General features: G+C 64.1%; 115 protein-coding genes (1 of these 115 only partly in view). 52 read left to right on the top strand and 63 right to left on the bottom strand.

Annotated elements, in window-relative coordinates; all coding sequences use genetic code 11:
* The 13 genes from CHB87_RS00575 to CHB87_RS00515 form a co-directional block, all read left to right on the top strand.
* Positions 1-90: the 3' end of a hypothetical protein gene (locus tag CHB87_RS00575; protein ID WP_089406457.1), read on the top strand. Its footprint begins 1,272 nt before the window's first position; only the last 90 of its 1,362 coding nucleotides appear in the window; the start codon falls outside the window, past its left edge; the stop codon is at positions 88-90.
* Entirely contained in the window at positions 87-1,481 is a 1,395-nt protein-coding gene (locus CHB87_RS00570; RefSeq protein ID WP_142988138.1) for a hypothetical protein, read from the top strand. The genes CHB87_RS00575 and CHB87_RS00570 overlap by 4 nt, the downstream gene beginning before the upstream one ends.
* A 68-nt stretch (positions 1,482-1,549) precedes the next feature.
* Positions 1,550-2,470 (top strand): glycosyltransferase family 2 protein, encoded by a 921-nt coding sequence (locus tag CHB87_RS00565; RefSeq protein ID WP_089406455.1) that lies wholly within the window; start codon positions 1,550-1,552, stop codon positions 2,468-2,470.
* A 239-nt stretch (positions 2,471-2,709) separates the two neighbouring features.
* Positions 2,710-3,795, top strand: a complete 1,086-nt coding sequence (locus CHB87_RS00560; protein WP_089406454.1) for a glycosyltransferase family 4 protein — start codon at positions 2,710-2,712, stop codon at positions 3,793-3,795.
* 159 nt (positions 3,796-3,954) lie between these two features.
* On the top strand, positions 3,955-4,338 hold the full coding sequence (locus tag CHB87_RS00555) for a hypothetical protein (protein WP_089406453.1): 384 nt from the start codon (positions 3,955-3,957) through the stop codon (positions 4,336-4,338).
* 281 nt (positions 4,339-4,619) lie between these two features.
* On the top strand, positions 4,620-5,375 hold the full coding sequence (locus CHB87_RS00550; RefSeq protein WP_245817733.1) for a sugar transferase: 756 nt from the start codon (positions 4,620-4,622) through the stop codon (positions 5,373-5,375).
* Between the two features lie 123 nt (positions 5,376-5,498).
* On the top strand, positions 5,499-6,620 hold the full coding sequence (locus tag CHB87_RS00545) for a glycosyltransferase family 9 protein (RefSeq protein ID WP_089406452.1): 1,122 nt from the start codon (positions 5,499-5,501) through the stop codon (positions 6,618-6,620).
* The gene (locus CHB87_RS00540; protein WP_089406451.1) at positions 6,621-6,899 is read left to right on the top strand and encodes a DciA family protein; all 279 of its coding nucleotides are present in this window, start codon (positions 6,621-6,623) and stop codon (positions 6,897-6,899) included.
* Positions 6,900-7,041: 142 nt separating this feature from the next.
* Complete coding sequence (gene gatC / locus CHB87_RS00535) at positions 7,042-7,380, top strand: Asp-tRNA(Asn)/Glu-tRNA(Gln) amidotransferase subunit GatC (RefSeq protein WP_176441526.1); 339 nt, start codon at positions 7,042-7,044, stop codon at positions 7,378-7,380.
* On the top strand, positions 7,380-8,846 hold the full coding sequence (gene gatA / locus CHB87_RS00530) for an Asp-tRNA(Asn)/Glu-tRNA(Gln) amidotransferase subunit GatA (RefSeq protein ID WP_245817732.1): 1,467 nt from the start codon (positions 7,380-7,382) through the stop codon (positions 8,844-8,846). The genes gatC and gatA overlap by 1 nt, the downstream gene beginning before the upstream one ends.
* 254 nt (positions 8,847-9,100) lie before the next feature.
* Positions 9,101-10,996, top strand: a complete 1,896-nt coding sequence (locus CHB87_RS00525; RefSeq protein WP_089406449.1) for a tetratricopeptide repeat protein — start codon at positions 9,101-9,103, stop codon at positions 10,994-10,996.
* Between the two features lie 192 nt (positions 10,997-11,188).
* A complete protein-coding gene (locus tag CHB87_RS21715) occupies positions 11,189-11,362 on the top strand; it encodes a PExPT-CTERM protein (RefSeq protein WP_142988137.1) in 174 nt (57 codons plus the stop codon).
* Between the two features lie 161 nt (positions 11,363-11,523).
* Positions 11,524-11,799 carry a hypothetical protein gene (locus tag CHB87_RS00515; RefSeq protein ID WP_089406447.1) on the top strand — a complete coding sequence of 92 codons (276 nt, stop codon included), beginning with the start codon at positions 11,524-11,526 and terminating at the stop codon, positions 11,797-11,799.
* Between the two features lie 114 nt (positions 11,800-11,913).
* On the opposite strand, the gene CHB87_RS00510 is transcribed toward CHB87_RS00515, so the two are convergent.
* A complete protein-coding gene (locus CHB87_RS00510; RefSeq protein ID WP_089406446.1) occupies positions 11,914-12,534 on the bottom strand; it encodes an FmdE family protein in 621 nt (206 codons plus the stop codon).
* Positions 12,535-12,590: 56 nt separating this feature from the next.
* Between CHB87_RS00510 and CHB87_RS00505 the strand changes: the two genes are divergently transcribed.
* Positions 12,591-13,241 carry a trimeric intracellular cation channel family protein gene (locus CHB87_RS00505; RefSeq protein ID WP_089406445.1) on the top strand — a complete coding sequence of 217 codons (651 nt, stop codon included), beginning with the start codon at positions 12,591-12,593 and terminating at the stop codon, positions 13,239-13,241.
* A gap of 5 nt (positions 13,242-13,246) precedes the next feature.
* Here CHB87_RS00505 and CHB87_RS00500 read toward each other — a convergent pair whose 3' ends face one another.
* The 4 genes from CHB87_RS00500 to CHB87_RS22105 all read right to left on the bottom strand — a co-directional run bounded on the left by CHB87_RS00500 (position 13,247) and on the right by CHB87_RS22105 (position 15,709).
* Complete coding sequence (locus CHB87_RS00500) at positions 13,247-14,110, bottom strand: alpha/beta hydrolase (protein ID WP_142988136.1); 864 nt, start codon at positions 14,108-14,110, stop codon at positions 13,247-13,249.
* A 93-nt stretch (positions 14,111-14,203) separates the two neighbouring features.
* Entirely contained in the window at positions 14,204-14,401 is a 198-nt protein-coding gene (locus tag CHB87_RS00495; RefSeq protein ID WP_089406443.1) for a YqaE/Pmp3 family membrane protein, read from the bottom strand.
* 97 nt (positions 14,402-14,498) lie between these two features.
* Positions 14,499-15,197, bottom strand: a complete 699-nt coding sequence (locus CHB87_RS00490) for a hypothetical protein (RefSeq protein WP_245817731.1) — start codon at positions 15,195-15,197, stop codon at positions 14,499-14,501.
* A gap of 125 nt (positions 15,198-15,322) precedes the next feature.
* On the bottom strand, positions 15,323-15,709 hold the full coding sequence (locus tag CHB87_RS22105) for a hypothetical protein (protein WP_089406442.1): 387 nt from the start codon (positions 15,707-15,709) through the stop codon (positions 15,323-15,325).
* A 411-nt stretch (positions 15,710-16,120) separates the two neighbouring features.
* On the opposite strand from CHB87_RS22105, the gene CHB87_RS00480 reads away from it, so the two are divergent.
* Positions 16,121-16,639 carry a bactofilin family protein gene (locus tag CHB87_RS00480; protein WP_089406441.1) on the top strand — a complete coding sequence of 173 codons (519 nt, stop codon included), beginning with the start codon at positions 16,121-16,123 and terminating at the stop codon, positions 16,637-16,639.
* Positions 16,640-16,748: 109 nt separating this feature from the next.
* Here the strand turns inward: CHB87_RS00480 and CHB87_RS00475 are convergent, their stop codons facing one another.
* The 4 genes from CHB87_RS00475 to CHB87_RS00460 form a co-directional block, all read right to left on the bottom strand.
* The gene (locus CHB87_RS00475) at positions 16,749-17,102 is read right to left on the bottom strand and encodes a hypothetical protein (protein WP_089406440.1); all 354 of its coding nucleotides are present in this window, start codon (positions 17,100-17,102) and stop codon (positions 16,749-16,751) included.
* Positions 17,103-17,228: 126 nt separating this feature from the next.
* Positions 17,229-17,570 (bottom strand): DUF2752 domain-containing protein, encoded by a 342-nt coding sequence (locus CHB87_RS00470; RefSeq protein WP_089406439.1) that lies wholly within the window; start codon positions 17,568-17,570, stop codon positions 17,229-17,231.
* A gap of 34 nt (positions 17,571-17,604) precedes the next feature.
* Entirely contained in the window at positions 17,605-18,381 is a 777-nt protein-coding gene (locus tag CHB87_RS00465) for a DUF4339 domain-containing protein (RefSeq protein ID WP_089406438.1), read from the bottom strand.
* A 158-nt stretch (positions 18,382-18,539) separates the two neighbouring features.
* The gene (locus CHB87_RS00460; RefSeq protein WP_089406437.1) at positions 18,540-20,246 is read right to left on the bottom strand and encodes a rhamnogalacturonidase; all 1,707 of its coding nucleotides are present in this window, start codon (positions 20,244-20,246) and stop codon (positions 18,540-18,542) included.
* Positions 20,247-20,369: 123 nt separating this feature from the next.
* On the opposite strand from CHB87_RS00460, the gene CHB87_RS00455 reads away from it, so the two are divergent.
* Positions 20,370-20,876 carry a DinB family protein gene (locus CHB87_RS00455; protein ID WP_089406436.1) on the top strand — a complete coding sequence of 169 codons (507 nt, stop codon included), beginning with the start codon at positions 20,370-20,372 and terminating at the stop codon, positions 20,874-20,876.
* Positions 20,877-20,994: 118 nt separating this feature from the next.
* Here CHB87_RS00455 and CHB87_RS00450 read toward each other — a convergent pair whose 3' ends face one another.
* The 3 genes from CHB87_RS00450 to CHB87_RS00440 form a co-directional block, all read right to left on the bottom strand.
* Positions 20,995-22,437, bottom strand: coding sequence for an efflux transporter outer membrane subunit (locus tag CHB87_RS00450; protein WP_245817730.1), 1,443 nt, complete (start codon positions 22,435-22,437; stop codon positions 20,995-20,997).
* A gap of 116 nt (positions 22,438-22,553) precedes the next feature.
* Complete coding sequence (locus CHB87_RS00445; RefSeq protein ID WP_089406434.1) at positions 22,554-23,828, bottom strand: efflux RND transporter periplasmic adaptor subunit; 1,275 nt, start codon at positions 23,826-23,828, stop codon at positions 22,554-22,556.
* 5 nt (positions 23,829-23,833) lie between these two features.
* Entirely contained in the window at positions 23,834-27,010 is a 3,177-nt protein-coding gene (locus tag CHB87_RS00440; RefSeq protein WP_089406433.1) for an efflux RND transporter permease subunit, read from the bottom strand.
* A gap of 269 nt (positions 27,011-27,279) precedes the next feature.
* Between CHB87_RS00440 and CHB87_RS00435 the strand changes: the two genes are divergently transcribed.
* Positions 27,280-28,188, top strand: a complete 909-nt coding sequence (locus tag CHB87_RS00435) for a LysR family transcriptional regulator (RefSeq protein ID WP_089407444.1) — start codon at positions 27,280-27,282, stop codon at positions 28,186-28,188.
* Between the two features lie 169 nt (positions 28,189-28,357).
* Here the strand turns inward: CHB87_RS00435 and CHB87_RS00430 are convergent, their stop codons facing one another.
* From CHB87_RS00430 to CHB87_RS00415, 4 genes are all read right to left on the bottom strand, one after another.
* Positions 28,358-29,941: an alpha-amylase family glycosyl hydrolase gene (locus CHB87_RS00430; RefSeq protein WP_089406432.1), complete on the bottom strand. Its 1,584-nt coding sequence runs from the start codon at positions 29,939-29,941 to the stop codon at positions 28,358-28,360.
* A gap of 227 nt (positions 29,942-30,168) precedes the next feature.
* Positions 30,169-31,629, bottom strand: coding sequence for a M20/M25/M40 family metallo-hydrolase (locus CHB87_RS00425; protein ID WP_089406431.1), 1,461 nt, complete (start codon positions 31,627-31,629; stop codon positions 30,169-30,171).
* Between the two features lie 384 nt (positions 31,630-32,013).
* Positions 32,014-32,238, bottom strand: a complete 225-nt coding sequence (locus tag CHB87_RS00420) for a hypothetical protein (protein ID WP_089406430.1) — start codon at positions 32,236-32,238, stop codon at positions 32,014-32,016.
* Positions 32,239-32,473: 235 nt separating this feature from the next.
* The gene (locus CHB87_RS00415) at positions 32,474-34,015 is read right to left on the bottom strand and encodes a fumarate hydratase (RefSeq protein ID WP_089406429.1); all 1,542 of its coding nucleotides are present in this window, start codon (positions 34,013-34,015) and stop codon (positions 32,474-32,476) included.
* Between the two features lie 92 nt (positions 34,016-34,107).
* Between CHB87_RS00415 and CHB87_RS00410 the strand changes: the two genes are divergently transcribed.
* Entirely contained in the window at positions 34,108-34,599 is a 492-nt protein-coding gene (locus tag CHB87_RS00410) for a DUF3224 domain-containing protein (protein ID WP_217896989.1), read from the top strand.
* 8 nt (positions 34,600-34,607) lie between these two features.
* Here CHB87_RS00410 and CHB87_RS00405 read toward each other — a convergent pair whose 3' ends face one another.
* Both CHB87_RS00405 and CHB87_RS00400 read right to left on the bottom strand, forming a co-directional pair.
* The gene (locus CHB87_RS00405) at positions 34,608-35,144 is read right to left on the bottom strand and encodes a Uma2 family endonuclease (protein WP_089406428.1); all 537 of its coding nucleotides are present in this window, start codon (positions 35,142-35,144) and stop codon (positions 34,608-34,610) included.
* 104 nt (positions 35,145-35,248) lie between these two features.
* A complete protein-coding gene (locus tag CHB87_RS00400; protein WP_142988134.1) occupies positions 35,249-35,962 on the bottom strand; it encodes an outer membrane protein in 714 nt (237 codons plus the stop codon).
* A gap of 197 nt (positions 35,963-36,159) precedes the next feature.
* Between CHB87_RS00400 and CHB87_RS00395 the strand changes: the two genes are divergently transcribed.
* The 3 genes from CHB87_RS00395 (at position 36,160) to CHB87_RS22695 (ending at position 39,598) form a co-directional block, all read left to right on the top strand.
* Positions 36,160-36,756, top strand: a complete 597-nt coding sequence (locus CHB87_RS00395) for a c-type cytochrome (RefSeq protein ID WP_089406426.1) — start codon at positions 36,160-36,162, stop codon at positions 36,754-36,756.
* A gap of 306 nt (positions 36,757-37,062) precedes the next feature.
* Positions 37,063-37,797, top strand: a complete 735-nt coding sequence (locus CHB87_RS00390; RefSeq protein ID WP_089406425.1) for a GvpL/GvpF family gas vesicle protein — start codon at positions 37,063-37,065, stop codon at positions 37,795-37,797.
* Positions 37,798-38,041: 244 nt separating this feature from the next.
* Positions 38,042-39,598 carry an OmpA family protein gene (locus CHB87_RS22695; RefSeq protein ID WP_089406424.1) on the top strand — a complete coding sequence of 519 codons (1,557 nt, stop codon included), beginning with the start codon at positions 38,042-38,044 and terminating at the stop codon, positions 39,596-39,598.
* An 85-nt stretch (positions 39,599-39,683) separates the two neighbouring features.
* On the opposite strand, the gene CHB87_RS00380 is transcribed toward CHB87_RS22695, so the two are convergent.
* The gene (locus tag CHB87_RS00380) at positions 39,684-40,058 is read right to left on the bottom strand and encodes a tautomerase family protein (RefSeq protein ID WP_089406423.1); all 375 of its coding nucleotides are present in this window, start codon (positions 40,056-40,058) and stop codon (positions 39,684-39,686) included.
* 266 nt (positions 40,059-40,324) lie between these two features.
* Here CHB87_RS00380 and CHB87_RS00375 point away from each other — a divergent pair, with 266 nt between their 5' ends.
* Positions 40,325-40,861, top strand: a complete 537-nt coding sequence (locus CHB87_RS00375) for a TetR/AcrR family transcriptional regulator (RefSeq protein ID WP_245817729.1) — start codon at positions 40,325-40,327, stop codon at positions 40,859-40,861.
* Positions 40,862-40,903: 42 nt separating this feature from the next.
* Positions 40,904-41,674, top strand: a complete 771-nt coding sequence (locus CHB87_RS00370) for an SDR family NAD(P)-dependent oxidoreductase (RefSeq protein ID WP_089406421.1) — start codon at positions 40,904-40,906, stop codon at positions 41,672-41,674.
* Positions 41,675-41,681: 7 nt separating this feature from the next.
* On the opposite strand, the gene CHB87_RS00365 is transcribed toward CHB87_RS00370, so the two are convergent.
* Positions 41,682-41,921, bottom strand: coding sequence for a hypothetical protein (locus tag CHB87_RS00365; RefSeq protein ID WP_245817728.1), 240 nt, complete (start codon positions 41,919-41,921; stop codon positions 41,682-41,684).
* Positions 41,922-42,074: 153 nt separating this feature from the next.
* Between CHB87_RS00365 and CHB87_RS00360 the strand changes: the two genes are divergently transcribed.
* Positions 42,075-43,016, top strand: a complete 942-nt coding sequence (locus tag CHB87_RS00360) for an ABC transporter ATP-binding protein (protein WP_089406420.1) — start codon at positions 42,075-42,077, stop codon at positions 43,014-43,016.
* A 222-nt stretch (positions 43,017-43,238) separates the two neighbouring features.
* Positions 43,239-44,108 (top strand): ABC transporter permease, encoded by an 870-nt coding sequence (locus tag CHB87_RS00355; protein WP_089406419.1) that lies wholly within the window; start codon positions 43,239-43,241, stop codon positions 44,106-44,108.
* A gap of 5 nt (positions 44,109-44,113) precedes the next feature.
* Here the strand turns inward: CHB87_RS00355 and CHB87_RS00350 are convergent, their stop codons facing one another.
* Genes CHB87_RS00350 through CHB87_RS00340 form a run of 3 tightly spaced genes read right to left on the bottom strand, consistent with a single transcriptional unit; the run spans position 44,114 to position 45,814 of the window.
* A complete protein-coding gene (locus tag CHB87_RS00350; protein WP_089406418.1) occupies positions 44,114-44,443 on the bottom strand; it encodes a HigA family addiction module antitoxin in 330 nt (109 codons plus the stop codon).
* A gap of 17 nt (positions 44,444-44,460) precedes the next feature.
* Positions 44,461-44,751, bottom strand: coding sequence for a type II toxin-antitoxin system RelE/ParE family toxin (locus CHB87_RS00345; RefSeq protein WP_089406417.1), 291 nt, complete (start codon positions 44,749-44,751; stop codon positions 44,461-44,463).
* Positions 44,752-44,803: 52 nt separating this feature from the next.
* Positions 44,804-45,814 (bottom strand): YpdA family putative bacillithiol disulfide reductase, encoded by a 1,011-nt coding sequence (locus CHB87_RS00340; protein ID WP_089406416.1) that lies wholly within the window; start codon positions 45,812-45,814, stop codon positions 44,804-44,806.
* Between the two features lie 145 nt (positions 45,815-45,959).
* Here CHB87_RS00340 and CHB87_RS00335 point away from each other — a divergent pair, with 145 nt between their 5' ends.
* The gene (locus CHB87_RS00335; RefSeq protein WP_089406415.1) at positions 45,960-46,727 is read left to right on the top strand and encodes a VOC family protein; all 768 of its coding nucleotides are present in this window, start codon (positions 45,960-45,962) and stop codon (positions 46,725-46,727) included.
* Between the two features lie 73 nt (positions 46,728-46,800).
* Here the strand turns inward: CHB87_RS00335 and CHB87_RS00330 are convergent, their stop codons facing one another.
* From CHB87_RS00330 to CHB87_RS00315, 4 genes are all read right to left on the bottom strand, one after another.
* Positions 46,801-47,664 carry an SDR family NAD(P)-dependent oxidoreductase gene (locus CHB87_RS00330; RefSeq protein WP_089406414.1) on the bottom strand — a complete coding sequence of 288 codons (864 nt, stop codon included), beginning with the start codon at positions 47,662-47,664 and terminating at the stop codon, positions 46,801-46,803.
* A gap of 188 nt (positions 47,665-47,852) precedes the next feature.
* Positions 47,853-48,419 (bottom strand): TetR/AcrR family transcriptional regulator, encoded by a 567-nt coding sequence (locus CHB87_RS00325; protein WP_089406413.1) that lies wholly within the window; start codon positions 48,417-48,419, stop codon positions 47,853-47,855.
* A gap of 46 nt (positions 48,420-48,465) precedes the next feature.
* On the bottom strand, positions 48,466-49,752 hold the full coding sequence (locus CHB87_RS00320) for an MFS transporter (RefSeq protein ID WP_089406412.1): 1,287 nt from the start codon (positions 49,750-49,752) through the stop codon (positions 48,466-48,468).
* Positions 49,753-50,322, bottom strand: coding sequence for an isochorismatase family protein (locus CHB87_RS00315; RefSeq protein WP_089406411.1), 570 nt, complete (start codon positions 50,320-50,322; stop codon positions 49,753-49,755).
* 102 nt (positions 50,323-50,424) lie between these two features.
* On the opposite strand from CHB87_RS00315, the gene CHB87_RS00310 reads away from it, so the two are divergent.
* Positions 50,425-51,000: a TetR/AcrR family transcriptional regulator gene (locus CHB87_RS00310; protein ID WP_217896988.1), complete on the top strand. Its 576-nt coding sequence runs from the start codon at positions 50,425-50,427 to the stop codon at positions 50,998-51,000.
* Between the two features lie 132 nt (positions 51,001-51,132).
* Positions 51,133-52,068: a hypothetical protein gene (locus CHB87_RS00305; protein WP_089406409.1), complete on the top strand. Its 936-nt coding sequence runs from the start codon at positions 51,133-51,135 to the stop codon at positions 52,066-52,068.
* Positions 52,069-52,144: 76 nt separating this feature from the next.
* Here CHB87_RS00305 and CHB87_RS00300 read toward each other — a convergent pair whose 3' ends face one another.
* Positions 52,145-52,846, bottom strand: a complete 702-nt coding sequence (locus CHB87_RS00300) for a response regulator (RefSeq protein ID WP_089406408.1) — start codon at positions 52,844-52,846, stop codon at positions 52,145-52,147.
* A gap of 49 nt (positions 52,847-52,895) precedes the next feature.
* Positions 52,896-53,636, bottom strand: coding sequence for a response regulator (locus tag CHB87_RS00295; protein WP_089406407.1), 741 nt, complete (start codon positions 53,634-53,636; stop codon positions 52,896-52,898).
* A 68-nt stretch (positions 53,637-53,704) separates the two neighbouring features.
* On the opposite strand from CHB87_RS00295, the gene CHB87_RS00290 reads away from it, so the two are divergent.
* Together CHB87_RS00290 and CHB87_RS00285 are read left to right on the top strand one after the other, a co-directional pair.
* Positions 53,705-55,576 carry a DUF2339 domain-containing protein gene (locus CHB87_RS00290; protein ID WP_089406406.1) on the top strand — a complete coding sequence of 624 codons (1,872 nt, stop codon included), beginning with the start codon at positions 53,705-53,707 and terminating at the stop codon, positions 55,574-55,576.
* 119 nt (positions 55,577-55,695) lie between these two features.
* A complete protein-coding gene (locus tag CHB87_RS00285; protein WP_089406405.1) occupies positions 55,696-56,982 on the top strand; it encodes a DUF3999 family protein in 1,287 nt (428 codons plus the stop codon).
* Positions 56,983-57,506: 524 nt separating this feature from the next.
* Here the strand turns inward: CHB87_RS00285 and CHB87_RS00280 are convergent.
* Positions 57,507-60,356 (bottom strand): DNA translocase FtsK, encoded by a 2,850-nt coding sequence (locus CHB87_RS00280; RefSeq protein ID WP_089406404.1) that lies wholly within the window; start codon positions 60,354-60,356, stop codon positions 57,507-57,509.
* Positions 60,357-60,710: 354 nt separating this feature from the next.
* Here CHB87_RS00280 and CHB87_RS00275 point away from each other — a divergent pair, with 354 nt between their 5' ends.
* From CHB87_RS00275 to CHB87_RS00260, 4 genes are all read left to right on the top strand, one after another.
* The gene (locus CHB87_RS00275) at positions 60,711-61,178 is read left to right on the top strand and encodes a PA2169 family four-helix-bundle protein (protein WP_089406403.1); all 468 of its coding nucleotides are present in this window, start codon (positions 60,711-60,713) and stop codon (positions 61,176-61,178) included.
* A 156-nt stretch (positions 61,179-61,334) separates the two neighbouring features.
* Entirely contained in the window at positions 61,335-61,688 is a 354-nt protein-coding gene (locus CHB87_RS00270) for a DoxX family protein (protein WP_089406402.1), read from the top strand.
* Positions 61,689-61,719: 31 nt separating this feature from the next.
* Positions 61,720-61,968 carry a type II toxin-antitoxin system Phd/YefM family antitoxin gene (locus CHB87_RS00265; protein ID WP_245817727.1) on the top strand — a complete coding sequence of 83 codons (249 nt, stop codon included), beginning with the start codon at positions 61,720-61,722 and terminating at the stop codon, positions 61,966-61,968.
* Positions 61,968-62,387: a type II toxin-antitoxin system VapC family toxin gene (locus tag CHB87_RS00260; RefSeq protein ID WP_089406400.1), complete on the top strand. Its 420-nt coding sequence runs from the start codon at positions 61,968-61,970 to the stop codon at positions 62,385-62,387. Before CHB87_RS00265 ends, CHB87_RS00260 begins: the two co-directional genes overlap by 1 nt.
* 735 nt (positions 62,388-63,122) lie before the next feature.
* Here CHB87_RS00260 and CHB87_RS00255 read toward each other — a convergent pair.
* From CHB87_RS00255 to CHB87_RS00230, 6 genes are all read right to left on the bottom strand, one after another.
* Positions 63,123-64,025, bottom strand: coding sequence for an undecaprenyl-diphosphate phosphatase (locus CHB87_RS00255; protein ID WP_089406399.1), 903 nt, complete (start codon positions 64,023-64,025; stop codon positions 63,123-63,125).
* 224 nt (positions 64,026-64,249) lie between these two features.
* Positions 64,250-65,257 (bottom strand): outer membrane protein assembly factor BamD, encoded by a 1,008-nt coding sequence (locus CHB87_RS00250; RefSeq protein ID WP_089406398.1) that lies wholly within the window; start codon positions 65,255-65,257, stop codon positions 64,250-64,252.
* A 159-nt stretch (positions 65,258-65,416) separates the two neighbouring features.
* Entirely contained in the window at positions 65,417-66,427 is a 1,011-nt protein-coding gene (locus tag CHB87_RS00245; RefSeq protein ID WP_089406397.1) for a threonine ammonia-lyase, read from the bottom strand.
* Positions 66,428-66,438: 11 nt separating this feature from the next.
* The gene (locus tag CHB87_RS00240; protein ID WP_089406396.1) at positions 66,439-66,882 is read right to left on the bottom strand and encodes a hypothetical protein; all 444 of its coding nucleotides are present in this window, start codon (positions 66,880-66,882) and stop codon (positions 66,439-66,441) included.
* A gap of 10 nt (positions 66,883-66,892) precedes the next feature.
* Complete coding sequence (locus CHB87_RS00235) at positions 66,893-68,116, bottom strand: dienelactone hydrolase family protein (protein WP_245817726.1); 1,224 nt, start codon at positions 68,114-68,116, stop codon at positions 66,893-66,895.
* A gap of 144 nt (positions 68,117-68,260) precedes the next feature.
* On the bottom strand, positions 68,261-69,925 hold the full coding sequence (locus CHB87_RS00230; protein ID WP_089407440.1) for a ribonuclease J: 1,665 nt from the start codon (positions 69,923-69,925) through the stop codon (positions 68,261-68,263).
* A gap of 163 nt (positions 69,926-70,088) precedes the next feature.
* Here CHB87_RS00230 and CHB87_RS00225 point away from each other — a divergent pair, with 163 nt between their 5' ends.
* Entirely contained in the window at positions 70,089-70,820 is a 732-nt protein-coding gene (locus tag CHB87_RS00225) for a hypothetical protein (RefSeq protein WP_089406395.1), read from the top strand.
* Between the two features lie 19 nt (positions 70,821-70,839).
* Here the strand turns inward: CHB87_RS00225 and CHB87_RS00220 are convergent, their stop codons facing one another.
* Positions 70,840-71,685 carry a 2,3,4,5-tetrahydropyridine-2,6-dicarboxylate N-succinyltransferase gene (locus CHB87_RS00220; RefSeq protein ID WP_089407439.1) on the bottom strand — a complete coding sequence of 282 codons (846 nt, stop codon included), beginning with the start codon at positions 71,683-71,685 and terminating at the stop codon, positions 70,840-70,842.
* Between the two features lie 96 nt (positions 71,686-71,781).
* Positions 71,782-72,090, bottom strand: a complete 309-nt coding sequence (locus CHB87_RS00215; protein ID WP_176441525.1) for an RcnB family protein — start codon at positions 72,088-72,090, stop codon at positions 71,782-71,784.
* 144 nt (positions 72,091-72,234) lie between these two features.
* On the opposite strand from CHB87_RS00215, the gene CHB87_RS00210 reads away from it, so the two are divergent.
* Both CHB87_RS00210 and CHB87_RS00205 read left to right on the top strand, forming a co-directional pair.
* Positions 72,235-73,272: a hypothetical protein gene (locus CHB87_RS00210; RefSeq protein WP_142988133.1), complete on the top strand. Its 1,038-nt coding sequence runs from the start codon at positions 72,235-72,237 to the stop codon at positions 73,270-73,272.
* A gap of 6 nt (positions 73,273-73,278) precedes the next feature.
* Positions 73,279-73,884, top strand: a complete 606-nt coding sequence (locus tag CHB87_RS00205) for a TetR/AcrR family transcriptional regulator (protein ID WP_089406392.1) — start codon at positions 73,279-73,281, stop codon at positions 73,882-73,884.
* Positions 73,885-73,946: 62 nt separating this feature from the next.
* On the opposite strand, the gene dapA is transcribed toward CHB87_RS00205, so the two are convergent.
* Positions 73,947-74,870: a 4-hydroxy-tetrahydrodipicolinate synthase gene (dapA, locus tag CHB87_RS00200; protein WP_089406391.1), complete on the bottom strand. Its 924-nt coding sequence runs from the start codon at positions 74,868-74,870 to the stop codon at positions 73,947-73,949.
* Positions 74,871-75,108: 238 nt separating this feature from the next.
* Between dapA and CHB87_RS00195 the strand changes: the two genes are divergently transcribed.
* Positions 75,109-76,251 carry a carboxypeptidase-like regulatory domain-containing protein gene (locus CHB87_RS00195; RefSeq protein ID WP_089406390.1) on the top strand — a complete coding sequence of 381 codons (1,143 nt, stop codon included), beginning with the start codon at positions 75,109-75,111 and terminating at the stop codon, positions 76,249-76,251.
* A gap of 140 nt (positions 76,252-76,391) precedes the next feature.
* On the opposite strand, the gene CHB87_RS00190 is transcribed toward CHB87_RS00195, so the two are convergent.
* On the bottom strand, positions 76,392-77,663 hold the full coding sequence (locus CHB87_RS00190) for an aminopeptidase (protein WP_089406389.1): 1,272 nt from the start codon (positions 77,661-77,663) through the stop codon (positions 76,392-76,394).
* A gap of 66 nt (positions 77,664-77,729) precedes the next feature.
* On the opposite strand from CHB87_RS00190, the gene CHB87_RS00185 reads away from it, so the two are divergent.
* Positions 77,730-78,797: an alginate lyase family protein gene (locus tag CHB87_RS00185; protein ID WP_089406388.1), complete on the top strand. Its 1,068-nt coding sequence runs from the start codon at positions 77,730-77,732 to the stop codon at positions 78,795-78,797.
* 828 nt (positions 78,798-79,625) lie between these two features.
* Here CHB87_RS00185 and CHB87_RS00180 read toward each other — a convergent pair.
* The 11 genes from CHB87_RS00180 to CHB87_RS00130 all read right to left on the bottom strand — a co-directional run bounded on the left by CHB87_RS00180 (position 79,626) and on the right by CHB87_RS00130 (position 88,130).
* Complete coding sequence (locus CHB87_RS00180; protein ID WP_089406387.1) at positions 79,626-80,312, bottom strand: 4-hydroxy-tetrahydrodipicolinate reductase; 687 nt, start codon at positions 80,310-80,312, stop codon at positions 79,626-79,628.
* Positions 80,313-80,544: 232 nt separating this feature from the next.
* Entirely contained in the window at positions 80,545-81,969 is a 1,425-nt protein-coding gene (gene lysC / locus CHB87_RS00175) for a lysine-sensitive aspartokinase 3 (protein ID WP_089406386.1), read from the bottom strand.
* Positions 81,969-83,075 carry an aspartate-semialdehyde dehydrogenase gene (gene asd, locus CHB87_RS00170; RefSeq protein ID WP_089406385.1) on the bottom strand — a complete coding sequence of 369 codons (1,107 nt, stop codon included), beginning with the start codon at positions 83,073-83,075 and terminating at the stop codon, positions 81,969-81,971. The genes lysC and asd overlap by 1 nt, the downstream gene beginning before the upstream one ends.
* Positions 83,076-83,221: 146 nt before the next feature.
* On the bottom strand, positions 83,222-83,626 hold the full coding sequence (locus CHB87_RS00165; protein WP_089406384.1) for a hypothetical protein: 405 nt from the start codon (positions 83,624-83,626) through the stop codon (positions 83,222-83,224).
* 129 nt (positions 83,627-83,755) lie between these two features.
* The gene (locus CHB87_RS00160) at positions 83,756-84,067 is read right to left on the bottom strand and encodes a hypothetical protein (protein WP_089406383.1); all 312 of its coding nucleotides are present in this window, start codon (positions 84,065-84,067) and stop codon (positions 83,756-83,758) included.
* Between the two features lie 15 nt (positions 84,068-84,082).
* The gene (locus CHB87_RS00155; protein ID WP_089406382.1) at positions 84,083-84,922 is read right to left on the bottom strand and encodes a hypothetical protein; all 840 of its coding nucleotides are present in this window, start codon (positions 84,920-84,922) and stop codon (positions 84,083-84,085) included.
* 150 nt (positions 84,923-85,072) lie between these two features.
* On the bottom strand, positions 85,073-85,444 hold the full coding sequence (locus CHB87_RS00150) for a DUF5615 family PIN-like protein (RefSeq protein WP_089406381.1): 372 nt from the start codon (positions 85,442-85,444) through the stop codon (positions 85,073-85,075).
* The gene (locus CHB87_RS00145; RefSeq protein ID WP_089406380.1) at positions 85,441-85,671 is read right to left on the bottom strand and encodes a DUF433 domain-containing protein; all 231 of its coding nucleotides are present in this window, start codon (positions 85,669-85,671) and stop codon (positions 85,441-85,443) included. Before CHB87_RS00145 ends, CHB87_RS00150 begins: the two co-directional genes overlap by 4 nt.
* 86 nt (positions 85,672-85,757) lie before the next feature.
* Complete coding sequence (locus CHB87_RS00140) at positions 85,758-86,780, bottom strand: isocitrate/isopropylmalate dehydrogenase family protein (RefSeq protein WP_089406379.1); 1,023 nt, start codon at positions 86,778-86,780, stop codon at positions 85,758-85,760.
* 221 nt (positions 86,781-87,001) lie between these two features.
* Entirely contained in the window at positions 87,002-87,487 is a 486-nt protein-coding gene (gene nrdR, locus CHB87_RS00135) for a transcriptional regulator NrdR (RefSeq protein WP_089406378.1), read from the bottom strand.
* Positions 87,488-87,542: 55 nt separating this feature from the next.
* The gene (locus CHB87_RS00130; protein WP_089406377.1) at positions 87,543-88,130 is read right to left on the bottom strand and encodes a hypothetical protein; all 588 of its coding nucleotides are present in this window, start codon (positions 88,128-88,130) and stop codon (positions 87,543-87,545) included.
* 217 nt (positions 88,131-88,347) lie between these two features.
* Here CHB87_RS00130 and CHB87_RS00125 point away from each other — a divergent pair, with 217 nt between their 5' ends.
* Entirely contained in the window at positions 88,348-89,877 is a 1,530-nt protein-coding gene (locus CHB87_RS00125) for a VWA domain-containing protein (RefSeq protein ID WP_089406376.1), read from the top strand.
* A gap of 185 nt (positions 89,878-90,062) precedes the next feature.
* Here CHB87_RS00125 and CHB87_RS00120 read toward each other — a convergent pair whose 3' ends face one another.
* Positions 90,063-90,578 carry a hypothetical protein gene (locus CHB87_RS00120; RefSeq protein WP_142988132.1) on the bottom strand — a complete coding sequence of 172 codons (516 nt, stop codon included), beginning with the start codon at positions 90,576-90,578 and terminating at the stop codon, positions 90,063-90,065.
* Positions 90,579-90,761: 183 nt separating this feature from the next.
* Between CHB87_RS00120 and CHB87_RS00115 the strand changes: the two genes are divergently transcribed.
* The 3 genes from CHB87_RS00115 (at position 90,762) to CHB87_RS00105 (ending at position 93,291) form a co-directional block, all read left to right on the top strand.
* Positions 90,762-91,595: a YqjF family protein gene (locus CHB87_RS00115; protein ID WP_217896987.1), complete on the top strand. Its 834-nt coding sequence runs from the start codon at positions 90,762-90,764 to the stop codon at positions 91,593-91,595.
* 38 nt (positions 91,596-91,633) lie between these two features.
* On the top strand, positions 91,634-92,380 hold the full coding sequence (gene fabG / locus CHB87_RS00110; RefSeq protein ID WP_089406374.1) for a 3-oxoacyl-[acyl-carrier-protein] reductase: 747 nt from the start codon (positions 91,634-91,636) through the stop codon (positions 92,378-92,380).
* A 512-nt stretch (positions 92,381-92,892) separates the two neighbouring features.
* Positions 92,893-93,291, top strand: a complete 399-nt coding sequence (locus tag CHB87_RS00105; protein ID WP_425432462.1) for a helix-turn-helix domain-containing protein — start codon at positions 92,893-92,895, stop codon at positions 93,289-93,291.
* Between the two features lie 88 nt (positions 93,292-93,379).
* On the opposite strand, the gene CHB87_RS00100 is transcribed toward CHB87_RS00105, so the two are convergent.
* The 7 genes from CHB87_RS00100 to CHB87_RS00070 form a co-directional block, all read right to left on the bottom strand.
* Positions 93,380-94,063, bottom strand: coding sequence for a Bax inhibitor-1/YccA family protein (locus tag CHB87_RS00100; protein ID WP_089406372.1), 684 nt, complete (start codon positions 94,061-94,063; stop codon positions 93,380-93,382).
* A 67-nt stretch (positions 94,064-94,130) separates the two neighbouring features.
* Positions 94,131-94,991, bottom strand: coding sequence for a rhomboid family intramembrane serine protease (locus tag CHB87_RS00095; protein WP_089406371.1), 861 nt, complete (start codon positions 94,989-94,991; stop codon positions 94,131-94,133).
* Between the two features lie 132 nt (positions 94,992-95,123).
* Positions 95,124-95,573, bottom strand: coding sequence for a hypothetical protein (locus CHB87_RS00090; protein ID WP_245817725.1), 450 nt, complete (start codon positions 95,571-95,573; stop codon positions 95,124-95,126).
* Between the two features lie 151 nt (positions 95,574-95,724).
* The gene (locus CHB87_RS00085) at positions 95,725-96,774 is read right to left on the bottom strand and encodes an MBL fold metallo-hydrolase (RefSeq protein ID WP_089406369.1); all 1,050 of its coding nucleotides are present in this window, start codon (positions 96,772-96,774) and stop codon (positions 95,725-95,727) included.
* 66 nt (positions 96,775-96,840) lie between these two features.
* The gene (locus CHB87_RS00080) at positions 96,841-97,083 is read right to left on the bottom strand and encodes a hypothetical protein (RefSeq protein WP_089406368.1); all 243 of its coding nucleotides are present in this window, start codon (positions 97,081-97,083) and stop codon (positions 96,841-96,843) included.
* A 214-nt stretch (positions 97,084-97,297) separates the two neighbouring features.
* Positions 97,298-97,750 carry a MaoC family dehydratase gene (locus CHB87_RS00075; protein WP_089406367.1) on the bottom strand — a complete coding sequence of 151 codons (453 nt, stop codon included), beginning with the start codon at positions 97,748-97,750 and terminating at the stop codon, positions 97,298-97,300.
* A gap of 19 nt (positions 97,751-97,769) precedes the next feature.
* On the bottom strand, positions 97,770-98,615 hold the full coding sequence (locus CHB87_RS00070; RefSeq protein WP_176441524.1) for a Stp1/IreP family PP2C-type Ser/Thr phosphatase: 846 nt from the start codon (positions 98,613-98,615) through the stop codon (positions 97,770-97,772).
* 27 nt (positions 98,616-98,642) lie between these two features.
* Between CHB87_RS00070 and CHB87_RS00065 the strand changes: the two genes are divergently transcribed.
* From CHB87_RS00065 to recA, 4 genes are all read left to right on the top strand, one after another.
* The gene (locus CHB87_RS00065; RefSeq protein WP_089406366.1) at positions 98,643-99,554 is read left to right on the top strand and encodes a DNA-methyltransferase; all 912 of its coding nucleotides are present in this window, start codon (positions 98,643-98,645) and stop codon (positions 99,552-99,554) included.
* Positions 99,555-99,906: 352 nt separating this feature from the next.
* Positions 99,907-101,454, top strand: coding sequence for an FAD-dependent thymidylate synthase (locus CHB87_RS00060; protein ID WP_089406365.1), 1,548 nt, complete (start codon positions 99,907-99,909; stop codon positions 101,452-101,454).
* Positions 101,455-101,467: 13 nt separating this feature from the next.
* The gene (locus CHB87_RS00055) at positions 101,468-102,079 is read left to right on the top strand and encodes a hypothetical protein (protein ID WP_089406364.1); all 612 of its coding nucleotides are present in this window, start codon (positions 101,468-101,470) and stop codon (positions 102,077-102,079) included.
* A 71-nt stretch (positions 102,080-102,150) separates the two neighbouring features.
* Entirely contained in the window at positions 102,151-103,218 is a 1,068-nt protein-coding gene (recA, locus tag CHB87_RS00050) for a recombinase RecA (protein WP_089406363.1), read from the top strand.
* A gap of 273 nt (positions 103,219-103,491) precedes the next feature.
* Here recA and CHB87_RS00045 read toward each other — a convergent pair whose 3' ends face one another.
* Genes CHB87_RS00045 through CHB87_RS00035 form a run of 3 tightly spaced genes read right to left on the bottom strand, consistent with a single transcriptional unit; the run spans position 103,492 to position 105,296 of the window.
* A complete protein-coding gene (locus CHB87_RS00045) occupies positions 103,492-104,097 on the bottom strand; it encodes a Spy/CpxP family protein refolding chaperone (RefSeq protein WP_089406362.1) in 606 nt (201 codons plus the stop codon).
* A 21-nt stretch (positions 104,098-104,118) separates the two neighbouring features.
* Positions 104,119-104,679, bottom strand: a complete 561-nt coding sequence (locus CHB87_RS00040; protein WP_089406361.1) for a hypothetical protein — start codon at positions 104,677-104,679, stop codon at positions 104,119-104,121.
* Positions 104,676-105,296 (bottom strand): RNA polymerase sigma factor, encoded by a 621-nt coding sequence (locus CHB87_RS00035; RefSeq protein WP_089406360.1) that lies wholly within the window; start codon positions 105,294-105,296, stop codon positions 104,676-104,678. Before CHB87_RS00035 ends, CHB87_RS00040 begins: the two co-directional genes overlap by 4 nt.
* Positions 105,297-105,657: 361 nt before the next feature.
* Here CHB87_RS00035 and coaD point away from each other — a divergent pair, with 361 nt between their 5' ends.
* Positions 105,658-106,152, top strand: coding sequence for a pantetheine-phosphate adenylyltransferase (gene coaD, locus CHB87_RS00030; RefSeq protein WP_089406359.1), 495 nt, complete (start codon positions 105,658-105,660; stop codon positions 106,150-106,152).
* The gene (locus CHB87_RS00025; RefSeq protein ID WP_089406358.1) at positions 106,149-106,754 is read left to right on the top strand and encodes a class I SAM-dependent methyltransferase; all 606 of its coding nucleotides are present in this window, start codon (positions 106,149-106,151) and stop codon (positions 106,752-106,754) included. The genes coaD and CHB87_RS00025 overlap by 4 nt, the downstream gene beginning before the upstream one ends.
* 2 nt (positions 106,755-106,756) lie before the next feature.
* On the opposite strand, the gene CHB87_RS00020 is transcribed toward CHB87_RS00025, so the two are convergent.
* The gene (locus CHB87_RS00020; RefSeq protein WP_089406357.1) at positions 106,757-107,236 is read right to left on the bottom strand and encodes a DUF427 domain-containing protein; all 480 of its coding nucleotides are present in this window, start codon (positions 107,234-107,236) and stop codon (positions 106,757-106,759) included.
* A gap of 58 nt (positions 107,237-107,294) precedes the next feature.
* On the opposite strand from CHB87_RS00020, the gene CHB87_RS00015 reads away from it, so the two are divergent.
* The 3 genes from CHB87_RS00015 to CHB87_RS00005 all read left to right on the top strand — a co-directional run bounded on the left by CHB87_RS00015 (position 107,295) and on the right by CHB87_RS00005 (position 110,437).
* Positions 107,295-107,756, top strand: coding sequence for a hypothetical protein (locus CHB87_RS00015; RefSeq protein ID WP_089406356.1), 462 nt, complete (start codon positions 107,295-107,297; stop codon positions 107,754-107,756).
* Positions 107,757-107,831: 75 nt separating this feature from the next.
* Positions 107,832-109,169 carry an alkaline phosphatase family protein gene (locus CHB87_RS00010; RefSeq protein ID WP_089406355.1) on the top strand — a complete coding sequence of 446 codons (1,338 nt, stop codon included), beginning with the start codon at positions 107,832-107,834 and terminating at the stop codon, positions 109,167-109,169.
* Between the two features lie 65 nt (positions 109,170-109,234).
* Positions 109,235-110,437 (top strand): pyridoxal phosphate-dependent aminotransferase, encoded by a 1,203-nt coding sequence (locus tag CHB87_RS00005; protein ID WP_089406354.1) that lies wholly within the window; start codon positions 109,235-109,237, stop codon positions 110,435-110,437.
* Positions 110,438-110,646: the final 209 nt, after the last annotated feature.

Genomic DNA, 110,646 nt, shown 5'->3' with positions numbered 1-110,646 from the left:
ATCGTGGGCTTCCATCTGCGCCACGCGGAGAATCTGCCCTACCGGCTCGCACGCCGCTCCGTCCCGCTGGGCTCCGGGGTGGCGGCTTGAGCGTTGCGCGCGGGGTGCGGTCGAGGACATGGGCTACGCCAGTGCTGATGCTGGCTGGGTTGCTGACCCTCTATCTTGCGCCCTTTCTCCGCTACCGGCCCTACGATATCGACAACCCGTGGTTCCTTTCCTTCTCGTACAACGCCTGGGTGGACCACATCGTCGACGACCGGTTCATGAGGATGCGCTTTCCGGGCGGGATGGACGGCACCCAGCTCTTTGGACGCCTCGCTGCCGCGCTGCAGGGGCTGGTGCTCGCTCCCGCTGGCTGGCAGCAGTGGCCGGCCGCGGTGCTGTCGTCCGTCTTTGCGGTGCTTGCGCTCGGCCTGTGGCAGTTGCAACTGCGGCGGCTCGGCTACACGCCACGCTACCGCGCGCTCTTCCTGCTGGCGGTTGGGCTGTCGGAGCCGTGCGTCTCCATGGCGAATAAGTTCCGCTACGAGTTCCTGAGCTTCGCGCTCATCTCGCTCGGTCTCCTGCTGGTAGCCTATGCGCGTCCCGTGCCGGGCCTGTTCATCGCCGCACTGGCGGCGGAGATCGAGCCTGCCGCGCTGGCTGGCATCGTCGCGGCCCTGGTCCTGACCTATAGCCTCTATCCGGCCACCCGCCGGCTGATCCTGGCGCAATGCGCCGCGCTGGGGGCGGCGTTGCTGGTCTATCTCGCGCTTCATCCCCATGTCTTCTCGCTGCTCCGCGGCATGGCGCCCGCCGCCGGAGGGAAGGGCTTCGCCTTTACTGGCGGCTTCTTTGCCTCGTATTTTCTGGCTCGGCTGCGGCATCTGCCGGAGCTGGCCTGCTTCCTGCTGGCGGCGGTGGTTTACTGGCGCCGCCGCCAGCAGTTCGCCTCGCATGCGCTGGCTCTCGTCGCACTCGCGCTGACGATCTTCTCCATCGCGATGCCGCACGGCAACCCGTCCTACATGATCTTTCTCTATCCCGCGCTGGTCGCGCTGGCGCTCACGGCCTTTCGCGCCGAGCAGCGCGCCGGGCTCGCCGCCGCCGCGATCGTCCTCTATACGATCCCGCAATATCTGTATCTCTTCCATCTCACGCAGGGACAAGGCTTTCGCGCGCGCGATATCCAGACCGTCCACGCCGCCGTGGAGACAGCCGCCGGCCAGTTGGGGTTGAACGACCGCGACCTCCGCATCTACGGCGACTACCGCCTCTGGTTCGCGCATCCTCAACGCTACGTCGCGGCGGCGGAGAGCACTATGTCCGAGGCCGGCAACGCCAACCTCTATCTCTGCTTCGATCGCCCACCGGAGAGTCCCGAACTGGCGCCGCGGCAGGTGCTCTACTGTCCGGAACTGCTCCGGCTGGCGCCGCTCCGGCCCCTGACCACGCTCACCGTGAACCATCAGTTGCTTCGCCTCTACGCGCGGCAATGAACTCTCGGCAACGGCCGCCCCGGTTGAGGTAAGCTCACAAGAAACTTCGCTCGAAGCGATGGAGAGAGATGTCGGATTTGGCGGGTTGGATCGAGACCGGAGACGCCGCCATGAGCGCGCCCAGCGTCGCCTGCGTGCTCGTCAACTGGAACGGCTGGCAGGACACGATCGATTGTCTCGCGTCGCTCCGTCTGCAGGCCTACCCCGGCCTGCGGGTCATCGTCGTCGACAACGGCTCGACCAACGACTCCGTATCCCGCATCCGCGCCGCGCACCCCTGGGTGCAACTGGTCGAGACCGGCGCCAACCTCGGCTTCCCCGGCGGCTGCAACGTCGGCACGCGGCTCGCGTACAGTCAGGGTGCGGATTACGTCTGGCTGCTCAACAACGATACGGTCGCGCCGCCCGATACGCTCTCCCGGCTCGTCGCGACAGCGCGGCGAAACCCGCAGGCAGGCGTCGTCGGCGCGATCCTTTACTACGCGCACGATCCCGCGAAGGTGCAGGCCTGGGGAGGCGGCAGCTTCAACCTCTGGACCGCCTACGTCTCGCACTTCACCGCGCCCGCCGACTTCGGGCCGGAGTCGGCCTTCTTCACCGGCGCATGCATGCTGCTGCCGCGATGGGTGCTGGAGCAGGTCGGCATCCTGCACGAAGGCTTCTTCATGTACTGCGACGACGTCGACCTGTGCCTCCGCCTTCACCGCGCCGGCCACCCTCTCGTCCTTGCCGAAGGCACGGCCATTCTGCACCGCGAAGGCGCCAGCAGCCCCAGACACAGTCCATTGATCGACCAGTTCGCCACCACCTCGACCCTGCGTCTGCTCTTCCGCCATGCGCCGGTTCCGGCCGTCTCCGGAGCCATCTATCTGCTGCTGCGGCTCGGCAATCGTCTGCGGCGGCGGGAGTGGAGCAACTTCACGGCCGTCCTGCACGGCGTGCGAATCTTCCTTCAGGAGCGCAACCGCGCCTTTAGCGAACGCCTCTAAGGAACCTCTGATTAGGATAGGTCCGGGCTTTAGCCCGGACAATAAGCCCCGCAGAGTCAGTGGGGCTTTAGCCCCTGGGATATGGGTTGCGGACTTAATCAGAACGTCTCTAAAACGGCACGGTCGATCATTTGGCGTTCTCTCCTGTCTCGTCTACACTCAGAGGCAAGAATGCGCAGCCAGATCGATACCTCCGGCAACCGCGATGTGCAGGGCCAGACCGAAGCCGTGAAGCCACGATGCCGCGCCTGACCATCGATCTCCGCACGTACCGCAACTCCGGCATCGGGCGGTACCTCCAGAATCTCGTCCCGCAGCTTCTGCCCCTGCTGACGGCCGATTCCATCCGCGTCGTCACGCGTCCCGGTCTGCTGGGCGAGGCTGCCTGGCTGAGCGATACGCGCCTTCAGATCGTCGAGACAACGGCCGCCGTTTACAGTCCTCAGGAGCAGCTTCTCGGCCTGCGTGGGCTTTGGGGATCGCCCGACCTCCTTTGGATTCCGCACTATAACGCGCCGCTTTACCATCGCGGCCGCATGGTCGTCACCATACACGACATCGCGCCGATCGCTCTGCCCGCCCTGCTCGACAGCGAACTGAAGCGCCGTTATGCGCGTCTGCTGATCGAGCGCGCGGCAGCGCAGGCCTCCGCGCTGCTGACGGTCTCGGAGTTCACCGCCGGCGAGCTGGTCGCGAAACTTGGCGTCGAACGCTGCAAGATTACGGTGACGCATCCCGGCCTCGACGCCGGCTGGCCCACCCAGGCCGAGCCGCATCGCGAAGCCGATGGCTGCCCCTACCTGCTCTTCGTGGGCAATGTGAAGCCGAACAAGAACCTCACCCGGCTGCTGGAGGCCTTTGCCCAGGTGGCTGGTCGCCTGCCCCACCGCATCGTCATCGCCGGACGCGTCCACGGACTTGGCACAGGAGACGCAGCCGTCCTCCGCCAGGCAGCGAACATGGGCGACCGCGTACGCTTCGCCGGCGAGGTCTCCGACGCCGAACTCATCCAGCTCTACGCCGGCGCGGCCGCGCTGGTGCTGCCCTCGGTCTACGAAGGCTTCGGTCTGCCTCTGCTCGAAGCCATGCAGCTCGACTGTCCCGTGCTCGTCTCGAACGCTGGTTCGCTGCCCGAGGTCGCCGGCGACGCGGCCCTCTACTTCGACCCGCACGACGCCTCGTCGCTCGCCCAGTCTTTGCTTGCGGTCCTCGATGCGCGGCGGATGAACGCCCTTCGCTCCGCCGGCCGCCGGCGGCTGGAGCAGTTCAGCTACGCTCGCTGCGCCGCGGACACCGCCCCGGTGCTGAACCACCTGCTGGGCTGATCGTGTCGTACGATTCGCGCCGTGCATCGCCCGTTTTTTTCTCGTGACACCTCTCAAGTTCGCTGCGGCTATGCCGATGAACGCAGAGACAGAAGCAGTATTGGGTACGGCTCGGCCGGCCCAGCTTGCTTGAACAGGAAGCCCGGAAGGAGATCGAAGATGAGCGCCATCGCAAGCATCGATTTGAGTGGAGTGAGCAGCCTGCCCGTGAGCCAGTATGCGGGCCAGTATTCCGGCCAGGGCTCCAGCAGTTCGTCCGTCGCGCAGTTGAGCCCGCTGCCCTCGACGGCGCAATCGAGCGCGTCGGTTGCGAAGCAGCAGACGGCCAAGACGACCGATTCGGACCAGGTGCAGCTTTCTAAACAGGCCGAGGCGCGCCTGCTCTACTCCCAGGGAGAGAGTCTGGCCGAGATCGAGGCGACCCTGGGCGTCGGCGAGACCATCATCACCAGCTATCTCGGCATCACCAACGGCACCGAGACGCTGGTCGCCGCCGCCACGGCCGCCGTCGAGAACAAGGCCGCGCAGAACGCCGTCGCCTGAAGCGGACCCGGTCACCCGCATCGGCCTTAAAGCAACCCATCTGGGAGAATTTGACTCTATTGCGGCATACAGAATGGTCAGACCGGGTTAGACTGGTCGCAGCTTAAAGAGGAGACACGAGCTCCCTACAGGAAGATTGCTCGACCCAGTTTTTCCGAAACGAACCTCCGCAGACTTCCCTTGGCCTTTGCGGACGCGCGCTGTAAGCCCTTGATTTTTGACCTTAGCGGATCGATCCAGCACACGAGCGAAGAACGCGCATGCTCGTAGATGGGCCTCTCATGCAGACGGAATCCGAGCTTCCCGGCGTGCAGCTCGCTTCGGCGACAGCAGATCTCTACGATTACACGATGGCGACGGGCGGCTCACGCAGCCAGCCGCGCGAGGGCGTGCGCGGGGCAGAGTCGCTGCCTTCGGCGCACTTCCGCTACCGCATCGTCAAACGCACGACCGATATCGTACTCATCCTGATGGCGTTGCCCATCCTGTTGCCGGCGCTCTTGATCGTCGGCCTGCTGGTGCGCCTCACCTCGCCCGGACCTACCTTCTTCTCGCACCGTCGCATCTGTCATAACGGCGCCTTCTTTTCCATGTGGAAGTTCCGCACCATGTGCGTGAACTCCACCGAGGTGCTCGATCGCTACCTGAAGAAGCATCCCAAGGCGCGCGCCGAGTGGAATCGCAGCCACAAGCTGAAGCACGATCCGCGCATCACGCCGCTCGGACGCTTCCTGCGCCGCTCCAGCCTGGACGAGCTTCCGCAGGTCTGGAACGTCATCACCGGCCAGATGAGCCTCGTCGGACCTCGCCCCATCGTCGCCCAGGAAGTAGAGAAGTACCGCGAGCAGTTCACCTTCTACACCCGCGTCAAACCCGGCGTCACCGGCCTGTGGCAGGTCTCCGGCCGTAGCAAGCTCACCTACGACGAGCGCGTCAATCTGGACGCCGACTACGTCCAGCGCTGGTCGCTCCGGCGCGACCTCTGGATTCTGCTGCGCACGTTCCTCGCCGTCGTCAATAAAGACGGGGCCTACTAGCATCACCCCAGACTGCCGTCATCTCGACCGAAGCGCAGCGGAGTGGAGAGACCCCCGCATTTCGCCCTTTTCCATGGCTCGTTCCTGTCCGGCGTAGACGTATCGTCCAATTAGAATGAAGCCATGAAGCGTGGCAGCAAACTCAACCGGCTGATGGACCTCTGGGTCGGGACTCCGCTGCTGAACGCGCTCGCCACGGTGCGCCACCGCCGCAAATGGCCGAGCCGGGTGGAGCGCATCGGCGTCATGTGCTCCCCGGCGCTGGGCGATACGCTTTTGTTTTCGGCCGTCCTCCGCGACCTCCGCGCCGCCTATCCGCAGGCGCACATCACGCACATCTGCATGCCCCAGAACCTCGCCGCGGCGGAGATCATCCCCGGCGCCGACACGCGCGTGCGCATCGAACTCACCAAACCGCTGGCGAGCGTCCGCGCCATCCGCGCCTGCCGGTTCGACATCCTGCTGGACTTTTCTTCCTGGCAGCGGCTGACGGCTTTTTACACGATGCAGTCTGGCGCTCGCTTCACCGCCGGCTTCCGCACCGCCGGCCAGCATCGCGGGCGCGGATACGATCTCGCCGTCGAGCACCGCAACGATCGCCACGAGTTGGAGAACTTCCGCGCGCTGCTGAGAGGCCTCGGCATCGTCACCGGCGCCGAGCCGCAGGTGATCCTTGCCGAGCCGCAGGCGGAGCCGCTGCCGGGCGAGGGCGACATGATTGTCTTCCATCTCTGGGCCTCGGGCGCGCGGAGCTGGCTGCGCGAGTGGCCGTCCGAGCGCTGGATCGAGCTTGCCCGGCGCATCGGCCGCCCGGGGACGCTCTTCGTCGTCACCGGCGCCCCGTCGGATATGGAGCGTATGCAGCCCTTCGTCGCCCAGATGCAGCAGGCTGGCCTGCGCGCCGTCGCCTTCCGCAGCCCGGACGGCTTCGTCTCGCTGGTCTCCGTGCTGCACCGCGCGCGGCTGGCGGTCAGCGTGAACACCGGCGTGCTGCACCTGGCGGCTATCGCCGGCGCGCCCACGCTCGGGTTGAACGGCCCCACGGCGAACCATCGCTGGGGCCCCGTCGGACGCTGCGTCCTGGGCATCGGCCCGGCCGATGGCAGCGGCGGCTTTCTCAACCTCGGCTTCGAGTACGACGGCCATCCGGAGGACACGATGGAGCGCGTCACGGTCGACCAGGCCGTCGCCGCCGCACGGGATCTGATCGGGCGCTGCCGCCCAGTCCTGGAGGACGCCGTTTAAATGGACTCCATGCGCGACATCCTGAAGCAGCAACTGGGCCGCAGCCTGCGGTCGATGCCCGACCTCGACCGCCTCGCCGCCGCGTGGCCGGTCGCCTGCGGACGCGCCATGGCCGAGCGCGGCCAGGTCGTCGGCTTCACCGACGGCGTCATCCAGGTCGCGGTCTCGGACGTCACATGGCTCAAACAGATGATCTCCATGCACGGAACTCTCGAACGCGAGCTTGCCCGAATCGCCGGAGTGAAGTCCGCCGGGATACACTTTGAACTGAAGAAATAGTTGAGGCCGGCAGCCCGTTTGAAACCGGCCGGATGTTTTGAACGGGCGGGACTTCAGTCCCGCCGCCAAATTTGCCCCGCCGCGCGGTTTTAGCCGCCGAGGGAATGCCGGGGAGCTTTCAACCCCCGTCAAGAGGATGAATATGAGTGAGACAGTAGAATTCGCCGAGGGTGTAACGCTGGCCGATGTACGCCGCGTCGCGGAGCTGGCCAACCTGGAGTTGACCGCCGAGGAGGAGCCGCGCATGCAGCGCGACCTGAACGCCATCCTCGGCCACGTCGCCCAGCTGAACGAGCTGGACACCACCGGCGTCGAGCCCATGGCGCAGGTCGGCCAGATGCTCGCCCTGCCCAAGGACGAGGTCGGCCGCGCGCTGCGCCTCGACGAGGTCCGCCCGTCCGTCAACCGCGCCGCCGTCATGGCCTCCGCGCCCGAGTCCGATGGCCGTTTCTTCAAGGTTCCCAAGGTGATTGAGCGCTAATGTACGAGACAAATTTCAAGATGTTGACCATCGACGAAGCCAAAGCAGCCGCCTCCGCCACCGAGCTGGCCGAGCGCCACTACGCCTTGATCGCTGCCGAAGACGGCCCCGTCTCTCAGGGAACGACAGGGAAGGGAATCAACAGCTTCCTGGCCCTGAGCCGCGATCGCGCCCTCGCCCAGGCGGCGAAGGTGGACGCCGCGCGCGCCGCCGGGCAGGATCTCGGTCCGCTGGCCGGTGTGCCCATTGGGATCAAGGACGTCCTCACCATGACCGGTTCGCCGGCGACGGCGGGCTCGTTGATTCTGAAGGGCTACCTGCCGCCCTACGACGCCACCGCTGTCACGAAGCTCGAAGCCGCCGGCGCCGTCCTGCTGGGCAAGATCAACTGTGACGAGTTCGCGATGGGTTCGTCGAACGAAAACTCGGCCTATGGCCCGGTGAAGAATCCAAAGGCGTTGGACCGCGTCCCTGGCGGTTCGTCGGGTGGTTCGGCGGCCGCGGTCGCTGCCGGATTCGCCGCCGCGACCCTCGGCACGGACACCGGTGGGTCGATTCGTCAACCAGCCGCATTTTGCGGCGTGGTTGGAGTTCTGCCCACCTACGGACGCGTCAGCCGCTACGGCCTCATCGCCTTCGCCTCGTCGCTCGACCGCGTCGGCCCCTTCACGGCCAACGTGAAAGATGCGGCGACCATGCTGCAGGTGCTCGCCGGCAAGGACCCGCTTGACGCCACGACCTCCGACCAGCCGGTCGGCGACTACGTGGGCGCGCTGGCGAAGCCGGTCGATGGGCTGCGCATCGGCGTCCCGGCGGAGTACTTCGGCGAGGGCCTCGACCCGGAGATTCGCGCCGCCATCGAGCGCGCGCTCGACGGCCTGAAGTCGCTCGGCTGCACCATCGTGCCGGTTCATCTGAAGCACACCGCCTACGCGATCCCGACGTACTACGTCATCGCGACGGCCGAGGCCAGCTCCAACCTGCAGCGCTTCGATGGCGTCCGCTTCGGCCACCGGTCCGGCGATTCGAAGACCCTGTCTGCGATGTTCAAGAAGACCCGCGAAGAGGGCTTCGGCCCGGAGGTCAAGCGCCGCATTCTGCTCGGAACCTACGCACTCAGCGCGGGATATTACGACGCCTACTATAAGAAAGCCCAGCAGGTTCGTGCGTTGCTGACCCGCGACTTCCTCGAAGCCTTCGAGAGCTGCGACGTCATCGTCGGCCCGATGACGCCGACCCCGGCCTTCAGGCTGGGCGAAAAGACCGACGACCCGGTCGCCATGTACCTGGCGGACATCTACTCAGTCGCGGCGTCGCTTGCGGGCATCTGCGGCATGAGCGTGCCCTGCGGCGAAACCGCCGAGGGCCTGCCCATCGGCGTTCAGATCATGGGCAAGCACTTCGACGAGGCCACCATGCTGCGCGTCGGGCAGGCGATCGAGACGCTGCAAAACGCAGCCGGTTGAAAACATGTTGAAAAGCCTGCCGAAAACATGCGCAAAAGCCGGTCGAAAGACTGCGCAAGAGCGGTGAATCGGCTGTGATTAAGGGCACGGCTTCAGCCGTGCCGTAAAGCGTGGAGTAGAACGCGGCTTTAGCCGCTGAGGTACGGTTTTCGGCTTGCGCGCATCGAGCGTCATCCGGAGACCACAAAAGATCGAACCGTCCGGGCCACCCGCCCGGACCCTATACAGAAGCGGAAAGATCGAAGGGATTCAGCATGGGCGACCTCGTAGAGATGGGCGGAGCACGCAAGCCGGAAGAAGAACAGGAACAGCAGCAGCCGACACAGCCGGAGGGCGGCATTCGCGCCTTCGATCAGGAGGGCCGCGAGGTCATCGTTCCGCGCGAGGAGTGGCGCACCAATGTGCTGCCCAACATGCTCCGCGAGCTCTGGGACAACCCTGAGCAGAGCTACCTGCTGATCCTCAACTCGCTCAACGACGGCTTCGTCGATGAGGTGGCCGAGGCCGCCGAGCACCTGTCGCTCACCGATCCCATCCCCGCACGCGGCGCCTGCATCTGGGGCATCGTGTTGATTCAGCAGGGCAAACTCGACGAGGCGCAGATTGCGCTGGAGGTTTATACCGAGAAGCACGGCGATGACGGCTCCGTCCTCACCAACCTGGCTAAGGTCTACGCGGGCAAGGGCGAGACGGCGAAGGCCGAGGAGACCCTGTGGCGCGCGCTCGAGATCGAGCCGAACCTCGACAACGGCCTCGGCTGGTATGTCGCGCAGGAGCAGGAGAAGGGTGGCGAGCCGGCTGCGCGTGCGGCGCTCGAACGCGTCGCGGCGTTGCCGGGAAGCTGGCGCGCGCTGCTCTGGCTGGCGCGTCCGGCGCTGGCTGCGGGCGACCTCCCCGCCGCGATAGAGCTCTACCGCGAGGCGCTCAGCCGCGCGAACAAGATGGTGCAGGAGCTTGGTCTGCCGGCCATCCCCGGCGACTTCCTGATGCAGATGAGCGGCGACCTTGGCGGCGCGGGCTACCTGGCGGAGCTGGTCGAGCTGACCGGCCCGGCGTTCGTGCCGGAGATGCACGGCCTGCCCGTCGGCAACAACCTCATCAAGGCGAACTACGACCTTCAGAACTACGCGGCCGCAGCGCAGATCGTCGCCGCACTGGACGGCTTCCAGCGGCCGGAGTGGCGCGATGCGCTCAACTTCTGGCGGCAGGAGCTGGCCAAGGTGCAGGGCGGCGCGCTCGGCGCACCCGTCTCCGGCGAGGTGCAGATCGGCATGCTGCGCATCGACGGCCCTATCTGGTTGCCGATGGGTTCTCCCGCGTGGAGCCTCTTCGGCGGTGAGCAGGCGCGCGGAGAGGTCTCGGTCACCTTTCTCGGCGGCACGGCGGAGACGCCCAAGGCTGGCCCGGAGGGCATCGACGTTCGCCTGGCCGACATCATGGGCCGCATGACGCGGTCGCTGCCGCTCTTTCTGGCCGAGCAGGTCGCCATGCGCACCGCCGTGCAGGGTCGCGCGATGCTCCCCTGGGCCACCGGCCCGCAGAGCGGCTTCGTGATTTCCAGTTCCGCCTGGAGCGACGAGCAGACGGCCGCGGCGGTTGGCGGTCAGACGGGCGCGCCCGGCGTCGACCCGACCGCCAGCACCTACGCCGTCTCCGTGCATCTCGACGCGACGGTCGAGCCGTGGACCGCGGAGCTGGCCTTCATCCGCGTCGCCGACGGCGTACGCATCGGCGAGATGTTCGCCGAGTTCCCGGCAAGCGCGCCCGAGGACGGTCTGCCCGGACTGGCCGACGAGGTGGTGGAGCTGCTGGACGCCGTCGCGCCCGGCGCAGCGGTCGTCTCGCCGCGTTACGAAGTTCCCGCAGACCAGGCCTTCTCCGGCTACCTGTTGCGGCTGGAGCAGTTGCTCGCCGTCCGTTGCGCTTCGATGGACGCCACCGGGCAGGGCGCGCCGGCCAACTTCCTCAACGGCGAGCGCGACATCCTGGACGGCGAGTTGAAGATGTGCAACGACCTGCCGATGAATGTGCCAGCCCGCCTGTTGCTGGTCGAGACGATGTCGGCTCTGATGCGCGTCAAGCCCGAGGTGGTGGAGGAGTATCGGGAACGCGTCGAAAAGTTGATGGAAGAACAACCGCTTGCGGTGTAAGCCATGTGTTTCGAATGACACCCACCTTTGCTCCCAGATGGGTGATGAAGTTCATTGGATTCCGCGTTTCGAATCTGTATAGTGTTTCTTACCAGCAGTCCGGCGCAGGCTGGTAACACCAAAAATGTTGCGATCACGTTGCAGCGCAGCGAACACGACCGGCGGATTTCCGCCGTATCGAAAGGATTTTTCATGACCCGTCGCATTGGACTTATCGCCCTCGTCATCCTGATCGCTCCCCTGGCTGCGCACGCACAGACTGGCTGCGACAACTCGCCCGAGAACCCGACCATCGTGCTCGCCCTGGTGGGCGGTGCGGGTGCGGCCTTCACCTCGCTGCGCGCACGTCTCGGACGCAAGCGCTAAATCATCTTTCCGCCACGCCTTTTGCCGGAGTCTGGGCCGCCCGAAATCATGGGCTGTATACCCAGACTCCGGCAAAAGGTTGTGCGCAACACGTTTACGGGAATGAGTGTTTCCTTTACTGTTACACGGATTCGAGAGATATGAATCCAAAGGAGATAGTCATGACGATCACAAACGTGAAGGCGATGGTTGCGAAGGTTCTCACAGTTGGCGTACTGGCGGGTGCGGTTGTGATGGCTGCTCCGGCCAAGGCTGAGGCTCAGGGTTTTGCCGTTGGCGTCCGGTTCGGCGCCCCCGTTCGTCCGGTGTACGTCGCGCCCCGCTACTATGGTCCGCGCTACGTGGTTCCGGCCTATGGCTACGGCTACGGCTATCGCCACGACGGATGGGCGTATGACCGCTACCATCATGGCCCGGTCTACGGCTATCGCCGCTAACTGGTACTTCAAACTTTTGCAAAGCCGGTGCGAACTCTCGCACCGGCTTTGCCGTTTGTGGCGGGTTGTTTGCCTGCGTTCGTGATGACTAGCAGTTTGTCCGATGAGGACGGTCTACGGTGTAAGCGGCCGGTAGTAGCGGTCTTCCGGTTCAGCGCAGCCCTGGCAGAGCGTCTGCCCATCGACCACTCTCTCGCGGTCGTAGTTGATGCCCTCGCCGCACACCGCGCAGGCGATGCGGGCGGACTTGTACCCCGGCATCTCGCGCGGGTGCAGCGGCACGGCGACCCACTCCTCGGTGAAGAGGTCGGCGTCGGGCATCTCGCGATAGGCGTGCATCTGTTGCTTGTTCTTGTCGGCGATCTCGGGGTAGAGCTCGCGCGCGCGCTGCTTGGACGACTCCCGCGCGGCGACCCGGATGGCCTTGAAGGTGGGAACCTCAGCGCTGGGAAGCGGTTGCGTCAGGTCCACAAAGGTCGCGGCCATCTTGCCCCAGTCGCGGAACTTGAGCGCGCGCTTGCCGAGGCGGCAGCCGGTGACGACCGCGATGGCGTCGGTGGCGCAACGATCGATCTCGACATAGGTGACGAGGCGTTTGCGCTCCGCGCCGCGTGGATCGGTGACGCCCAGCCGCTCGCAGGCCAGCATCGCCATGCGCACGCCGAGGATCTGGCCCGCGCAGAGGTGGCCGTGCGCGACTTCGGCCTCGCGGAGGAGGGGTTCGAGGCTCAACATGCTGTGATTCTACCCGGCGTACGATAGAGCCAGACCCCAGCATACGAAGGTAAGCCGTGTTCCATATCCAAACCCTCATCTCCGCGCTCGACTTTGCCGGTATTGCGGTGGGCAGCATCGGCGGCGCGCTGCATGCGTACCGGCATCCGCGTTACGACTACGACATTATCGGCGTGCTCGGGCTGGGGCTCATCTCGGCGCTTGGCGGAGGCATTGTGCGCGACGTGCTGCTGCAGCACGGGCCGCCGCTGGCGCTGGTCGATGTCTACTACTGCTATGTGGCGATTCTGGCGGCGCTGCTCACGCTGCTGCTGGTGGCGCGTATCGACCGGCGCGCCGAGCAACTGATGCTCTACATCGACGCGGCGGCCATCTCGCTCTTCGCCGTCTCGGGCACGGCGCGCGCGGAGAGCTTCGGTATGAGCTGGCTGCCGGCGATCATGCTGGGCGTGGTCACGGCCGTGGGCGGAGGGTCGCTGCGCGACGTGCTCAGCGGCTCGACCCCGCGCGTCTTCGAACGCGGCAACTTCTACGCGATCGCCGCCGCCCTGGCCGCGGGCGCGTATCTGCTGGCGAGCACGCTCGGCGCGGAGCAGATATGGGCGGTCGCGACCGGCGTCATCGTCGGCTTCACCCTGCGGATTTTGAGCATCCTGCTGAACTGGCGGACGTTCTCGTTCCGGCGGCGCGGACGCGTGAAGGCTTAGACGAGTCATGGAGCAGGCGCGTCGTCGTGGCTCTCAAACCAGCCGATCACCCGGTTTTCGAACTCGGCATGGGCGACGAGCGAGGCTTCGCCGTGCGCCGCGCCCGGTACGATCCAAAGCGCGCAGTGGCTGGCGCAGAGGCGTTCGAGCTCCTGCGCATGATGCATGGGGATGTCGACGTCCTTGTCGCCGGCGATCAGCAGGGTCGGGGTTGCGGCGCTCATCACGGCCGCCTCGGGATTCGCGTTCGGCAGTTGGACGCCGTAACGTAGCTGGGTATAGAGGATGGCGAATTCGATGATCGGTCGGCCAAGCGTGCGCCAGAAGAGTGCGCCGGTGTGTGCGCCGCGACCGAGACGCTCGTAGGAGATGGCGCGGAAGGTGGAGTAAGGCGACTCCACCGCGGCGGCGCAGAGCTGCGGGGTTACGGGTTCGGCTTGCAGGCCGATGGCCGCACCCATGGATTCGCCCAGCAGATAGGTGCAGCCCGGCGCGCGGGTGCGCAGCCATTGCGCCCAGCGATGCACGTCCTCGCGCTCGAGCACGCCGTACGTGGCGATCGAGCCTCCGGATAAGCCGTGCGCGCGGGAGTCGGGTAGCAGCACAGCGTATCCCTTATTCAGAAACATGGCGGAGAATCCCGATGCGCCGAGCCGGTTGTCGGTGACTCCGTGGAGGATGACGACCGACCGGCCGTTGGGATGCTCGGGCTGGACGAACCATGCCTTGAGCGACGCCCCGTCGGCGGCTGCAACGGAGACGTCCTCGATAGTCGCGTGCAGCCGCTGGATTGCAGCGCGATAAGGAGCGGGGTCTCCAAGGGGGCGCCTGTATAGCCGGAGCGAAACCTCGGCGAGTATGGCGCCCATGGCGGCGTACGCCAACGCGCAGAGGGCTGCGATGAGGATGGCTGCGCGGAGCTTTCGGTCAAAGGATCTCAGGGGATGGCTCCCGGCGCGGAATCAGCAGTAATGCGCGCGGAAGGCGCGGCGGATCTTGCGGTCGGTCTTGTACTGGCTCAGTGCGTAGACGGCCCAGATGGTCGCGGGCAGCCAGCCGAGGATCGTGCATTGCAGCACAAGGCAGACCAGCCCGGCGAAGGGGCGACCGATCGTGAAGAAGGTAAGCCAAGGGAAGAAGAAGGCGATGACGAGTCTCATGAGTTTGTCCTGAGCAGAGATACGTGACTTACCATCATGCGGTTCCGCGTCGACCGGGAACAGAAGCAGATTCCCTTCGGGAATGACAAGAAGGCGTCTACGGAGTGTCCGGTCCATCGCCTTCCTCGACCAGCGAGGCGGCGCCGATCACGTCGAAGGTCACGGCTTCTCCGCCGGTCGGCTGGATGGTGGCGCGCATGGGCAGCCGCTGCCATGTGGCGGGCTGGCAGACCGGCGTTGGATGAGCCGGCTGGGGCCACGGGCCTAGCTGCCGCTGGGCGACGGCCTTGCGTGCGCCCAGTTGCGCGACGATGGCGAAGAGACCTCCCTTGACCGTGGTCGCGATGCCGCAGTAGGCCGCGTAGTCGCGGAACCAGACTACGTTCGAGACGGCGGCGTCGAAGTCCGGCAGGTGCAGCGCGGTGACGCGGCCGGTCGCGCGGTCGATCAGCAGCCAGGGGCCGGGTTGCCAGACCCAGTGAGGCTCCTTCTCGGTGGGCAGGCCGTCGTTCAGGCGCAGCGCGCGCCGGATGGTGAAGCTGCGGTCGGTCACGTCGTGCGTCTCGCCGGTCGTCCACTCCTTCTGTCGGCCGTCGACGAAGAGCGGCCGGACCTTGAGCGTGGTGGTGTCCTCGTCCTTCGCGTCGGGCGTGGTCTCGGGCGGGGTGTAGGGGACGCGGCGTATGGGACCGAGGGTGACCGCGTGAGTCTTCGGCGGTTTGGCCGCCTGTGGGTGCAGGGGCGGTGCAAGCAGGATCGTCAGCAGCAGCGCGGGAGCGTAGGTGGTGGTCTGCATGAGGGTTGAGGGTAAGGGTTTCCCACCGCCTGTGCAAGGATTTTGTGCAAAAAAGCGACAGCCCCGGCGACGTGGCCGGGGCTGCGGTGCTTCTCTGGGAGGTTGGAGTCGGGGAGGGCTCGAACTTAGTTGGAGGCGACGGGCGTCTGCGCGGCCTTCAGGGTCTGGCGCTGCTTGTCGAGTTCGGCGTTCTCGGCCTCGAGCTTCTTCTTCTCGTCGACCAGCTTCAGGTTGGCGGCCTGCAGCTTCTGGGCCTCCTTCAACAGATCCTGGTTCTTCTTCACGATGGCGCGCTGCTGGGCGACCTGATCGGTGAGCGCCTTGTTCTGGCGGGCGACATCTTCCTTCAGGGCGGCGTAGTCGATCGATGCATCGGCGGCATTAGCCGGGATGGCGGCTGCGGTGGCGGCGGGCGGCATGGCGGGGGTGGTGACGGAGGCCGTGTTGACCTGGGCGAAGGCAGGGGCGGCGGCGAGGGCGGCGATCAGAGCAAGGCGGGAAGGAAAGCGCATTTTGAAACCTCTCAGATGAAGCACAGTTGAACTGCAAAATTTGGGGGGTTGCGAAACATGGCCCGTGTTTCGTCTCTGGGATGAGAGTAACCGTATCGGTAACCAAATGTCGCGTACCAAAGGTGGTTACCTGATAACACTTTCGGGTCATGGAACGCATCGGGCGAACCTCGTAAGTTAACCCACCGCTGGGTGGGATTGCTTTTTGCGGCAGTTTTGCAGAGAGCAAAGCAGGCCTTGTGAGGAGTATCGTGAAAGATAGCGATTTACCCGCGCAAGCAGGCGGCGTGGGCTTGGAACGTTCGGAGTTCGCAGTCGAAGCCCAGTCCAGAGAAGATGGAATCTCAGCAGAGCCCCAAACCGTAGCCGTCGTACGGACACATTCGCAGCAAGGAAGGAATTACGAAGACTATGTGGAAGCCAAATCAGCCCGGAAGCCCGACCCCCCAGACCCCAGAGCCGCTGCGCCCGTCGGCGCCTTCGACCTCGTTTGAGACCAGCGTGAGCCCCACCCGTCCGGCAACCACCGGCGCCGGCGTAGCCGCGGCCAGCGCAACCGGCGAGCAGGCGACGATCGGTAAGTCGCTCATCGTGAAGGGCGAGGTCTCGGGCTCCGAGAGCCTGTATATCGACGGTAAGGTCGAAGGTGCGATCAATCTGCCGGGCAACCGCGTCACCGTGGGCCGCAACGGCCAGGTGGCGGCGAACATCATGGCTCGCGAGGTCGTCGTACTGGGCAAGGTGCGCGGCAATGTGCATGCCAGCGACCGCGTCGATATCCGCAGCGAAGGCTCGCTGACCGGCGACGTGATTGCGGCGCGCATCTCGATCGAGGATGGCGCGTTCTTCAAGGGCGGCATCGACATCCGCAAGCCGGGCGCCGAGGCCAAGGCGCCGACGCCCGAGGCCGCGCCGGCTGTTACGGCGTAGTCTTTGCTTTGCAGCATAAAAAAAGCCCCGGTCGATGCCGGGGCTTTCCTGCGTCAGGATGCTTTGTTAAGGGCGCTTTTGAAGCCGTGCGTTTATGCCAGGCGAAGGCCTATTCCGCAGGCTTCTGTTGCGCCTTCAAAGCCGCCCGTTGCTTTTCGAGGTCGGCGTTCTGGGCTTCGAGCTTGTGCTTCTCGTCGGTAAGTTTCAGGTTGGCGGCCTGCAGTTTCTGGGCCTCTTTCAGCAGATCCTGGTTCTTCTTCACGATGGCCCTCTGGGTGGCGACCTGTTCGGTGAGAATCTTGTTCTGGCGGGAGAGGTCTTCACGCAGGGCGGCGTAGTCGACCGAGGGGTCGTTGGCGTTGGCGGGCACGACGGCGGCGGCGGCCGGCGCAGAGGTCGTCTGGCCGAAGGCGGGAACGGAGGCAAGCGTCAGAAATAAAAGGCAGGCAGAGAGGGGGCGCATGGGGGGACCTCGCAAGAAAGTTGGGGATGCAGTTTGGGGGGGCCTGAGATGAGTTTCGGGTGTGACTTAGATGATAAGAGCGCGGAGAAGGTTTGTCGCTGAAAATTGCGTCAATTCAAAGCGCGTCTATCGGAGGTTGCGTGCAATGGTAAAAGCCGCCGTCAAGATGACGACTACGTGAAGCAGCGCGGCGGGCGGTTGCGGCCATGCAAAACGCTCGGAGAGCAGGGCGCGGCGCAGGCAGAGTGCGGCGAAGGCCAGGGCAAAGGGCGCGAGCAGCACGATCAGGGCGTTCCAGTGCAGGGCTTCAGCAAGATGACCGCGCAGCAGCGCCGCAACGGCTCGCGTGCCGCCGCAGCCGGGGCAGAGGATGCCGAAGGCCGCGTGGATGGGGCAGCGGGGGTAGAAGCCGTACCGCGTGGGCGGAAAGCGCAGCAGAAGACCCGCAGCGAGGCAGGCGCCGGCCATGCAGGCCAGCGCCGTGACTCGCCCGCGCGTGGCGTCAGTACCCGCTGGGTACGCCGTAGCGCGCCATCTCCTTGATGGCGGTGATCCGGTTGAAGTGGAACTGGAAGTAGATGGCGCCGAAGAAGAAGGTCATCGCCGGATCGAGCTTCAGGCCGACCGGCTCGCCGCTGTTGTAGTGGGCGACGAGCTCGTCGCGCATGGTGAAGCGCGCCTCGATGAAGAGGACGATCGTCGTGATGGAGAGGATGATCGAGATGAAGAAAGTCAGAAAGAAGCCGGTGGGGAAGACCACGCCGAAGTTGGGGTTCGGCGGGTTGTGCGCCAACGTGCCGAACAGGAACGCCATGCGGCCGAATTGGATGAAGATGCTAACCACCTCCACGACAATGAAGGCGATGTAAAAGAACAAAACCCTGGAGTTGGGAAAGATCTTCCGGAGCCACGAGGCCTGAATCATCTCGTAGATGAAGAGGAAGAAGCCGCAGGTGAAGAAGCCGAGCAGCAGCAGGAGTATCCAGTTCAGGCCGGGCGGGTTGGGATAGGCGTAGACGCCGGACGGCGCAGTCGTCGTGGGCGGTACGGCCACGGGCGTGGCAGCCAGGGGCGCGTAGACGGCCTCGCCGGCCGCGGATTGTGTCGGCGGCGTGGCCGGCGCGCTGCTCAGAATCTCGGAGACGGGCAGCCAGTCCGGCATCTCGTCGGTCTTGGCCAGATCCGTCTGCAACACGTTCCCGCTGGCCACGTAACGGCGCAGATCGTCGAGTGTGTAGGGGCCGTACATCTGTCCGTTGCGCGAGATCTGGTAAAGCATGTCCGTGGCTCCTGTGACGTGGGTATGACCGATGGAAACACGGGTTGCGGATTGACGCAACTGGATTCCTCTTGAGCTGCGTTTCAAGAGGTTGAGCCCTGCGAAAAACCCCATGTCTCGGGAGCAGAGACATGGGGCGTCCGGTCGGGTGTCGGGGTTTAGAGGGTCTGGTTGTTGGCCTTGGGCAGGATGGTGTCCTTGGCGGCGCGGCTCAGCAGGATGCGCAGGTCGGTGACCTCGTTCAGCCGGAAGGCCGGGCCGGGCGCGGTGCAGGAGATGAAGTCCGCGCGGTCGACGCCCTGCAGGTAGAAGGCGGCGCGCGCGTCCGGTTTCATGGGGCTGACCTCGACGTGGCTCATCTCCAGATTGCGGATGTGGCGCAGGTAGAGACCGCTTGCCGGGATCGTGCCGAACATCGGCGGATCGGGGTACTTCGCGACCTCCTCAGGCGGCGTCAGCCTGGCCCACTCGGCGCTGCCGCCGCCCTGATCCTGCGAGAAGTAGTTGGCGATCTTGATGTCCTCGATCGGGTAGCCGGGGATGCCGCTCAGCACGCTTGGAATGCGCGAAAGCCCGTTGTAGCTGGTGATGTTCGAGACCAGGATGCGGCGCAGCGTGCCCACCTTGGTGGTCTCCTTCGGCCCGCGCAGACGCGCGCCCAGCCGGAAGAAGAGCGGTCCGGTGAACATGTCGCGCAGGGTGATGTTGGTGATGGTGATGTCCTCGCAGAGCGCGCCGTCCTCGCTCTCGAGCGCGAGTCCCTGGCAGCCTTCGAAGATGCAGTTCGAGATGGTGATGTTCTTGAAGCCGCCGTTGGACTCGGTGCCGCACTTGATACGGCCGTTGAAGCCCTTGCCGCCGGAGTCGAACGACATCTTCTTGAAGGTGCCGTCGAGGATGGTGCCCAATTCGTAGTAGCCCGTGACGTAGCAGTTCGAAATCGTGACGTTTTCGGTCGAGCGTGCGTAGCCGAGGGCGTAGCTGGTCTTGGGGCAGATGCCGTCGTCCCAAGGCGAGTTGACCGTGCAGTTCGAGACGCGGACGTTCTTGCAGCAATCGATGTCCATGCCGTCGCGGTCGGTGTCGATCTTCAGGTTGTCGATGGTGAGGTTGTCGACGCCGGTCAGCAGCAGGCCGAAGTGTCCGCCCTTGAGGATCGAGAAGTCGCGCAGGATGACGTTGCGGCAGTTTTTCAGCGCGATGGCCTTGTTGCCGACGCCGGGCTGCTCGGCCTGGAACATGACGTAGTTGCCGCGCGGGGTGTACTTGGCCTTGGCCGAGCGGTCGCCGCCGAAGCTGGGGTTTGCCTCCGCCGGGTTGTACTTGCCGGGGCCGGCGCCGAAGCTGAGACCCTTGCCGTGGATCAGTCCCGGCCCGAGGATGGCGAAGTCGTGGATGTCCTCGCCCCACATCAGCGAGTTGTGCCAGTGGTTGTGGCCGTAGTCCTGGTAGGCGTCCCACGCGGTGTTGGGCTCGGCTGCGTCGTAGGTTCCGCCAAGCTGGCCGGTGGTCTGGCCGGGCAGGGGAGAGTCCGCCGCGAGGATCGTCGCGCCCTGATCGATGTAGAGCGCGACGTTGCTTTTCAACCGGATGCTGAAGCAGAGGTAGGTTCCGGCGGGGAAGTAGACCGTGCCGCCGCCGGCTGCGTTCGCCGCGGCGATGGCGGCGTTGATGGCGGGCGTATCGAGCTGCTTGCCCGAACCGGTGGCGCCGAAGCGGCGCACGTCGAAGACCATCAGCGGGGTGGTCGACCCGGAGGGCGAGGCCTGGGCTGCGGCAAAGGTGGAGGGCAGGGCGGCGGCGAGTCCGATGCCGGTGAACTTGAGCAGGTCGCGGCGGGCGTTGTCGAAGTGTGTGGGTTTCATGGCGAGGTCATCGTATCAGGATGAGTTCACGATTGGGAACTTTGCCAAAGGGAAAAGTTAGCGGTTACGTGGTTTCTGTAACAAATGCCTGGGATAGCGCGCCCGAGATTTAGAATGCAGGTTATGCGCGACCCAGTGGCCGAGACCTTTCTATCGTTTTCCGTGCGCCGGATGCAGATGTCCGAGCGCGATTTGAACCGTTGTCTGGACCGGCTGACGGAGGAGCAGGCGTGGCGTCGCGGCGCCGAGCACGAGAACTCGGTCGGCAACCTGCTGCTGCATCTGGAGGGCAACCTGCGGCAGTGGGTGTTGCACGGCATCGCCGGGCAGCCGGACGTGCGGGTGCGGGATGAGGAGTTCTCGCTCGCGCCGACCGTGACCTTTGCCGAGGCGAGGGCGCACTTTCATGCGACGCTGTCCGAGTGCTGCGTGGTCATCGGCGAGCTGGCTCCGGCGCGGCTGCTGGAGATCATCGACCCGCAGCCTACGGGAACGTGGCGTTCGATGCCGATTCTGGAGGCGATCTATCAGATCGTCGGGCATCTGCAACTGCATACCGGGCAGGTGATCCTGCTGACCAAGCAGATGTGCGGTACCGATCTGGATCTGTCGTTGCCGAGGAAGCGGTAGAAAAAACAGAAGCAGATTCCCTGCGGGAATGACAAACAAGAGAACAGGCAACGACAAAAGCAAAGGCGCGGACAATCTTTGTCCGCGCCTTTGCTCTTGCTTATCACTATTCCCTACCTCAAAACTGCGGCAGTTGGTTGGCGTTCCAACCGCCGCCCAGCGCCTTGATGAGCAGGACGCTCGCGTCCATGCGCCGCCGCAGGATGTCGATGTCGTTGCGTTCGTTGGCGAGCGCGGTGGTCTGGGCGGTGACGACCTGCAGGTAGGTGTCCACGCCGCCGACGTAGCGATTGTTGAAGATCTGCTGCGCGCCGCGCGCCGCGTCGGTGGCCTGATGCTGCTGTTCGGCCTCGTCGGTCAGGATGCGCAGGACGGCGAGGTTGTCCTCGACCTGCTGGTAGGCGGTGAGCGCGGTCTGGCGGTAGTTGGCGCTCGACTCGTCGAAGGCGGCGTAGGCCTGCTCGGAGATGGAGCGGCGCCGGCCAGCGTCGAAGAAGGTCTGCGAGAGCGTCGGGCCGAGCGCGTAGACGAGCGAGTTGGAGTTGAAGAGCGTATTGGCGGCGGTGCTTTCGAGTCCGCCCGCGAGCGAGAAGCTGAGCGTGGGAAAGAAGGCCGCGCGCGCGATGCCGATGCGTTCGTTGGCCTCGTTCGTGCGGCGTTCGGCGGCGGCGATGTCCGGGCGGCGCTGCAGCAGCTCCGACGGCAGGCCGGTCGGGATATACGGCGGAGTGGTGGCGAGCGGGGTGTTCGGAATGGAGAAGCTGGCCGGCGGCTGGCCGATCAGCACGGCGATGGCGTGTTCGTACTGCGCGCGCTGGACGGCCACGTCGGCAAGCTGGACGATGGCGGTCTGGAGCTGGGTCTTCGCCTGGAAGACGTCGGACTCGGCCGTGACGCCGCCTTCGAAGCGGTTGGTGGTGATGCGCAGCGCCTCGCGGTAGTCGTCGACGGTGTCGCTCAGCAGCTTCCTGGTGGCGTCCGCGCTCTGCAGCTCGAAGTAGTCGATGGCGAGCGTGGTCTGGAGCGAGAGCTGGGCGTTGACCAGGTCGGCTGCGCTGGCCTGCGTCTCCTCCTTGGCGGCGTTGATGTTGCGGCGGATGCGGCCCCAGAGGTCGGCCTCGTAGCTGAGCGTGAGCGGCAACTGGATGTCGGCCTCGCCGTTGTTCGCGCTCGACGCGCTGAAGTACGGCCGGGTGGCGGAGTCGCGCAGGCCGCCGACGTACGGCGCGGCGCCGATGGTGGGGAAGAGTCCGGCGCGGTTGATGCCGATCTGCGCGCGCGCCTCGCGGTAGTGCGCCTCGGCGGCCTTCAGGGACTGGTTGTTGGCCGCGCAGGCGACCTCGAGCTTCGTGAGTTCGGGCTCGTTGAAGATCGTCCACCAGTCACCCTTGAGGGAGGTGTCGGCGGGGTTGGCTGGCTTCCAGTTCGGGTCGGTCTCCTTGTACGCGTCGGGCGCCTGGGCCATGGGGACCACGGGCTTGACGTACTTCGGGCCGACCATGCAGCCGGAGAGACCGACGGCGAGGGTGGCTGAGGCGAGCGCGATGACAGAGCGGCGCACGGAGGATCGTTGCCGGCCAACCGAAACCCGTACCTCAGCGGCTGAAGCCGTGTCCTTGCGGAGGTGGAGATGGCACGGCTGAAGCCGTGCCCTTAATCGAGGCGTGAGGTCGCTCATTATTCGCCTCCCTTCTTCTCGGTCTTGGCGGCTGCGGGTGTATCGGTCTTCTTCTGGGCGATGCGGACCTCTTGGCCCGTGGCGATGGAGTCCGACGGGTCGAGCACGACGTTGTCGGTCGCCTTGGGGCCGGAGGAGATCTCGAGCGTGGCGCCGCCGTCGTGCGTCACCGTGATCGGGACGAGCACGATGTGGTTGTCGCGTACGACCGCCACCTGCATGCCCTGCGCGCGGAAGATGACCGTGTTCGAGGGCAGGGTGAGATTCTCGCCGTGGTCGGGCACCTTGAAGTGGACGACCACGTAGGCGCCGGGCAGCAGCAGGCCAGCCGCGTTGTCGACATCGACCTCGACGTTCAGCGTGCGGCTCGCCGGGTCGATCGCGTTCGAGTTGCGCGCGATGGTGCCGGTGAAGTGCTTGTTGGGGAACTCGTCGAGCGTCAGGTCGGCGGTGCTGCCGTCCTTCAGCGCGCCCGCGTAGCTTTCGGGCACCGGCACGAAGACGCGGATGGTGCCGATGGACGCGAGGTGGAAGAGCGCGTTCGAGCTGCCGCCCTGCACAAGCTGGCCGATGTCCGTGTTGCGAACCGTGACGACGCCGTCGAACGGCGCGTAGACGCGTTCGAACGACTGCAGTTGCTGGAGACGGCGCACGGCGGCGGTGGAGGCCTCGACGGCGGCCTGCTTGGCGGCGGCGTCGCCCATCGCCTGGTCGGTCTCCTGCTTCGAGACGGAGTTGCTCTTGAGCAGGTTCTGGTAGCGGTTGCTGGTGATGTTGGCGAGGTCGAGGTTGGCCTGGCTGCTCTTCAGTTGAGCCTCGGCGACCTGCAACTGCTGGTCGAGCTCGGGGGTCTCGATGACGGCCATCAGCTGGCCCTTCTTCACGTGCGCGCCGATGTCGAAGTACCAGCTCTTCAGATAGCCGTCGGTGCGGGAGTAGATGGGGGTGTCGACGTAGGCCTGCGTGTTGCCGGGCAGCGCGACCTCGTTCGACAGGCGGCTGGTCGCCGGGTGCGTGACGAAGACGCTGGGAATGGAGTCGTCGGAGGCCTGGTGGTTCAGCTTGCGCTCGTCCTCCTTGCGCGCGAAGACGCCGTAGACCACGACCGCCGCGATGGCGATCGCGATGAGAACGATGGCGATCCAGAAGCCGCCGGAGAGGCCCTTCCGCGGGGTCTCCGGGCCGCCGGCGGAGTTGGCGGGCACATCGAGACGGTTCGGGTCGGAGTCTTCGGCGAAGTTGCGAGTGGTGTGGGCAGTCTCAGGATTCGTCATGTTGTCTAGGCTCCGGCGCTTACGGGTTGTGCGTGGGTCTCTTCGCTGGGGGCGGACTTTCTGCGGCCGTGGAGCAAGCCGAAGACGGCCGGAACAAAGATCAGCGTGGCAAGGGTCGCGGCCAGCAGACCGCCGATGACGGCGCGTCCGAGCGGCGCGTTCTGCTCGCCGCCTTCGCCCGCGCCCAGCGACATGGGCACCATGCCGATGATCATCGCGAGCGCGGTCATCATGACGGGCCGGAAGCGGGTCGAACCGGCCTCCAGCGCCGCCTTGATCGCGTCGCCGTGAACCTCCAGCCGGTCCTTGGCGAAGCTGACGACCAGGATGCTGTTCGCGGTCGCGACGCCCATGCACATGATCGCGCCCATCAGCGCGGGCACGCTCAGCGTCGTCCGCGTGGCGAAGAGGAAGATGACGATGCCGCCCAGCGCCGCGGGCAGCGCCGTGATGATGATGAACGGGTCGAGCCACGACTGGAAGTTGACCACGATCAGCAGATAGACCAGCACGATGGCGAAGGCAAGTCCGGAGAGCAGGCCGAAGTACGAGGCGTTCATCGTCTCGATCTGGCCGCGGATGTGGACGAAGCTGCCACGCGGCAGCTTCGTCGCGTCCTTCGCGACGATGCGGTCGATCTCGCGCGAGACCGAGCCCAGGTCGCGATCCTGCACGCTGCCGTAGATGTCCAGCGTGCGGCGGATGTTGTAGTGGTTGATGACCTGCAGCTCGGTTGTGCGCGTGATCTCGGCCACGTCGGCGAGGATCTCGGGCCGCTTGGCGCCGGGCGCGGTCAGCGGAATATTTTCAAGGTCGCTCTTCGACGAGACGCTGTACTGCGGCGCCACGCCGACAATCGGATAGGTGACGCCGTTCTTCGGGTTCAGAAAGAACTGCGGCGCAAGCTGGCTGCTGCCGCTGAGGATGTTCAGCACGCTGTTGCCGACATCCTTCTCCGTGTATCCGCCCTGCGAGGCCTTGGTGCGATCGACGGTCAGGTTGTAGACCGGGTAGTCGTCCGGCTGCTGAATCCGCAGGTCGACCAGGCCGGGAACCTTGTGCAGGTCGGCGAGGATCTGGTTCGCGACGTCGCGGTTGCCCTTCATGTCCGCGCCGTCTACCTGGATGTCGATCGGCGAGGGCAGGCCGAAGTTGAGGATCTGGGTGACGATGTCCGACGGCAGGAAGTAGAAGAGCGTGCCGGCGAACTGGCGCGGCAGCTTCCGGCGGAGCTCACGCACGTAGTCCGCGCTGGGGTGGTGGTCTTCCTTCATCGAGACGAGGATGTCGGCATCGCCCGCGCCGATCAGACCGGAGGTCGCGTGCTGGGTGTTCAGCGTGGAGTAGGGCAGACCGATGTTGTCGAGGATGTTGTCCATCTCATCCTTCGGCACGACCTCGCGGATGGAGTTTTCCACCTCATCGGCGATCTTGGCGGTCTCTTCGATACGCGTTCCGCTCGGCGTACGGATGTGCAGCAGGAACGAACCGTTGTCGGTGGCGGGGAAGAAGTTCTGGCCGAGGAGAGGGATCAGGGCGAACGCCGAGAGGCAGACCAGCAGGAAGACCGGCACGAAGATCGTGCGGGCCTCGATCAAGCTGCCGAGCAGGCTCTGGTAGCTGGCGCGGAACTTCTCGAAGTAGTGCTCGAACCGCCGCTGAAAGCGGGCGAAGAAGCTCTGCGAGAGCGGCGCGTGGTGGTCGATCGGCTTCAGCAGATAAAGCGCCATGGTGGGGACGAGCGTACGCGAGAGCAGGTAGGACGCCATCATGGCGAAGACGACCGCCTCCGCCAGCGGCACGAACAGGTAGCGCGCCACGCCGGAGAGGAAGAACATCGGCGTGAACACGATGCAGATGCAGAGCGTCGAGACCAGCGCGGGCACGGCGATCTGGTCCGCGCCGGCGAGGATCGCCTCGTAGAGCGGCAGACCCTCTTCGAGGAAGCGGTTGGTGTTCTCGATCTCGACGGTGGCGTCGTCGACCAGGATGCCGACCGCCAGCGCGAGTCCGCCGAGCGTCATGATGTTGATGGTCTGGCCGAGCATGCTGAGCACGATGATCGAGACCAGGATCGAGAGCGGAATCGAGACGGCGATGATGACCGTCGAGCGCCAGCTTCCGAGGAAGAGCAGGATCATGATGCCGGTCAGCGTGGCCGCGATGACCGCCTCGCGGATGACGCCTTCGACCGAGCCGCGCACGAAGTTCGCCTGATTGCCGATGGCCTTGATCTCGAGCGCCGGCGGCAGGGTGAGCTTCAACTGCGGCAGAATGTTGAGGATGCCGCTGACGACCGAGAGCGTCGAAGCGTTGCCGGCCTTGACGACCGTGACGAGCACGCCGCGCTTGCCGTCCTGGCGGACGATGTTGGTCTGGGGAATGTTGCTGTCGGAGACCGTCGCCACGTCGTGCATGTAGATGGTGACGCCGTTCGACTGCCGCACCGGCAGGTTGCTGATGCCTTCGAGCGTCAGCGGGGTGGAGTTGAGGTGGATGTCGTACTCGGTGAGGCCGATCTTCGCCGTTCCGCCCGGCTCGACGACGTTCTGGTTGCCCAGCGCGTTCAGCACGTCCTGCGGCGATAAACCCTTGGCCTGCAACTGCTTGGGGTCCATGAAGATCATGATCGAGCGCTGTTTGCCGCCGTAGGGGTTCGGAATGACGGCGCCGGGAATCGTCACCAGCGTCGGCCGGACGAAGTTTACGCCGAGGTCGTTCAACTGCTGTTCGGAGAGTCCGTTGCCGGAGAGTCCAAGCTGCAGAATCGGCACGCTTGAAGCCGAGAAATTGATGATCTGCGGCGGTTGGATGCCGGCAGGCAGCGTCTTCAGCGAATAGTTCGCCACTGCGGCCACCTGCGCGTTGGCGGTTGCCAGGTTCGCGCCCGGCTGCAGGTAGACCTTGATGATCGACTGTCCATTCAGTGTGGTCGATTCGATGTGCTGAATGTTGTCGACCAGCACGGTCAGCGACTTCTCGAACGGCGTGGTCAGACGGCCTTCAAGCTCTTCGGGAGCGAGGCCGGTGTAGGCCCAGGCGACCGAGATGACCGGAATGTCGATGTTCGGAAAGATATCCGTCGGCGTGCCCAGGATGACGACCGGGGCGGCGATCAGAATGAGGATCGCCAGCACGACGAACGTGTAAGGGCGAGTGAGTGCAATCTTGACGATCCACATTAGGCCTGAACCCCCTTGACGTCACCGCAATGCCGGGTAAGTGCAATTTTAACGATCCACATTTAGGCTTCAACCCCCGTGGCGCTCGCCGAAAAGCGAGTTAAGACAATCCTGACAGGACACATAACTGGTTCTTGGCCTCAGTATTGCGTATGTTTTCGCGCTGTACCTAGTAGACACGTGCCAGTAGCTTGAGTTTCACAGTTATTTCCGTCGACGGGGATCGGAAAAACCGTCATTGATTGTTCACTTCCTTCTATTATCGTCCCATGGAGCTTCGTCACCTTCGTTACTTTTGCGCTGTCGCGGAGTTTGGCACGTTTGGCGCCGCCAGCAAGCAGTTGCACGTGTCGCAATCGGCGATCAGCGAACAGATCGCGGACCTGGAGCGCGAGGTGGGCGGCGCGCTGCTGGACCGGACGCGGCGGCTTGCCCGGCTGACGCCGCAGGGCGAGCTGTTCCTGCTCGAGGCGCGCAAGACGCTTGCCGCCGCCGACCGCGCGGTCGACGTGGCGCAGCGTGCGCTGAGCGGGCAGGAGGGTTCGCTCGCCATCGGGTTTTTTCTGTGGGGCGCGGGTGGATTCTTCTCGCGCATCATCCGCGAGTACCGTCAGCTCTACCCGAAGATCAAGCTGACGCTCTACGAGATGCACGTCGCCGTCCAGGTGGAGGCGCTGCAGAGCGGGAAGATCGACATCGGCTTCACGCGTCCGCTGGAGCCGCCGATCGACCGCGTGCTGCGTTCGGAGCTGATCTACAACGACCCGGTGGTGGTGGTGCTGCCGCGCGACCACCGGCTCGCGACCGGGCCGGTCAAGCCGGAGTGGCTGGCGAACGAACGCTTCGTGATGCTGGACCGCCAGTTCGCGCGCCGCCACTTCGACGGCATCGTCACGCTCTGCTCGAATGCGGGCTTTTCGCCGAACATCGTCAGCATCACGGAGAGCTGGCCGGGTGTGCTGACGCTGGTGGAGTCGGGCGAGGGCATCGCGCTGGTGCCGTCGGGCGTGCGCTACCTGCTGACGCCGGGGTTGGTGGTCTGCGATCTGGTGCCGCAGACCACGCACGTGGGCATCAGCGTGGCCTGGAACCCGGCGAACGAAGGGCCGATCCAGCAGAACTTCCTGAGGCTGGTGCTGGAGAACAGGGAGCAGATTCAGCGTACGCATGGCGGGTGAGTATTGCGCCGAGGCAGGGAGACCGCAGGACGCCTGTCATCCCGAGCGGTAGCGAAGGATCTGCGTTTGCTTTCGCTCGGTCCAGCGCCACTGCTTACGCTGGCAAGACGCAGGTCTTTCGACTCCGCTGCGCTCCGCTCAAGATGACAAGCTCGGAGGCGGCGGAAGATTACGGAAGCGCCACGACGACCGCCTCAGCCGGCCGCAGATCGAAGCTGGACACGACCTTCCACAGCTCCCGCTCCGGCGCGGACGACAGCAGGAGCCGCCCGGCTGGAAAGTCGATGTGGCGCCACTCGTTCGTGAGGTTCAGCATCACCTGCACACGCTCCGCGCCCTCGCGCCGGACGTAGCCGAGAACGCCGTCGTGCGTAAACACGTACTCGATCGAACCGGCGTGCAGCGCGGGCAGCTCCCGCCGCAGCGCCAGCAGGCAGCGGTAGAGCGTGAGCATCGACGCGGGGTCGCCGTCCTGCGCGGCGACGCTGGCGGTCGCCGGGTCCGCCGCGAAGGGCAGCCAGGGTCTTCCAGTCGTGAAGCCCGCGCCCGGCGTGCGGTCCCACAGCATCGGCGAGCGCTCCGGATCGCGGCCCTGGCCGATGCCGGGCTGGTTCTTCTCGGCGGGGTCCTGCACCTGGTCGGGCGCGATGTGCGCGTCGGGCAGGCCGAGTTCGTCGCCATAGTACATGGTCGGCGTTCCACGGAGCGTCAGCAGCAGGACGGCTGCGGTGCGCGCCTGCGCCGGGCCGAGGCGGCTGGCGAGGCGGCGCTGATCGTGGTTGCCCATGACCCAGTTCGGCCACGCGCCCTGGGGAAGGAGAGCTTCGTACTCGCGGATGAGGTCAGCGATGGGGTCGGCGCGCCATTCGGCCTGGATCAGGCGGAAGTTGAACGGCATCTGCGCGCCGGTGAGGTCCTGCCCGTAGTAGCGGACGAGCTCCGAAAGCGGGAGGTAGATCTCGCCGATCAGCACCCGCTCGGGGTACTTGTCCATCACGGCGCGCATCTCGGCGACGATCAGGTGCGTCTCGGGCTGGTCGGCGGTGTACCTGGGCAGGACCATCCAACTGGTGGAGTCGCCCGGCCGCCAGTCGGGGTTCGGCGGGTTGTCGCGGAACTGGTCGTCCTTGATGAGCAGCCAGAGGACGTCCATGCGAAAACCGTCGACACCCTTATCGAGCCAGAAGCGCATGGCGGCGTAGATTGCCTCGCGAACCTGCGGATTGTGCCAGTTCAGGTCGGGCTGCTCCTTCAGGAAGGAGTGGCAGTAGTACTGGCCGGTGAGCGCGTCGAAGGTCCACGCCGGGCCGCCGAACTGGCTCATCCAGTTGTTGGGCGGACGACCGTCCGGGCCGGGGTCGCGCCACAGATACCAGCCGCGTTTGGGATTGTCTTTGGAAGAGCGGGATTCGAGAAACCACGGATGCCGGTCGGAGCTGTGGTTGGGCACGAAGTCCAGGATCACGCGCAGACCCTTCGCGTGCGCCGCTTCGATCAGGCGGTCGAAGTCCGCAAGCGTGCCGAAGAGCGGGTCGACGCCGGTGTAGTCGGCCACGTCGTAGCCGAAGTCGGCCATGGGCGAGGGGTAGAACGGAGAGATCCAGATGGCCGCTATGCCGAGATCGACGAGGTAGTCGAGGCGATCGAGGATGCCGGGCAGGTCGCCGACGCCGTCCGCGTTGCTGTCCTCGAAGGAGCGGGGGTAGATCTGGTAGATCGCCCCGTCCTGCCACCAGTGTCTCGGGTTGGTCATAGTTCCTTGGATGCGGGTGGCCGGGGTAGTGGTTTAGAACCTGCTTCGGCCCTGCCCGCCTCACCCAACTTTGTCATCCTGAGCGGAGCGAAGGATCTGGTTGTTGCCTGGGGCGGCATGGGTGCTTCAAGCAAGAAGCGGGTCCTTCACTGCGTTCAGGATGACAGGCGTTTTGGTCGGCCTGAAAGGGAAGAGCGACAGCAGACTCCCTTCGGAAACGACAAAAACTACTCTTCCCCCGCGCCCTTATGCCCGGCGAGGCGTTCGGGCATATCTGCCAGGATGTACGTCATCACTGAGAGCGAGGCGATGTTCTTGCGGAAGTCCTGCGGGTCGACTTTATCGAGGGTATCGGCCTCGGTGTGATGCCAGTCGAAGTAGTGTGCGCCGGTGGTCATTTCGCCCAGTCCCGGGACGCCCGCGCCCATCATCGGTTCGATGTCGGAGCCGCCGCCGCCGGCGCGCATCGTGTCCGCGCCAACCGGCTTTAGCAGCGTGCCGATCTGCTGCAGCAGGGCCAGCGAGCGCTGTTCCCCGGCGGACAGGCCACCCGATGCGGCCAGGGCAGCGCCGCCCGCTACCGCGCGCAGGCCGGGGAACGACGCGCCGTAGCCGTAGCCGACGGGCTGCTCGGCGCCGCCGTCCATCTCGATGACCGCGACATGGTCTTCGAGCTTGCCGGTCAGCTTCTTCAGGTAGACCTGTCCGCCGACTCCGCCGTTCTCTTCGCTGACCCAGAAGACGATGCGGATCGTGCGTTTGGGTTTTAGCCCGGAGCGCTTGATGACGTTGACCGCCTCGAGCGTGGCCATGATGCCGGAGCCGTCGTCCTGCGCGCCCTGGCCGACGTCCCAGGAGTCGATGTGGCCGCCCAGGGTGACGACCTGCTCGGGGTGCTCGGAGCCGACGATCTCGCCGAAGACGTTGGCGCTCTCGACCTCCGCCTCCATGTGGGCCTCCATGTCCAGATGGACGACGGGCGGCTTGCCCTCGGCGGCGAGGCGTTCGAGCATCAGCGCGTCCTCGAGCGAGATGGCCGCAGCGGGGATCTTCGGCTGTTTCTCGTCATACGAGGTGACGCCGGTGTGCGGTAGCTGCACGGCTAGTGGCGTGATCGACCGGACCAGCGTGGCGACCGCGCCAAGCGCCGCGGCCTGCGACGGGCCGGCGACGCGATACATCACGGTCTGGCCGTAGCCCTTATAAGCGACGTTGTAGAGGACGATCTTGCCCGCGACGCCGGCGCGTCCGAGCTTCTTCAGCTCGTCGAAGTCCTTGACGACGACCACGGGCGCGGTGATCCCGCCGACCGGGGTGGCGACGCTCATGCCGAGTCCGAGCATGTGCATGGGTTTCGCCACAGGTTCGACGATGGAGGCCGACTCGTGTCCGCGCACCCAGTGCGGCACCATCACGGGCTGCACGGTGACGTTGGCGAGGCCGTCCCTGCGCATCAGGTCGGCGCTCCAGGCGACGGCGCGTCCCAGCGGTTCGCCGCCGGTGATGCGTTTGCCGATGTGATCGCAGAGGTAGGCGAGGTTGGCGTAGCCCTCCGTATCGGCGAGCGAGTCGGCGATGAGCTTGTCGGCGGCGGACTTATACGTCACGGCAAGCGAGGGTTGCTGGGCAAGGGCGGCGGTCGACAGGAGCGCGGAGGCGGAGAGCAGGGCGGCGCGGAAACGGTGCAAGGGGCAATCTCCTGGCAAATCAAGCGGCTCGGACGGGCGTTGCGGTCCCTGCAAGGGCAGAGGGTGGCTTTGCTTGAATGATCTCAAGGTAAACCATGGGGTCCGGTGGCCGCAAAAGGAGGGTCATGGATAGGACACAGATCATGCGGCTGCGGATAAGACAGACGTCGGGAGTTTGTTAAGGGCACGGCTTCAGCCGTGCCACCCAAGCTGTACTTGCCTTCCGGCTTCAGCCGCTGAGGTACGCTTCGGTTCTTCGTCGGCGGATGCGCTGTTACTGGGACGGCGAAAACCGTACCTCAGCGGCTGAAGCCGCGTTGCAGGCGGGGCGTTGACGGCACGGCTGAAGCCGTGCCCTTAAGCAAGGCCATCTGTTTCATCTCATTACTGCACGGCAGGTAGCGCGAAATCGGAGGCGGTCTCGGCAATCGTCTTGCGTTCGGTGGCGCGGCGGTAGCTGGCCTGCGCGGCCAGGGCCTGCGCGCTGATATGCACGGTGTCCGCGGCCTGGGCGGCCGGCGTGGGTGGGGTGCGAAGCTGTATCCCGGAGTAGGGTCCGCCGTCGTAATAGCCGGACGGGAAAGAAGCGCCTGTGATGGGAGGGATCATTAGAATCTCCTTAATAACGTGCATCGGCAGGTCGCGGCAAAACTTTAGGGGTGTTGCAAAGTTTTTCAAACTTTTGTTTCGGCCGGCGCACGCCGATGAAATTGGATCACGTCTGTCATCCTGAACGAAGTGAAGGACCTGCGTCTCGCCCGGAGCAGTATTGCCGCTGCAGGAAAAAAGCAGGTCCTTCGCTTCGCTCAGAATGACAGACGGACCGCTACTGGCCCGGAATCGGCTACTGGCCCAGGATCGGCACGCCGGCCAACCCGTCGGCGATCTTCTTCGACCACTCGGCCGGGCCGGTCTTGTGGACCGACGTTCCCTTGGAGTCGACCGCGACCGTCACCGGCATGTCCACGACGTCGAACTCGTAGATGGCCTCCATGCCCAGATCGCCGAAGGCGAGCAGCCGCGAGTGCTTGATCGCCTTCGAGACCAGGTACGCCGCGCCGCCGACCGCCATCAGGTAGACCGCCTCGTTGTCCTTGATCGCCTGGATGGCCGCGTCGCCGCGCTCGGCCTTGCCGATCATGCCGAAGAGGCCGGTTTGTTCGAGCATCTGGCGGGTGAACTTGTCCATGCGCGTCGCGGTGGTGGGGCCCGCCGGGCCGACGGCCTCGTCGCGCACCGCGTCGACCGGGCCGACGTAGTAGATGAATCGGCCCTTGAAGTCGACGGGTAACTGCTCGCCGCGGTTCAGCATGTCGGTCATGCGCTTGTGCGCGGCGTCGCGTCCGGTCAGCAGCTTGCCGGTCAGCAGGACGACCTCGCCGGGCTTCCAGCTCTTCACGTCGTCCTTGGTGACCGTGTCGAGGTTTACGCGGCGCGCGGTGTGAACGTCGTATTCGAGCTTCGGCCAGGCGGCCAGGGACGGCGGCGCAAGATCGACAGGACCCGAGCCGTCGAGGCAGAAATGCGCGTGGCGCGTGGCGGCGCAGTTGGGAATCATCGCGACCGGCAGGTTCGCCGCGTGCGTGGGGTAGTCGAGAATCTTGACGTCCAGCACCGTCGTCAGCCCGCCGAGACCCTGTGCGCCGATGCCCAGCGCGTTCACCTTGTCGTACAGCTCGACGCGCAGCTTCTCGATGTTCGTGACGGCCCCGCGCTCTTTGAGCTCCTGCATGTCGATCGGGTCCATCAGGGATTGCTTGGCGAGCAGCATCGCCTTCTCGGCCGTCCCGCCGATGCCGATGCCGAGCATGCCCGGCGGACACCAGCCCGCGCCCATCGTCGGCACGGTCTTCAGTACCCAGTCGACGACCGAGTCGGACGGGTTCAGCATGACGAACTTGCTCTTGGCCTCCGAGCCGCCGCCCTTGGCCGCGACCGTCACGTCGACCGTGCCGCCCTTGACCAGCGACACCTCGACCACGCACGGCGTGTTGTCGACCGTGTTCTTGCGGCTGAAGGCCGGGTCGCGGAGGATCGAACCGCGCAGCTTGTTGTCCGGGTTCAGCCACGCCTTGCGTACGCCTTCGTCGCACAACTCCTGCAGGCTCAGCAGTTCGCCGCCGGCGGGCGCGGTCCACTGGACCTCCATGCCGACCTTGAGGAAGATGGTGACGATGCCGGTGTCCTGGCAGATGGGCCGGTGGCCCTCGGCGCACATGCGGGAGTTGATAAGGATCTGCGCGATGGCGTCCTTGGCCGCGTGCGACTGCTCCAACTCATAAGCCCGCGCGAGGTTCGCGATGTAGTCCTCGGGGTGGTAGTAGCTGATGTACTGGAGGGCGTCGGCGATGCTGTCGATGAGGTCCTGCTGCTGGATCGTGGCCATTTGTCTCTCGCTCGTTCTGCACACGATTCTACCCGGATGGATTGACTCCGGGCGCGGTATGGGCGATGATCGGCCCAGCACTCCCCCAACCTATGAGAACTCTCCTGCTTACGCTCGCCCTCGGCCTGTTCGTCGCGCCGTCACCCGCCCAGAAGCCCAGCACCGTTTCACCCAAGGCCACGATCATGAACCAGGGAAAAGGCAGCTTCGACGTCGCGATGGCGCCGACCGACCACGCGCCCTCGCCGGGCATCTCCAGCATGTCGCTCGACAAGAGCTACCACGGCGATCTGGAAGGGAAGGGCAAGGGCGAGATGCTCTCGGCCGGCGATCCGAAGCTGGGCAACGCAGGCTATGTCGCGATCGAGATGATCCACGGCAACCTGAACGGCAAGACCGGCGGCTTCGCGTTGATGCAGTCGGCCACGATGGCTACCGGCGCGCCTCCGACGATGACGGTGACGATCGTGCCGGGCTCGGGCACGGGCGAACTGAGCGGCATCTACGGTTCGATGACGATCACGATCCTGCCCGGCGGCAAGCACAACTTCACCATCGATTATGCGTTCGCGCCGAAGAAGTAGCTTGTGGGCTATTCGTCCAATGTCGAGAAGATTGCTTCGAGTGGAACGGAAATCGAGGTTCCTTCAACGAGCAGTGTGCCTTCGCGATGCGGAGCCATGCCTTCGCGGTCACAGACGTAGGCAGTTCGTGTAACGGGGTCCAGAATCCACACCGCAAGCACACCCATGTCGAAGAAATCCTGGATGCGCTTATGTACGCGCTTCAATCGGTCGCGGGGCGAGAGCACTTCCACGCAAAGCAGAGGCGGCACTCGCACGATGGGTTCGCGCTTCCAGTCTCCAGGGATCACGCAGATATCCGGCACGCGATAGCGGGTGGCTGAGATTTGAACTCTCACCTGGGGAACGACTCGGATGTTCCACTGTTGTTGCTGCGCGCGGAGGAAAACGCCGATGGCCATCTGGACATCCGCATGGTCAAATTCGCCCACATTCCGCTCCTCAATCTCGCCGTCGACAAAATCGACGTCCGGTCGATAGTGGGTCTTCAAATATTCTTCTACCGAGATCAGTTGGGACAGAGTAGGAAGGTTCGTCGTCGCCATCGCGCACCTCGTTGAGGTTGATTATCCTACGAGACTGCTGTGTAGCACACGAAAAACCCCATGTCTCCGAATCGGAGACATGGGGCGTCCGCATGGGTGACAGCCTATTTCGTCTTGCCGAACCGATAGACCAGGCCGAGGTCGAAGCCGCGGTTGGTCTGCACGGTATTGTCGAAGAGCGTGCCGACGAACTTCGGCGTGACGCGCAGCGCGAAGTTGGGGTAGAAGTTATAGTCCAGGTTGACGCCCGCGGTGACCACGCCGTGGCCCCAGCCATCCTGCCAGAGGCCCAGGTCGGACGAGGTGAAGCCGTGCGAGCCGGAGTCGAACTTGCCCATGGCGACGCCGCCCGTCACGTACGGCGTGACGGCGTACTTCTCGCGCTTCAGCACGTGGTACGAAGGGCCGGCGGTGAAGGTGTACTGCGAGATCTGCGGGTTGAACGGCTTGCCGAACTGGTTCAGGTACGGATTGGTGCCGATCTTCGCGTTGCCGAAGTAACCCGAGACCTCGCCCAGGATGCCCAGGTTCGGGCTGAGCGAGTAGCGCGCCGTGCCGAAGAACGACACCTCGTTGTTCTTTTGCAGGTACTGGCCGGAGCGGAAGCGCAGGTAGCCGCCGCCGCCGGCAGCCTCCCAGCGGTGTCCGTAGGTCTCATCGATCGTGCGTGCGATACGCGCCTTGCGGTTGGCGTTGGTTTCGCGCTGGGGATGGTGCTGTCGCTGCGCCTCGGCCGGGGCTGCCGCCACCAGGATAAGGCTTGCCGCCGCCATGCTCTTTGCCGCTACACTCAAAATCTTCTTCGAAACAGAAATCAACGATTTACTCCTGCCCTTGCTCAGTCTTTGCCTGTCCCCGGTCTATGCTTGGACTCATTGAACCGGCGTCGGTTACCGGGGGACGGTGGAAACCTGTTCTCGGCTATCTTTGTATTAGAACACCCGGGGCATGGTTCCGGCACCTCAGCCTGCGCTTCGCGGCGCACAAACGCAGCTTTCAGGAGTTTTCCAAGGTCATGGCCAGCCGCGCTTCGTCGAAGAGTTCGTCCGGAAGCTCGTCCGGGTTTGGCAGCTTCGTCCTGGGATTTCTGTTCGCCCTCGTCGCGCTGGGGGTGGGCGGGTACTGCTACCTGAAGTTTGGCAAACCGCCGGTGGCGGCGGCCGATCCGGCGTTTCCGTTCGAGGCCCAGATTGTCCAGGTCCCGCTCAACGCGCGGATTGCAAAGGAGTTGAAGCAACCTCCCTTCGGCATCAGCGAGGATGGTTTCGAGGCCGGCGCGCGTATCTATAAAAAGGAGTGCGCGAGCTGCCACGGAGCGCCGGGTCAGGACACGCCGTACGCGAAGTGGATGTATCCCGTCGCGCCGCAGCTCTGGAAGAAGCATACGAAGAACGATGTCGTCGGCGTCTCGGACGACGAGCCGGGCGAGACCTTCTGGAAGATCGAGAACGGCATCCGCCTGACGGGCATGCCGGCCTACAAACACATCCTGACCGATACGCAGATGTGGCAGGTCGCGCTGTTGTTGAAGAGCGCGGACCAGCCGCTGCCCGATCCGGTGAGGAAGCTGCTCGAGGATGCCCATCCGGATCCGGTTCGGCTTGCGCACTAATGTTGCAACATTTTATTTGCGGAAGTGGTCCGACCTGTTTCCGCGCTGCATCCTGTGCATTTGACTGCGTTGCCAACACAAATTTTATGCGGAAAAACCGGTAACCTGCCGCACGTTTCGTGTGCGCGACGGAATGTCTTGCCAATCGTTAGCAGATAGGCATAGTATCCGTTTCGCACTCGGTTCAGCTCGCGAATTTTGCGAACGCGCCAGTGTGCAGAGGCCATTCGGAACTTTAACCCATTCATCTAACTAACGCTTGAAAGGGCACTTAGACCCCTCAGGCGCCCCTGGAGTGTCACAAAGATGGCATGGTACGCATACTGCATCGCAGAAAGACAGTCTTTTCCTGAACTTGCCCGGCACCGCCGACCAATGCCACTCACCGGTATCTCAGGCCTTTTCAGCAATCAGATCTTCCTCTTTCCCGCCGGTGACCTGGCGGTCATCGTCTCCGAACACAGCGCGACGGACCAGGAACGGCTGGACCAGCAGGCAGCTCGCGATCATGCGCGCGTCATCGCCGATTGCTTCAAGCTGTCGACGGTTCTACCCTTTCGTTTTGGCACCACCTTTCAGGACGACGACAGCCTGCGCCGGTCGGTCCGGTCCAACCAAAGGCACTTCCTGGCCAACGTCGAGCGTCTGCGCGGCAAGGCCGAGATGCACCTGAAGGTGCTGGTCGATGACACGTGCCCAGGCAACTCGGCGCGCGACATGACGGTCGGGCAGCAGTACCTGACGAGCCTGCGCGAGAGCGCCACCCGGCAGCGGGAGCGCCAATCCAAGGCGCGCGCGTTGTCGCTTCAGATGCACCGGATGTTTCTCCCGATCGCCGAGGAGATCACCTGCAAGCGCACCGACTCCGGCAAGATGCTGCTCGACATCGCACACCTGATCGACAACAAGACGATCGAGCGCTACCAGAATAAGTACTCTTCCGCGACGGCGGAGCTGAAAGACTGCAGAATGCAGCTCTCGGGGCCGTGGCCTCCGTATCACTTTGTGCATCGCAGCGCGGCGCAGCAGTCGCACGCTTAATTTGATCTGGCGGAGCATCGAACGCCTGCGGAGACCTTCCGCAGGCGTTTTTCGCGTTTGCGGCCAGGGTAGTGTCGAAGCGAGAAAAGCCAAAAACAAAAAGCCAGCGCCGGACAACCTTTCTCAAGGGCTTTGATTTCATGCCTTTGACGCTCACCGCCGGACACCTTTGCTTGCGCGCACGGCATCCGATTTAGAAGAGCGGTCAGATCCTTGCCTGCTCCGAAAGCCCAGGAGAACGTGCATGAACCGCAGCAACCTGTTTCTTAAGCAAATCTTCCCTGCCCTTGTGCTCAGCGCTTCCTTCGTCTCCACCCTGCCCGCCGCGCGCGCGCAGGAGGCGAACCCGACGACCAAGGACGCCGGCGTCACCCGTCAGGGCGATATCTTTTTCTATAAGGTGCAGGTCGTACAGCGCGATCTGGACGCCGTAAACTACCTGCATCGGAGCGGCTCGACCAAGATCGCCTTCAAGGGCACGAGCCTGTTGCCGATGGCGAAGGGCGAGGCGACCGTCAAGAGCGAGCGCGGCGGCATCACCATCGACGCGAGCTTTCAGGGCCTGACCCCAGCCAATGGCTTCGGCAAGGAGTACCTGACCTACGTTCTGTGGGCGATCAGCGCCGACGGCAGCCCGCGCAATCTGGGCGAGGTTCTGCCGGCGGGCACCAAGAACAACATCACCGTGACGACTTCGCTGCAGGCCTTCGGCTTGATCGTGACGGCTGAGCCCTACTTCGCCGTGACCACGCCGAGCGACGTGATCGTACTGCAGAATCAGATCATCCAGGACAAGACAAATGGCGTGATCGAAAAGGTCAATGCTCACTACACGCTGCTTCCGCGCGGCAACTACGCCGACACCGAGGGCGCGAAGACGAACGAGAATCCGATTACGCGCGACGAGCGCTCGCCGCTTGAACTGTACGAGGCCTACAACGCGGTTCGCATCGCGACCAAGGCGGGCGCGCAGCAGTATTCGCCTGACATCCTGGCACGCGCGAAGGAGAACCTGAAGAACGCGGCCGACATCGACTCCAACAAGAAGGGCGATCGCAAGATGGAGATCACCTTCGCCCGCGGAGCGGTGCAGGGCGCCGAGGATGCTCGCGTGGATACGCTGCGCAAGCAGGCGGCCGAGCGTCAGCAGAACGCCATCGACGCGCGCAAGAACGCGGAGATGCAGTCGGCGAAGGATCAGCTTGCAGCGCAGCAGGCGCAGCTCGACAGCGAGAAGGCCAATGCGGCAAAGGCGCAGGCTGACGCGGCTCGGGCACAGGCCGAGGCTGAGGCGGCTGACGCACGCGCGAAGGCTGCGCAGGCCAACAAGAGCGCCGAGGATGCGAACGCCATCCGCGAGAAGCTGCGCGCGCAGTTGAACAATGTGCTGGCGACGAGCGAGTCGGCTCGCGGCCTGATCGTAAACATGTCAGATGTACTCTTCGACACGGGCAAGTACACGCTGAAGCCGGGCACGCAGATCTCGCTGGCGAAGGTGGCCGGCATTCTGCAGGCGTACCCGGGCCTGAAGCTGCAGGTGGAGGGTTATACGGACTCGGTCGGCGGCGATGAATACAACCAGAAGCTGTCGGAGAATCGCGCTGGCGCGGTGAAGGACTTCCTCGTCACGCAGGGCGTCTCGGTCAACAACATCACGGCGGCGGGCTACGGCAAGACGCATCCGGTGGCGGATAACGGCACGGCGGCAGGCCGCGCGCAGAATCGGCGCGTGAACCTGGTGGTCTCGGGCGACGCGATCGGCGTGCAGCAGAGCGCGCCTACGGATGCGCCGGCGCAATAGGTAAGCGGAATGAAGAAAGCAATGGCCGCCTCGATATCGGGGCGGCTTTGCTCTTTACGATTGTCGACGAAGAAGCGCTCTTCGGTCACCAAGGCTGTCCGTCGCCGAAGGACCAATCCGAGCGGTCGACGAAGACCATGTTGATCATGATGTCGTCGGGACGGACGGACAGCTTGCTCTTCAGCTCGTCGGCGATGTAGCGGAAGAAGGCGAGCTTGGACTCCTTGTTGTTTCCGACCGTACTGGTCACCTGGATGAGCATGAAGTCGGGCGACCGATCGTAGCCGAGAAAGTTCCGGTCGTAGATGAGGTTCTCGGGGCTCTGCTCGTTGATGACGATGAAGCGGTCGCCATCGGGCGCCTTCAGAACGTCGACGATTCCGGTGTACACGATGTCAGCGACGGCGGCGCGAAACTCAGCGGACTTTCCTTTGTTGAGGTCGATACGTGCGAAGGGCATGGTAGTTCTTCTGTCGGTTCAGAGTCGGTGGATGAGGGTTGAACGAGCGGCTGAGGCCAGGGGAAGAGCGCCAGTCGACGAAGTTTCAGCGAGATCTTTTGTCGTGCCTACCGGCCACTTGGTCGGTTCTATACGAGTAGATTCTACCGGCCACTTGGTAGATTCAGAAATTCGGAATATTATTTTTATAGCCCTCTATTGCTTCTTCGCAGGGGGAGGACGGCAGCGAGGCGGGTATGGTGAGTTTGAGTTCCAGGGAGAAGATATTGGAGGCGGCCAAGCTGGCCGCTCAGGCGCACGGCTATAACGGGCTGAACTTTCGCGATCTTGCGGAGCATGTGGGCATACGGCCCGCGAGCATCTACCACCACTTTCCGAGCAAGTCCCTGCTTGCGGAGGCGGTGGCGAAGCGCTACTGGGAGGATCACGCAGCCGCGCTGGAGCGCCTGCTCGCGGAGTCTTCCGGCCCTGTCGAGGCTCTGCGCCGATATCCCGAGACATTTCGCTGGGCGCTCGAGAACGAAAACCGGATGTGCCTCAGCGGCTTCATGGCTGCCGAATACGACGACCTGCCGGGGCCGGTGAAGCGTGAGGTTCAGACCTTCGCCGACATCAATGTTGCGTGGCTGAGCAAGGTTCTCGGCGCGGCAAAGCTGGTCGATGCCGCGGAGAGTGAACCGCGGGCCCGCGCGATCTTCGCCGCCGTCGCCGGCGCGCAACTGATGGCGAGGAGCCGATCCGATCTCGCTCTCTACGATGCGCTGATCGATAGTTACCGCTCGGTTGGTCTTCTACCGTCCTAAGCGGCGGCTTCGCCTGCGGGCTAAATCTGCTAAAAAGGGAGGATGGAATCTCTTCGCGGCAAGATCGTCCTTATTACCGGCGCAAGCTCCGGTATCGGCAAGGCTACGGCATATGCGTTTGCGGCTCGGGGGGCGAAGCTGGTGCTCTGCGCCCGGCGTCTGGAGCTGCTCGACGGCGAGGTGGACGGATTGACCTCCGCCGGGGCGGAAGGCGTGCTGAATGTGCAGCTCGATGTGCAGGATCGCGCGGCGGTGGAGGCTGCGCTGGCTGGGTTGCCGGAGGAGTGGAAGGCGATTGACGTGCTGGTCAACAACGCCGGTCTCAGCCGCGGCCTGACGAAGATCTACGAGGACGATCCGCAGAACTGGGAAGAGATGATCGACACCAACGTCAAGGGCCTGCTCTACATGACGCGGTACGTCGTACCGGGCATGGTGGAGCGCGGCGCCGGACAGGTGATCAACCTCGGGTCTACGGCCGGGCACTGGACGTATGCCAACGGCGGGGTCTACTGCGCGACCAAGGCGGCGGTGAACGTGATAACCGAAGGGTTGAAGATCGACCTGATCGGCACGCCGGTGCGCGTTACGTCGGTCGATCCGGGCATGGTCGAGACCGACTTCAGCAAGATCCGTTTTCGTGGGGACGAGGAGCGCGCGGCGAAGGTGTACGCAGGGTTGAAGCCGCTCGAACCGTCGGATGTCGCCGATGCGATCGTCTATGCGGCCTCGGTGCCGAAGCATGTCAACATCAGCAACATCCTGCTGATGCCGACCGATCAGTCGAATTCGACGACGTTCAACCGCAAGTAGCGAAACGCTAGAGGTGCAGCGTCCAGCCGAGCTGCGCGAGGTCTTCCTCGATCGTCGCGAGCGCGTTGGCGAGGGCGCTGCGGCGGTGTGGGCTGGCGGTGCGTTCGGAGAGGATGCGCTCGCGCTGCAGGACCAGCGCCTGCACCTTGCGCTTCTTCTCGGCCTCGGTGGCGCGGTCGACGACCACCGCTGCCTTGGTTGTTGCGCTTTCGTTCTGCCGCTCCTGCTGAGTCTGCTGTTCTTCCACCGATTTACTCTCCCATCCACGCGACATGGATTGATTCTACGCCGTGCGCGGCGGATTGGTGATGCGGCGAACAATGCGCCGGTGCGAACGCCCTATAATCGGACCAGCGAAGCAGATGGACGAGATAGCCCCGGCGACGGGAAGGACACTCTTTTGATCGTTGAAGTGCGCGGCCTCAGGAAGGTGTACAGCGGCAAACAGGAGGTCACGGCGGTGGACGGGATCGACCTGAGCGTGAAGCCGGGGGAGATCTACGGGCTGCTCGGACCGAACGGCGCCGGCAAGACCACGACTATCAGCATCTGCACGACGCGGGTGATTCCGACCGCCGGCACGGTGCGGATCGCGGGCGTGGATGCGGTCGCGAATCCGGCGATCAGCCGCCGCGCGATCGGCGTGGTTCCGCAGTACAACACGCTGGACCGGGCGTGTACGATCTCCGAGAACATCTACTTTCACTGCCTGTTCTTCGGCTTCTCGCGCGCGGAGGCGAAGGCGCGGACGACGCAGTTGCTGGACCAGTTTCACCTGGGCGAGCGGACCAAGGCGTATCCGTCGCAGCTCTCGGGCGGGTTGGCGCAGCGGGTGCAGATTGCGCGCGCGATCGCGCACCGGCCGAAGGTGCTGTTCCTCGACGAGCCGTCGGCGGGTCTGGATCCGCAGAGCCGCATCGCGATGTGGGAGGCGGTGCGCGCGCTGCGGGAAGAGGGCATCACGGTCGTGCTGACGACGCACTACATGGAAGAGGCCGACGAGCTCTGCGACCGTGTCGCGATCATCGACCATGGAAAAATTCTCGTCGAGGATACGCCGGCGGCGCTGAAGAACTCGGTCGGCGCGCAGAAGGTATATGAGCTGCACCTGCGCGACCGGGAGAGCATTCCCGCGCTCGCCGCGACGCTGGCCGGGTACAACGGCGTGAGCAAGGCGGAGCCGACGGGCGATGGCGTCCGCGTGCTGGCGCATGGGGCGGACGGTCTGCTGGCCGAGGTGCTGGCCGCGGCTGGACCTTACGGTCTACGGGATTTGAATATTACCGAAGCGAGTCTGGAGACGGTGTTCATTCAGCTTACGGGGCGGGATCTGCGGGAGTAGCTTTTCGGGCCGGGCAAACGTTCGTCATCCTGAACAGAGTGACGGACCCCTGTACTTGTCTTGCACTTTTTATTGCTCGTTCTTCTGTTTGTCATTCCCGTAGGGAATCTGCTTTTGCATTCATGCCTGTTTGAGCGAAAGACCAATACGGGGGTTCTTCGCTCCGCTCAGGATGACGAGCGTTATCCTGAAATCCAAGAAAACTGCTGCAATGGAGACCCAATGTCTATATCGACGCTACCCATCTCGCAGGCAACGCACGAAGCTACACCCGGCAAGTGGACCGTCTACGGGCGCGCGTTTGCGGGCCTGTTTGTGCGCGACCTGTACGTGCTGCGGCGGGAGATGTTTCCGTTCATCATCCGCGTGTGCATGAATCCGCTGCTGTTTCTGTTCGTGTTCACGTACATCATGCCGCATATGTCGGGCGGCGCGGCGATGAACCCGACGGCGCAGATGGCGGCCTCGGGCGGCGGCAACTTTTCGACCGTGTTGCTGCCGGGGCTGATGGCGGTGGCGATCATGTTCTCGGGCATCGCGGCGGTGGCGCTGCCGCTGTCGCAGGAGTTCGGCGTAACACGCGAGATCGACGACCGCGTAATGTGTCCGCTGCCGGTGGGCGCGATCGCGCTCGAGAAGATCGTCTTCTCGTCGCTGCAGAGCATGATCGCGGCGGCGGTGGTCTTTCCGCTGGCGTACTACGTGCCTTCGACGCCGGTGGCAGCGCATGTGTCGAGCTGGCCGTTTCTGCTGGCGGTGCTGGTGCTGGCGAGCCTGGTGGCCGGCGCGCTCGGCCTGACCATCGGCACAGCGGTGAACCCGAAGCAGATCGGCCTGATCTTCGGCGTGGTGGTGATGCCGATCACGTTCCTCGGCTGCGTCTACTACCCGTGGGCCGCGCTGAAGGGGATGCCGTTCATCAAGTACGGCGTGCTGGTGAACCCGATCGTGTACATGAGCGAAGGGCTGCGCGCGGCGTTGACGCCCGGAGCGCATATGCCGGAGCCGCTGATCCTCGGCATGCTCTGCTTCTTCCTGGCGCTGCTGACCTGGCTTGGGATGCGTGGGTTTTTGCGGCGCGTGGTGGGGTAATGCCGCTAGGATGCGATCCGATTGAGCGATGGTTCGGTACGAATTGGTTGGGCGCGTTCAATCCGGCTGAGTCGGGTGGGGGTGTTGAGCGCCTCCCAAAGGTCTGTGCGACGTTGCGTGTTCAGCCAGAAGTCGGCCGAATTGCCAAAGACACGTCCGAGAATCAGGGCTGTATCCGCCGTAACGGCGCGGCGATTCCGGCAGAGCTCATTGACGTGCTTGCGCGGAAGGCCTGATTTTTCAGCCAATTCGGTCTGGGTGATTCCCATCGGCTCCAGGAATTCTTCGACCAGCATCTCGCCTACGGTTACGGGTTTGCGCTTTGTATCGAGCATGGTTTTCATCCTAAGAACTACCGGTAGGAGTGATCGTCGAGGTAAACGTCGTTTGCCTCACCCTCTCTCCAGCGAAAGATAAGTCGCCACTGCGAATTCACCCGAATCGAATGCCAGCCTTCGAGTTTGCCGCTGAGCTTCTCAAAATGATTGCTTGGCGGAATGCGGAGATCGGCGTCGGTTGTCGCGTCGTCCAGGAGTTGTAACTTACGAAAGACCCGGTCCCGCAGGTCGGCGGGAATCTTCCTGGAGTAAACGTCGCTCCTGAAGAACTCTTCCAGCCATCTGCTGCGGAAGCTCGCAATCATCGTAGCGTCACTGTACCATCTGGCGGTACAGCGGCGCCAGTCAAATCCTTACCTACACTGCCGCAACCGCCAGCTTGCTCCGCAGCGAATCCGCAATGAGCTTTCCGTGGAACCTCCCGTTCTCGATGAAGATCTCGTTGGTCCGCTCGCCGGCAACGATGACGCCCGCGAGGTAGATACCGGGGACGTTGCTCTCATGCGTGGCGGGGTCGCAGATGGGGCAGCGGTCGTTCTCCGCGTCGAGAATCACGCCCAACTTTTCGATGAAGGCGAAGTCCGGGTGGTAGCCCGTGAGCGCGAAGACGAAGTGGTTTTCGAGCGTGACCTCGCCCTGCGGCGTGGCGAGCGTCACCTCGTCCTCGGAGATGTTCTCGACGGTGGAGTTGAAGTAGGCTTTGATCTCGCCGTTCGCGACGCGATTGTTAATGTCGGGCAGAATCCAGTATTTGACGTGCCGGTGCATCTCGCTGCCGCGGTGGACCAGCGTCACCTTCGCGCCGTGCCGCCAGAGGTCGAGCGCGGCGATGGCGGCGGAGTTTTTGCCGCCGATGACGAGCACGTTCAGCCCGAAGAACGGGTGCGGCTCGTGGTAATAGTGGCGGACCTTGTGCAGCTCCTCGCCCGGAATGCCGAGGTAGTTCGGCAGGTCGTAGTAGCCGGTGGAGACGATGAGCTTGCGCGCGCGCATGTTCACGCCACGGCCGAAGCGATCGGTGGTGTGGACGACGAAGTCGCCGTCCGAGCCGGAGACGCGGTCGACGGTATGGTACTGGCGCACGTCGAGCGCATAGTGCTCGGCGACCTTGCGGTAGTATTCGAGCGCCTCGTTGCGGCTGGGCTTCTGGTTGGGGCTGGAGAAGGGCATGTCGCCGATCTCGAGCAGCTCCGGCGTGGTGAAGAACGTCATGTGCGCGGGGTAGTGGAAGAGCGAGTTGCAGAGGCAGCCCTTGTCGACGATGACGGTGCGGAAGCCCGCGCGCTGCGCGTCGATGGCGCATGCCAGGCCGGTGGGTCCGGCGCCGATAACCAGTACGTCGTAGATCGTTTCCAGTGGTTCAGACATGGCAGTGGCCTCTCCTTCATTCTAACCGTCGTGAATTTATCGCTGGCCGGTTGACGCACCCCCGATCCCGCTGATAACAAGGTCATCAGTCAAATCGGACGACAATTTGTTGCTTGCGTCCTCCAACTCAAGGAGAACCACCGCAATGTTCACACCCAAAGGAAAGTTCGGCTGGTACGAGTTGATGACCACCGACGTAGAGGCAGCCGGCAGGTTCTACTCCGACGTCGTCGGCTGGAGCACGCGCGACGTAGGCGCCGGCGGCGGCATGCCCTACACCACCTTCAACCTGGGCGAAGCCGGCATGGCCGGCATGCTCAACGTCGGCGGACACACTGCGTGGATCGGCTACATTGCCGTCGACGATGTCGACGCGCACATCGAGAAGATCGTCGAGGCGGGCGGCAAGCTGTGGCGGCCGGCGACCGACGTTCCCGGCATGCTGCGCTTCGCGGTCATGTCCGATCCGCTGGGTGCGGCGTTTGTGGTCTTTACGCCGAACCCGGCGATGCCCACGCCGGAGCGCCCGATGCCGCCCGCGGAGGGTACGATCGCGTGGCACGAGCTGTACACGACAGACCTCGACGCCGGGCTGGACTTCTACAACAAGCTCTTCGGCTGGACGAAGCTGACGGATATGGATATGGGGCCGATGGGCACGTATCGCATCTTCGACGGGGGCAACGGCTACCAGATGGGCGATGGCGGCATGATGATCAAGCCGCCGCAGATGCCGGTCTCGTGTTGGACGTTCTACATCAGCGTCGGCTCGATCGGCGCTGCGGTGGAGCGGGTGAACGCGGGCGGCGGGAAGGTGCTGAACGGGCCGACGCAGGTTCCGGGCGGAGGATGGATCATCCAGGGGATGGACCCGCAGGGGGCTATGTTCTCGCTGATCGGTACGGGGGAGTAAAGCGGCCTGTGGACTCTGAACAGCCGGGGCGCCCCATCCTTCGCGGGATCGAGAAGGATGGAGCGCCCGCGCGTTAGTGGTTGAGCAGGCCGGGTATGACGGGGGCGTCGGGGAAGACGGTGGAGATGGTGAGGTCGTGGTGCTTTTCGGCCTCGGCTGCGCGTGCGGCCTCCACGCGCTGGACACGCCTTTCGGCGTCCACGCCGAGGATAAGGCGGAGCGGGATATCCTCGCTGTTGGCCAGCTTTACGATCAGATCGGCGATGCGGCGCGGGTCGCCCTCGGCGTTGCCCCGGACGCTTTCGAGCAGCTTTAGAATGGCGCCGACCGAGCCTTGATACTCAGGCATGAGTTCGGGAACGTTTTCGCCCGCGCGCTGCGCCCAGTTGGTGCGGATGCCGCCGGGCTCGAGCGTGCAGATCCTTACGCCGAAGGGCGCGACCTCCTGGGCGACCGAGTCGCTGAAGCCGCCGACGGCCCACTTGGCCGCGTGATAGGGCGAGTTGCCCGCGATCGCCATGCGCCCGCCGACGGACGACACTTGAAAGATGTGTCCGCTCTTCTGTCTCCGCATGACGGGGATGGCGGCGCGGGTGGTGTAGACGACGCCGTAGAAGCAGGTGTCGACGACGGCCTTGAAGTCCTCCGGGCTCATCTGCTCGAAGGGCGCGAACTGGCCGTATCCGGCGTTGTTTACAAGCACGTCCAACCGGCCGAAGGTATCGACCGCGGCCTGCACGGCAGCCTGCGCGGCGGCTTCGTCGCGGACCTCCAAGGTGACGGGCTTGATGCGTTCCCCATACTGCGCGACGAGCGCGTGAAGCTCCGCGGGGCGCCGCGCGCCGGCTACGACGCTGTCTCCCGCGGCCAGCGCCGCTTCGGCGATGTCGCGTCCCAATCCATTTCCACTGCCGGTAATCAACCAGACCTTTGCCATGGCAAGATCCTCCTGGCAATGAGATGTAGAAATGAGTGAGTGGATGCTCATTTATTCATTGAATCTGTAATTCCCATGACGGCCGAAAACGTCCTTGGTGGAAGCATGGGGCTTTAGCCCCATGAATGAGCTTTCGTTGGCCCGGTATGTTTCGTGGGGCTGAAGCCCCACGCTTCCACCGGAAGGACTTAGCGCATGGCTCGCCAGAAGACGGCAAACGCCTGCTCGATCAGCCGTTCGCGGTGCTTCGGCTGCCGGGCGATGAACTCCATCGTCGCATCCTGCATGGCGGACATGGCGGCGGCGACGAAGCCGGTGGGCAGGCTCCGCAGGGCTTCGCGCTTGCTCAGCTCGGTCAGGGTGAGGTCGATCGCCTGCCGGCCTTCGGCGGTGCGTGCGCGGGTCTCCGGCGTGATGATGTCGGAGACGTTGAGCTGCACGGAGGCTCGGCGCTTCGCGGGCGATTCGATGGCCCAGTCGAGATAGGTCGTCCAGATATGACGCGCGCGCCGCTCGAGGCTGCGGCGATGCGGGAACTCCGCGTTCACCCGCAGGTAGACCTCGCGTTTCAGCTCGATGTAGAGCTCGTTGAAGAGTTCTTCCTTGGTCGCGAAGTAGGTGAAGAGCGTGCCGCCGGCGATGCCTGCGCGTTCGGCGATCTTCGCCGTGGGCGCGCCCAGACCGGACTCGGCGATCTCGCACGCCGCGGCGTCGAGGATGGCGGTGCGCTTTTCGGGACTCTTCAGGCGTGCCATGTCTATGGTTGAGAGTACCGCGAAAGCCGTCCGCGGCGCAGGAATCTCAGACCGGCTCGGTCGCCGGCAGCAGGCCCATCTCTTCGTAGATCGGCCGTATGATGGGGTGGATTCGCGGCAGTTGGAACGCGAACCAGACGGCGCCCGCGACGACGCATGCGCCGGTGATCATGACCGTCGTGGGCGCTCCGATGGCGCGGGCCAGCGCGCCGGCCAGCAGGCTGCCGATCGGGGCGGAGCCGACGAAGGCCATCGTGTAGTAGCTCATCACGCGGCCGCGCTTGTCTTCCGAGACCAGCGTCTGGATGACCGTGTTGGCGCCGGCCGCGGCCTGCATCATGCCGAAACCCGCGAAGAGCAGCAGCACGAGCGACAGCCACAACACATGCGACAGCCCGAAGCAGATGAGCGCCACACCGAAGATGCCGGAGGCGATCGGGATCATGCGCGTCAGGCCCACGACCGACTTGCGCAGCGCGAGCGAGAACGCCGAGATGAGCGCGCCCAGCCCGGACGCTCCCGTCAGCCAGCCCAGCGTGTGCGCGCCGCCGTGCAACACGTCTCCGGCGAAGATGGGCAGTAGCACGGTGAACGGCCAGCCCATCAGGCTGACGACGGCGAAGAGGATGAGGATGCTGCGAATGGGGCGGAAGGTGCGGACGTAGTCCCAGCCCTCGCGCATCTGTTCGAGCTTGCTGAGCGCCGTCGGTTTGATGGTAATGGGCCGGATGCGCATCATCAGCAGCGACGCGATGACGGCGAGATAGCTGACGCCGTCGATCAGGAAGCACCAGCCCTCGCCCGTGGCCGCGATCACCATGCCGGCGACCGCCGGGCCTACCAGCCGCGCGCCGTTGACCATGGACGAGTTGACGGCGATGGCGTTGCCCAGATCGGCCTTGTCGTCGACCATCTGCACGATGAAGGACTGGCGGCCGGGGATGTCGAAGGCGTTGATCAGGCCCTGCAGCGCGCTGAGGGCGATGACCTCGCGGATGGTGATGATGTGCGCGAGCGTCAGCGCGGCGAGCCCAAGCGACTGGATCGCCGCGAGGATCTGCGTCCAGACCAGCAGCTTGCGGCGGTCGACGCGCTCGATCCAGACGCCGGCGAAGGGCGTCAGCACGAAGGCGGGAATCTGGCTGGCGAAGCCTACGACGCCGAGCATCCACGCCGAATGGGTGAGGTGGTAGACGAGCCAGCCGGTGGCCAGCTTCGTCATCCACGTCCCCATCAGCGACGTGCCCTGCCCGGCGAAGTAGAGCTTGAAGTTGCGATGCCGCAGCGCGCGCCAGGCGTGCGAGAACGGCGTCTTTCCGACGGCCTTCGCCATTTAGAGCGCCTCGAGTATCTCGGCGGTCGAGCGCACGCGGCCCATCATGGGGAAGTGAACCTTGATGGTGAAGTCGTGCATCTCCTGGCTCAGGGTGGCCATGGCGTCCTCGGCGAAGACGATGTCGTAGCCCAGGTCGTAGGCCGAGCGCGCGGTCGACTCCACGCCGATGTTCGTCGCGACGCCGCCCAGGATGATCGTCGTAACGCCCTTGGCGCGAAGCTGCTCGTCGAGCGTGGTCTTGAGGAATGCGCCCCAGGAGCGTTTGGTGATGGTCAGGTCGCCGGGCTGGATGCCGCACTCGGGCACCAGCTCCGACATGATCGCCGGCGGCGGCGGATCGTTCGGGTTGCGCATGGAGCGGTCGGCGACGTGCGTCTGCATGTCGGCGACATCGACGTTCACGTAGACGACCGTGCCGCCCGCGGCGCGCAGTTTATCGCCCAGCGCGACGGATCGGGCCACGACATCGTCGAAGCTGTGCGGAACCGGATTCCGCGCCTTGATGGCGTTCTGCAGGTCGATGAGGATGAGTGCGGTGGCGGCGGGATCGAATGCAAGCGTGCTCATGGGTGAACTCTCCATATGAGGATAGCCTCATGTTTCTGTGTCTATAATATGAGGATGTCCTCAGGTCTGTCAAAGTCGGTCGCAACTCCAACAAAACGCAGGGTGCCCCAGCAGGATCGCGGCGAGCGCCGTGTGGCGGAGGTGCTGGAGGCGGCGTCGGCGGTGATCGCCGAGGTAGGGTACGAGGCGGCGACGATGACCGCCATCGCCGAGCGCGCGGGCGCGTCCATCGGCGCGGTGTACCAGTATTTCCCGAATAAAGAGGCCATCGTCCGCGCGCTCAGGCATCAGTATGCGGATGAGATCGAGGCGGTGTGGTCGCCGCTGGCGGCGCTCGATTCGCACATCACGGTCACGGAGCTGGTGGATCGCATCTTCAACGTGATGGTGGACTTCATGGACCGGCGTCCGGCATACATCCCGCTGCTGAGCGCGCCGAGAACCTACACCCGCGACCCGGCGGCAAGACACCGGCTGCGCGCGCTCTTCGCGGCGCTCTTCCGCGAACGCCAGCCCGCGCTGACCGCCGAAGCCGCGCTGCGCATCGCCAACGTAACGGTGCAGGTGGTGAAGGGGATGAACCCGCTCTACGCCGACGCCTCGACCGAGGAACGCAGGGAGATCGTGCGGGAGTTCAAGCTGGTGCTGCTGGGGTATCTGACGTCGCGGCTGCAATAACGCCCGGGTGCCGCATTCATTCGGCTTCATCGAATGAGTGGGACGTAGACTCCTCGGGTGTCTTCCATCCCACGCTTCGCAAGTGCGCGAAGGATGGGGCCCGGGCGTTTTGCCTGATGTTAGATTGTAGCCATGCGCCGCATCGCTTTGTTTTTTACCTTGATCCTGTCGATGGCTGCTTCAGCACGCGCCGAAGGTTCTGCGGTTCCGCATGAGCTCTTCGGGTTCCTCCTGCGTCAGTCGCCCGAGGCATTTGAGAGGACGCTGGGTGCTCCCTTCAAAGACGGGGTTCGGGAGGACGGCGCGCACTACTGGGCTTACGCTATCCCCGGCACAAAGGAGGACTATCTGGTTGTGTACTTTCGACCGATGACGAATATGCCAGACCGTCTATTGGCGACTACGCTGGAATTGACAGGAACCGAGTACAAAGGGCCGACTGGATTCTTCGGGCTGCATCTGGGTGACTCTGCCGCGATGGTGACAGCAAAGCTGGGAAAGCCGTCGTCCGTCAAGCACGAAGACGATGTGAATGTGGACCTGTGGGACTGGCCGGAGAAGAACTATTCGCTCGAGATGACGCCGGCAGGGAAGGTTTACAGCTTCCAGATCGCCGATCCGCTCAGCCCATTTCCGGTCAAAATACCCGATGGCATCGCACTGGTGAAGGAATTCGTTCTGGCCGCAAGGCAGCGGCCGCGTAGTAAAGGTGTGGAAGAAATGATGTCTTCGCTGTCTGGGGATGCCTTCTGTAGCTCTAAGCAGTGGACAGGTTTTTCAGAGAATGCGGCTCGAACGGCGTTGAAGGAGATCAATAGCCCGGTCAGCCTCTGCCTCACGCGAATGGTTGCGGCGCTGGAACATGTGAACTTCGACCATGCCTGGCAGGACATTCGTATCTATGAGGACAAGGCACCGTCGACCATCGTTGTGAAGTTTCCCGTGGGATGCAGCCTGCGGGAGGTGGTCCTGAACTGGGAGGTGGGTGCCTGGCGGGTATACGAGATCACCTTCAGCGACGCTCCGTTTACGGCGATCGATGGACGGATCAGGCGCCGCAGCATTTGAGCGGTCGGACCGCTCGGGCGTCTTAACTCCCACCCTTCGCAAGTGCGCGAAGGATGGGGCACTCGCGCGGTTGTACCTACGCCATATCCGGAATGACCAGCTTGTGCGCGATGGCGAAGAGCGCCAGTTCCAGCCGGGTCGAGACGCCGGTCTTGTCGAAGATGTTTGACAGGTGGCGCTTGACCGTCTCTTCGGAGATCGTGAACTGGCGGGCGATATCCTTGTTGCTGCAGCCTTCGACGATGCAGGTGACGACTTCGAGCTCGCGCGGGGTCAGGCCGTAGGTCTTGCGTTCGGGGACGGCGGCGGCCTTCTGCATCAGCTCGTGCAGGGCTTTCAGCAGGTTGGCGACGCGTTCGCCGCCGATCCAGTAATCTCCGCCGAGCACGGCCCGGAGGGAGTGCGCCAGGTCGCCGGCGACCGAATCCTTCAGCACGATGCCGCGTGCGCCGATCTGCAGCGCCTCGATGATCTGCTGGGTGGAGATCGTGCTGGTCAGCAGGATGATCTTCACGCGCGGGCTCTTCGCCATGATGGCGCGCATGGCTTCGAGGCCTGGCAGCCGGGGCATCTGCAGGTCGAGCAGCAGGATGTCGGGTTCGAGTTCGAGCGTCTGCTGGATGGCGACGTCGCCGTCCTCGGCCTCGCCGACGACCTCAAAGCCGGGTTCGTTCATCAGCATGTTTTTTACGCCAAAACGCACGACGGGGTGGTCGTCGGCGACCACGATGCGGATCGACGGCGCGGACGCGGCGGTTCTTTTCACGGCGGTCTTCATGGTGGTGCCCCCCAATGGCAGTTCGAACGAAAGTACTACAACAAAAGTGTTACCCGGCTTGTCCGACCAGCATACGCTGAAGCTGGGCGGATGCCGCAACGAATCGGTCGAGGGCATCCAGGCTGGTACTGTCCGGCCCGGCGATCTCCATCTCGTTCGCGATCGCGTAGAGCTGGGTGGCGCCGACGAGGCCGCAGCCGCCCTTGATCGCGTGTGCGGCGGCCTTGTAGGTGGCCGCATCGTCGATCGCCTGTGCGTCGCGCATGATCGCGATGCGTTTGGCGGCGTCGCTGAGACACATCTCGAAGAGTTTGCCGAGCTGCGCTTCGCCCATGGTTTTTTTCAGCAGGTTGTAGGTTCCCAGGTCGACCATGCCGCTCCGCGCTGCGGCTTCGGAGGGTTCGGCGGCACAGCTGGCAAGCGCGGCGGCGAGGTCGTCCATGGCGAAGGGTTTGAGCAGGAAGCCGTCGAAGGCGGAGACCGCCTCGGGCGCGGGCTGGCTGCCGCTCATGGCGAGCAGCAGCGGCGCGGGCCTGCACGCCGCGCGGATGGCCTCGGCCAGCGGATTGCCGGTCAGGCCGGGCATCTGCAGATCGGCAAGGATGGCGTCGGGGGCGACTGAATCCGCCCGGCGAAGCCAGGCGAGCAGTTCGTCTCCGCTGGCGAAGGCGACCACCTGATACCCCTCGGCGTCGAGCAGCAGGGTGAGCAGCTCGCGGCTGACCTCGTCGTCGTCGACGAGGTGGAGGCGGAGCGATCGGTGCGGGGAGGTGTTCGCCGAATCAGTCATCCGAAGTCAAGGTAACAGCCATTCGATTCCGGCGGCAATTCCACGTGCGACGCGATAGAGTGGTTTCCATGGATTTGCCCGAGCCCGAGCAGAAGCCTGAACGGACCGCGACCGCCGCCGAGCTGGCTGCGTTGACCGCGCGCGTGGCGTGGCTGGAGCGGCAGTTGGCCGAGCTTCAGGGGCCGGCGAGCAGACCCGCGCCGCGTGCGCCGGTTGTTCCGGCGGAGCGTGAGAGCCGGGAGACGCCTCCGCCTCCGCCCACGATCCCGTTTGCCGCGAAGACTCCGCCGCCGCAGTCGCTTGAGAACCGGCTGGGGTCGCAGGTATTCAGCCGCGTAGGCATCGTCGCGGTGTTGATCGGCGTGGCGGCGTTTCTAAAGCTGGCAGTCGATAACGGCTGGCTGAACCCGACGCCGATGACGCGGCTTCTGGCTGGGCTGGCGGTCGGAACGGGTGTTGTTCTATGGTCGGAGCGCTTCCGGCGCAAAGGCTTCCCAGCGTTTTCGTACGCGTTGAAGGCGGTGGGCACGGGTGTGCTGTACCTGTCGCTGTGGGCCGCGTTCCAGATGTACCACCTGCTGCCGGCGCCGGTGGCGTTGGGCATGATGATTCTGGTGACGGCGTGGAACGCGTGGATGGCGTGGGTGCAGGACGCCGAGCTGCTAGCCGGGTACGCGCTGATCGGCGCGATGGCGACGCCTGCGCTGCTCTCGACCGGCGGCGATCATGAGCTGTTCCTGTTCACGTATCTCGCGGCGATCGACCTGGGCGTGGTCGCGCTGCTGCGGGTCAAGCCGTGGTCGCGGCTGCTGCTGGGCTGCGTACCGGTGACGTTCGTCTACTATGCCGGCTGGTACGCGCTGCACTACCGGGAGGACTCGTTCGGGCTGACGGCGTTCTTCATCGCGGTCTTCTTCACCATCTTCCATGGGCCGAGCCTGGGCGATCTGCCCGCCGATGCGGCGAAGCGCGCGCCGGGCGAGACGCTGCGGCTGGTGCTGGCGCTGGCGAATGCCGGGTTCACGACCGTGGCGGCGTATGCGCTGCTCGACGACGCCAGCCACCGCGACATGCTGCCGTGGGTGATGGTCGTGCTGGCGGCGGTCTACCTGGGGCTGATGCGGTTGCAGAGGAATGCGGCGACGGCGGGCGTGTCGCTCTCGCTGGCGGTGGTGTTCCTGACGGTGGCGATCCCGCTGAAGGCTTCGGGACGCTGGATTACGGTCGGCTGGCTGGTGGAGGGCGTGGCGCTGCTGGCGCTCTCGTCGCGGTTGAGCCGGGCGGCGGCGATGCAGGCGTTTGCCGACGGCACGAGCTTCGCGGCCTACCGTCTGCTGCGCCTGCTGGGTCTCGGCGCGCTGGCGCTGGGCTTTGCGGGGGTGATGAGTCTGCCGTGGTGGCTCTATCGCGAGCCGCAGACAACGCTTGCGAACGCGCGTTTCGCGACGGCGCTGGTGGGCATCGCGGCGTTTGCGCTGACGGTCTGGATCGCCAGCCGCGCGGAGGAGGCCGACCTCGCGCCGTCGATTCCGGAGATGAACCTCTGGCCCGTGATCGCGGCGCTGGGCGTGGTGGCGATCAACCTGATCGCGCTGCAGGCGGGGATTCTGGAGATCGTCACGTACTGGGGCGGCACGGCGCCGCTGGCCGAGGCGTTGTCGATCTCGGGCTACCTGATGCTGTACGGCGCGGGCTTGCTGGCGGTGGGATTCAGCCAGCGCAGCGCGTTCCTGCGCTGGCAGGCGCTGGGGCTGCTGTTGTTCACCATCGGCAAGACGTTTCTGTACGACGTGCGCAGCCTGAGCGAGGGGTATCGGGTGGCGAGCTTTCTGGGGCTGGGCGCTCTGCTGATGGGGATCAGCTTCGCTTATCAGAAGGATTGGCTGGGGTTGAAGGTTGCGGAGAGTGATGTACCCACGCAGCCGGAGGGACAGCCTTGAACTTTCTTCATGCCCGCAAGAACGCCCGTCATCCTGAACGCAGTGAAGGACCCCTGTATTTGCCTTTGCCGTCGCCTCTTCTTTTGTTTGTCATTCCCGCAGGGAATCTGCTTCTGTCTTTGCTGCTGACGCCAATCGCCTTCGCTCAGTCGAAGCCCGCCGCACCCGCCGCCGAGCCACGCTACTTCCGCTACGAATCGCCGGTAAAGATCGCCCCCGGCGCCGGGCCGGCGGCCTGCGCACTGCTGACCCCGCAGGTCTTCGCGCACGCGGCGCCGTCGCTGACCGATCTGCGGCTCTACGCCGCCGGGCAGGAGGTGCCCTATGCCGAGACGCTGAGCCAGGCGAGCGCGCCGGGCAGCGAGTCGGCGCGGGTGTTGAATCTGGGGATGCGTGGCGGGCATGTCGTCTTCGACCTCGAGATGCCGGAGCGGCCCTACACCGAGGTTGACCTCGACTTGGACGCGAAGGACTTTCTCGCGACGGCGAAGGTCTCGGGCAGCGCCGCGCCGGCCGGGCCGGCGACCGAACTGGGGGAGTTCACGCTCTTCGACCTGACGGGCCAGCGGCTTTCCCGGTCGACGACGATTGCGTTGCAGGAGTCGACCTTTCGGTACCTGCATGTAGAGCTGACGATGACGCCCGCGGCTGGGGCCTCGCTGCCCGTGACAGCCGCGATGGTGCAGGGCGCGGAGATTCCGCCGAGCCGCGAGGCGCAGACCTTATATACCGAGATTGCCTCGGCGGCGCCGTCGGTGGGCCCGAGCGCCGGACAGGAGGAGGTGGCGACCTTTCGTCTTCCGGCGCACGTGCCGGTGGAGCGGGTGCGGTTTGTGCTGGAGCCGGGATTCAAGGCGAACTTCAGCCGCGCGGTGCGGGTGTCGGCGCGGCCGGATGGCGTGCCGGACGCAGGGCGTCGGCCGGTGGAAGAGGAGTTGGCGGGAGAGATCAGCCGCGTCGACATGGTGCGCGCGGGCAGGCCGATCCATGAGCTGCAACTGACTGTACCGGCGACGCTGGGTGCGAATATGCAGACCGGGGCGAGTGTCGTGGTCGCGGTCGAGGATGGGAATGACCGGCCCTTGCAGATCGCTTCGGTGATGCTGGAGATGAGAGAGCGGAAGCTGTGCTTCGACGCCCCGGCAGAGCCTCCGGCGCTGTTCTACGGCGACCCTGGCCTGCGCGCGCCCGTGTACGACTATGCCCGCTTCTTCACGCCGACGGCCGCGGTCCGCGTGGCGACGCTGGGGCCGGAGATCGCGAATCCGCTCTACGCGCCGCGCCCGGATGACCGGCCTTTTACAGACCGGCATCCCGATCTGCTTTGGGTCGCGCTGGTGGTCGCGGTGGGTGTGCTGGCGATGGTGGCGTTTCGGTCGGGGCGGCAGATGGGGGCGCAAGGCTGATCGACAGCGATTTTCTCCTCAAGAATCCAAGAGTTGGATTATTCTTCTAATAAGTGCCGAACCGGAACGTCGGCGCCGATGAGGAATAAGCCCTTGGACGGCTGGAACCATCCAAGGGTGTACGGAACGTTTACGCGTCCAGGTGAATTGCTTGGAAGATCTTGAGTATCAGGAAGAGAAGAATCTCTCCTGGGAATTCAAGACTGCACTTCCCCCATTTGACTTTGACAAGTCCCATGGGCCGCACCTCCTTCTCACAGGATCGCCTCGGGGCTGCTACCCCGAGGCGTTTCGCTTTTCAGGGCGAAACTTTTCTGTCCTCGTGGTGCCCGTTGAGCGTCTAGCCTGTGAGTCGGCGGCTTCAGTATTGCATGATTGATTGAAAATTCGGAGTGAGAACAGGCAACGACAAAAGCCAATACAGGGGTCCTTCGCTCTGCTCAGGATGACCGGCATCGATGGCTACGAACGGCAAAGCGATGGGCACGGGATGATCCCGTGCCCATCGCTGATTGCCGCGTTCCTTACCGCACCGATGATTCCATCTCCGCCAGCCAGCTCTGCGGTTTCAGCAGCTCGCGGGGCTTGGAGCCGTCGGCCGGACCGACCAGGCCGTCGTTGTACATCATGTCCACCAGGTGGGCAGCGCGACCGTAGCCGATGCGCAGACGGCGCTGCAGCAGGGACGTGCTGGCCTTGCCGAACTCGAAGACCAGTTTGACGGCGTCGTCGTACATCGGGTCGTCGTCGTTGCCGTCGCTCTCGCCGCTCTCGGGCTTGCCGTTCTCATCCTTCGGACCTTCGAGGAAGCCTTCGACGTACTCGGCTTCGCCCTGTGCGCGCCAGAACTCGGTGACGGCGGAGATCTCTTTCTCCGTCACGAAGGGTGCGTGGACGCGTTGCAGACGGCTGGTTCCCGGCGGCAGGTAGAGCATGTCGCCGCGGCCCAGCAGGCTCTCGGCGCCGTTCGAGTCGATGATGGTGCGGGAGTCGACCTTGGTGGCGAGGCGGAAGCTCATACGCGTCGGCACGTTGGCCTTGATGAGGCCGGTGATGACGTCGACCGAGGGCCGCTGCGTCGCGAGGATCAGGTGGATGCCGACCGCGCGCGCCATCTGCGCGAGGCGCGTGATGGACTCTTCGACGTTCGAGCGGTCGAGCATCATCAGGTCGGCGAGCTCGTCGATGATGATGATGATGTAGGGCAGCGGCTCCTGGTTGACGTCCTCGAAGAGGTATTCGCTGCCGTTGTCGAAGAGCTTGTTGAACTGGTCGATGTTGCGGACGTGGTTGGCGGCCAGCAGCTTCAGCCGGCGCTCCATCTCCTTCACCGCGTTGCGCAGGGCGTTGGCGGCGAGCTTGGCCTCGGTGATGATCGGGGTGAAGAGGTGCGGGATGCCCTCGTACATGCCCAGCTCGACGCGTTTGGGGTCGACGAGGATCATGCGGACCTGCTCGGGCGTGCTCTTGAAGAGGACCGACATGATCATCGCGTTGATCGCGACCGATTTACCCGAGCCGGTCGAACCGGCGATCAGTACGTGCGGCATGCTGGCGAGGTCGGCGGTGACGATGCGGCCGTTGATGTCTTTTCCCAGAGCAATCGCAAGTTTGCTCTTACTCTGGGCGAAGGACTCGCACTCGACGACGTCGCGCAGCCAGATGGTTTCGCGGTCGGTGTTCGGCACCTGGATGCCGACGGTGGACTTGCCGGCCATGCGCTCGATCAGGATGGACTCGGCCGCCATGGCGAGGCAGAGGTCGTCGGCCAGGCCGGTGATGCGGGCGACCTTGACGCCGGCGTCCGGGCGGAACTCGAAGGTGGTGACGACGGGGCCGGGGTTGATCTGGACGACCTGCCCGTCGACGCCGAACTCACCGCACTTTTCGACCAGCACCTTGGCCTCTTCGCGCAGGGCCTCTTCGCGGACGACGGCCTGTTCCTCGCTCTGGAAGAGCAGCGAGGACGGCGGCAGCTTGTAGCCGCGAACCGACTTGGCGGTCATGGCGACGGCCTTCACGTCGGTGTCGGCGCGGCGGCCGAAGGAGATGTTCTCGTTGGTCTGGGGAAGCTGCGGCAGCGGCGGCGCGGCGGCAATGGGCGCGGAGAGCGGCACGGCGCGCGGGAGCGGCGGCGTGTAGGCGACCGGCTCCGGGAGGGCGGCGGGCAACTCGCGCGGCGCTTCCCTGGGCATTTCGCGTGCTATCTCGCGGGGGAACTCCCGCTCGAAGATGGCCTGCACGGGCTCCGGCTCTGTCGCGCGCTGGCTGACGAAGCTGAACGGCTCTTCCTCCTCCGGTTCGCCATACTGCACGTTGCGGGCGTAGAGGTCATGCGGGTGCGCGTCGTGCGAGGGCTGGAAGAAGTCGATCTCGTCCGGCTGCGGCGGCAGGGGAGCGGCGGCGGCGGCCAGCGCCTGCGCGAACGGCGCGGCGGCGGCGGCGGCGGTGCTGAGCGCGGTGACCGGCGGCGCGTCGACGTTCGTGCGGGGCATGCCGCGCCACATGGAGGCGCTCGCCGGGGTCTCCTCGTGCTCGTCCGGGACGATCGAGACGACGTCTTCCTTGCCGCGACGGCGGTTCCACCAGGAGAAGAGACCGCCGAGCAGGGTGGTCTCGGGTTCGAGGACGCCCTCCTTCGCGGCGCGCTGGGCGGCCAGCTCGCTCTCGCGATGCAGCTCGGCGTCGATCTTCTCGCGCTTGCTGCCGATGATCTCGCCGTCCTCCATGATCAGGGCGGGGTCGATGGCGGCGCCCTTGCGCTTGCCGCGCCAGTTCGTCCACCACTCGCGGGCCGTGCCGACGAACGACAGCCGGGTCGTCGCCCACTCCTGCGCGGTGTTGAAGGTAAAGGTAGTTGCGAGGTAGAGCGAAAGCACGACCATCAGGGCGACGACGACGCAGGTTCCCGGCAGGTTCAGCAGCAGGATCATGAAGTCGGCGACCAGGCGGCCGATGACGCCTTCGACCGGCAGCGCGCCGCGCCAGAGAGCATGGCCAGGCAGCAGGGCGATCGCGGCGGTGCCGAAGACCAGCCAAAGGCCGAGGCCGACGGTCTTTGCCAGCGGCGAGCCGGCGGGCTTCGACCGGACCCAGCAGGCGCCCACGCGGGCGAGCATCAGCGGCAGCAGGAACGCGGCGACGCCGAAGAGCTGCAGCGTGCCGTCCGAGAGATAGGCGCCCAGCATGCCGGTCCAGTTGTGCGCGGGCCGGCCGGTCGCGTATCCGCCGACCGTGTCGAGCGAGGGGTCCGACGGGGTATAACTTGCCAGCGCCAGCAGCAGCAGCGTGGCCGCGACGAGGACGGTCATGCCGAGAATCTCATTCAGGCGGCGGTAGCGGGTCGGCGTCGAGACGAGTCGGAGAGAGTTCATCGCATTTCCTCAAATGGCCCAAGACCTCCAGCGGCGGGCGCTGAAGGCGGAAAACCGGCGTACAGGGAAGACTTTCGCTGGCTGTACGGACTAACGCCATTACACCAGAGCGCGCAAGCGTGGGGGCAACTCCCGAAATGCCGGAATCAGGATGCAAACCCTGAGAGGGTAGCGGCATCTAGTAGCTCAGTACGGATGGGGCGGCCAAGTCGCCGCCCGGACACAACATACGGCTGTCAGGGGATCGGGGTTTTCGCGATTTCTCCCGACTGCCGCCGGCGAAGGAGAATCGCACTCAGCCGGCGGACCCTGCATCAGCCGCAAACACGTCATATCCAGAGAAGGATTATCACTATGCCGACCGATACCGCCAAGACCCACGAAGTGGAACTCGCCATCAAAGAAGTCATCAACGTCCTCATCGATGGACAGAAGGGCTTTGCCGACCTCGGCGAGCACCTGAAGGACGAGACGCTGAAGCGTTATTTTCTGGCTGAGTCTCTGAAGCGCGCCCAGTTCCGCGGCGAGCTGGAAAACGAGCTGCACCGCCACGGCGTCGCCGATGTCCACGAGACCGGCACGACGGCCGGCAAGCTGCACCGCGCGTGGGGCGACCTGAAGGCCAAGCTCTCCACGCCGGACGATCACAGCCTGCTCGCCACCGCCGAACAGGGCGAGGACGAGGCAAAGAAGACTTACAAGGACGCTCTCTCGCAGGAGCTTCCGCTGCCGCTGCACCAGTTGCTGTCGGAGCAGGCGGCACACATCCTCAGCTCGCACGACTATGTGCGCGACCATCGGGATGCGCTGGCGAAGAAGTAGTTTTTTTGCTGGAAAAGAGCGGCGGCGGGCCCAGGCCTGCCGCCGCTTTCGTCTGCTTATCTTCTTGTTTTCATCCGCCGCAATTTGTTTGTCATCCTTCGCGCAGCGGAGGAACTGCTTTTGCATTTCAGTCGCTAAGCTGCCACGATTCAAGCCATGACCCCAGCCCGCCTCCTGTACGCAGCCATCTTCATCGTCGCGGGCATCCTACACTTCGTCTTTACGCCTATCTATATGAAGATCATGCCGCCGTACCTGTCGGACCCGCGTCTGCTCGTCCAGATCAGCGGCGTTGCGGAGATCGCCGGGGGAGTCGGTCTGCTGTATCCGCCGACGCGGATGGCTGCTGCGTGGGGAATCATCGCGCTGCTCCTTTGCGTCATGCCCGCAAACATCCAGATGGCGCTGGACCACGCAAGCTGGGCGCAAATCCCGCAATGGGCTTTGTGGGCGAGGCTGCCGTTACAGGTGCCGCTGGTATGGTGGGCGTGGGTTTATACTCGGCGGTAGGAAGCGCTGTTGTCATATCGGAGGTGTCGCCGTGGCCACGACCTTTACCGGTTCTGAGATTGAAATGGAAGATGCGATGAAATCGGCGCATTCGGGGCCGGTCTACATCGCAGACAAAGGCATCTATACGCACGTGCTTCTCACCATGGCGGAGTACCAGAAGCTGTACGGGCGAGGCAAGAGTATCCTCGAACTGCTTGCCATGCCCGAAGGGACGCCCGAGTTCGATTTCGATCCACCCCGCCTGAGCGGTTATCCTCGCGAGATCGATCTCTCCTGATGTACCTTCTCGACACAAACGTCATTTCGGAGTTGCGTTCCCCAAGATCTCGCAAGGCCGATCCTGGGGTTCTTCGCTGGGCGCAAGGTGTTCCGTCGATCTTCCTTTATCTGTCGACCGTGACGATTTTTGAACTGCAGCTAGGGATGCTGCGGTTGGAACGGCATGATCCCCTACAGTCTTCTCTTCTGCGGACATGGATCGAAGATCGCGTATTGCCGGGATTTGAGGGGCGCATCCTATCCCTCGACGTGGAGGTCGCACAATGTTGCGCGGCTCTTCACGTTCCGAACCCAAAGCCGGAGCGTGACGCCATGATCGCGGCGACGGCTTTGGTGCATGGGTTGACGGTCGTTACCAGAAATGTCACCGACTTTGCCTCTACCGGCGTTAGGCTCCATAATCCGTGGGATTCTTAGCTGCTCCTGGAAAAGCAGATTCTCTGCGAGGATGACAAACCAGAAAAGCAAAGGCCCCCGACGAATCGATATATACAAATGTGTGACAACACCATGAGGACGATATTCGCAAAGTTTTGCTTCTGCTACGGTGCTGTTATTAGTGTGCTTGGTCTTTCGCTGCTGATTGGTTGGAGTCCTGTTGGAACCACGGATCAGGAACTAGTGATAGCAACCCCGCTGCTGATCGGCTACGCACTGACGACGATTTTCACTTTTCCGGTCTATCGCGTGCGCTCCGAGTGGAAACCACTTATCGAAGTAAGCAGCACACAAAGGAAAGCTTCACATTTTTCCATCTGGCTATCGATTTTGACTTTCGGATCGTTTTTTCTTGTTGCGCTATTGACTCGGCTGATTTCAGGGCCCGTATCTAGCTCGTTAGTTTTTCGATTGGCCGGCAGTTTCCTCTGGCTAAATGGGGTCTATTTCGTGATTCATTGGGCATATAGACCTGAGAACATCTTCAATCGCAGCACGCTCATACTCTTGAACAATCTCCCATTAGCAATCTTCTCTGCGAGGTACCGCCGCAACGCGGCGAAGGCCAGATGAGGGCATTAATCAGGCACTGTTGTTGCCTCAAGTAATACTTGCTCTGTTCCGCCCGCTCCATCAGGAGGTTCAATCAACAAGAACATTAAGTTTTCAAATGTTTTCCAGCTACGGTCTTTCACTAATTGCTGGAGTCGCAGTTTAGTAGCCCTGCGTGTGCAGGTAAAACACGACACAGCTTGCGACGATGCAGTAAATCCCGAACAGATACCACTTGCCCGACTCAAGCCAGACCGAAAGCCACTTCAGCCCGATCAGGCCGCCGAAGAAGGCGAAGACCATGCCCAGCAGGCTGGACACCAGGCTCGCGTGCAGGTCGATCGGCGTACCGGCGGCTGCGGCCTCGTGCGAGGCCTTCAGCAGGCGCATGGCTTCGCGCGCGACGACCGGCGGCGTGAGCACGACGGCCAGTGCGAAGCTGAAGCGTTCGGCGCGCTCGCGGGTGGCGCCGACCAGCATGCCGGCGGAGATGGTCGAACCTGAACGCGAGAAGCCGCGGAAGGGAAGCGCCAGACCCTGCACGGCGCCGATGACGCCGGCCTGCTTCATGGTCACGCTGCCGCCGCCGCCGATGCCGGTGATGGACTCCTTGACGGTGGAGGCGATTTCGCCGCGCTCCTTCAGCCCGGCGATCAGGATGACCAGTCCGGCGGCGAAAAGTGCGGGTGCGATCAGGTCCAGGCGGCTGAAGAGCAGCTCGATCTCGGCCTTGGGCTGACCAGCGAAGGCGGTCTTTTCGATCAGCTTGACCAGCGCCTCGCCGATGATGCCGGTGAGCGCGGTCGCCCAGATGATGCGGATGGCGACACGCTTGAAGGCGTCCGCCGAGGAGAAGTAGGTCTTGCCCCAGGTCTTCCAGAAGTAGACGATCACCGCGAACATGGTGCCGGTATGGAGCATCACCAGCAGCAGCGTCATCTCGGGCGAGGAGGGGTCCAGCCCCAGCAGCTTTTCGGCGACGACGACGTGAGCGGAGCTCGACACGGGGAGAAGTTCGGCAAGACCCTGCACGATGGCAAGGATGATGACTTTGTAGATCGGCATACGGATATTCTATCCGGCGCGGCTGCATGGGGGATGAAGGAATCCGATTGCTAACTAATTCTCGGGCCTCCTGAAAAAAAGGTGTCATCCTGAGCGGAGCGAAGGATCTGCCGTTGGCCCGAAGCGGTTATGACGCCCCGGAAGAAAGCAGGTCCTTCGGCTCCGCTCAGGATGACAGGATTTTTAGGTGGTCCTGCTCTGAACGTCATTCCCTATTCCTGCTTTTAGTCCCTGTCCGACCCAAAGATCGAAATCCCCTGCCGCACGCGATAAGCCACGCTCGCTGCGCGGGCGGAGTAGTCGGAGTCGGGGAATCGTTCCTTCATCTCATCCGCCAACTGGACCGTGCGCTTCACGGCGGCGTCCGACCGTTTGCGGTCGTCGTTGACCTGGTACATGGAGACGAGCACGCCCTGGCGGTACACGGCGTTGTACTCAGCCTCGGCGGCCTTGGGCGAGTCGGGGTACTGGTCGGCGTACTTCAGGTAGAGGGTGGTCTCCATCTCCGGGCATTTGGGCAGACCCTGCCAGTCGCCGCACAGCTTGTTGTCGATCAGGCTGTAGGCGGCCAGCGCTGCGAACTTCGTCCGCGGGTAGAGCTTCATGACGCGCTTCATCTCGCCCTCGAAGATCTGTGGGCGCAGGTAGGCCTCCTGCTCCTTGGCCGAGGGCAGCGTGCGGATGTCGGCGCGGTCGATCTGCCAGCGGATGTCGGCCGAGCGCCAGGCGGCGTCGGCTGCCAGCTTCGAGTCGGGGAAGTACTGGTAGACGCGCCGGTAGAGCAGATGGGCGGAGGCTGCGGCGTTCTTGGGCGCGTGCGGCTCGGCGGCCTCGGCTTCGAGGTTCGCGGCGGCGCCGAACATGACGACGTCGCCGGCGGGCGTGTTCAGGGTGACGACGCCCTTGTCCTTGATCCAGCCGGAGGCGGGCGAGGCCTGCTCGGTCTCGATCAGATCGGCATTCGCGTCGGGATCGGCGTCGTCGGGGGTGTCGGTGTTGGCGAAGACCTTGACCCAGGGGCCGGAGCGCGCGACGATCACGACCTCGTGGCCGGGCGTGACCTCGGTCAGCTTGCCGCCGTTCTCATCCGGCGCGACGTAAACGACCGCGTCATGCAGGACGGTCGCGCGCGCGGAGCGATCGTAGCCGGAGCGCTTGTCTTTCTTCTGCGCCATGCCGGTAAGCGGAAGACAAAACAACAACGCGGCGGCGGCAAGGGAGCTTCGAGTCATATCGAGATATTAGACGCCTATTCTCGCCGAGTGGAGACACCGACGCCTGGGTGCCCCATCCATCGCGCCTTTGCGATGGGTGGGAGGTACGAAGCTCGGGCGGCTTACGTCCCACTCATCGCGATGCGACTGCGATGAATGGGGCACCCCGGCTTTTGTTCAAACGCCGGTTGCGGCCAGCTCGGCTTCGAGCCGTTCGAGCAGCGCCGGCTCCACGTTGCCGCCGCTCAGGATGACCGCGACCTTCGTCGCCGGGGGCAGTTCGTGCGCGTGGAAGAGCGCGGCGGCGAGCGTCACGGCGCCGCTCGGCTCGGGGATCAGGTTGGTGGCGGCCAGTATCGCGCGCATGGCGCGGAAGATCTCGTCCTCGGAGACGGTGACGATGCCGTCGACGTATTTCAGGATGTGCTCGAAGTTCAGTTGGCCGAGCGACTGCGTGCGCAGGCCGTCGCCGATGGTGCGTGTAGTCATGGCGGCGGGCCACTCGACCAGTGTTTTGGTGTCAAAGCTCTCCTTGGCGTCGGCCGCAAGCTCCGGTTCGCAGCCCCAGACCTGCACGCCCGGCTTCGCCTGCTTGACCGCCGTCGCCGTGCCGCTGAGCAGGCCTCCGCCGCTGACGGGCGATAAAACGAGGTCGACCTCCGGGCACTGCTCCAGGATTTCGAGCCCGCAGGTAGCCTGTCCGGCGATGATGTGCGGATGGTCGTACGGCGGGATGATGGTGTAGCCGTGCTCGGCGGCGAGTTCCTCCGCCTTCAGCTTGCGCGCGGAGCTGGCCGTGCCGACGAGGACGATCTCCGCGCCGAGCGCCGCCGTGGCCGCCTGCTTGATGGCCGGCGCGTTGTCCGGCATGACGATGACGGCCTTCGACCCGAGCGCGCGGGCCGCGTAGGCGACGCCCTGCGCGTGGTTGCCGCTGGAGTAGGTGATCACGCCGCGCTTCAACTGCGCGGGCGCGAGCTGCGAGACCATGTTGAAGGCGCCGCGGAGCTTGAAGCTGCCGATGGGCTGCGCGGACTCGTCCTTGATGAAGAGCTCGAAGGGTGGCTCGAAGCCGATGGCGGCGGCGAGGCGGCCGGTGTTCACGCGGACCAGCGGGGTGCGGACGGCGACGCCGGCGATGCGGACGGCGGTGGTTTGAATCTCTTCGAGGGTGACGAATTCAGACATGACTCGATTTTCTACCAAAATGCCCTGTATGGAACGAGCAAACTCAGCCGGACCGGGACAGGCTTGACGGGGGGACATAGGATTTCTCCGTACGAAGTCATCAAAGGCCGAGTTGGATCGTAGAAGTGCAGGTAGAACGCAAAACGCAGGGTTCCCGCGCCGTGGATGCAGCCGCGCTTTTGTTGGATCAGGGTCGCTCCGTCGACGGAAAGCAGCGCTTCGCTGCAGGGCACTTGAAAACTTCTTGGATTTGGGTCGAACAAGGGTTGCTGTCCAAAATCTCGGAGCTTCAACTTGCTGTCCGCGTTGTGAATAAATCCTTCGATCAGGACCAGATCCTTGAAATGTTCGTCGGTCTTTTGATCGTCGCCCGTAACCAGCCAACGTAGTCGATACATTTCGTCGCTGATAAGTGGCGTGTAAACGCCAAGGATCTCGACACCTGGTTCGGCCATACTGTCTCTCTCAATCTCCGGCCGCCTGCATCACGAGCGCAAAGAAGTGCAGCAGCCGCCACTGATCCCCCAGCGTAGGCTTGCCGCCGTCGAAGTTCACGTGCGAAAGAATCGGGCTGACGAGCGCGGCCTTCAGGGTGTGCGGCGGCAGTTCGCTGGCCATCCACAGGGTTTCGGCGGCGGGGATGATGTTGTCGCCCTGGCCGTGCAGCAGGTAGACCGGCGTGGTCAGCGTGCGCAGCTTGCTGCTGGGCGAAAGCGCCACCATCTCCGCGTTGTGCTTCGCGGCGGAGGCGGCGAGCAGTGTGTGCGTGGCGGGCAGGCTGGCGTTCAACAGGGCTTTCGTTTCTTCCACTTGCGCGGGCGTAAGCGCGGCGATGGCGAGCTTCTCCGCCGGGCCGTCTTCATACAGGTGCGCGCGCAGAACGGCCTTCAGGGCCGGGACGTCCGGGGCAGGGACGTAGTCTTCGATGTACTCGTACTCCAGCACCAGCGGGCCGTACTCATGCGCGGCGAGCTTCTCGATGGAGCCGTCCGGGCGCGCGTCCTCGCCTGTGCGGAAATACTGGGCGACGCGCGGCAGAGAGTCCTGCGAGCCGATGGCGAAGACGAACCGGAACGAGGGTCGGTAGGCTGGATCGGCCGCGGCCACCAGCGCCAGACCGCCCGAGAAGCTGAGGGCGAGTACGCCAACGGGTGCGCCGGTCTGCTTCGCCAGCCACTGGGTCGATTCGCCAATCGTGCGGATGGAGGCGGAGTCGACGTGGTAGTCCTTGATGCCCGGCAGCTCGGGCGTGAGGACGCGGACGCCGCAGCTGGCGATCGCCGTCGCCAGGCTTCGCATGCGCGGTTCTTCGATGCCAAGGTGGTGGACGCCGTGCAGGACGACCATGCCGGGCGCGTTCGGGTGATTCACCGGCAGGTAGCTGCGCGCGCGCACCGTGCCGGAGGGCGTCTGGAAGTCTGCCTCGGTGGTGACGATCGGTTCGGTAACCAGAGCGGCGAGCTGGGGCGAGAGCGGCTTGCCGGCGACGAGCTGCAGCACCGCGTAGGACTGCAGGTGCGACTTCACCGTTGGCCACAGGGCGATTCCAAGGAATATCAGAACGACAAGGAAGACGCCCGCACGGAGAATCCGGCGCTGCAGCGTCAGTTCGCTGGGCCGGGTGAGACGAGCGGCCAGGCGGCGTATACCGGAGCGGTCGGGATTGCGTGGTGAGTCGTGCGGTGGCATCTGGCTTGAGGATAGCAAACGGAGGTCGTCGCCCGGCCCGAGAGAAAAGGCGAAAGGCCTGACATCGATTTTTATGGAGCCCCCGATCAATCGGTGGCTGCGGTGAAAATCGGTGTCAGGCCTTTGTCTTACTTCGGGTTCTGCTTAGATCTCCATGATCACAGGCATAATCAGCGGCCGGCGGCTGGTGCTCTTCTGGATGAAGCGCTTCAGGTCGTTGCGGACCTTCTCCTTCATCACGCCGTAGTCCTGCTTCTCCTCGATGTTCGAGCTTTCGAGGGTGCGCTGGACGATCTGGCGAGCCTCGGCGATCACCTGCGGGTCGTCGACGCCGAAGCCGCGCATGACGATCTCAGGCAGCGACTCCACCTTGCCGGAGCGCTTGTTGATCGCGATGATGGGCAGGATGATGCCGTCCTCGGAGAGGTGCTGGCGATCGCGGATGACCACATCCTCGACCACTTCGATCGATCCGCCGGAGTCGATGCAGACGCGGCCGGTGGTGACCTTGCCGTTCTTGGTCGCCGTATCCTTCGTAAATTCAAGGATTTCGCCGTCTTCGAGCAGAATATTCTTCTCGGGGATGCCGGTCGAGGCGGCCAGTTCGATGTGCCGCTTCAGGTGGCGGTAGTCGCCGTGGACGGGGATGAAGAACTTCGGCTTGACCAGGTTGATCATGAGCTTTAGCTCTTCCTGGCTGCCGTGTCCGGAGACGTGGATGAGGCCGTTCGTGCCGTCGTCGTGGATGACCTTGGCGTCGCGGCGTTCGAGGTGGTCGATTACGCGATAGATCGACTTCTCGTTGCCGGGGATGACGCGCGAGCTCATCAGGACGGTGTCGCCGGCGTCGATTTTGGCGAACTTGTGGTTGTTCACCGCCGCGCGGCTGAGCGCGCTCATTGGCTCGCCCTGCGTGCCGGAGATCATGATGCAGAGCTTCTCGGGCGGGAAGTCGCGGATCTGGCCGGGGTTGATGATGAGGCCCTGCGGAACCTTGAGGTAGCCGAGGTCCTGCGCGATCTCGCTGGAGTTGTCGAGCGAGCGGCCGATGATCGCGACCTTGCGGCCATGCTTGTGCGCCAGTTCCAGCGCCAGGCTGACGCGATGAATCGACGACGAGAAGCAACTGAAAAAGAGCTTCTTCTTGGTCTGGGCAAAGAGCTCGTCGAGGCGCGGGCGCACGGCCTTTTCGCCTGGCGTCCAGCCCTTGCGGTCGACGTTGGTCGAGTCCTGCAGCAGCGCGAGGACGCCGCCGTTCTTGCCCAGCTCGGCGAAGGCCTGCAGATCGAAGGGCTTGCCGTCCGGCGGCGCGAGATCGACCTTGAAGTCGCCCGTGTGCAGAATGACGCCGACCGGGGTATGGATCGCCAGCGCGACGCAGTCCACCAGCGAGTGCGTGACGCGGATGGGCATGATCGAGAACGGCCCCAGCGTGAAGCGCTTGCCGGGCAGCATCTCGATCAGGTCGGCGTCGTCGAGCAGCCGGTGCTCGTCGAGCTTTCCTTCGACGTAGGCGAGGGTGAATTCAGTCCCATAGACCGGTACGTTCAGCTCGGAGAGGATCCACGGCAGGCCGCCGATGTGATCCTCGTGCCCGTGGGTGAGGACGATCGCCTTCACCTTGGAACGGTTTTCGGTCAGGTAAGAGATGTCGGGCACGACGATGTCGACGCCCAGCAGCTCCTCTTCAGGGAACATCAGGCCGGCGTCGATGACAATAATGTCGTCCTGCCAGCGGAGGGCCATGCAGTTCATACCGAACTCGCCGAGGCCACCCAGCGGAATCATGCGTAATTTATCTTGAGCCATCAATCACAAAGTCTATCAGCTAAGTTGATTCGAGGCTTTCCGGAGTGACGGACTCGGCGAAATGAGCAGGCAAACCCGCCCCGCCCAGCCCGTATAGTCGGGCGCGGACGCGATGCATCCCGCATCGTCTTTTGCTTCGTCCAAGGAGGAGGAGACTGATTTTATGGACTTTGCCGGAGTTCTTCGCGCGGCGTCTGCCGTGGCGCTGTCGTGCATCGCCAGCATGGCGCTGGCGCAGGGTGCGCCGTCACTCGCAGGCACCTACAGCAACCTGAGTCCGGGCGCCGGGGCCGGCGATCTGAACGGATACGAGCTGACGCTGCTGCCGCAGGCAGGCGGAACGTATGCCGTGTTGCAGTGCGCGCAGGGTGCGCCGTCGACGCCGGTGCTCGCGCCGGTACATCGCATGGGCGATACGATCAGCTTCGAGATTCAGCAGCCGAACCACGCCTGCAACGGCGTCTACAGCGCGACGCTGCATGAGGACGGACTCGACCTGCGCGGGCCGGACGGCCAGTCGCAGACCCTGCCGCAACGGCCCAGCTACTGGATAAGCCACACCGGGCGGGTTGCGCCAACGCCGTTGGAGTCCGCCAACGAGCCGTATTTCCGCGCGCTGAACGCGTCGTGTCCAGACCGCAATCTACAGCATCTGCCGCCGGCGCAGTTGAGCTTCCAGATCGAAAAGTTTGAGCCTCGGTTGACGCCGGAGCAGCACAAGAGCGTCGACCGCGCCACCACGCAGCGCTGCGATGGGGCGATCGTCGGCTCGGGCTGCGGGAATGTGGGCTTTCTGGAGGCGGCGCAGCGGGACGGGTTTCTGCCGAAGTTCGTGCAGTTCGTCTGCGGCCAGCCGGTGAAGTGCTCGGGGCCGGGAGCGTGCAGCGGCCAGTAGGTCTGACCGCTGCAGGGGTTTACCGCAGCAGATCTTCAAGCGCCAGCGAAAGCTCCGTCTTCTCGTCGCGATACTTCACGATGACCGGCGTTGCGACCGACAGCCCCCACTCCTTGCCCTTGCCGCTGGTGATGGCGCGCGAACCGGGAACGACGACGGCGCCGGACGGGATGATCAGCGGGGTCTCGGCAGTGGCCTTGTAGACCTCGCCGCGGACGAGGTCGTAGACCGGTGTGCCGCGTGTCAGCACCGTTCCGGCGGCCAGGACGGCGCGCGAACGGACGATCGTGCCCTCGTAGACGCCCGTGTTGCCGCCGATGAGCGCATCGTCTTCAATGATGACCGGGGTGGCGTTGACGGGTTCGAGCACGCCGCCGATCTGCGCCGCGGCCGAGAGATGGACCCGCTTGCCGATCTGCGCGCAGCTTCCGACCAGCGCGTGCGAGTCGATCATCGTGCCCTCGTCGACATAGGCGCCGACGTTGACATACGCGGGTGGCATCATCACGACGCCCTTGGCGAGGTATGCGCCCGAGCGCACGGACGAGCCGCCGGGAACGACGCGTACGCCATCGGCGACGGAAAACTTGCGGGCCGGGTAGGTCGCCTTGTCGACGAAGGAGGCGCCGGTGGGGCAGCCCATTTCGGTCATCGCGCCCAGCCGGAAGCCGAGCAGAATGCCGCGCTTGACCCACGCGTTCACCTTCCAGCCAAGCGGCGATGCGGCGTCCGGTTCGGCCGAGCGGAGCGTGCCGGCCTCAAGCGCGGCGCGTAGTTCGAGGAATGCAGCTTCGGCGTCCTTGTTGCCGAAGACGGCCGCGCCAAGCGCGAAAAACTGTTCGATGGAAGTCTCTAAGGTATTCATGAATACCTTCATTTTACCTTCGCCGGTCGTTTTGCTGTGGAATGGCAAAACGCCGAGGCACAGGCCCCGGCGTTTTTGCGGACACGAGAATAGTCTTCAGCGAGAAGCGGCGACGATCGTCGATGCGATCACGCCCGTGGCGATGGCGGCCATGACGTAGTTGCCGTCGACCTGACGCCATTCGTATCCGCGCGGCGGCGGCGCGAGGTGGTACTGGTTGTAATCCACCTTCTCGCCGCGAGCCCAGTCGGCCTTGTTCATGTGGTAGCCCTTCTTCCACTCCTTGTGCTCCACATAGGCGTGGTTGTCGTGCGGGGCGTCGTGATGATCCTGGGCGAAGGCTGCAACCGGGGCAAGGGTCGAGACGGCGAGGACGAGCGAGAGAACTTTGCGGGTAGCGTTCATGATTCCTCCACTGCGTTCGATTCGTAACCGAGCGGGGGCGTTGTTCCGGAGATGTGAATCGTGATTCATGGAGGTTTTCGATTGACTTTTGGAAAGCTCTCAATATAAATACCTACTAGTACGAATTTTACAAAAGGTGAACCCATGAATCCAAGACTGACCCGCATCTTTCTTCCTATCGTGCTTTTTGCCCTCTCGCCGCTTTACTCTCCAGCAGTGGCCGCGGCGGCTGTCAATCGGCCCGCCGTTCGTCCTTTGTCGCAGCCTGACGGCGCGCAGCCCACCTTTGCCGACTGGCGATCCACCGCCGTGCAGCACGCCTATGGCCTGCCGGATACGAAGCCGAACGCGAAGGGTACGCTGCTGATCGACCACGATGGCGTCGTGTTTACGGCGAAGGCGAGCAGCTCGGCGATTCCGCGCGGCTCGATTGTCGCGGTGAGCGCAGGCAATCAGCGTGTGGAGCTTTGGGGAACGAAGGGCCGCGTCCTGCGGATGTTGATTCCGGATGGTGGTGGGATTGCGGCGGCGGGCTTCATGCACCACCGGCAGGACATGCTGACGGTGGAGTTCACGGACAGTCGCGGTGGCTATCACGGCGCGGTGTTTCTACTGCCGGCGAACGAGGCGGAACAGGCGCTGAAGAGCTTCGCCGGCATGCCTCCGGTACACCGCGAGACGGCGCCGGCGGCCTGCCTGGCTGGATCGGTTCGGCCGAAGAGCGTGCTGGTCGCCGCGCCGGTGTGGGAAGAGGCTGAGGTTCCGGCGGCCTATCGTGCCCTGGTGTACGAGCGTCTGGTGGACCGGCTGCGCAAGGAAGACGCCGCGGGACACATCTATCGCGACGGCGAAAGCATGGGGAAGGACGGCGAAGGCAACGTCAGTTGCCCGCAGTATGTCGTTCACCTGTCGATTGCGGGTTTCAAGCCCGGCAGCCAAGTCAAACGCGCGGTTCTGGGGCCCGTGGGGATGTTCGTCGGGACGACGCAGATCAGCTTCGACGCCCGCATGACCGACGCAACCGGCAGGCTGGACGAGCGCGAGCAGATCAAGTCCACCGTGCGCGGCGAGGGAGAGAGCACGAAGGTCGCTGACGGCGTGGCGAAGAACATCGCGAAGCACTTCCTGAAGACGCAAAAGAGCTTCGAGGCCGCGTCGGCTCACCCCGCATCGGTAAGATAGGAATCGATGACGGAGAAGAAAGCCAACAAACACGAGCTGCGCACCCGCGAGACGCGCGATCTGCTGCTCGCGGCGGCGGAGACGGTCTTTACGCGCGACGGCTACGAGGGAGCCGAGCTGGGCGAGATCGCCACGCTCGCCGGCCGGACCAAGGGCGCGATTTACGCACAGTTCAAGAGCAAGGAGGACATCTTTCTGGCGTTGGTGGAGAGCCGCTCCCTGCATCACCGGGCGCGCATGCAGGAGGCGCTGGCGCGGTCGACGACCCTGGAGGGAAATCTGGCTGCGACGCGCGCCTTCATGCTCCAGATGTCGAAGGAAAGGGAGTGGACGCTGCTGCTGCTTGAGTTCAAGCTCTTCTCCATCCGGCGTCCGGAGTCGCAGGCCCGGCTGCAGAGCTTCTATGCGACGGTTTACGGCGGAAACGAGGAGCGGCGTTACATGGATGCGATCGGTCCGGCGCCGGGCGGGATCAGCCGCACCGACGCCATCCATGCCTTGCCGGCGATGATTACGGGGCTGTTGCTGGAGCACGCCTTCGACCCCGCGCACGTGGGGGAAGAGGCGATCGAACGCGTGGTGGGCGAGGTCTTCGACACGCTGTTTCTATGATGGCGGCGACCTTGCCGCCCTGAAGGGACTCGCCGCCGAAGAGCGCCCGCTTTCGTGGTGGACTAGAAGACGCGGAGGTTGTCCATCGGTCCGGGCGCGGCTCCGACCAGCAGGCCCAGTTCGCCGAGCAGCAGGTCGAGCTTGCGCCTGGTCGCCTTGCCGACGGGGACCATCGGCAGGCGCAGCACGTCTTCGCCGCGGCCGAGCATCGCCAGCACGGCCTTGACCGGGGCGGGGCTGGGCTCCCAGAAGTGGGCCTGCATCAGCCGGTAAAAGCGGCGGTTGATGCGGCGGGCGGTGACCCAGTCGTTGTTCAGCGCGGCGTTGACCATCTCGGCCATCTGCTGCGGAATGGCGTTCGAGGCGACGGAGATCAACCCAGCGCCGCCGAGCGCAAGGATCGGCAGGGCGAGGCCGTCGTCGCCGGCGAAGACCTTGAAGCTGCGCGGCGCGGTCGTCAGGAGTTCGGTGATCTGGGCCAGATTGCCGCTCGATTCCTTGATCGCGACGACATTATCCAGTTCGGCGAGCCGCAGAACGGTGGCCGGCTCGAGGTTCGCGCCGGTGCGCCCGGGGATGTTGTAGAGCATTACGGGCAGGCTGGTGGCTTCGGCGATGGCGCGGAAGTGGGCGTACTGACCCTCCTGTCCGGGCCGGTTGTAGAACGGGTTGGCGGTGAGGACGCCGGTGAGACCATGCACCTCGGAGACGCGCTGGACGCGTTCGACGGCGACGCGGGTTGCGTTGTGGGTGCAACCGGCGAAGACCGCCGCGCGCCCGGCCGCCGCGCCGACCGTGACCTCGATGACGCGCAGCCATTCGGCGTCGGTCAGGGTTGAGGCTTCGCCCGTCGTGCCGCAGGGGATGAGCAGTTCAATGCCCGATTCGATCTGCCAGTTGACCAGCGCGTGCAGCGCGGGTTCGTCGACCGCGCCATCCGCCCGGAAGGGGGTTACGAGCGCCGTTCCACATCCATTAAGTTCCATGACAGAGATGAGTTTACAGCCTTGTCACCACCTGCGGAAATCCGCCCCCGGATGGGTGATGGCAAGTACCCTTTTCCAGCGTATTCTAGCCTAGCCGGGTATCGCGGCCGTCCGGCTTTCCGCGCAGATTGCCGATAGGGAGGACAGGAGGCTGTGCGCCTGTTCGCGGCCATCTCTGCGCAAAACCGCCAGCGAAGGTTGCCGGGTTGTAACTCCAGGCCGAAAGGGCTTTGCTCCGATGTCAGTACCGAAGCGAGTGGATGGACCGGCGACGCCGCAGCGGAGAGGACTCTGCTGCCTGTGCGCGCTGCTCTTCTCGTGGCTCGCCTGCCATCGCGCGGCCTCGGCGCAGAGCGTTCCTCAACCCGAACAACCGGCCAATGCTACACAGATTCCTGCCGCCGTCTCTCCGATTCAGGAAAAGTTACCGGATTCGCCCTCGCATGCGGTGGGCAGCGTCAGCGGAGCGGTCATCGATCGCGACGGCAAGGTGGTGATCGGCGCGCGGGTGACGCTGGCGAGCGACGCCTTGTCGGAGGATCGCGAGGCGGTCTCGGACGCGGAGGGCAAGTTCGAGTTCGAAGAGGTTCCGCCGGGCAAATACCAGTTGACGATCAACCTGGACGGCCTGGCGACCGGCATGGCCTCGGGCGTGCTGAAGCCGGGCGAAAAGTATGAGGTTCCGCAGATCGCCCTGCAGATCGCGGCCTCCACCGCGGACGTGAACGTGACGATCTCGCGCAAGGAGATCGCCGAAGAGGAGATGCACGAGGAGGAGACGCAGCGGCTGGGCGGATTCCTGCCGAACTTCTACGTGGTCTACGACTGGCACGCGCCGGCGTTGAGTCCAAAGCAGAAGCTGAAGCTGGCGACCCGGACGCTGATCGATCCGGCGAACTTCGTCGTAAACGCCGCGACCGCCGGCGTGGAGCAGGGATTGAACGACTTCAAAGGCTACGGCCAGGGCGCGGCGGGATATGGCAAGCGGCTGGGCGCGGCGAACGCGGACTTCGTCTCGGGCACGATGATCGGCGGCGTGCTCTACCCGATCCTCTTCCGGCAGGATCCGCGGTACTTCTATATGGGCAGCGAGAGCGGGCACGGCATCGTCAAACGCGGACTCTATGCGCTGTCGTCGGCGTTCATCTGCCGCAGCGACAAGGGCAAGTGGGAGCCGAACTACTCGAGCGTGCTGGGCGACCTGACGTCGGGCGCGATCTCGAATGCGTACTATCCGGCGAGCAACCGGAACGGGGTGTCGACGACGGTGGAGACGGGATTACTCGCGGCCGCGTCGGATGGCGTGGGAAATCTGATCCAGGAGTTCGTCTTCAAGCACCTGACGCCGCATGCGCCGAAGTACGCGCAGGTGAAGGAATAGTCGGAGCGTCGTATCTTTAAGAAATCACCACATCTTTGGGAAATCACCACAAACGCTCGTCATCCTTCACTACGTTCAGGATGACGAGCATTTTCGCTGGGTTGTCGTAGTGGCATGGGCAGGGTTTTGAGGCCTTATCGCTAAACCCACTCGCCCTTGCGCATCAGCGGTTCGCTTGAGCCATCGGCCGCGAGTCCGTCCACGTCCATCTGGCCCGAGCCGATCATCCAGTCGACGTGGATGAGGCTGGAGTTGGCCCCGAGCGCGGCCAGTGCCGCCTCGTCCATGTGCTCGCCCTCCTTCAGGCAGGTGGCGTAGGCCTGGCCGAGCGCGATGTGGCTCGCGGCGTTCTCGTCGAACAGCGTGTTCCAGAAGAGCACGCCGCTCTGCGCGATGGGCGATGAGTGCGGCACCAGCGCGACCTCGCCGAGGCGGCGCGCGCCCTCGTCGGTGGAGATCAGGCGGTTAAGCACGTCCTCGCCCGCGGTCGCCCTGGCGGAGACGATCTTGCCGCCCTCGAAGACGCACTGAATGTTCTCGATCAGCGTGCCCTGATGCGAGAGCGGCTTGGACGCCTTGACCTTGCCATTCACACGGTCCTTGTGCGGCGTGGTGAAGCACTCCTCGGTCGGGATGTTGGCGTTGCAGAAGACGCCGTTACCGGCCTCGCCGCCGCCACCGGCCCAGAGGTGGTCGTCCGCGAGACCGACGGTCAGGTCGGTCTCGCCGTCGGCGGAGTGGAAGCGCAGGGAGTGGAAGCGCTTGGCATTCAAGTAAGCAACTCTTTCGTGGAGGTGTTTGGAGTGCGCCTTCCAGGCCGCGACCGGATCTTCCGACGTCGCACGCGAGGCGATGAAGATCGCATCCCACAGCTTGGCGACGGCCTCTTTCTCTTCGAGGCCGGGGAAGACGAGCTTCGCCCAGGCCGGAGTGGCCGCGGCCAGGATCGACCAGTTGATCGCGTGGCGGGTGATCAGCTCCATCGCGGGCTTATTGGCCTTCGACCCGGCGATGTTGGCGCGGGAGACCTTGGCCGGATCCTGTCCGGCGAGCAGCGCGGGGTTCGACCCGGCGAGCGCGAGGCGGGCGGCACCCGACTTGAATGCGGCGGCGATGCCGTCGGCCATCCACTGCGCGGCGTGGTCGAAGCTCGCGTCCTGCGCATACTTGTAGCGCGCGAGCACGGTCTCATCGTCGCCGTAGAAGGTGGTGACAAGCAGCGCGCCGGCCTTGTAGGCGTGCTCGGTGATGCGGCGGACGAGCGGCAGCATCTCGATGGAGGCGGAGATCAACAACTCCTGTCCGGCCTGCAGGTTCAGGCCGACATGGACGGCGACCTTGGCGAAGCGGTCCAGCTTTTCTTCAAAGGGAAGCGAGGCGAAATCGAAGGGGGCGGGAACGGAAGTACTCATGCGCTCAAGGTTAGGCGGCGGGGAATCGAAACGCAAGTGGCGGCGCGGGTGGGGTAGAATTCCGGCATGAACCGAGCCGTTCTGCTTCGCCGTTCCGCCGTTCTTTGCTGCCTGCTTGCCATGCCTGCCTGGGCGCAGAACTTCGCAATCGTCTCGCCCGCAACCGCTGCCAGCCTGAAGGCGCAGCGCGGGACGCCCGAGGCAGGCAAGATCGTCCGCGACGCCGAGGCTGCGCTGAAGCAGACGCCGCATCCGATGGAGCGCGTTCACACCGAGGGCACGCTGCCGGGCAAGGGCATCCACGACGAGAGCGCGGCGGCGGAAAAAGACTGGCCGCTGACGCTGAACCTTGCCTTTGCCTACCGGCTGACCGGCGACAAGCGCTATTTGGCCCAGACGGCGAAGTTTCTCGACGCCTGGGCGACGGTCTACAAGCCCAGCCGCAACCCGATCGACGAGACCAACTTCGGCAATCTGGTGCTGGCGCTGGACCTCACGCGCGCGGATCTGCCGCCCGAGGTCGCCGAGCATACGGCTGCGCTCTTCCGCGCGATGGCCCTGCAGTATCTCGACTGGCTGGACGCGAACCACGATAAGGACCACGAGAACTGGAGCAGCCATCGCGTGAAGCTGGCCGTGCTGGGCGCCTATGTCTCGGGCGATAAGGCGCTGATCGAGCGGGCGACGGCGGCCTATAGCCGGCAGGTGAAGGTCAACATCCATCCGGATGGCTCTGTGAACGACTTCTACAAGCGCGACGCGCTGCACTACGTGGTCTACGATCTGGAGCCGTTGACCACCGCGGCGCTGGCCGCAAAGGCGCATGGACAGGACTGGTTCCACACGGCCGCGACCGGGTCGCCGTCGGTGGAGATGGGCGTCGACTGGCTGCTGCCGTATGCCACCGGGACAAAGACGCATGAGGAGTTCGTCCACTCGACCGTCGCCTTCGACGCGGCGCGGGATAAGGCCGGGGAGAAGGGCTACTCCGGCCCGTGGGACCCGAAGACGAGCGTGGAGTTGATGGGACTGGCGGCGTGGATGGACCCGAAGTACCGGCCGGAGCTTGAGAAGGTCGAGGCGAACACCGGGGTGAAGGCGTATCCATGGCTGCGGTTGTTGGTGGGGCGTTAGGCCTGCTGGGAGAGGTCGTTGCCGCCCGGAGAATTCCTAAACTGGGAAACCCTTAGAGCCGACAAACCCCTATTTCGCTTAGCGAGGACACTGGCGATGCGATACTGGCAGAGCGTATTCCGTGGCGGGAGCGGGAAAGGCAAGAGCTCAAAGCCGAGTACTACGGGCCTACGGGCTAATACCCCTGAGCGCCTTTACGTGAGAGTCCACTGCCCCAACCTCACGGGGAAGACGCATAGAAATTCATCGACACATCACTAAACCAGAAGCAGTTGCTGCAAAGCGTGAGGTGCGGTTGAGCGGCGGTGGCGGTCACTCCCTAGAGCGGTTTACCTTCTGCTGTCTAGCAACCCAAACTGCCAGTCATCCTGAGCGTAGCCGAAGAACCTGCTTTTCGTTCTTGATGTTGCTCGTTTTGCTTTGGACTGGAGCAGGAATAAGCAACAACAAAGACCAAAGCAGGTCCTTCACTGCGTTCAGGATGACAAGCAGTGTAGGCGAGTGCGCTTCATGCCTCAATGTAATCCGATCGAAGCTGATTTAAATCTGCATAGCAAGTCCCCATCGGTTGAGGTTAGCTCCAACCATGATTCAGACCCGCAATTCCGGCACTTTGTGGGGTGTGCTTCATCGTAACCGGGAAAGCCGGGTCGTATGACAGCTAGAATTGGGTATTTACATTCAGGACACATGAAAGCAACGTTGTTGCCAAATGCATGGCAAGGAACGGACTCACCATCGCTTTTGAAGCAGTTAGATCCTGTTACGCGAGCCATCGGCACCTCGTAGAAGCGATGCTGAAAATATCTTTAACCAGGCCCAAACTTCCTACAGCTTCATCCACACATCCCGAAAGTCGTAGCACCCGGTTCTGGTCGAAAGCCACTCGGCCGCGCGCACGGCGCCTTCGGCGAAGCCCCTGCGAGAGTGCGACTCGTGCGTCAGGATGAGCTTGTCGGCGGCGGACTGCGCGACCAGCACGTGAGTTCCGGCGGCGTCGCCGGAGCGGTGGGCCTCGATCGGGATCTTGCCCAGACCGCCTGCCTTTTCGACTGCCTCGGCCAGGCTCAGCGCCGTGCCGGAGGGAGAATCGAGCTTGGTGACGTGGTGCGTCTCCTCGATCGAGAAGGTGTAGCCCGCGCCTTCGAGCGCCTTGGTCATCTGCGCCGCCACCTGGAACATCACCTGCACGCCGACCGAGTAGTTCGTGCCGTAGAGCAGGGCCGCGCCCTTGCGCTCGGCCAGGCCGCGCATATCGGCCAGCTTGTCGTACCAGCCCGTGGTGCCGATGACCATCTTCGCCCCGGTCGCCAGGCACGCGCGCATGTTCTGCACGACCGCCTCGGGCGCGGTGAAGTCGATGATGACGTCGAAGCCGGCGACGAACGGATGCGTCAGCCCCGCGCCGTCCTTGTTCTCCTTGGCGTCGAGTACGTGAACGCTGTGTCCGTGTTCGGCGGCTACCTGAGCCACCAGCTTGCCGGTCTTCCCCACACCCAGAACCAATACGCGCATCGCCAGACCTCTCCAAACCTCTAGACTGCCTACTTTACAGTATCGGCTCCATGCTTGCCGATAATCGGCGTTTCGGGTGGAGCATGGGGCTTCAGCCGCGTGAATAAGAAACCTGAATCGAAAGGGGCCTTAGCCCTGGGCTTTCGAAAGGATCGAAGTATGCCCAGGGCTGAAGCCCCTTTCGCTCGAGCGTTTTCCGTGGGGCTGAAGCCCCACACTTCCACCTGAAAACCTACGCCTGCACCAGCCGCGCCGCCACATCGAACACAGCCTCATCCGGGTCGGCGAAGAAGGCGCGGTGCAGCGAGCGGACCGCCTCTTCCACGTCTTCCTCGTCGATCATGAAGCTCATGTTGATCTCGCTGGCGCCCTGCGAGATCATGCGGATGTTCACGTGGCTGACCGCCGAGAAGACCCGTCCGGCGATGCCGTTGTGTCCGCGAATATCCTCGCCGACGAGACAGATCAGCGCCTTCTTGCTCTCGTACTTCACGTCCGCGATCTTCGACAGCTCGGCGCAGATCTCCGGCAGGCGCTCGTTCGAGTCCACCGTCACCGAGATGCTCACCTCGCTGGTCGAGACCATGTCGATCGCGCAGTGGTACTTGTCGAAGACGTCGAAGACGGCCTTCAGGTAGCCGTGCGACATCAGCATGCGACTTGCGACCACGTCGATGATGGTCAGCCGCTTCTTCGCCGCGATGCTCTTGAAGGGGCTCTTGCACTTCGCCATCAGAGCGGTGATCTTGGTGCCTTCATTCTCGGCGTTGCGCGAGTTCAGCACGTAGACCGGAATGCTCTTCTGCACCGCCGGCAGGATCGTCGCCGGGTGCAGCACCTTGGCGCCGAAGTAGGCGAGTTCGGCGGCCTCTTCGAAGCTGATCGTCTTCACGCGCAGCGCCTCGGGGACGATGCGCGGGTCCGTCGTCATGATGCCGTTGACGTCCGTCCAGATCTCGATGGCGCCCGCGTGAAGCCCGCCGCCGACCAGCGCCGCGGTGTAGTCCGAACCGCCGCGGCCGAGCGTCGTGGTGATGCCCAGCTCGTTCGAGCCGATGAAGCCGCCCATCACCGGCGTCAGGCCAGCCTCGATCAGCGGCAGGACGTGTTCGAGCAGCTTCGCTTCGATCGCCGGCTCGATGGGCGCCGCCTTGCCGTAGTGGTCGTCCGTAATGATGCAGGTGCGCGCGTCGACGTGCGTGCCACGCAGCCCGGCCTGGGCGAAGGCCGCGGCGACCATGCGGCTCGAACAGCGCTCGCCGAAGCTGACGACGAGGTCGTTCGTCCGGGGGGTCAGCTCGCCGACGGCGGCGATGCCGCGCAGCAGGTCGTCCAGCGCGTCGAACTCCACATGCAGCTCGGACGCAAGCTGCGTCAGGCGTTCGCCTTCGACCAGCCTTGCGGCGGTGTCGAGATGCCGCTCGCGCAGCTTCACCGCCAGCGAAATCGCGCCCTTGCGGTCGTCGACGCCGGCAGCGGCGGCGCAGGCCAGCAACTGGTCCGTCACCTTCGCCATCGCCGAGACAACCACGACAGCCTTCAACCCGCGGTCGCGGCGACCCTTCACGATCGCCGCCGTGCGGTTCATCGCGACGGCATCCTCGACCGAGGTTCCGCCGAACTTCATCACGACTACATCATTCCTTGCGACGCTCATTACCTTGCCACCTTCTTCACCGGGTCCAGCTTGCCCATCATGGCGAGCACCTCGGCGTTCAAAACTGCGGCGCCTGCGGCTCCGCGGATCGTGTTGTGCGACAGGACGACGAACTTCCAGTCGAGCAGCGGGCACTCGCGCAGACGTCCGACGGTCGCGGCCATGCCCTTGCCGCGCATGCGGTCCAGGCGCGGCTGCGGACGGTCGATGGCGTCGATGTAGACGACCGGCTCATCCGGCGCCGTCGGCAGACCGTGTCCCCACGCCTGCAGGTGGACGAGATCCGAGAGCGGCTTGAACTCCGCCCACGCGGCCAGAATCTGCTCGTAGGTCGCGGGCTGCTTGAACTTGATGCTGACGCACTCGGTGTGCCCGTCCTCGACCGCGACGCGGTTGCAGTGCGCGCTGACCTTGGCGGGAAGCATCTCGACGTGATCGCCCGCGAGCGTGCCGAGCAGCTTGCCGACCTCCTCCTGCAGCTTCTCCTCCTCGTTCTTGATGAACGGGACGACGTTGCCGAGGATGTCGAGCGAAGGCACGCCGGGATAGCCCGCGCCGCTGATCGCCTGCATGGTGCTGACGAAGAGGCTCTCGATGCCGAACTTCTGCTCCAGCGGCTTGAGCGCGAGCACGAGCCCGATGGCCGAGCAGTTCGGGTTGGTCACGATGTAGCCGCCGGACTCATGGCGCCAGCTCTGCTTCTCGATCATGGCGAGGTGGTCGGCGTTGACCTCCGGCACGACCAGAGGCACATCCGTCGTCATGCGGAAGGCGGAGGAGTTCGAGATGACCGCGCATCCGGCGGCGGCGAACTTCGGCTCCAGCTCCTTGGCAATGTCCGAGTCGAGCGCGGCGAAGATAATCTTCGGCAGCTCGCCCTCGGGGGTGCCCTCCGGCACGTTCGGCATCACGGTCATGCCGGCGATCCGTGCCGGAAGCTCGGTGTCGAGCTTCCATTTGCAGGCTTCGCCATAGGTTTTGCCCGCGCTGCGGTCGCTGGCGGCAAGCCACGCGATCTCGAACCAGGGGTGGTTGTGCATCAACTGAATGAATCGCTGCCCGACCATGCCGGTCGCGCCCAGAATCCCAACTTTGCGCCGTTCCATAATCCTTCTAGGATAACTCGGCTGGGGGTTAAGGGGTAGGCGTGTGGAGCACAGAAGGTGTCGATTTAGAAAGATTCTGCATGAAATGGGAAGGATGGCGCGTTTTCCGTGCGAGCGGGCCAGGAAACCCGCGTGGCCACGACACGCTAGCGGCTGAAGTACTGAATCGTTGCGTAGTCCGCGCGGTTGCTCCTGTCGGTGAAATGGGTCAGGGTTTGTACGCGAAGCCTTCCATCGGCCTCGAGCGAGGCAATGAGCAGCGTCTTGTTGAACGATGTGATCACGCTGGCGAGAAGCGCGACGACATCGTGGTTTTCCACCTTGGAGGCGAAGGGCTGCGCCTCGGTAACGCCCTGATCGCATGCCGTGGGGTGGCAAGCTCCAAAGGGATGAACCGTTCTGCCGTCGATGAGGATGCGAACCAGTCCGCGTGTCTTGGGATCGACGTTCGTCCAATCCCCGTCGATATGCGGCCCCGACATCTCGATGCCTGCGTCGAGCGGGGTTTTGTGGGGCGCCGAGACATCCTGAGCGGTGATGGGGGGCGCCATGACGGACAGCGCCAAAACAAAGGCGATCGTTAGAACGCGCTGTATATGACGAAAGTTCACGCTACACCCCGGTCGCGAAATATGGATCACTATAAGGGCAGGGCGGCTCGGTTGACCAGTCGTTGCGCTTCAGTCCCAGTCCCGCCGGCGCTTGTTGGCCTGATGCCCGCCGCCGCTCCAGACCATGATGGCGACGACCAGATGCACGACGAACCAGAAGCCGACGCCCATGTCGCGGTAGATCATCAATAGAACCAACACGCGCGGCAGCAGCAGCCAGAGCAGCGGCGCGACGATCGGTGCGATTAGCCGGCTGAGGTGGAAGCGTACGAGGTCTCCCCAGAACCACGCCAGCGCCAGCGAGACGCGCGGCAGAAAGAGCGACAGCACCAGGAACCAGAGCGGCAGCCCGTGCGTGTAGATGACGATCGAACCGGCCATGGGAGACCCTCCGAGTTATTTGGCGGCGAAGGCGAAGTCCGCCTTGGCCGTGCCCTGTGCGGGTACGGTGATGTTCAGGTCCTGCTCGCCGAGCTTCTCCTGCACGGCGGCCAGCACGTAGTCGCCCGCGGGCAGACCCTTGATCTCGAACTTGCCGGTCGCGTCCGTGACGGCAAAGAAGGGCGTCGGCGCGATGTTGATGTAGGCGTTCATCCAGGGGTGGTTGTTGCAGCGGACGGGCACCATCAGCTCGGAGAGCTGCATCTGCTTGACCTTCGGCGTGCCCTTCGGTCCCTGCGAGACGTCGATGGTCTCGTTGCCTACGACGGTCGGCATGGTGTGGATGTTGTGCATGGTGATGTCGGAGTTGTGGAACTCGACATATCCGCCATGCACGACGCCGATCACATGCGGCACATATTTGCAGCCCTGCTGATCGAGCACGACAGGAGTCGTCGGTCGAGGGGCGGAGGCGATCTGTGGCGGGCCGCTCTTCACGTAGACGAAGACGTTCGCCAGTTTGTCGCCCGAGACGACGATCTGCTCGGAGTGGACGGGGCCTTTGGCCGGACCCATGCCGCAGGCGGGGTCCATGCTGGTGTCGATCAGGACCGGCGCGGGCGCCTTGCCGTGGAAGAGGACGACGCCGCTCGCGGAGCCGAGCGTCGCGGGGTCGAGCGCCGCAACGGGGGCGCTGTCGGGCGTGGACTGCGAGGGAACGACGGGCGCCGGGCCGGGGTCCTTGCTGCCGCGGCCGAGGACTTCGGCCTTTTGCACCGCTGCGTCCGGCTTGCAGCCGGTGATTCCCGCCAATACGCTCAGTCCAGCAAATACGCCAATCGCCAGTCGCTTCATCTCATCTCCCAATGCTCTTCAACGTGCTACAAACGGTTTCCGAGGTTCTTTGTGGCCGATTGCGGCCTTCTCTTCAGGATGTCATAAAAGCTTTAAATGTGGGTCAGGCGTTTCCGTTTGAAGGGAACACTCCCGCCGGTGACGGCGGCGCTATCTCTCGCGTAACGGCAGATAACGGACGCGCACCCGTTGGGGATCGATCGTCAGCAGCGCACCTCTTTCAAGTTCCGTCTGCATTTGACGCAAAGCGTACACGACCTGACGACCGATAGAGGAGAATCGCAGGTCTTCGCCGCGTATCTGCGCTACGCTCGGGCCGTCTTGATTCGACATCGCTACAGCAATGCCAAAGTCCAGATCGTGAGTCAGAACGACAAATTTGTTCTCGGCGGCGTAGGCCATGATCGTCGAGTCGGGTGCATTGCCCAGGCCGATCTCGGACCAATGTATTGCTGAGATGCCGTCATTCTGGAGGAACTCGCACCAGGCGGGCGCGAGATTCATATCGATCAGAATCTTCATGCGGTCGGCAACAGGACCTCACGCTCGTTGGAGCGCCAGGCAGCGTAACGCAGCGCCTGCAGAACGTCTTCGCGCTCAAGATAGGGATAGTCGGCCAGAAGCTCGTCGATCCCGACGCCGGCGCCGATCTGACCGACGACCATGCCAACCGTCACCCGCATTCCCCGGATGCACGCTCGACCGCTCATGACGCTGGGTTGTATGGTGATGCGGTCGAAGTCCAACATGAGGCGCTCCTCTCGAAGTCTCGAAGTTCGTCGCGCAAGCGAATCGAGGGCCCAAACTCAGGCCCTCGATCCATCATATCAATCGTTTACAGCGCAGCGATCACAGCGTCGGCGAAGGCCTTGGTGCCGCTCGTGCCGCCTACGTCGCGGGTCAGGGTCTTGCCCTCGGCGTAGACCGCTTCGAGCGCCTTCTGGACCTTCTCGGCGACGACCGGTTCGTCGATGTGGTGGAGCATCAGCACTGCGCTCTGCAGCAGGGCGGTGGGGTTGGCCTTGTCCTGGCCGGCGATGTCCGGCGCGGAGCCGTGTACCGCCTCGAAGATCGCGCACTCGGCGCCGAGGTTCGCGCCCGGGACCAGGCCCAGGCCGCCGATCAGGCCGGAGCAGAGGTCCGAGAGGATGTCGCCGTAGAGGTTCTCGGTCAGGATGACGTCGTACTGGTAGGGATTCATGACCAGCTGCATGCAGGTGTTGTCGACGATGTGCTCGGCGTAGGTAATCTCCGGGTACTCGGCCGCGACCTCCTTGCAACACTTGATGAAGAGGCCGTCGGAGAGCTTCATGATGTTCGCCTTGTGGATGGCGTGCACCTTCTTGCGCCCGAGCTTGCGGGCGAAGTCGAAGGCGGACTTGGCGATGCGGGTCGAACCCTTGCGCGTGATGATCTTCAGCGACTGCGCGATGTCGGGGTTGATCATGACCTCGAGGCCGATGTAGAGGTCTTCGGTGTTCTCGCGGAAGATGACCATGTCGATGCCGGGGTATTTGGTCACGAGTCCGGGCAGGCTCTTGACCGGGCGGAAGTTCGAGTAGAGATCGAACTTCTTGCGCAGGGTGACGTTGATCGACGAGAAGCCGCCGCCGATGGGCGTGGTGACCGGTCCCTTGAGCGCGACGCGGTTCTGCTCGATCGAGTCGTAGAGCGCCTTGGGGATGTACTCGCCGGTCTTGGCGAAGGCGTCCGCGCCCGCGTCGTAGGTGTGCCAGTCGAACGTGACGCCCTCGGACTTGCCCGCGGTCTCGAGAATCGAAACCACCGCTGCCGTTACCTCGGGTCCAATCCCGTCGCCGGGAACCAGTGTGATCTTGTGTGCGGCCTTCGTCGTCATGCGTCCCTCATCTCTTTTTTGTCATTCCCGAAGGGAATCTGCTTCTCGCTTTTGTGCTGTGGGGCAAGAGTGCATACCCCAGGGGCTAAAGCCCCCTTCCTGCCAGCCCCACGTTGCCAAGGCTAAAGCCTTGGCCTACCTGGAAGCCAAAGTCTGCCGAAGCAATCCCCATTCCTCGGCCTTATATTCCCTAGACCCTATTCCTCTCAGGCTCCGACCCCTCAACCCTGAGCCCTGGACCCTTTTTTCGCATCCCTGCCGCTTAGCAACTCTTCCAGCTCCGCCTTGAACTCGCGCACATCCTTGAAGTCGCGGTAGACGCTGGCGAAGCGGATATACGCCACCGTGTCGATGGCCTTCAACTGATCCATGATCAACTCGCCGACCTCGCTTGTCGAGCGTTCGCGTTCGGGCGAGTCGACGACAAAGCTCTCAATCGCGTCGACGATCTGCTGAAGCTGGCCGGTCGAGACCTTGCGCTTCTCGCAGGAGTGCAGCAGGCCGGCGAGCACCTTCTGCCGGTCGAACTTCTCGCGGCGGCCGTCCTTTTTGACGACCATGTAGGGGATCTCATCGATCCGCTCGTAGGTGGTGAAGCGTTTGTTGCAGCGCTCGCACTCGCGGCGACGGCGGATGGAGTCCGCCTCCTTGCTCTCTCTCGAATCGACAACCCGGTCTTGCGCGAAGCCACAGTAAGGACATTTCATCGGATATTGTCCTCATTCTAGCAGCCGGTAAGGTGGGGAATAGAGACTGGCCGCTCTACGAGTGCTTCCGCCGCCAGTCGACCGCCTCGAAGAACTCAAGCGTATTGCCGCGCACCAGATAGAGGAAGATGAGTGCGTCGACCGCCAGCACGGCGTGGAAGAAGTTCAGGTCTGGCGAGGCTGCGGCGGCGCTGGTGGGCGGCGGGGCGGAAAGCTGCGTCTGGGCGAAGAGCAGCAGCGTCAGCCCGGCGTTCAACAGCGTGGATTTGCGCGCCCACAGTCGCACGCGCCACATGCCGAAGCCGATCACGGCCAGGTAGACGCCCAGAAAGGTCAGCAGCGCGGGCAGCAGACCGCTATCGGGCGCCGCGTCGTGCATGGCGGTGAACTTGCCGCGGGTGGCGATGAAGAGCAGCGGATAGAGCAGGCTCCGGGGGCTGGAAACATAGTCCGGCGCGACGCGCAGCAGAAGCCCCGCCAGCAGCAGGATGCCGGCCTTGAAGAACTGAAAGCCCGCGACGACGGTGACGCCCAGCGGACGGCCGAGCGACTCCGCGTCGAGCACGGCCGGGGTGTGGAACGCGTGGACCGAGTGAGCGGATTGCGCCTGGTGAAGCTCTTCGAGAGGCTGGGAGAGGCTCATGCGTCTGAGTATCCACTTCCGCCGGACGCCTGCCAGTCCACAAACGGGGTATGCGCGGTCAAGGTAAGTCGTTACGGCTCTTGACCGAGTGGAATGCGCGGCGAATGTGTTGGAAAAGGGAGCGGCAAGGCCGTTACAATCCTCATGCTCCCGAAAAAGCGCCTGCCGGGCGCCCAGTTCGAACCGAATTGGTCTAACCAGTACCTTAGGGGAATCGATGCATCTGCGCCGTACACTCTCGCTCGCCGCCGTCCTTCTGTCTGCCGTCACGCTCTTCGCGCAGGAGCCGGCGCAGGAGATGCCGCCGCTGCCGACGCTCAAGCTCTCCACCAGCATCGTCGTGCTGGACGTGGTCGTGACGGACAAGAAGGGCAACCTGGTGCTGGACAAGACGCGCGACGACTTCACGATCGTCGAGGACAGGGTTCCGCAGAAGATGCGCTCGTTCGAGCCGCCCTCGGCGCATGTGATGCCGCCGAATGTGGTCGTCAACGGCGTCGACGACCTGAAGAAGATCGGCGACGCGCCGGTGAACATTCTGGTGCTGGACGAGCTGAATACGCGCTTCGAGGACATGGCGTACGTTCGCTACTCCATGCTGAAGTATCTGAACGCGCAGCCCGCCGTGTTGAAGCTGCCGACCGTTCTGCTGCTCGCGACCAACACGCGCTTCAAGCAGTTGCACGACTACACGCAGGATCGCGATGCATTGATCGCGCAGGTGAAGAACGAGAAGCCCGAGCTGCCGACGAAGATGATGGCCGGCCGCGGCGGTTCGGCGGCGGTGGAGCGCATGGCGCAGGGCCTCGCGTCGCTCGAACAGATTGCCCAAGCCAGCGGCGGCACGCCGGGGCGCAAGAACGTCATCTGGGTGGGGAACGGCTTTCCCTCGGCCGACCTGGTCGGGCTCGACGACAAGACGGCGGCGACGATCGAGGCGGCGATCAAGCAGGTGACGGATATGCTGCTGGCCGCGCGCATCACCATGTATACGATCAATCCGACGATGAACTCGACCGTGACGCTCGACGTCGAGACGCCGGACGACCTGACCATGGCGGAGACCGATACCGGCGGCGAACCGTTCTCCGGCTCGGTGCAGTTCAGCACCTTTGGTCCGGCCACTGGAGGCCGGGCGTTCCTCTCGCGCAACGACATCAATAACGAGATCGCCGAGGGCATCTCGCAGGGCGCGAACTACTACACCATGTCGTATGCGCCGGTAAACGGCTCGGCCGACGCGGCGAAGTACCGCAACATCCGCATCGTGATGAAGGATCCGAACCTGCATGCGACGACGCGCGACGGCTACTATCCGCCTACCGCCTCCACCGCGAACCCGACCGTCGGCGAGGCACCGAAGCAGGCCAAGGCGCAGTTGCAGATGGAGATCTCGAACGCGGTGAACTCCGCGATCAGCTACAACGGCCTGGGCGTTACGGCGGTCAAGGCCGGCGCGGATTACACCCTGACGGTGAAGGGCGCCGGGCTGGAGTGGAAGATGGTCGACGAGAAGACCGAGCGCACCGAGGCGACCGTGATCGCGGCCTGGTACGGCGGCAAGGATGGGATGAAGCTGCTGGGCCACGCGGGCAAGGAGCTGCTGGCGACGCGTCCCGTGGGCTCGGCGGGGGATGCCACGCTGACGATGCCGCTGGTCGTGCCTCCCGGCGCTACGCGGCTGCGCTTCGTGGTGCGCGACGCGGTGAATGGGCGGATGGGGACGGCGGATATTTTGAAGCCGTAGAGCGGCTAGTGCTCACCCCGGTAGGCAGTTAGCGTGATCGTCTAGGGGTGCTCTGATTAAGTCCGCACCCCATATCCCAGGGGCTAAAGCCCCACTGACTCTGCGGGGCTTATTGTCCGGGCTAAAGCCCGGACCTATCTTAATCAGAGGTTCCCTAGGGATACGTGGCTGGATAAAGATCGCGTTCAATCTGGAGTCTTCTGCGGAAGAACTTGAACGAAGCCTTTACCACACACGTCACGATGCATTGGCTTGCCCCCAATCTGCTGTAGCCAGGCAAGGTCGCCGCTCGATTGGTCATTGTTACGCCACGTTCTGCAATAAAGCACGTAGACATCAGCAGGAGAATAAGTTTTGCAACTGTCCATGTGGGTCGTGAGGTCATCAACTACGCGCGCAATCTTATCTAAATTTTTCTCCATGCGGAAGATGAATAGTTTGATCGGCGAGTGCACGTAGAGAAGCTTGTCGAAATCTTCCCTGAGCTTGCCCGGCAAGTTGTCAAATTCGCTCTCCGCTGTGATTAGGATGCCTGTACCCTGCTGATATGCAACATAATCCCAGAGGAATGCGCCTTTCTGATTCGACCCGACGGGCGGGTAGGATTTCAAAGTATAAGGGTGCTGAGTTGAATCAGCGAATGCTCGCAACGCGCTCAGATTTTCTGTAGTCCAGTCGTAGCGCCCGTGCGTGTCCTTCAAGCTATCACTCAGATGGTGGACTAGCTTAAATGCGAGAGCTAAGTTTCCTTCTGCCGTCTTGGGAAAGTCGCAACTCATCAGGTCCTCTTCTTCCTTTGTGACGCAGTGGCATTGATTTTAACCCCAGCAAGCTTCGTCGGACTGAAAGTTATTGTGTGGGTAGCATCCGATTCCAGAAGCGAAATGCGGGGACTCTTCGCTCCGGTCGAGATGACGGGCTTCTGGGTGTCTAATGTAGACATGCATGACCCACTGCTGGACATCGCTCACCGCCCTTATCCTCTACCTCAGGGCCGGTGGATCATGCGCCAGCGCTGGAACGACCTGCTCTTCGCCCACTGGCCGATCGCACCGGAGGCGATGCGACCGTTGATCCCGGCGGGGCTGGCGCTGGATACGTTCGAGGGGCAGGCATGGGTGGGCGTCGTGCCGTTCTGGATGGACCGTGTGCGCAACCGGCTCGCCGGGGAGGCGACCATCGGGGTTCCGACGATGGGCAGCTTCAACGAACTGAACCTGCGGACGTATGTGCGGTCGCCCCGGTCGGGCAAGGCCGGCGTGTACTTCTTTTCGCTCGACGCCTCGAGCGCTCTGGCGGTCCTGGGTGCTCGGACGCTGTTTCGGCTGCCCTACTTTCTGGCGGCGATGCGGCGCTCGCAGGGCGCTGGCGGCGGGATCGACTACGCGAGCCGGCGTCTGCCGACGCGGCGGTTGGCGGAGTTCGAGGCCAGCTACCGGCCCACCGGCGCGCTGCCGGCGAGTGTGCCGGGCACGCTGCAGCACTTCCTCACCGAACGCTACTGCCTCTTCACGACCTTCGCCGGTCGGACGCTCGTCGGCGACATCCACCATGCCATGTGGCCGCTTGAATCGGCGGAGGCGGAGATTCGCGTGAACACGCTGCCCGCCGCGCACGGCATCGCGCTGCCGGATCGTCCGCCGATTCTTCACTTCTCCCGCGCGCTCGAGGTCACGATCTGGCCGCTCGCATTCGACCGTGACCCGGACCGCGCCTGATTCGTATAATCGACCGGTACAGGCAGAGGAGATATCGTTTGAGCACACTGGCAGGTCGGGTCGCATTCGTAACCGGAGCATCGCAGGGCATCGGCCGCGCCTGCGCGTTGGAGCTGGCCGCGTCGGGCGCGTCGGTCGCGCTGGCGGCGCGCAATGTGGAGAAGCTGGCCGAGGTCGCGGCCGAGATTGCCGCGGTTGGCGGGACAGCGCATGTCTTCGCCCTCGATGTAGGCGACGAGGAGTCCATCAAGGCCTGCGCCAAGGCGGTGATCGCGCACTTCGGCAAGGTGGAGATTCTGGTGAACAACGCCGGCATCACGCGCGACACGCTGGCCATGCGGATGAAGCGCAAGGATTGGGACGACGTGTTGACGACCAACCTGACGGGCGCATTTCTGCTGACGCAGGCCTGCATGTCGGCGATGCTGAAGGCCCGGTGGGGCCGCGTCATCAACATCACCTCGGTGGTGGGCGAGACCGGACAGGCGGGGCAGGCGAACTACGCCGCGTCGAAGGCCGGGCTGATCGGCCTGACGAAGTCGCTGGCGCGCGAGCTGGGCAGCCGAGGCATTACGGTCAACGCCGTCGCGCCGGGCTACATCGAGACCGCCATGACCGCCGTGCTGACCGAAGAGCAGAAGACCGCCATGACCTCGCAGGTTCCGCTGCAGCGCGCGGGCACGGACAAGGACATCGCCGCTGCCGTCGCGTTCCTGGCGTCCGAGGGCGCAAGCTACATTACCGGGCATACGCTGGACGTCAACGGCGGCATGTACATGGGGTAACGGCCGTTCGGAGTCCGCTTCGAGAAGCTGTCTTGTTAAGGGCACGGCTTCAGCCGTGCCGTAGAAGCCTGTACGAGATACGCGGCTTCAGTCTCTGAGGTACGGTTTTGGTTCGGGCGACTCGGGCTTCAAAGCGTACCTCAGCGGCTGAAGCCGCCAAGCAGATGCGGCGATAGTGGCACGGCTGAAGCCGTGCCCTTAAGCTAAATCTCCTCCATGCCAAAGGCATTCCGCGCAAGTGCAATATGTCTGAGTTCACAATCTGCCGGGCGAAGACGCGAGGTTGCGAGAATCGCCTTTTTCGCAGGTATTTAGCTGAAGCGTGGTGTAAAGTTGCCGAAGTAGTTAATACTTACCCTGGTTCAACCCACAGACGGAGTTCAAGTGGCGGTTCAGGGTTCGGAAGGTATCTGGTTCAGCAGGAATCTGCGCAGGTGCGAGATTCGGACCCGGTCTGAAGTTTGCGCTTGCTAGTGTCTTCGGAGCTAGTTACTTTGTGGCTAATGGCTGACATGCAAATCGTTCTTCCTGTGCAGGCGGATGCCCCAGTGAAGTCAATATCGAGAAATATCGGGACCACGATCCGCGACTATCGCCTGCAGAAGGGGATGTCGCAGGGCGACATCGAAAAGCGCACCGGGCTGCTGCGCTGCTATCTGTCGCGCGTGGAAAACGGGCACACGGTGCCGTCGCTCGAAACGCTGCAGAAGATCGCGGGCGCGCTCGACCTACAGCTTTCACAGTTCTTCGCCGAGGAGCAGGTGAGCCGCGAGGTCTCGACCCTGCACCTGAGCGAGGAGGAGATCAAGTTCCTGACGCAGGTGCAACGCTACTCGGCGCACCTGTCGGACTCCGACCGCCGGCTGCTGCTGGCGATGGTGCGCAAGTTCGCCTCGAGCGCCATGAGCTAAAAGCGAAGACTCAACACGGATCTGCGCGGATGACACGGATCCAATCCGTGGTCTTCCGTGCAGATCCGTGTTAAGTCTTTCGTTTCTATCAGTTGCGGCGGCGTCCGCCAGCCATGAGCTGCAGTACGGCGAGGAAGATATTGACGGCGTCGAGGTAGATCGACAGGGCGAGCGAGACCGCCGGCTGTCCGTTGCCGCCAGCGCGAATGCGGGCGAAGTCGCCGACGGTCAGCAGGGTGAAGACGCCGAGCGTCAGCCAGGAGTAGGTGCTCGGCTGCATGAAGTGGAAGAAGATGCTGAGTATGCCGGCCAGCACCAGCACGATCAGCGCGGCGAATCCAAGGCCGAGCACCTTGCGGTAGTCGATCGAGAAAAGATAGGCGACCAGGCCCATCGCGGCCATGCCGACGCCAGTCGTCGCGGCGGCCTGGAAGACCATGTCGATGCCGATGGCGCGGATGTAGTGGTGGATCAGCGGGCCAATCTCCCAGCCCATGAAGTAGGTCAGGGCGAAGAACAGGCCGAGCGCCAATCCGGCATTCCGGCGGCGCGCCGTGTTGATGGCGAAGATCAGCCCGAGCACGGCGATGAAGCCGACCGTCGAACCCCACTCCGGCGCGGACGCCACGCCGAAGGCGGTAACGAGGAAACCGGCCGAGGTGATGCCGAGCACCTTGGCCAGCAGGGGCACGGTCTCTTCGCGGGGTACATCGATGGTCGTCGACCAAGTGCCGGTGCGAGGGTCGATCTGGCGATTTACGTCGTAGTTCATGTGGGTGACTCCGTGATCCTTCGATACAGATACCTGAGTATTGGACGCGCAGATTTTGCTTTGGACTCTAGCCCACTCTGGAGATCCAGTACCCGAAGAGGGATAGGACGAACGCCGCCCCGGCGAAGACGATCTTCTGCCGGCGCAGGTAGCGCAGGCGGCCGGCGGTCATGCGCGGGACCAGCGGCAACCCCAGCAACAGTCCGCTCAGCACGCCGCCCAGGTGCGCCGAGTTGTTGATCCGCACCGCGCTGAAGTAGATGCTGACGCCGCCGAGCGCGAGGTTGACCACGGCGAAGAGCAGCACGGCGTTGCGGTGGCCGCGCAGCTCCTTCCACGGAATCGGCAGGCGGCGGTTCGAAAGCAGCACGATCAGGATGCCGGCGATGCCGAAGATGGCGCCGGACGCGCCCGCGGTCAGGGAGTTGGCGAGCGCCGGGTGGAAGAGGATATCCCATGCAATCGAAAGCAGATAGCCAGCGACGCCGGTAAGGATGTAGACGGCGATCAGGCCCATGGGGCCGAGCAGCGGCTCGCCGAGCAGGCCGAGATTCCAAAGGCACCAGAGGTTCGTCAGGATGTGCGCGGGATTGATGTGGACGAAGGCGGCCGTGACCAGCCGGTACCACTGCCCGCCCAGCACAAGGGCGCCCGAGACCGCGCCGTAGCGGACGAGATCCTCGGGTGAGAAGCTGGCGAGGAAGGCCATGCCCGGATGATGGCTGCGCCAGACCTCCGGCGCGGGGCTGCGCGGAAACATGATGCCAAAGACGGCCAGGTTGATGGCGATCAGGGTGTAGGTGGCCGGAGCGGCGAGCGGGTTGAAGTCGCTGCGCTCGTGGTGCGCGGAGCTGGGCGCTTCGAAGCCGGAGGCAGGCGTGGCGGATTCGGCCGCGATAAGGTCTTCGTGTTGGATCGAGTCCGGCATGAGGCGCATCTTCAGCCTAACCGCGACGCGCGCGAGGGGCAAATTGTATGCGCTAACCGGCTGCTTTTGGTGTTGGAAACGATAAAAAAGGCCCGAACCGGGAGGCTCGGGCCTTTCCTTTCAACAAACAGTCTAGGCGTGGCGGCGAGTGAAGCGCTCGCGGATGTCTTCCGGCAGACGCTGTTGCAGCAGGCTGCCCAGGAAGCCCGGCAGCGGAGTCGCGATGGCGACCAACACCCACAGGACCATCGAGATGATCAGGCCGGTGATGGCGACGCCTTCGAGCGAGACCGTGACGGCGTTCTGACGCAGGTGCAGGTGAACGGAGGAGATGCGGGCCAGCGTCTCCAGCCGGTGAACGATCACGGCGGCGAGCGCGAAGGCGATGGTCGAAAGCGTCGAAACGGCGAGCAGCAGCACGTCGATGCCGCGGGCGGCGGCCTGACGGCGGCGGCAATGGCCGCACTCATGCAGGTGCTGTTCGTAGTCGACGCGCATCGTGGGCGAGAGCATTGAAATGTCGTAGCGCCAACCGGATAGGATGTCGCCGACGACCTGGTCCGTGCAGCCGGAATCATGCATGCGGGTGTTCCTCGAAGATCGAATAGATGCGGCTTCCATACCTTGGGTAACTTCCATTCTAACCTGTTTGACGCTCCTGTAACGCGAAAGATGCAGGAAGTGAGGCAGCGAATCGATGACGAACTGCATCCCCGCGGGCGCGGCCCCGCTTTCAACCGACGTGGATCGGATCGAGCGGAAACGCCTGCTCGGCGAGCAGGATACGATTGCCCAGCAGAGTCATCCGGTCGCCGATGGCCTGCTCGGCCGTGATGCGGGCCAGCTCCGGCTGATTGTTCGACTCCGAGAGATGCCCCAGCACGATGTACGCCGCGCCGCCGTCGTAGTCCTTCTGCAGAAACTCCGCCGCCGAGACATTCGACAGGTGGCCGACGCGCGAGAGCACGCGCTGCTTCACCGACCAGGGATACGGGCCGTCGCGCAGCATCTCGAGGTCGTGGTTCGACTCCAGCAGCAGCACGTCGATCCGCTTGAGCGCCGCCTTGACGTTCGGCGGCATGTAGCCGAGGTCGGTCGCGACGGCCATGCGGACGCCCTCCTCGCGCGACTCGAAGACGAATCCGCAGGGGTCGGCCGCGTCGTGCGGAATGGTGAAGGGCGCGACCTCGAGGTCGCCGATGACGAAGTTGGTTCCGGCCTTGAAATACTCGACCGAGGGCAGGGTCGCGGGGTCTTTCTCCTTGGACGCCTCGACCGGATCGCAGGGTTCAAGTTCGAGCGGCAGCTCCATGGAGGCGTTCGGATCGTCGGACCGGTTGAGACTGGGGTCGAAGGCGGCTGCCTCGGCGGAGATGCTGGCGATGGCCTCGGCCTCTTCGGGCGCGAGGTAGGTTGGGATTGCGGCGGCGGCTTTAGCGGCCTTTTCCTGCTGGGCTTTGTCTGATTGAAGGCGATCCAGCCACTTCGCGTAAGTCATGGTGGTGCGGGGAGTTAGCATCCGCACCCAAGCGCGGTGCGTCTGCTCGGTGAAGTAGACGGGGATGCCCAGGCGGCGCGCCAGGACCGACAGGCCGGCCACGTGATCGGAGTGCTCATGCGTGATCAGGATGGCGTCGAGCTTTGCAGGATCTTCGTGGACGATGGCCATGCGGCGCAGCAGCTCGCGGCAGGATAGGCCGGCGTCCACCAGCACGCGGGTGCGGCCGGAGGCGATCACGGTACTGTTCCCCTTGGAACCCGAGGCTAGTACGGTCATGCGCATCTGGTTAACAATACGCTTTTGCGGAGTGGAGAAAAGAGGCCTAACACCGATCGGTGTTAAGCCTTCCTATACGGAGGGTAGGGCAGCCACGCGGGCGACGTCGGCCAGCAGGATCGACTCCCCGGTGGTGCTGGTCGCGACGAAGGCGCCGTCCGGCTCGCGGTCGACCTTCAGCAGGAAGACGTCGGGCGTCGGCGGCTGGTCGACGACCATGACGATTTCTGCGAAGAACATCTCGCCGGTGACGAGCTGGATGGCGACGATGCGGTCTTCGCTGGCTAGAAGGAGTTCGAGGTCTTCGGGGGGCATTGGTTCTCTTTCATGAAGATCGTCGGCGATCCGAACGAAACGCAGGTCCTTCGGCTCCGCTCAGGATGACAAAGTTGGGGTGATACGCTTCGCTCAGGATGACAGAGTCTGGAGGTGATCCCGCTACGCTCCGAACCAAAATATCTGTCATCCTGAGCGGAGCCGAAGGACCTGCGTTTTGTTCGGGGCTGCGACCATCTCCCCAGAAGGCGGACTAAGCCGTCTTCATCGGCGCCAGGAAGTTGACCACCGAGCGCATCACCTGTTCGTTGCGCTGGTTGTAGACCAGCGTGCGGGTGCGGACGATGCCGAAGCCCTTGCGCGAGCTGGACTGGCGCACGCCCAGCACCTCGATCTCGCTGCGGATGATGTCGTTCGGGCGGACGGGCAGCGTCCAGCGAATCTCCTCGACGCCTGCGCCGATCATGCCGCCAACGACCGGCACGGTCTGGACGCGCATGCGCATCACGATCGCCGCGGTCAGCCAGCCGGAGGCGGCGAGACCCTTGAAAAACGAGCCTTCGCCGGCGGCCTCGTCCAGGTGGAAGGGCTGCGGGTCGTACTTCTGGCCGAACTCCTTGATCTCTTCGGCAGTCACCTTCGCGCCGCCGAGCGAGTTGAAGGTCTGGCCGACGTAGAAGTCTTCGAAATACAGTTCCTTGGGCATGCGTCTCCTTGCGTGTTCGCTAATTCTCGGTCGATACCGGCAACTTGAGTATACGGACGAGCAGCACGGTGATGTTGTCGCCGCCGCCGGCGTCGTTGGCTTCGTCGATGAACTCCTTGCAGGTTTCTTCGAGCGGAAGCTGGTGCTGTTCGCAGCGCCGCATGACCGTCAGCAGGTTGTGGTCGTTCAGCTCGCGGGTCAGGCCGTCGGAGGCCAGCAGGAACAGGTCGCCGGGATAGGACTCGAAGCGGCGAATCTCCGGTTCGACCGTGGGCATGGAGCCGACGGCGCGGGTGATGATGTTGCGCAGCGGCGAGAGTTCGGCCTGTTCGGGCGTAATCTCGCCGGACTGGATCTGCTCCTCGACGAGCGAGTGGTCGCGGGTGAGCAGGTGGAGTTCGTTCTCGCGCAGCAGGTAACAGCGGCTGTCGCCGACATGGGCCAGCGTGACGGCGGAGGCGTCGGATTCGAGCAGCAGCGAGACCAGCGTCGTGCCCATGCCGCGCAGATTGCGACTGTGCCGGGCCTGGCGGTAGACGGCTGTGTTCGCGGCCTGGATGGCGGAGTCGAGCTGGATGTCGGGCGTGCCGGTGCGCGGCGTGTCGCCGTGCGGGGTCAGGTGGCCGAGGAAGGTGTCGGTCGCGAGTTGGCTGGCGATCTCGCCCGCGGCGGCGCCGCCCATGCCGTCGCAGACGACGAAGGCGCCGGCCGTCGGCGACGCGCCACAGGCGTCCTCGTTGCCGGTGCGGGCACGGCCAATGTCGGTAAGCATCGCGAAGCTGAAGGGGTAGGAGACCATCTTGGGCGGAAAGTAGCGCTGGCGAAAACGATACACGCAACTGCGCACGACTCCAAGGACGGCCATATCCTTAGAATCATACGAGGCTTTTGAATGAATCGGATTGTGCATGGCGAAAACCTGTCGGTGTTGCGGACGCTCGCCACGGAATCGGTCGATCTGATCTATATCGACCCGCCCTTCAACACGGGTCGCAGGCAGAAAAGGCCAAGAATCAAGACCATCCGCGACGTGGAGGGCGACCGGACCGGCTTTGGCGGCAACCGCTACCGTACGGAGCTGGTCGCCGGGTCTCCGGAGCTGGCGGCGGGGTATCTCGACAGCTTCGACGACTACATCGGCTTTCTGCGGCCGCGCGTCGAAGAGGCTCGCCGGATTCTCAAGCCGGAGGGTTCGTTCTTTCTGCACGTCGACCCGCGCGAGGTGCACTACTGCAAGGTGATGCTGGACGAGGTCTTCGGCCGCCCGTGCTTTCGGAACGAGATCATCTGGGCCTACGACTATGGCGCTCGTTCGAGCAAGAGCTGGCCGGCCAAGCACGACAACATCCTCTGGTACACGAACCACCCCAAGCGGTATACGTTCGACCTGAACGCCAGCGACCGCATCCCGTACATGGCGCCGAAGCTGGTGGGCGCGGCCAAGGCCGCTCGCGGCAAGACGCCGACCGATGTCTGGTGGCACACGATCGTCTCGCCCACGGGCAAGGAGAAGACCGGCTATGCGACGCAGAAGCCGCTGGGAATGCTGGAACGGATCGTCCGCGTCCACTCGAAGCCGGGGGATGTGGTGCTGGACTTCTTCGCCGGCAGTGGGACGACCGGGGCCGCGGCTTCGAAGAATGGCCGGGAATTTTTGCTGATCGACGAGAGCGACGAGGCGATCGCGGTGATGGAGAAGCGTCTGGGGCTGGTGGCCGAGCGCACGAAGAAGCCGAGGAAGCGGGCGGCGAAGAAGATCGTTGAGACTGCGCAAGTGGCAGGCGTTATTAAGGGCACGGCTTGAGCCGTGCCGTAAATGCTGTATTTGCTTTGCGGCTTCAGCCGCTGAGATGCGGTTCAAGCGCCGCCACGGAGGCCCGCCAAAGCGTACCCCAGCGGCTAAAGCCGCGTTCCGACCGAAGATCAGTGGCGCGGCTGAAGCCGTGCCCTTAACAAACTTACGGCGTCCCTCAGATGTTCGGGCGCCCCATCCTTCGCGCCTTTGCGAAGGGTGGGACGTAAGCTGACCGTGCTACCCTCTTCCGGCTCCGAGCTGTATACGTCCCACCCATCGCGATGAGGCCGCGATGGATGGGCGCCCAAGCGCCTCTTTGTCCACAGCAAGAGCCAGGCGCCGGATTTATGGTTAACGGGTGATGCCGGACAAGACGAACGAAACCGACGTATACGCGATTCACGGGGCGGACCCCGAGGTGCTGGCCTACGCGATGGCGAAGTACTCGCGGTCGGCGCTGAACATGCGCGACTCGCTGGCCGAGATCAGCTCGCAGCGGGCGGAGCAGTTTCTCAACACCTTTTACTTCCAGTACGGCCACCGGTCCATCGCCGACCTGGCGCATCTGCCCTTCGCCATCGAGCGGCTGAGCCTGCTGGCCGCGATCGCGCTGGTCGACGAACAGCGCTGGGACGGGCAGGAGCGGTCGACGCGCTACCAGAACTTCCGCAAGTCCGGCTGGTACACGCCTGTACTCGGGGAGCAGGCAGCGACCTATACCCGCGCGGTCGAGGCGCTGTTTGCCGGGTACGACCGTGTCGGCGCGGAGATGCTGACGGCCTTGAAGGCGGCTATCCCGACGCCCGAGACGATGAAGCCGGACGCCTACGACCGGACATTGAAGGCGCGGGCCTTCGACGTGGCGCGGTATCTGCTACCGCTCGCGACCAACACCTCGCTGGGCCAGATCGTGAATGCGCGGACGCTCGAGACGCAGGTTTCGCGGCTGCTGACGAGCGAGTTCGCCGAGATTCGTATGATTGGCGACCGGCTGCGTGAGGCGGCGTCCGAACCGGCCTGGAATGTGACGCATGCTCCGGCGCAATCCTTAGTGGACGAGATCGCCGCGTTGAATCCGGAGCTGGGCGCCCGCGCGCGGGAGGCGTTGCTGCGTCCCGTGAAGTCCGCGCCGACGCTGGTGAAGTACGCCGCCGCGAACGACTACCAGGCGAAGAGCCGGGCGGAGCTGACGGCCTATGCGGCGGAGCTGATGGCCGGGCGGGCGATTGCTCCGGCGCCGGTGGTCGACCTGATCGACGGCTACGAGCCGCTGGAGGTCGAGCTGGCGACGTCCCTGCTCTACCCGCACTGTCACTATCCGTATCGGCAGTTGCGCGATACGATCGCCAATCTGGGCGAGGCGAAGCGGCTGGAGATCATCGCGCTGGGCGCGAAGGATCGCGGCCGGCACGACGAGCTGCTGCGCGGATTCAGCGCGGGCAAGGGCCTGCGCTTCGACATCCTGATGGATATCGGCGGCTTCCGCGACATGCATCGTCACCGCAAGTGTACGCAGTTGCTGCAGAGCTTCACCGACCTTCACGGATACGAGGAGCCGGTCTGCCCCGGACAGCCGACGCTGGCCGAGGCGGGCATCGCGGTGGAGTACAAGGCGGCGATGGATGCGGCCTTTGTTGCGTATCGTACGCTGCGGGATAGCGATATTGTTGAGGCTGCTGAGTCCGCCCAGTATCTGCTGCCGCTGGGGACGCGTTGCCGGGCTATGTTTAAAATGGACTTCGCCGAGGCGCTGTACATCGCCGAGCTGCGTTCGGGCGTGGCGGGCCACTTCAGCTATCGGCGAGTGGCATGGGAGATGTATCTTGCGGTGGCCAAGGCGCATCCGGAACTGGCGAAGCTGTTCCGTATCGAGGACGTGAATGTGCCTGTCGATCTGCTGAGGAGATAAAGGAAGAGGGAAGATGCTGGCTCTGGACGAAGCGGATTGGGCGTGGATCGGCGCCCATTTTGCGCGCCGGTTGAAGGTGCATCACACCCTGAAGCAGTATCACCGCGACGGCGCCAGGCTGAAGTTCGCGGAGCTTGCCGTGGGCGACAGCGACCCCATCGCCAACTGCAGCGCCAGCGACTTCGGCCTGGGACCGATGATTCTCGACCTGAACCGGAACGCGGTCGATCGCATCTTCGAGTTGGCCGGAAAGATGCTCGCCCTGAACACGCCGGCGGAGTTGCCGCAGATCGTGGCGCAGGCGGATCTGTACTCCATGAAGATCGGCGTCGGTTCGGAGCTGGCCTGCATGCTGCGCCCGTCTCTGTGCTGGGTGGCGAATACGAAGTCGTTGTGGAGCTATCTGTTCGACTACTGCGACGGCAATATGCGCGAGGCGCGCGAGATGATGCACTCGTATAACGAGGTCGGCATCGCGACCATCTACCCGCATATGGAGGGCAGCATGGTGCGGGTCAGCGAGCGCCAGCCGGATCGCGGCGTGTCGTCGCTGGCCGGCGTGCGGGGCTACCGGTACTTGTGGGCGGACGCAATCTGTTGCCGGGCGTTCGAGCGGAATTTTTAGTTTCGCTTTTTGTTTGCTATCGGGAAATTCGTGCTTTAGTATTTGGCTTGACGATTCAAAGGAGATTTTACGTGGCAGACGACCGTGGCAAGGCGATAGAAGCGGCACTTTCGCAGTTGGAAAAGCAGTTCGGCAAGGGCTCGATCATGCGGCTCGGGTCGAAGGAAGCGATTGTGCCGATTGCGGTCATCTCGACGGGTTCGATCTCGTTCGACGCGGCGCTGGGTGTGGGCGGCGTGCCGCGCGGACGCGTGATCGAGATCTTCGGACCGGAGTCCTCGGGTAAGACGACGATCACGCTGCAGATCATCGCGGAGGCCCAGAAGGCGGGCGGCCTCGCGGCGTTCGTCGACGCCGAGCACGCGCTCGATCCGGGCTATGCGAAGAAGCTGGGCGTCGATGTGGACAACCTGCTGGTCTCGCAGCCGGACTACGGCGAGCAGGCGCTCGAGATCGTCGAGGCGCTGGTGAAATCGGGCGCGATCGATGTGCTGGTGGTCGACTCGGTCGCCGCGCTGGTCCCCAAGGCCGAACTCGACGGCGAGATGGGCGACTCCCACATGGGCTTGCAGGCGCGTCTGATGTCGCAGGCGCTGCGCAAGCTGACCGGTACGGTCTCGAAGTCGCGGACCTGCCTGATCTTTATTAATCAGATTCGCGACAAGATCGGCGTCATGTTCGGCAACCCGGAGACAACGACCGGCGGACGCGCGCTGAAGTTCTACTCGTCCATGCGTATCGACATCCGGCGCATCGGCGCGGTGAAGGAGGGCGACGTGGTCGTCGGCTCCCGCACCAAGGTGAAGATCGTGAAGAACAAGGTGGCGGCGCCGTTCCGGGATGCGGAGTTCGACATCCTCTACGGCGAGGGCATCTCGCGCGAGGGCGACACGCTGGACCTGGCGGTGGCGAACGGCATCGTCGACAAGAGCGGCGCGTGGTACAGCTTCCAGGGCGAGCGCATCGGCCAGGGCCGCGAGAATGTGCGGAACTTCCTGAAGGAGAACCGCGACGTCTTCGGCCGGATCGACGGCGAGCTGCGCAAGAAGATGGGTATCGGCGCGGGCAATGTGCCGGTGCCGGCGGCGCCGGAGGATGGCGCGGAGCAGGCCGTGGCTGTGGTGAAGGGAAAGCGGTAAAAAGCAGGGAATAGGGCTTAGGGATGAGGTTCAGCCCCTGGCTTTGTTTCAGGCCACAACCAATGCTGTCATCCTGAGCGAAGCGTCTCGCGGCTTTTCGCGAGACGCGCAGCCGAAGGACCTGCGTCTTGCTTGTAGAGCCGTCGCCGCTGCAGGTAAAACGCAGGTTCTTCGACTTCGCTGCGCTTCGCTCAGGATGACAGATTTGTTAAGTGTTCAACAGAAAAAGGCCGGTGCAAAATGCACCGGCCTCTTTGGGTTCAAAACGTGAGGTTATTCCGTTGGCGGCGCGGGCGGCATCTGGCCGTTGCCCATGGGGCCGTGGCCCATGCCGCCGGGACCGCCGGGGCCTCTGCCTTCGCGACCCTTCATCTCGCCACGCCCCTTTTCCATGCCGCCGCGGTGGGAGTGCTCCTCGGCCTGCAGCTTGGTCCACTGGTCGGGGGTCAGGACGCCGCGGATGCCGAGCAGCATCTTGGCGTTGGCCTTTTCGAGCTCGGCGCGGGCCTGGGCGATCTTGTCGATCTGGGCGAGCACCTTGGAGGTTTCGGGTGGGTTGGCGGCGAGCATGGACTGCATCGGCACCTCGGCCTTTTCGACGTTGGCATGCGCGTCGATCAACTGGATGCGGCTGGACTCGAAGATGTCGCTCATCTTCTTCTGCTGCTCGGGCGTAAGTGCAAGCGCGGTGACGATGCGGGGATTCTTCCACCACATGCCGCCGGGGCCCATGTGCATGCCGCCGCCGGGGCCGCCGCGCATCTCGCGGTGTTCGCCGCCGCCCATGCCGGGGCCGCCCATCTGGGCGAAGGTGGGAGTGGAGAGGACGAGGCTTGCGGCAAACAGGCACACGGAGGCGAGGAGAGGCTTACGGTTCATGGTTTTGTCCTTTGAAATGAATTACTTGGATTGTGCGGTCGAGGTGACGGTTGGAGTGGAGTTCGTGGCGCTCGGTGTGGGGTTGTCGAGCGGAGCCATGGAAGAAGGGATGGACGCGGAGATATCCTGGTCGATGCTGGCGAGCAGCGCCTCGTCGGATTCGACGGTGTGCGCCACCTGAGCCGACGGCTCGTCCGTCCGTACTGTCTCCGGCGCGGCCACGGCAATGGGCGCGACGGGCTGCTGCCGGTGGATGCCCGCCGGGACGGCGATGGCGACGACGACGGCTGCCGCGGCGGTTGCGGCCCAGAGCGAGACGCGTCCGAAGCCGAACTTTTCCGGGCGAGATACGGCCTGTCGCTGCGGCTGGCGCGCGGCGTAGGCGACGGAGGCTTCGCGGAAGCCGCCGATGGCCTGGCGAAGTCCGTCGAGTTCGAGCGAGCATGCGGCGCACAGGTGCAGGTGCGCGGCGGCCTGGGAGTCCAAATCGCTGGCCGGAAGGTCGAGGTCGCAGACGGTTGGGTCGGCGATGAGGAGGTTCGAGAGCTGCTCGTGCGTCAGGTGATCGGTTTGAAGGTTCATCGGGATTCCTTTCCGGAGGTGCTCGGGCCGGGGGATGTGGGCATGTGCTGCGCGCGGATGATGGCGAGTCCGCGGTAGAGGTGCGTTTTGACCGTGCTGACGGGCAGGTCGGTGATGGCGGCGATCTGAGTCAGCTCCAGCTCTTCGACGAAGCGAAGTAAAAAGACGGTCCGCTGGCGCTCGGAGAGTTTGGCGACGCTGCGGGCGACAAGCGCGACCTGTTCGCGTGCGATCAGGCGGGACTCGGACGAGCTATCCGGATGTGCAAGCTGTCCGGCGAGCTCGCCTGCGTCGACGGCGGTGCTGCCGGCGCGCTTCCAGAACTTGAAACGGTTGGTGCGGGTGTGATCCCGCAGGAGATTGAGCGCGATGCGCATGAGCCAGGTGGAGATGGCGCATTCGCCGCGAAAGCTGGCCCGTGCGCCCCAGGCGCGCATGAAGGTGTCCTGCGTGAGCGACTCGGCCAGATCGCGATCCCGCACCGACGAAAGCAGAAAGCGGAAGATGCGCGGCTGGTAGAGCTGGTGAAGCGTTTCGATCGACTCGAGACTGCCCTCGGCGGTGTTCTGCTCCAGTTCGAGGGGCAAGCCGGCGGTGGTGAGAGCGGATGGTGGCATGGTCTCTTGTCTTCTGCAGTGATTGACGCGATGCGATGGGAGAAGACTACAACGGCTGCATTTTCTTTGTTTCGGCTCGCATCATCGCAGAGGCAGGAGCGGATTCGTTTTGTTAAGGGCATGGCCTCAGCCGTGCCGCAAGGAAAGATTGCAGAGCGACTTTAGCCGCTGAGGTACGGTTCTTGTTTGAGATGGCAGGCAATTCTGACGAAAACCGTACCCCAGCGGCTAAAGCCGAAAGGCAAGGAAGCCTTTGTGGCACGGCTGAAGCCGTGCCCTTAAGCAAGACGATTGAAGAGACAAAGACAGAAGCAGATTCCCTTCGGGAATGACAAGCAAAAGAGGATATGCTGCTGGAGGTATGCAAACCCTGAGAGCGATCTACCCGGGCACCTTCGACCCGCTGACGAACGGCCATCTGGACCTGATTGCGCGCGCGTCGAAGATCGTCGACGAGCTGGTGGTGGCGATTCTGCGCAACGCGGAGAAGGAATCGACGCTGTTCACCGTGGCCGAACGGCTGGAGATGATTCGCGAGGCCGTCGCGCCGTTTCCCAACGTGCGGGTCGAGACCTTCGACGGGCTGCTGGTGGATTTTGCCCGGATGCAGGGGGCCAAGGCGGTCGTGCGCGGCATCCGCGCCATCTCGGACTACGAGTACGAGTTCCAGATGGCGATGATGAACCGCAAGCTCGACCCGGAGCTCGAGACCCTGTTCATGATGCCGGCCGAGAAGTACACCTACGTCAGCTCGCGGCTGATCAAGGGCGTCTTCATGCTGAACGGCGATGTGTCGTCGCTGGTCCCGCCGCTGGTCTTCGAGCGATTGAAGGCGAAGAAGCCGGCCGCTGGATGACGATTCAGGAGACCTTCGGGCAGATCGACATCTATGTCTTCGACCAGATTCTGCGGGGCAACATTGCGCCGGGAATGCGGGTGCTGGACGCGGGCTGCGGCTTTGGGCGGAACCTCGTCTATCTGCTGCGGCAGGGCTGCGAGGTCTTCGCGGTGGACCAGAGCGCGGAGGGTGTCGGCCATGTGCGGCAGTTGGCGGCGGGACTGGCGCCGGGCCTGCCGCCCGAAAACTTTCAGGTCGCGCCGATCGAGAAGATGCCGTTTCCGGATGGCTTCGCGGATGTGGTCCTCTGCAACTCGGTCCTGCACTTCGCCAGGGATGAGCAGCACTTTCTGGCGATGGTAGGCGAGCTTTGGCGCGTGCTGCGCCCGGGCGGGATGCTCTTCTGCCGGCTGGGTTCGAGGATCGGCATGGACTTCGAGCAGGTGCGCGGCCATGTCTACCGCATCGGCGACGGGTCGGAGTGGTTCCTGGTCGACGAGCGCGTGCTGATGAAGATGACCCAACAGATGGATGCGGTGATGGTCGATCCGCTGAAGACGACGATCGTGCAGGATCACCGCTGCATGACGACGTGGGTGCTGCGCAAGCGGCTGGAGTAAAACTACCAGCCGCGTGTGCCGGGTGCTCCCTTGAAGGGGCCGCGCAGGTCGCGGGTGATCCATCCGCCGTAGAAGTCGCCGGGCTGGGGCTGGACGAGTTCGTCGTCGACCCAGCACTCGTCGACTTTGCTGGCGTAGAAGGCGAGATAGCCGGCGAGCGCGGCATAGCGGGCGGTGGGCTGGCTGTAGCTCCAGGCGGCCTGGACGACGGCGGGTGAGCCGGGTACGGCGAGATCCCAGTATCCAGCCGTGCCTTTGAACTCGCAGAAGCTGCCGTAACCGTTCGACCGGGTCAGCAGGCTCAGGTCGAGGTCGGCGGGTGGCAGGTAGTAGACCGGCGGGTGGCTGGTCTCGAGGATGCGCAGGGCGCGGGTGCTGTCGGCGACGGTGCGGCCGGCGTGCAGGATCCGGATGCGGCGCGGGCTGGGTTCGAGACGCGGCGGCCGGGGATAGTCCCAAACGGACTCAGTGGTTTTGTTCATGACGTCGAAGGCGCTCCCTGGGCTGAGGATAGACTTCTTCGGAGACGGAGTGTGGACGATGAGCACAGCGTTACGATCCGACGAAAAACGGCTGAACGAGATGAACCGGCTCAGCGATATGGGGCACTTTCCGGCGATGGTCAACGCCGGCGCGACGTTCAACGTGCTGGCGACGATCGCCGCGACGTGGTGGGTGGAGGCGCGCTGGCCGGCGCTGGCCGGCGCGTGGGTGGCGGCGGTGTTGGCCGTGAATCTGCTGCCGGTGGTTCTGCTGCGGTTGACGATCGGCCCTCGGACCGTCTATCCGAGGCTGGCTGAGATGGACTTCTTTCGCGATCAGCACAAGTTTTCGGACTGGGTGTATGTCGCGGCGTCGGCCGATATGGCGTTTTGGGTGCTGCTGACGTGGACGGCGGCGGCGCTCGACCGGCGGCATATTGTGTTGGAGGCGCTGCTGGCGATTTCGGCGCTGGCTACGTTTTCGCCGGTGATCCTTCGGGTGATGCGCGGGCGGCGGTAAGGGCGCCGATCTCGATGGAGCGTGGACTTCCGCGGGGTTCGCGGCGGGTTATGCTGGAGGCTCCGAGGTGAGCCGATGGGCCTGCGCGCTCGATGGGTTGTTCTGCTGTTGTTGGCGCTCTGCTGCGGGAGGGCGGAGGCCCGGCGGCGGGTGGTGGTGATCTCGATCGACGGGCTGCGCGGCACGACGCTGGCGGACCTGCCGCAGCGCCATCTGAAAACGCCGAATCTGCTGGAGTTCGTGGCGGGCGGCGCGGTGGCGGATGGGTTGGTTGGAGTGTTTCCGACCGTGACCTATCCCAGCCATACGACGCTGGTGACGGGCGTCTCGCCGGACCGGCACGGCATTCGGAGCAACCTGGAGTTCGACCCCGAGCACACGGGCCGCGACGCGTGGTTCTGGTATGCGGAGCAGATGCACGCGCCGGCGCTGTGGGATGTGGCGCGCGCGGCGGGGCTGCGGACCGGGGCGGTCTCGTGGCCGGTGACGGTCGGGGCGGCGATCGACGCCAACTTTCCCGAGTATCGCGAGTGGGAGAGCGAGGACGACCTGCGGCTCTACCGGGGGCTGTGTACGCCGGGGCTGGCGGCGGAGTTCGAGCGGAGCGCCGGGCCGTTGACGCTCGACGACGCGGACGAGCTGCTGGGCGTGAACGACGATACGCGGGCGAAGATGGCGGCGTTCCTGATCGAGACGCGCAAGCCGGACCTGATGCTGGTGCACTTCCTCGACATGGACCACCAGCAACACGCGCATGGGCCGGACAGCGCGGAGGCGTACCGGGCGCTCGAGCACATCGACGGGCTGATAGGGCAGATTCGAGCGGCTGTCTCTGCCTCGTTTGGAGATTCGGACGAGGTGGATTTCGTCGTCGTCAGCGACCATGGCTTTCTGGCGGTGGATAAAGCGTTTCAGCCGGCGGCGGTGCTGGCGGGGCTGGGGCTGGGCGCTCCGGCAGGGCATCCCGACCGGTGGCGGGTGGCGGTCTTCGACAGCGGGTCTTCGTTCGGGTTGATCGTTCACGACCCGAAGGATACGGCGGCGGTCGCACTCGCAACGAACGCCTTCAAGAGGATAGCGACGGCGTCGGGGATCGCGAAGATCTACACCGGCGCGGAGCTGGCGGCGACCGGCGGCTACGGCAATACGTTTCTCGCCGCGACGATGCAGCCGGGGTTCATGGTGGGGCGTAAGACCGCTGGCCCACGGGTGACTTCGACCGGTGGCGCGCGGGGGATGCATGGGAATGCGCCGGGCGATGCGCGGCTCGATGCGGCGTTTGTGGCCTTTGGGCGGTCTGTTCCGGCGAAACGACTGGGACGAAAGCGGCTGGTGGATGTTGCGCCTACGGTGGCGGCGTTGCTGGGGTTCGGGATGCCGGAGGTCGAAGGCGCAAACCTGCTGGAGAAGTGACTTTTTGACCGGGTAAGTCGGGTTCAGGCCTTTCTCTGCGCCGCCAAATCTGAAAGACTATAGACATGAGCACAGCGACGTTGGTAGCGAAGAAGGTTTTGACGGACCGGATCAACCGGATTGAGGTCTCTGCAACGATGGCCATCACGGCCGCGGCTTTGAAGCTGAAGGCCGAAGGCGTAAACCTGGCGGACTTTGGCGCCGGCGAGCCGCACTTTGCGACTCCGCGACACATTAAAGATGCCGCGATTGCCGCCATTGAGGCCAACTTCACGCGTTACACCGCCGTCGCCGGCGTGCCGCAGGTGCGGCAGGCGATCGTGGATCGCCACGCAGCCGACTTCGGCTCGCAGTACACGGTCGATGAGTGCGTCTTCACCACCGGCGGCAAGCTGGCGTTGTTCAACGCGGTGCAGGTGCTGATCGACCACGGCGATGAAGTGATCTTGCCAGTCCCGTACTGGGTCTCGTTCCTCGACATCATTCAGTACGCCGGCGGCGTGGTGAAGCTGGTCGAGAGCAAGGAGAGCGAAAACTTCCGCATCACGGCGGAGATGATCGCCGCGCAGGTGACCGAGAAGACCAAGGCGATCATCCTGAACTCGCCCTCGAACCCGGCCGGCTCGATCATCGAGCAGGCGGACCTGGAGTCGATCGTGCGCATGGCGCATGAGCGCGGCATCTACCTGCTGCTGGACGAGACGTACTCGTACCTGACCTTCCAGGGCGACATCGTCTCGGGCGGCTCGCTGCTCGATTGCAAGGAGCACATCATCATCCTCGGGTCTTTGTCCAAGACGTATGCGATGACGGGCTGGCGCGCGGGCTTCGCGCTGGGGCCGAAGCAGATCATCTCGGCGATGAGCAAGCTGCAGTCGCAGAGCACGTCGAACGCGGCGAGCATGGTGCAGAAGGCGTCGATCGCCGCGCTGACCGGCCCGCAGGAGTGCGTGGCGGAGATGCGCGCGAACTACATCGAGCTGCGCGACCGCATCCTCGAAGGCTTCAAGACGATCCCCGGCCTCACCTGCACGACGCCGCAGGGCGCGTTCTACGTATATCCGAACGTCAGCGCGTTCTTCGGCAAGGGCGGCATCAAGACGGCCTCCGACGTGGCTGCGCGTCTGCTGAGCGAGGCCCACGTGGTCGTCGTTCCGGGTGAGGCCTTCGGTACGAGCGAGCACATTCGCCTGTCCTATGCGGTCTCGCCGGACGTGATCGACGAGGGCGTGAAGCGGATGCGCGAGTTCTTCGCGAAGCTGGCGTAAAGCGTGTTGCGGCGCCGTCCGGCCTCGATCTTCGGAGCCGGATGGCGCCAAATTCTTGATCTGCATCGTTGGTGGCAGACGAGAGTGCGAGTTTTCATCTGCGCTGGGCCCAACTTTCCAATAAGATAAGGCGCTATGAGCATAGAAGCAGGTTCCGGGATCCGGTTTGCGCCGGTGATTTTGGCTGGCGGCAGTGGGACGAGGTTCTG

The sequence above is a fragment of the Granulicella rosea genome, from assembly GCF_900188085.1.
In the GTDB taxonomy this organism is placed as follows: domain Bacteria; phylum Acidobacteriota; class Terriglobia; order Terriglobales; family Acidobacteriaceae; genus Edaphobacter; species Edaphobacter rosea.
The sequence above is the reverse complement of the archived record's forward strand: the minus strand, read 5'-3'. Positions and strand labels throughout refer to the sequence as shown.

Coding starts and splice junctions, on each gene's coding strand:
- CHB87_RS00350 (WP_089406418.1), bottom strand. CDS start 44,443: ATGCTCGATACAAAGCGCAAACCCGTAACCGTAGGCGAGATGCTGGTC.
- CHB87_RS00460 (WP_089406437.1), bottom strand. CDS start 20,246: ATGAAACCCACACACTTCGACAACGCCCGCCGCGACCTGCTCAAGTTC.
- CHB87_RS00525 (WP_089406449.1), top strand. CDS start 9,101: ATGGGCGACCTCGTAGAGATGGGCGGAGCACGCAAGCCGGAAGAAGAA.
- CHB87_RS00145 (WP_089406380.1), bottom strand. CDS start 85,671: ATGTTGGACTTCGACCGCATCACCATACAACCCAGCGTCATGAGCGGT.
- CHB87_RS00155 (WP_089406382.1), bottom strand. CDS start 84,922: ATGAAGCGACTGGCGATTGGCGTATTTGCTGGACTGAGCGTATTGGCG.
- CHB87_RS00475 (WP_089406440.1), bottom strand. CDS start 17,102: ATGCGCCCCCTCTCTGCCTGCCTTTTATTTCTGACGCTTGCCTCCGTT.
- CHB87_RS00440 (WP_089406433.1), bottom strand. CDS start 27,010: ATGTGGATCGTCAAGATTGCACTCACTCGCCCTTACACGTTCGTCGTG.
- CHB87_RS00320 (WP_089406412.1), bottom strand. CDS start 49,752: ATGGCGAAGGCCGTCGGAAAGACGCCGTTCTCGCACGCCTGGCGCGCG.
- CHB87_RS00225 (WP_089406395.1), top strand. CDS start 70,089: ATGGACTTTGCCGGAGTTCTTCGCGCGGCGTCTGCCGTGGCGCTGTCG.
- CHB87_RS00255 (WP_089406399.1), bottom strand. CDS start 64,025: ATGCCGATCTACAAAGTCATCATCCTTGCCATCGTGCAGGGTCTTGCC.
- CHB87_RS00260 (WP_089406400.1), top strand. CDS start 61,968: ATGTACCTTCTCGACACAAACGTCATTTCGGAGTTGCGTTCCCCAAGA.
- CHB87_RS00150 (WP_089406381.1), bottom strand. CDS start 85,444: ATGAAGATTCTGATCGATATGAATCTCGCGCCCGCCTGGTGCGAGTTC.
- CHB87_RS00195 (WP_089406390.1), top strand. CDS start 75,109: ATGTCAGTACCGAAGCGAGTGGATGGACCGGCGACGCCGCAGCGGAGA.
- CHB87_RS00080 (WP_089406368.1), bottom strand. CDS start 97,083: ATGCCCCCCGAAGACCTCGAACTCCTTCTAGCCAGCGAAGACCGCATC.
- CHB87_RS00330 (WP_089406414.1), bottom strand. CDS start 47,664: ATGGCAAAGGTCTGGTTGATTACCGGCAGTGGAAATGGATTGGGACGC.
- CHB87_RS00495 (WP_089406443.1), bottom strand. CDS start 14,401: ATGAGACTCGTCATCGCCTTCTTCTTCCCTTGGCTTACCTTCTTCACG.
- CHB87_RS00290 (WP_089406406.1), top strand. CDS start 53,705: ATGGATTTGCCCGAGCCCGAGCAGAAGCCTGAACGGACCGCGACCGCC.
- CHB87_RS00415 (WP_089406429.1), bottom strand. CDS start 34,015: ATGGCCACGATCCAGCAGCAGGACCTCATCGACAGCATCGCCGACGCC.
- CHB87_RS00515 (WP_089406447.1), top strand. CDS start 11,524: ATGACGATCACAAACGTGAAGGCGATGGTTGCGAAGGTTCTCACAGTT.
- CHB87_RS00295 (WP_089406407.1), bottom strand. CDS start 53,636: ATGACTGATTCGGCGAACACCTCCCCGCACCGATCGCTCCGCCTCCAC.
- CHB87_RS00490 (WP_245817731.1), bottom strand. CDS start 15,197: ATGCAGACCACCACCTACGCTCCCGCGCTGCTGCTGACGATCCTGCTT.
- CHB87_RS00410 (WP_217896989.1), top strand. CDS start 34,108: ATGAGAACTCTCCTGCTTACGCTCGCCCTCGGCCTGTTCGTCGCGCCG.
- CHB87_RS00315 (WP_089406411.1), bottom strand. CDS start 50,322: ATGAGCACGCTTGCATTCGATCCCGCCGCCACCGCACTCATCCTCATC.
- CHB87_RS00240 (WP_089406396.1), bottom strand. CDS start 66,882: ATGGCCGAACCAGGTGTCGAGATCCTTGGCGTTTACACGCCACTTATC.
- CHB87_RS00165 (WP_089406384.1), bottom strand. CDS start 83,626: ATGGCGCCCCCCATCACCGCTCAGGATGTCTCGGCGCCCCACAAAACC.
- CHB87_RS00130 (WP_089406377.1), bottom strand. CDS start 88,130: ATGAGCCTCTCCCAGCCTCTCGAAGAGCTTCACCAGGCGCAATCCGCT.
- gatA (WP_245817732.1), top strand. CDS start 7,380: ATGTACGAGACAAATTTCAAGATGTTGACCATCGACGAAGCCAAAGCA.
- CHB87_RS00545 (WP_089406452.1), top strand. CDS start 5,499: ATGAAGCGTGGCAGCAAACTCAACCGGCTGATGGACCTCTGGGTCGGG.
- CHB87_RS00115 (WP_217896987.1), top strand. CDS start 90,762: ATGCGGGGACTCTTCGCTCCGGTCGAGATGACGGGCTTCTGGGTGTCT.
- CHB87_RS00370 (WP_089406421.1), top strand. CDS start 40,904: ATGGAATCTCTTCGCGGCAAGATCGTCCTTATTACCGGCGCAAGCTCC.
- CHB87_RS00035 (WP_089406360.1), bottom strand. CDS start 105,296: ATGCCACCATCCGCTCTCACCACCGCCGGCTTGCCCCTCGAACTGGAG.
- CHB87_RS00180 (WP_089406387.1), bottom strand. CDS start 80,312: ATGCGCGTATTGGTTCTGGGTGTGGGGAAGACCGGCAAGCTGGTGGCT.
- CHB87_RS00345 (WP_089406417.1), bottom strand. CDS start 44,751: ATGATTGCGAGCTTCCGCAGCAGATGGCTGGAAGAGTTCTTCAGGAGC.
- CHB87_RS22695 (WP_089406424.1), top strand. CDS start 38,042: ATGAACCGCAGCAACCTGTTTCTTAAGCAAATCTTCCCTGCCCTTGTG.
- CHB87_RS00185 (WP_089406388.1), top strand. CDS start 77,730: ATGAACCGAGCCGTTCTGCTTCGCCGTTCCGCCGTTCTTTGCTGCCTG.
- CHB87_RS00405 (WP_089406428.1), bottom strand. CDS start 35,144: ATGGCGACGACGAACCTTCCTACTCTGTCCCAACTGATCTCGGTAGAA.
- CHB87_RS00025 (WP_089406358.1), top strand. CDS start 106,149: ATGACGATTCAGGAGACCTTCGGGCAGATCGACATCTATGTCTTCGAC.
- CHB87_RS00055 (WP_089406364.1), top strand. CDS start 101,468: ATGCTGGCTCTGGACGAAGCGGATTGGGCGTGGATCGGCGCCCATTTT.
- CHB87_RS00250 (WP_089406398.1), bottom strand. CDS start 65,257: ATGACTCGAAGCTCCCTTGCCGCCGCCGCGTTGTTGTTTTGTCTTCCG.
- CHB87_RS00555 (WP_089406453.1), top strand. CDS start 3,955: ATGAGCGCCATCGCAAGCATCGATTTGAGTGGAGTGAGCAGCCTGCCC.
- CHB87_RS00445 (WP_089406434.1), bottom strand. CDS start 23,828: ATGACGAATCCTGAGACTGCCCACACCACTCGCAACTTCGCCGAAGAC.
- CHB87_RS00565 (WP_089406455.1), top strand. CDS start 1,550: ATGTCGGATTTGGCGGGTTGGATCGAGACCGGAGACGCCGCCATGAGC.
- CHB87_RS00540 (WP_089406451.1), top strand. CDS start 6,621: ATGGACTCCATGCGCGACATCCTGAAGCAGCAACTGGGCCGCAGCCTG.
- CHB87_RS00275 (WP_089406403.1), top strand. CDS start 60,711: ATGCCGACCGATACCGCCAAGACCCACGAAGTGGAACTCGCCATCAAA.
- CHB87_RS00100 (WP_089406372.1), bottom strand. CDS start 94,063: ATGAACTACGACGTAAATCGCCAGATCGACCCTCGCACCGGCACTTGG.
- coaD (WP_089406359.1), top strand. CDS start 105,658: ATGCAAACCCTGAGAGCGATCTACCCGGGCACCTTCGACCCGCTGACG.
- CHB87_RS00090 (WP_245817725.1), bottom strand. CDS start 95,573: ATGCATGATTCCGGCTGCACGGACCAGGTCGTCGGCGACATCCTATCC.
- CHB87_RS00010 (WP_089406355.1), top strand. CDS start 107,832: ATGGGCCTGCGCGCTCGATGGGTTGTTCTGCTGTTGTTGGCGCTCTGC.
- CHB87_RS00390 (WP_089406425.1), top strand. CDS start 37,063: ATGGCATGGTACGCATACTGCATCGCAGAAAGACAGTCTTTTCCTGAA.
- CHB87_RS00105 (WP_425432462.1), top strand. CDS start 92,893: ATGCAAATCGTTCTTCCTGTGCAGGCGGATGCCCCAGTGAAGTCAATA.
- CHB87_RS00470 (WP_089406439.1), bottom strand. CDS start 17,570: ATGGCCGGCGCCTGCCTCGCTGCGGGTCTTCTGCTGCGCTTTCCGCCC.
- CHB87_RS00510 (WP_089406446.1), bottom strand. CDS start 12,534: ATGTTGAGCCTCGAACCCCTCCTCCGCGAGGCCGAAGTCGCGCACGGC.
- CHB87_RS00500 (WP_142988136.1), bottom strand. CDS start 14,110: ATGGGCGCCATACTCGCCGAGGTTTCGCTCCGGCTATACAGGCGCCCC.
- CHB87_RS00340 (WP_089406416.1), bottom strand. CDS start 45,814: ATGTCTGAACCACTGGAAACGATCTACGACGTACTGGTTATCGGCGCC.
- CHB87_RS00070 (WP_176441524.1), bottom strand. CDS start 98,615: ATGGCCGTCCTTGGAGTCGTGCGCAGTTGCGTGTATCGTTTTCGCCAG.
- CHB87_RS00245 (WP_089406397.1), bottom strand. CDS start 66,427: ATGTCTGAATTCGTCACCCTCGAAGAGATTCAAACCACCGCCGTCCGC.
- CHB87_RS00065 (WP_089406366.1), top strand. CDS start 98,643: ATGAATCGGATTGTGCATGGCGAAAACCTGTCGGTGTTGCGGACGCTC.
- CHB87_RS00005 (WP_089406354.1), top strand. CDS start 109,235: ATGAGCACAGCGACGTTGGTAGCGAAGAAGGTTTTGACGGACCGGATC.
- CHB87_RS00325 (WP_089406413.1), bottom strand. CDS start 48,419: ATGGCACGCCTGAAGAGTCCCGAAAAGCGCACCGCCATCCTCGACGCC.
- CHB87_RS00305 (WP_089406409.1), top strand. CDS start 51,133: ATGCGCCGCATCGCTTTGTTTTTTACCTTGATCCTGTCGATGGCTGCT.
- CHB87_RS00420 (WP_089406430.1), bottom strand. CDS start 32,238: ATGATCCCTCCCATCACAGGCGCTTCTTTCCCGTCCGGCTATTACGAC.
- CHB87_RS00230 (WP_089407440.1), bottom strand. CDS start 69,925: ATGGCTCAAGATAAATTACGCATGATTCCGCTGGGTGGCCTCGGCGAG.
- lysC (WP_089406386.1), bottom strand. CDS start 81,969: ATGAGCGTCGCAAGGAATGATGTAGTCGTGATGAAGTTCGGCGGAACC.
- dapA (WP_089406391.1), bottom strand. CDS start 74,870: ATGGAACTTAATGGATGTGGAACGGCGCTCGTAACCCCCTTCCGGGCG.
- nrdR (WP_089406378.1), bottom strand. CDS start 87,487: ATGAAATGTCCTTACTGTGGCTTCGCGCAAGACCGGGTTGTCGATTCG.
- CHB87_RS00125 (WP_089406376.1), top strand. CDS start 88,348: ATGCATCTGCGCCGTACACTCTCGCTCGCCGCCGTCCTTCTGTCTGCC.
- CHB87_RS00395 (WP_089406426.1), top strand. CDS start 36,160: ATGGCCAGCCGCGCTTCGTCGAAGAGTTCGTCCGGAAGCTCGTCCGGG.
- CHB87_RS00550 (WP_245817733.1), top strand. CDS start 4,620: ATGCAGACGGAATCCGAGCTTCCCGGCGTGCAGCTCGCTTCGGCGACA.
- gatC (WP_176441526.1), top strand. CDS start 7,042: ATGAGTGAGACAGTAGAATTCGCCGAGGGTGTAACGCTGGCCGATGTA.
- CHB87_RS00465 (WP_089406438.1), bottom strand. CDS start 18,381: ATGCTTTACCAGATCTCGCGCAACGGACAGATGTACGGCCCCTACACA.
- CHB87_RS00235 (WP_245817726.1), bottom strand. CDS start 68,116: ATGCCACCGCACGACTCACCACGCAATCCCGACCGCTCCGGTATACGC.
- CHB87_RS21715 (WP_142988137.1), top strand. CDS start 11,189: ATGACCCGTCGCATTGGACTTATCGCCCTCGTCATCCTGATCGCTCCC.
- CHB87_RS00270 (WP_089406402.1), top strand. CDS start 61,335: ATGACCCCAGCCCGCCTCCTGTACGCAGCCATCTTCATCGTCGCGGGC.
- CHB87_RS00095 (WP_089406371.1), bottom strand. CDS start 94,991: ATGCCGGACTCGATCCAACACGAAGACCTTATCGCGGCCGAATCCGCC.
- CHB87_RS00075 (WP_089406367.1), bottom strand. CDS start 97,750: ATGCCCAAGGAACTGTATTTCGAAGACTTCTACGTCGGCCAGACCTTC.
- CHB87_RS00015 (WP_089406356.1), top strand. CDS start 107,295: ATGAGCACAGCGTTACGATCCGACGAAAAACGGCTGAACGAGATGAAC.
- CHB87_RS00380 (WP_089406423.1), bottom strand. CDS start 40,058: ATGCCCTTCGCACGTATCGACCTCAACAAAGGAAAGTCCGCTGAGTTT.
- CHB87_RS00435 (WP_089407444.1), top strand. CDS start 27,280: ATGGAGCTTCGTCACCTTCGTTACTTTTGCGCTGTCGCGGAGTTTGGC.
- CHB87_RS00040 (WP_089406361.1), bottom strand. CDS start 104,679: ATGAACCTTCAAACCGATCACCTGACGCACGAGCAGCTCTCGAACCTC.
- CHB87_RS22105 (WP_089406442.1), bottom strand. CDS start 15,709: ATGCGCTTTCCTTCCCGCCTTGCTCTGATCGCCGCCCTCGCCGCCGCC.
- CHB87_RS00355 (WP_089406419.1), top strand. CDS start 43,239: ATGTCTATATCGACGCTACCCATCTCGCAGGCAACGCACGAAGCTACA.
- CHB87_RS00160 (WP_089406383.1), bottom strand. CDS start 84,067: ATGGCCGGTTCGATCGTCATCTACACGCACGGGCTGCCGCTCTGGTTC.
- CHB87_RS00085 (WP_089406369.1), bottom strand. CDS start 96,774: ATGCGCATGACCGTACTAGCCTCGGGTTCCAAGGGGAACAGTACCGTG.
- CHB87_RS00190 (WP_089406389.1), bottom strand. CDS start 77,663: ATGAGTACTTCCGTTCCCGCCCCCTTCGATTTCGCCTCGCTTCCCTTT.
- asd (WP_089406385.1), bottom strand. CDS start 83,075: ATGGAACGGCGCAAAGTTGGGATTCTGGGCGCGACCGGCATGGTCGGG.
- CHB87_RS00210 (WP_142988133.1), top strand. CDS start 72,235: ATGAATCCAAGACTGACCCGCATCTTTCTTCCTATCGTGCTTTTTGCC.
- CHB87_RS00215 (WP_176441525.1), bottom strand. CDS start 72,090: ATGAACGCTACCCGCAAAGTTCTCTCGCTCGTCCTCGCCGTCTCGACC.
- CHB87_RS00560 (WP_089406454.1), top strand. CDS start 2,710: ATGCCGCGCCTGACCATCGATCTCCGCACGTACCGCAACTCCGGCATC.
- CHB87_RS00300 (WP_089406408.1), bottom strand. CDS start 52,846: ATGAAGACCGCCGTGAAAAGAACCGCCGCGTCCGCGCCGTCGATCCGC.
- CHB87_RS00480 (WP_089406441.1), top strand. CDS start 16,121: ATGTGGAAGCCAAATCAGCCCGGAAGCCCGACCCCCCAGACCCCAGAG.
- CHB87_RS00205 (WP_089406392.1), top strand. CDS start 73,279: ATGACGGAGAAGAAAGCCAACAAACACGAGCTGCGCACCCGCGAGACG.
- CHB87_RS00280 (WP_089406404.1), bottom strand. CDS start 60,356: ATGAACTCTCTCCGACTCGTCTCGACGCCGACCCGCTACCGCCGCCTG.
- CHB87_RS00220 (WP_089407439.1), bottom strand. CDS start 71,685: ATGAATACCTTAGAGACTTCCATCGAACAGTTTTTCGCGCTTGGCGCG.
- CHB87_RS00060 (WP_089406365.1), top strand. CDS start 99,907: ATGCCGGACAAGACGAACGAAACCGACGTATACGCGATTCACGGGGCG.
- CHB87_RS00020 (WP_089406357.1), bottom strand. CDS start 107,236: ATGAACAAAACCACTGAGTCCGTTTGGGACTATCCCCGGCCGCCGCGT.
- CHB87_RS00455 (WP_089406436.1), top strand. CDS start 20,370: ATGCGCGACCCAGTGGCCGAGACCTTTCTATCGTTTTCCGTGCGCCGG.
- CHB87_RS00430 (WP_089406432.1), bottom strand. CDS start 29,941: ATGACCAACCCGAGACACTGGTGGCAGGACGGGGCGATCTACCAGATC.
- CHB87_RS00335 (WP_089406415.1), top strand. CDS start 45,960: ATGTTCACACCCAAAGGAAAGTTCGGCTGGTACGAGTTGATGACCACC.
- CHB87_RS00140 (WP_089406379.1), bottom strand. CDS start 86,780: ATGACGACGAAGGCCGCACACAAGATCACACTGGTTCCCGGCGACGGG.
- CHB87_RS00045 (WP_089406362.1), bottom strand. CDS start 104,097: ATGAACCGTAAGCCTCTCCTCGCCTCCGTGTGCCTGTTTGCCGCAAGC.